Annotated in this window: 107 protein-coding genes, 2 tRNA genes and 2 pseudogenes (1 of these 111 running past the window's edge); 56 read left to right on the top strand and 55 right to left on the bottom strand. The window is 31.9% G+C overall.

All coding sequences use genetic code 11. The features are described 5' to 3' along the window. From CHRY9293_RS18670 to CHRY9293_RS06295, 4 genes and pseudogenes are all read right to left on the bottom strand, one after another. A pseudogene (locus tag CHRY9293_RS18670) lies at positions 1 to 411 on the bottom strand (transposase); the annotation flags it as partial. A 64-nt stretch (positions 412 to 475) separates the two neighbouring features. Next, on the bottom strand, positions 476 to 1648 hold the full coding sequence (locus tag CHRY9293_RS06285) for a glutathionylspermidine synthase family protein (protein ID WP_185153198.1): 1173 nt from the start codon (positions 1646 to 1648) through the stop codon (positions 476 to 478). Between the two features lie 3 nt (positions 1649 to 1651). Beyond that, complete coding sequence (locus tag CHRY9293_RS06290) at positions 1652 to 1984, bottom strand: hypothetical protein (protein WP_162032195.1); 333 nt, start codon at positions 1982 to 1984, stop codon at positions 1652 to 1654. Between the two features lie 2 nt (positions 1985 to 1986). Then, complete coding sequence (locus CHRY9293_RS06295) at positions 1987 to 2313, bottom strand: hypothetical protein (RefSeq protein ID WP_162032197.1); 327 nt, start codon at positions 2311 to 2313, stop codon at positions 1987 to 1989. A 78-nt stretch (positions 2314 to 2391) separates the two neighbouring features. Between CHRY9293_RS06295 and ypfJ the strand changes: the two genes are divergently transcribed. Further along, the gene (ypfJ, locus tag CHRY9293_RS06300) at positions 2392 to 3252 is read left to right on the top strand and encodes a KPN_02809 family neutral zinc metallopeptidase (protein ID WP_162032198.1); all 861 of its coding nucleotides are present in this window, start codon (positions 2392 to 2394) and stop codon (positions 3250 to 3252) included. 876 nt (positions 3253 to 4128) lie between these two features. Next, positions 4129 to 5265, top strand: coding sequence for an MAC/perforin domain-containing protein (locus CHRY9293_RS06305; protein ID WP_162032200.1), 1137 nt, complete (start codon positions 4129 to 4131; stop codon positions 5263 to 5265). A 248-nt stretch (positions 5266 to 5513) separates the two neighbouring features. Here the strand turns inward: CHRY9293_RS06305 and CHRY9293_RS06310 are convergent, their stop codons facing one another. After that, the gene (locus CHRY9293_RS06310) at positions 5514 to 6380 is read right to left on the bottom strand and encodes a GLPGLI family protein (RefSeq protein ID WP_162032202.1); all 867 of its coding nucleotides are present in this window, start codon (positions 6378 to 6380) and stop codon (positions 5514 to 5516) included. 146 nt (positions 6381 to 6526) lie between these two features. Between CHRY9293_RS06310 and CHRY9293_RS06315 the strand changes: the two genes are divergently transcribed. From CHRY9293_RS06315 to sufD, 4 genes are all read left to right on the top strand, one after another. Next, positions 6527 to 6856: a HesB/IscA family protein gene (locus tag CHRY9293_RS06315; protein ID WP_122545706.1), complete on the top strand. Its 330-nt coding sequence runs from the start codon at positions 6527 to 6529 to the stop codon at positions 6854 to 6856. Between the two features lie 69 nt (positions 6857 to 6925). Then, positions 6926 to 8374, top strand: a complete 1449-nt coding sequence (gene sufB / locus CHRY9293_RS06320) for a Fe-S cluster assembly protein SufB (RefSeq protein WP_162032204.1) — start codon at positions 6926 to 6928, stop codon at positions 8372 to 8374. 69 nt (positions 8375 to 8443) lie between these two features. Then, positions 8444 to 9187 (top strand): Fe-S cluster assembly ATPase SufC, encoded by a 744-nt coding sequence (sufC, locus tag CHRY9293_RS06325; RefSeq protein WP_122545704.1) that lies wholly within the window; start codon positions 8444 to 8446, stop codon positions 9185 to 9187. Between the two features lie 113 nt (positions 9188 to 9300). Further along, complete coding sequence (gene sufD / locus CHRY9293_RS06330; RefSeq protein ID WP_185153199.1) at positions 9301 to 10608, top strand: Fe-S cluster assembly protein SufD; 1308 nt, start codon at positions 9301 to 9303, stop codon at positions 10606 to 10608. A 70-nt stretch (positions 10609 to 10678) separates the two neighbouring features. Here sufD and CHRY9293_RS06335 read toward each other — a convergent pair whose 3' ends face one another. Further along, a complete protein-coding gene (locus tag CHRY9293_RS06335; RefSeq protein WP_162032206.1) occupies positions 10679 to 11611 on the bottom strand; it encodes a DUF3078 domain-containing protein in 933 nt (310 codons plus the stop codon). A gap of 252 nt (positions 11612 to 11863) precedes the next feature. Here CHRY9293_RS06335 and CHRY9293_RS06340 point away from each other — a divergent pair, with 252 nt between their 5' ends. From CHRY9293_RS06340 to CHRY9293_RS06355, 4 genes are all read left to right on the top strand, one after another. Beyond that, the gene (locus CHRY9293_RS06340) at positions 11864 to 12631 is read left to right on the top strand and encodes a rhomboid family intramembrane serine protease (RefSeq protein WP_162032208.1); all 768 of its coding nucleotides are present in this window, start codon (positions 11864 to 11866) and stop codon (positions 12629 to 12631) included. A 34-nt stretch (positions 12632 to 12665) separates the two neighbouring features. Beyond that, positions 12666 to 13775 carry a DNA-processing protein DprA gene (gene dprA / locus CHRY9293_RS06345; protein WP_162032210.1) on the top strand — a complete coding sequence of 370 codons (1110 nt, stop codon included), beginning with the start codon at positions 12666 to 12668 and terminating at the stop codon, positions 13773 to 13775. A gap of 190 nt (positions 13776 to 13965) precedes the next feature. Further along, positions 13966 to 15324 carry an NADP-specific glutamate dehydrogenase gene (gene gdhA / locus CHRY9293_RS06350; RefSeq protein ID WP_122545699.1) on the top strand — a complete coding sequence of 453 codons (1359 nt, stop codon included), beginning with the start codon at positions 13966 to 13968 and terminating at the stop codon, positions 15322 to 15324. Between the two features lie 129 nt (positions 15325 to 15453). Next, positions 15454 to 15825: an iron chaperone gene (locus tag CHRY9293_RS06355; protein ID WP_228455480.1), complete on the top strand. Its 372-nt coding sequence runs from the start codon at positions 15454 to 15456 to the stop codon at positions 15823 to 15825. Positions 15826 to 15869: 44 nt separating this feature from the next. Here the strand turns inward: CHRY9293_RS06355 and CHRY9293_RS06360 are convergent, their stop codons facing one another. Both CHRY9293_RS06360 and CHRY9293_RS06365 read right to left on the bottom strand, forming a co-directional pair. After that, complete coding sequence (locus CHRY9293_RS06360; protein WP_162032213.1) at positions 15870 to 16205, bottom strand: hypothetical protein; 336 nt, start codon at positions 16203 to 16205, stop codon at positions 15870 to 15872. Between the two features lie 114 nt (positions 16206 to 16319). Continuing rightward, a complete protein-coding gene (locus CHRY9293_RS06365; protein WP_162032215.1) occupies positions 16320 to 16808 on the bottom strand; it encodes a YkgJ family cysteine cluster protein in 489 nt (162 codons plus the stop codon). A 122-nt stretch (positions 16809 to 16930) separates the two neighbouring features. Between CHRY9293_RS06365 and CHRY9293_RS06370 the strand changes: the two genes are divergently transcribed. Next, positions 16931 to 17311, top strand: a complete 381-nt coding sequence (locus CHRY9293_RS06370; protein ID WP_162032217.1) for a group III truncated hemoglobin — start codon at positions 16931 to 16933, stop codon at positions 17309 to 17311. Between the two features lie 9 nt (positions 17312 to 17320). On the opposite strand, the gene CHRY9293_RS06375 is transcribed toward CHRY9293_RS06370, so the two are convergent. The 7 genes from CHRY9293_RS06375 to CHRY9293_RS06405 all read right to left on the bottom strand — a co-directional run bounded on the left by CHRY9293_RS06375 (position 17321) and on the right by CHRY9293_RS06405 (position 26936). Next, positions 17321 to 18391 carry a calcium:proton antiporter gene (locus CHRY9293_RS06375; protein ID WP_162032219.1) on the bottom strand — a complete coding sequence of 357 codons (1071 nt, stop codon included), beginning with the start codon at positions 18389 to 18391 and terminating at the stop codon, positions 17321 to 17323. 65 nt (positions 18392 to 18456) lie between these two features. Beyond that, positions 18457 to 18789: a DUF6122 family protein gene (locus CHRY9293_RS06380; RefSeq protein WP_228455481.1), complete on the bottom strand. Its 333-nt coding sequence runs from the start codon at positions 18787 to 18789 to the stop codon at positions 18457 to 18459. Beyond that, positions 18786 to 19505, bottom strand: coding sequence for a DNA alkylation repair protein (locus CHRY9293_RS06385; RefSeq protein WP_162032220.1), 720 nt, complete (start codon positions 19503 to 19505; stop codon positions 18786 to 18788). The genes CHRY9293_RS06380 and CHRY9293_RS06385 overlap by 4 nt, the downstream gene beginning before the upstream one ends. A gap of 14 nt (positions 19506 to 19519) precedes the next feature. Beyond that, the gene (locus CHRY9293_RS06390; RefSeq protein ID WP_162032222.1) at positions 19520 to 20806 is read right to left on the bottom strand and encodes a cation:proton antiporter; all 1287 of its coding nucleotides are present in this window, start codon (positions 20804 to 20806) and stop codon (positions 19520 to 19522) included. A gap of 16 nt (positions 20807 to 20822) precedes the next feature. Continuing rightward, positions 20823 to 21458: a DUF4919 domain-containing protein gene (locus CHRY9293_RS06395; RefSeq protein WP_162032225.1), complete on the bottom strand. Its 636-nt coding sequence runs from the start codon at positions 21456 to 21458 to the stop codon at positions 20823 to 20825. Then, positions 21458 to 22681 (bottom strand): GTPase HflX, encoded by a 1224-nt coding sequence (gene hflX, locus CHRY9293_RS06400; protein WP_162032227.1) that lies wholly within the window; start codon positions 22679 to 22681, stop codon positions 21458 to 21460. The genes CHRY9293_RS06395 and hflX overlap by 1 nt, the downstream gene beginning before the upstream one ends. A 328-nt stretch (positions 22682 to 23009) precedes the next feature. Next, a complete protein-coding gene (locus CHRY9293_RS06405; RefSeq protein WP_162032228.1) occupies positions 23010 to 26936 on the bottom strand; it encodes a non-ribosomal peptide synthetase in 3927 nt (1308 codons plus the stop codon). A 1007-nt stretch (positions 26937 to 27943) separates the two neighbouring features. On the opposite strand from CHRY9293_RS06405, the gene CHRY9293_RS06410 reads away from it, so the two are divergent. Both CHRY9293_RS06410 and CHRY9293_RS06415 read left to right on the top strand, forming a co-directional pair. Then, the gene (locus tag CHRY9293_RS06410) at positions 27944 to 28345 is read left to right on the top strand and encodes a hypothetical protein (RefSeq protein WP_122545688.1); all 402 of its coding nucleotides are present in this window, start codon (positions 27944 to 27946) and stop codon (positions 28343 to 28345) included. Between the two features lie 507 nt (positions 28346 to 28852). Beyond that, on the top strand, positions 28853 to 31054 hold the full coding sequence (locus tag CHRY9293_RS06415; RefSeq protein WP_162032230.1) for a S46 family peptidase: 2202 nt from the start codon (positions 28853 to 28855) through the stop codon (positions 31052 to 31054). Positions 31055 to 31173: 119 nt separating this feature from the next. Here CHRY9293_RS06415 and CHRY9293_RS06420 read toward each other — a convergent pair whose 3' ends face one another. Beyond that, the gene (locus tag CHRY9293_RS06420; RefSeq protein WP_162032232.1) at positions 31174 to 32709 is read right to left on the bottom strand and encodes a YifB family Mg chelatase-like AAA ATPase; all 1536 of its coding nucleotides are present in this window, start codon (positions 32707 to 32709) and stop codon (positions 31174 to 31176) included. A 275-nt stretch (positions 32710 to 32984) separates the two neighbouring features. On the opposite strand from CHRY9293_RS06420, the gene CHRY9293_RS06425 reads away from it, so the two are divergent. Genes CHRY9293_RS06425 through CHRY9293_RS06440 form a run of 4 tightly spaced genes read left to right on the top strand, consistent with a single transcriptional unit; the run spans position 32985 to position 34891 of the window. Beyond that, a complete protein-coding gene (locus CHRY9293_RS06425) occupies positions 32985 to 33494 on the top strand; it encodes a hypothetical protein (protein WP_162032234.1) in 510 nt (169 codons plus the stop codon). Next, entirely contained in the window at positions 33491 to 33838 is a 348-nt protein-coding gene (locus tag CHRY9293_RS06430) for a tRNA-binding protein (RefSeq protein WP_162032236.1), read from the top strand. Before CHRY9293_RS06425 ends, CHRY9293_RS06430 begins: the two co-directional genes overlap by 4 nt. A gap of 21 nt (positions 33839 to 33859) precedes the next feature. Beyond that, complete coding sequence (locus CHRY9293_RS06435) at positions 33860 to 34561, top strand: 3'-5' exonuclease (RefSeq protein WP_162032238.1); 702 nt, start codon at positions 33860 to 33862, stop codon at positions 34559 to 34561. Positions 34562 to 34564: 3 nt separating this feature from the next. Beyond that, a complete protein-coding gene (locus CHRY9293_RS06440) occupies positions 34565 to 34891 on the top strand; it encodes an SUF system Fe-S cluster assembly protein (protein ID WP_162032240.1) in 327 nt (108 codons plus the stop codon). A 38-nt stretch (positions 34892 to 34929) separates the two neighbouring features. Here CHRY9293_RS06440 and CHRY9293_RS06445 read toward each other — a convergent pair whose 3' ends face one another. Continuing rightward, on the bottom strand, positions 34930 to 35769 hold the full coding sequence (locus CHRY9293_RS06445; protein WP_162032242.1) for a sulfurtransferase: 840 nt from the start codon (positions 35767 to 35769) through the stop codon (positions 34930 to 34932). A gap of 17 nt (positions 35770 to 35786) precedes the next feature. Then, positions 35787 to 36635 (bottom strand): hydroxymethylglutaryl-CoA lyase, encoded by an 849-nt coding sequence (locus tag CHRY9293_RS06450; protein WP_162032243.1) that lies wholly within the window; start codon positions 36633 to 36635, stop codon positions 35787 to 35789. Positions 36636 to 36815: 180 nt separating this feature from the next. Between CHRY9293_RS06450 and pepT the strand changes: the two genes are divergently transcribed. Both pepT and CHRY9293_RS06460 read left to right on the top strand, forming a co-directional pair. Further along, complete coding sequence (gene pepT / locus CHRY9293_RS06455) at positions 36816 to 38063, top strand: peptidase T (protein ID WP_162032245.1); 1248 nt, start codon at positions 36816 to 36818, stop codon at positions 38061 to 38063. A 167-nt stretch (positions 38064 to 38230) separates the two neighbouring features. After that, positions 38231 to 39562, top strand: a complete 1332-nt coding sequence (locus tag CHRY9293_RS06460; protein WP_162032247.1) for a hypothetical protein — start codon at positions 38231 to 38233, stop codon at positions 39560 to 39562. Between the two features lie 81 nt (positions 39563 to 39643). Here CHRY9293_RS06460 and thiL read toward each other — a convergent pair whose 3' ends face one another. Both thiL and CHRY9293_RS06470 read right to left on the bottom strand, forming a co-directional pair. Next, complete coding sequence (gene thiL / locus CHRY9293_RS06465) at positions 39644 to 40705, bottom strand: thiamine-phosphate kinase (RefSeq protein ID WP_162032248.1); 1062 nt, start codon at positions 40703 to 40705, stop codon at positions 39644 to 39646. Positions 40706 to 40785: 80 nt separating this feature from the next. Further along, positions 40786 to 41277, bottom strand: a complete 492-nt coding sequence (locus CHRY9293_RS06470) for an acyl-CoA thioesterase (protein ID WP_122545677.1) — start codon at positions 41275 to 41277, stop codon at positions 40786 to 40788. A gap of 113 nt (positions 41278 to 41390) precedes the next feature. On the opposite strand from CHRY9293_RS06470, the gene CHRY9293_RS06475 reads away from it, so the two are divergent. The 3 genes from CHRY9293_RS06475 (at position 41391) to CHRY9293_RS06485 (ending at position 44181) form a co-directional block, all read left to right on the top strand. Then, positions 41391 to 42593, top strand: coding sequence for a BaiN/RdsA family NAD(P)/FAD-dependent oxidoreductase (locus CHRY9293_RS06475; RefSeq protein WP_162032250.1), 1203 nt, complete (start codon positions 41391 to 41393; stop codon positions 42591 to 42593). Between the two features lie 83 nt (positions 42594 to 42676). After that, positions 42677 to 43267 (top strand): DUF2306 domain-containing protein, encoded by a 591-nt coding sequence (locus CHRY9293_RS06480; protein ID WP_228455482.1) that lies wholly within the window; start codon positions 42677 to 42679, stop codon positions 43265 to 43267. Next, positions 43264 to 44181 (top strand): YARHG domain-containing protein, encoded by a 918-nt coding sequence (locus CHRY9293_RS06485; protein ID WP_162032254.1) that lies wholly within the window; start codon positions 43264 to 43266, stop codon positions 44179 to 44181. The genes CHRY9293_RS06480 and CHRY9293_RS06485 overlap by 4 nt, the downstream gene beginning before the upstream one ends. Here the strand turns inward: CHRY9293_RS06485 and CHRY9293_RS06490 are convergent, their stop codons facing one another. The 3 genes from CHRY9293_RS06490 to CHRY9293_RS06500 all read right to left on the bottom strand — a co-directional run bounded on the left by CHRY9293_RS06490 (position 44182) and on the right by CHRY9293_RS06500 (position 45787). Further along, entirely contained in the window at positions 44182 to 44574 is a 393-nt protein-coding gene (locus CHRY9293_RS06490; RefSeq protein ID WP_162032256.1) for a ribosomal maturation YjgA family protein, read from the bottom strand. Between the two features lie 61 nt (positions 44575 to 44635). After that, positions 44636 to 45292 carry a thioredoxin family protein gene (locus tag CHRY9293_RS06495; protein WP_162032258.1) on the bottom strand — a complete coding sequence of 219 codons (657 nt, stop codon included), beginning with the start codon at positions 45290 to 45292 and terminating at the stop codon, positions 44636 to 44638. Positions 45293 to 45307: 15 nt separating this feature from the next. Continuing rightward, positions 45308 to 45787 carry a TlpA family protein disulfide reductase gene (locus CHRY9293_RS06500; protein WP_162032260.1) on the bottom strand — a complete coding sequence of 160 codons (480 nt, stop codon included), beginning with the start codon at positions 45785 to 45787 and terminating at the stop codon, positions 45308 to 45310. A gap of 117 nt (positions 45788 to 45904) precedes the next feature. Between CHRY9293_RS06500 and CHRY9293_RS06505 the strand changes: the two genes are divergently transcribed. Continuing rightward, positions 45905 to 46351 (top strand): energy transducer TonB, encoded by a 447-nt coding sequence (locus CHRY9293_RS06505; protein ID WP_162032262.1) that lies wholly within the window; start codon positions 45905 to 45907, stop codon positions 46349 to 46351. Positions 46352 to 46367: 16 nt separating this feature from the next. Here CHRY9293_RS06505 and mutS read toward each other — a convergent pair whose 3' ends face one another. Then, positions 46368 to 48956 carry a DNA mismatch repair protein MutS gene (mutS, locus tag CHRY9293_RS06510; protein ID WP_162032264.1) on the bottom strand — a complete coding sequence of 863 codons (2589 nt, stop codon included), beginning with the start codon at positions 48954 to 48956 and terminating at the stop codon, positions 46368 to 46370. 525 nt (positions 48957 to 49481) lie between these two features. Between mutS and CHRY9293_RS06515 the strand changes: the two genes are divergently transcribed. The 9 genes from CHRY9293_RS06515 to CHRY9293_RS06555 all read left to right on the top strand — a co-directional run bounded on the left by CHRY9293_RS06515 (position 49482) and on the right by CHRY9293_RS06555 (position 57460). Continuing rightward, complete coding sequence (locus tag CHRY9293_RS06515) at positions 49482 to 50354, top strand: bestrophin family protein (RefSeq protein ID WP_162032266.1); 873 nt, start codon at positions 49482 to 49484, stop codon at positions 50352 to 50354. Positions 50355 to 50692: 338 nt separating this feature from the next. Continuing rightward, entirely contained in the window at positions 50693 to 51223 is a 531-nt protein-coding gene (locus CHRY9293_RS06520; protein WP_162032268.1) for an RNA methyltransferase, read from the top strand. Between the two features lie 187 nt (positions 51224 to 51410). Beyond that, positions 51411 to 52061, top strand: coding sequence for a CBS domain-containing protein (locus CHRY9293_RS06525; protein ID WP_122545667.1), 651 nt, complete (start codon positions 51411 to 51413; stop codon positions 52059 to 52061). A gap of 2 nt (positions 52062 to 52063) precedes the next feature. Continuing rightward, entirely contained in the window at positions 52064 to 52930 is an 867-nt protein-coding gene (locus tag CHRY9293_RS06530) for an NAD kinase (RefSeq protein WP_122545666.1), read from the top strand. A 71-nt stretch (positions 52931 to 53001) separates the two neighbouring features. Next, complete coding sequence (fbaA, locus tag CHRY9293_RS06535) at positions 53002 to 54072, top strand: class II fructose-bisphosphate aldolase (protein WP_162032269.1); 1071 nt, start codon at positions 53002 to 53004, stop codon at positions 54070 to 54072. 75 nt (positions 54073 to 54147) lie between these two features. Beyond that, positions 54148 to 55002 (top strand): acetyl-CoA carboxylase, carboxyltransferase subunit beta, encoded by an 855-nt coding sequence (gene accD, locus CHRY9293_RS06540; RefSeq protein WP_162032270.1) that lies wholly within the window; start codon positions 54148 to 54150, stop codon positions 55000 to 55002. A gap of 54 nt (positions 55003 to 55056) precedes the next feature. Then, positions 55057 to 55569: a DUF6973 domain-containing protein gene (locus CHRY9293_RS06545; RefSeq protein ID WP_162032271.1), complete on the top strand. Its 513-nt coding sequence runs from the start codon at positions 55057 to 55059 to the stop codon at positions 55567 to 55569. A gap of 52 nt (positions 55570 to 55621) precedes the next feature. Then, the gene (locus CHRY9293_RS06550) at positions 55622 to 57025 is read left to right on the top strand and encodes a nucleoside recognition domain-containing protein (protein ID WP_162032272.1); all 1404 of its coding nucleotides are present in this window, start codon (positions 55622 to 55624) and stop codon (positions 57023 to 57025) included. 42 nt (positions 57026 to 57067) lie between these two features. After that, a complete protein-coding gene (locus CHRY9293_RS06555; RefSeq protein ID WP_162032273.1) occupies positions 57068 to 57460 on the top strand; it encodes a hypothetical protein in 393 nt (130 codons plus the stop codon). Positions 57461 to 57472: 12 nt separating this feature from the next. Here the strand turns inward: CHRY9293_RS06555 and CHRY9293_RS06560 are convergent, their stop codons facing one another. The 4 genes from CHRY9293_RS06560 to CHRY9293_RS06575 form a co-directional block, all read right to left on the bottom strand. Then, entirely contained in the window at positions 57473 to 58360 is an 888-nt protein-coding gene (locus CHRY9293_RS06560; RefSeq protein WP_162032274.1) for a ferric siderophore ABC transporter substrate-binding protein, read from the bottom strand. A gap of 19 nt (positions 58361 to 58379) precedes the next feature. After that, positions 58380 to 58778 (bottom strand): ExbD/TolR family protein, encoded by a 399-nt coding sequence (locus CHRY9293_RS06565; RefSeq protein ID WP_162032275.1) that lies wholly within the window; start codon positions 58776 to 58778, stop codon positions 58380 to 58382. Between the two features lie 10 nt (positions 58779 to 58788). After that, entirely contained in the window at positions 58789 to 59493 is a 705-nt protein-coding gene (locus CHRY9293_RS06570; RefSeq protein ID WP_162032276.1) for a MotA/TolQ/ExbB proton channel family protein, read from the bottom strand. A 177-nt stretch (positions 59494 to 59670) separates the two neighbouring features. After that, a complete protein-coding gene (locus CHRY9293_RS06575) occupies positions 59671 to 60132 on the bottom strand; it encodes a hypothetical protein (protein WP_122545657.1) in 462 nt (153 codons plus the stop codon). 169 nt (positions 60133 to 60301) lie between these two features. Here CHRY9293_RS06575 and CHRY9293_RS06580 point away from each other — a divergent pair, with 169 nt between their 5' ends. Next, positions 60302 to 62098, top strand: coding sequence for a DUF885 domain-containing protein (locus CHRY9293_RS06580; RefSeq protein ID WP_162032277.1), 1797 nt, complete (start codon positions 60302 to 60304; stop codon positions 62096 to 62098). 78 nt (positions 62099 to 62176) lie between these two features. On the opposite strand, the gene CHRY9293_RS06585 is transcribed toward CHRY9293_RS06580, so the two are convergent. Then, positions 62177 to 62797: an endonuclease III domain-containing protein gene (locus CHRY9293_RS06585; RefSeq protein WP_162032278.1), complete on the bottom strand. Its 621-nt coding sequence runs from the start codon at positions 62795 to 62797 to the stop codon at positions 62177 to 62179. A gap of 33 nt (positions 62798 to 62830) precedes the next feature. On the opposite strand from CHRY9293_RS06585, the gene bcp reads away from it, so the two are divergent. Next, positions 62831 to 63286, top strand: coding sequence for a thioredoxin-dependent thiol peroxidase (gene bcp, locus CHRY9293_RS06590; protein WP_162032279.1), 456 nt, complete (start codon positions 62831 to 62833; stop codon positions 63284 to 63286). Between the two features lie 77 nt (positions 63287 to 63363). Here the strand turns inward: bcp and CHRY9293_RS06595 are convergent, their stop codons facing one another. The 5 genes from CHRY9293_RS06595 to CHRY9293_RS06615 all read right to left on the bottom strand — a co-directional run bounded on the left by CHRY9293_RS06595 (position 63364) and on the right by CHRY9293_RS06615 (position 67781). Continuing rightward, positions 63364 to 63903 carry a GNAT family N-acetyltransferase gene (locus CHRY9293_RS06595; protein ID WP_162032280.1) on the bottom strand — a complete coding sequence of 180 codons (540 nt, stop codon included), beginning with the start codon at positions 63901 to 63903 and terminating at the stop codon, positions 63364 to 63366. A 146-nt stretch (positions 63904 to 64049) separates the two neighbouring features. After that, positions 64050 to 64724, bottom strand: coding sequence for a hypothetical protein (locus CHRY9293_RS06600; RefSeq protein ID WP_162032281.1), 675 nt, complete (start codon positions 64722 to 64724; stop codon positions 64050 to 64052). Between the two features lie 33 nt (positions 64725 to 64757). After that, positions 64758 to 65840, bottom strand: coding sequence for a mannose-1-phosphate guanylyltransferase (locus CHRY9293_RS06605; RefSeq protein ID WP_228455483.1), 1083 nt, complete (start codon positions 65838 to 65840; stop codon positions 64758 to 64760). A 2-nt stretch (positions 65841 to 65842) separates the two neighbouring features. Continuing rightward, positions 65843 to 66433 (bottom strand): SprT-like domain-containing protein, encoded by a 591-nt coding sequence (locus CHRY9293_RS06610; protein WP_122635154.1) that lies wholly within the window; start codon positions 66431 to 66433, stop codon positions 65843 to 65845. A 1-nt stretch (position 66434) separates the two neighbouring features. After that, the gene (locus CHRY9293_RS06615; RefSeq protein ID WP_162032282.1) at positions 66435 to 67781 is read right to left on the bottom strand and encodes a TolC family protein; all 1347 of its coding nucleotides are present in this window, start codon (positions 67779 to 67781) and stop codon (positions 66435 to 66437) included. Positions 67782 to 67878: 97 nt separating this feature from the next. Between CHRY9293_RS06615 and CHRY9293_RS06620 the strand changes: the two genes are divergently transcribed. The 4 genes from CHRY9293_RS06620 to CHRY9293_RS06635 all read left to right on the top strand — a co-directional run bounded on the left by CHRY9293_RS06620 (position 67879) and on the right by CHRY9293_RS06635 (position 70571). Continuing rightward, positions 67879 to 69123 carry a bifunctional folylpolyglutamate synthase/dihydrofolate synthase gene (locus tag CHRY9293_RS06620; RefSeq protein ID WP_162032283.1) on the top strand — a complete coding sequence of 415 codons (1245 nt, stop codon included), beginning with the start codon at positions 67879 to 67881 and terminating at the stop codon, positions 69121 to 69123. Between the two features lie 42 nt (positions 69124 to 69165). Next, positions 69166 to 69240: transfer RNA gene (locus CHRY9293_RS06625), tRNA-Val, on the top strand. Between the two features lie 33 nt (positions 69241 to 69273). Next, positions 69274 to 69348, top strand: a tRNA-Val gene (locus CHRY9293_RS06630). Positions 69349 to 69476: 128 nt separating this feature from the next. Beyond that, positions 69477 to 70571, top strand: coding sequence for an acyltransferase family protein (locus tag CHRY9293_RS06635; protein WP_162032284.1), 1095 nt, complete (start codon positions 69477 to 69479; stop codon positions 70569 to 70571). A 144-nt stretch (positions 70572 to 70715) separates the two neighbouring features. Here CHRY9293_RS06635 and CHRY9293_RS06640 read toward each other — a convergent pair whose 3' ends face one another. From CHRY9293_RS06640 to CHRY9293_RS18675, 4 genes are read right to left on the bottom strand one after another with little or no spacing between them, the layout of a single operon-like run. Continuing rightward, entirely contained in the window at positions 70716 to 71684 is a 969-nt protein-coding gene (locus CHRY9293_RS06640; RefSeq protein ID WP_228455484.1) for a glycosyltransferase family 9 protein, read from the bottom strand. 2 nt (positions 71685 to 71686) lie between these two features. Then, positions 71687 to 72106 carry a SufE family protein gene (locus CHRY9293_RS06645; protein WP_162032285.1) on the bottom strand — a complete coding sequence of 140 codons (420 nt, stop codon included), beginning with the start codon at positions 72104 to 72106 and terminating at the stop codon, positions 71687 to 71689. Between the two features lie 47 nt (positions 72107 to 72153). Beyond that, a complete protein-coding gene (locus CHRY9293_RS06650) occupies positions 72154 to 73251 on the bottom strand; it encodes a glycosyltransferase family 4 protein (RefSeq protein ID WP_162032286.1) in 1098 nt (365 codons plus the stop codon). Next, positions 73251 to 73475, bottom strand: coding sequence for a uroporphyrinogen decarboxylase (locus CHRY9293_RS18675; protein WP_122545645.1), 225 nt, complete (start codon positions 73473 to 73475; stop codon positions 73251 to 73253). Before CHRY9293_RS18675 ends, CHRY9293_RS06650 begins: the two co-directional genes overlap by 1 nt. Before the next feature lie 150 nt (positions 73476 to 73625). Between CHRY9293_RS18675 and CHRY9293_RS06660 the strand changes: the two genes are divergently transcribed. Together CHRY9293_RS06660 and CHRY9293_RS06665 are read left to right on the top strand one after the other, a co-directional pair. Beyond that, entirely contained in the window at positions 73626 to 76160 is a 2535-nt protein-coding gene (locus CHRY9293_RS06660) for an ATP-dependent Clp protease ATP-binding subunit (protein WP_162032287.1), read from the top strand. Positions 76161 to 76584: 424 nt separating this feature from the next. Beyond that, positions 76585 to 77724, top strand: coding sequence for a hypothetical protein (locus tag CHRY9293_RS06665; protein ID WP_162032288.1), 1140 nt, complete (start codon positions 76585 to 76587; stop codon positions 77722 to 77724). Positions 77725 to 77821: 97 nt separating this feature from the next. Here CHRY9293_RS06665 and CHRY9293_RS06670 read toward each other — a convergent pair whose 3' ends face one another. Beyond that, entirely contained in the window at positions 77822 to 78349 is a 528-nt protein-coding gene (locus CHRY9293_RS06670; protein ID WP_162032289.1) for a hypothetical protein, read from the bottom strand. Between the two features lie 105 nt (positions 78350 to 78454). Here CHRY9293_RS06670 and mnmA point away from each other — a divergent pair, with 105 nt between their 5' ends. From mnmA to CHRY9293_RS06690, 4 genes are all read left to right on the top strand, one after another. Further along, complete coding sequence (mnmA, locus tag CHRY9293_RS06675) at positions 78455 to 79642, top strand: tRNA 2-thiouridine(34) synthase MnmA (RefSeq protein ID WP_162032290.1); 1188 nt, start codon at positions 78455 to 78457, stop codon at positions 79640 to 79642. 1738 nt (positions 79643 to 81380) lie between these two features. Then, complete coding sequence (locus CHRY9293_RS06680) at positions 81381 to 82052, top strand: porin family protein (RefSeq protein WP_162032291.1); 672 nt, start codon at positions 81381 to 81383, stop codon at positions 82050 to 82052. A gap of 88 nt (positions 82053 to 82140) precedes the next feature. Then, on the top strand, positions 82141 to 82941 hold the full coding sequence (locus CHRY9293_RS06685) for a DUF3365 domain-containing protein (RefSeq protein WP_162032292.1): 801 nt from the start codon (positions 82141 to 82143) through the stop codon (positions 82939 to 82941). 239 nt (positions 82942 to 83180) lie between these two features. After that, entirely contained in the window at positions 83181 to 83393 is a 213-nt protein-coding gene (locus CHRY9293_RS06690) for a Blp family class II bacteriocin (RefSeq protein WP_228455485.1), read from the top strand. Positions 83394 to 83695: 302 nt separating this feature from the next. Here the strand turns inward: CHRY9293_RS06690 and CHRY9293_RS06695 are convergent, their stop codons facing one another. The 3 genes from CHRY9293_RS06695 to CHRY9293_RS06705 are packed head-to-tail and all read right to left on the bottom strand — an operon-like array spanning position 83696 to position 85073. After that, positions 83696 to 84439 carry a LytR/AlgR family response regulator transcription factor gene (locus CHRY9293_RS06695; RefSeq protein ID WP_162032294.1) on the bottom strand — a complete coding sequence of 248 codons (744 nt, stop codon included), beginning with the start codon at positions 84437 to 84439 and terminating at the stop codon, positions 83696 to 83698. 57 nt (positions 84440 to 84496) lie between these two features. Beyond that, on the bottom strand, positions 84497 to 84772 hold the full coding sequence (locus tag CHRY9293_RS06700; RefSeq protein ID WP_162032295.1) for a 2TM domain-containing protein: 276 nt from the start codon (positions 84770 to 84772) through the stop codon (positions 84497 to 84499). Positions 84773 to 84782: 10 nt separating this feature from the next. Next, complete coding sequence (locus CHRY9293_RS06705) at positions 84783 to 85073, bottom strand: 2TM domain-containing protein (RefSeq protein ID WP_162032296.1); 291 nt, start codon at positions 85071 to 85073, stop codon at positions 84783 to 84785. A gap of 294 nt (positions 85074 to 85367) precedes the next feature. Here CHRY9293_RS06705 and CHRY9293_RS06710 point away from each other — a divergent pair, with 294 nt between their 5' ends. The 6 genes and pseudogenes from CHRY9293_RS06710 to CHRY9293_RS06735 all read left to right on the top strand — a co-directional run bounded on the left by CHRY9293_RS06710 (position 85368) and on the right by CHRY9293_RS06735 (position 94503). After that, complete coding sequence (locus CHRY9293_RS06710; protein WP_162032297.1) at positions 85368 to 86906, top strand: T9SS type A sorting domain-containing protein; 1539 nt, start codon at positions 85368 to 85370, stop codon at positions 86904 to 86906. 8 nt (positions 86907 to 86914) lie between these two features. Next, positions 86915 to 89311: a hypothetical protein gene (locus CHRY9293_RS06715; protein ID WP_162032298.1), complete on the top strand. Its 2397-nt coding sequence runs from the start codon at positions 86915 to 86917 to the stop codon at positions 89309 to 89311. Positions 89312 to 89322: 11 nt separating this feature from the next. Beyond that, entirely contained in the window at positions 89323 to 92736 is a 3414-nt protein-coding gene (locus CHRY9293_RS06720) for a DUF6443 domain-containing protein (RefSeq protein WP_162032299.1), read from the top strand. Continuing rightward, positions 92733 to 93392 carry a hypothetical protein gene (locus CHRY9293_RS06725; protein ID WP_162032300.1) on the top strand — a complete coding sequence of 220 codons (660 nt, stop codon included), beginning with the start codon at positions 92733 to 92735 and terminating at the stop codon, positions 93390 to 93392. The genes CHRY9293_RS06720 and CHRY9293_RS06725 overlap by 4 nt, the downstream gene beginning before the upstream one ends. A gap of 228 nt (positions 93393 to 93620) precedes the next feature. Further along, positions 93621 to 93875: pseudogene (locus CHRY9293_RS06730) on the top strand (RHS repeat-associated core domain-containing protein); the annotation flags it as partial. Between the two features lie 127 nt (positions 93876 to 94002). Next, on the top strand, positions 94003 to 94503 hold the full coding sequence (locus CHRY9293_RS06735) for a HEAT repeat domain-containing protein (RefSeq protein ID WP_162032302.1): 501 nt from the start codon (positions 94003 to 94005) through the stop codon (positions 94501 to 94503). Here CHRY9293_RS06735 and CHRY9293_RS18940 read toward each other — a convergent pair. The 8 genes from CHRY9293_RS18940 to CHRY9293_RS06775 all read right to left on the bottom strand — a co-directional run bounded on the left by CHRY9293_RS18940 (position 94490) and on the right by CHRY9293_RS06775 (position 102107). Continuing rightward, the gene (locus CHRY9293_RS18940) at positions 94490 to 94768 is read right to left on the bottom strand and encodes a DUF4291 family protein (protein WP_162032343.1); all 279 of its coding nucleotides are present in this window, start codon (positions 94766 to 94768) and stop codon (positions 94490 to 94492) included. The two genes, CHRY9293_RS06735 and CHRY9293_RS18940, sit on opposite strands and share 14 nt — an antisense overlap. Positions 94769 to 95132: 364 nt before the next feature. Next, positions 95133 to 95408 (bottom strand): hypothetical protein, encoded by a 276-nt coding sequence (locus tag CHRY9293_RS06745; protein WP_162032303.1) that lies wholly within the window; start codon positions 95406 to 95408, stop codon positions 95133 to 95135. Beyond that, on the bottom strand, positions 95402 to 96457 hold the full coding sequence (locus CHRY9293_RS06750; RefSeq protein WP_162032304.1) for a hypothetical protein: 1056 nt from the start codon (positions 96455 to 96457) through the stop codon (positions 95402 to 95404). The genes CHRY9293_RS06745 and CHRY9293_RS06750 overlap by 7 nt, the downstream gene beginning before the upstream one ends. A gap of 341 nt (positions 96458 to 96798) precedes the next feature. Continuing rightward, a complete protein-coding gene (locus CHRY9293_RS06755) occupies positions 96799 to 97365 on the bottom strand; it encodes a methyltransferase family protein (RefSeq protein WP_162032305.1) in 567 nt (188 codons plus the stop codon). A 44-nt stretch (positions 97366 to 97409) separates the two neighbouring features. Beyond that, on the bottom strand, positions 97410 to 97703 hold the full coding sequence (locus CHRY9293_RS06760) for a 2TM domain-containing protein (protein WP_162032306.1): 294 nt from the start codon (positions 97701 to 97703) through the stop codon (positions 97410 to 97412). A 3-nt stretch (positions 97704 to 97706) separates the two neighbouring features. Continuing rightward, positions 97707 to 99029: a 2TM domain-containing protein gene (locus CHRY9293_RS06765; protein WP_162032307.1), complete on the bottom strand. Its 1323-nt coding sequence runs from the start codon at positions 99027 to 99029 to the stop codon at positions 97707 to 97709. Positions 99030 to 99165: 136 nt separating this feature from the next. Continuing rightward, complete coding sequence (locus tag CHRY9293_RS06770; protein WP_162032308.1) at positions 99166 to 99816, bottom strand: hypothetical protein; 651 nt, start codon at positions 99814 to 99816, stop codon at positions 99166 to 99168. Between the two features lie 50 nt (positions 99817 to 99866). Then, positions 99867 to 102107 carry a TonB-dependent receptor gene (locus tag CHRY9293_RS06775; RefSeq protein WP_162032309.1) on the bottom strand — a complete coding sequence of 747 codons (2241 nt, stop codon included), beginning with the start codon at positions 102105 to 102107 and terminating at the stop codon, positions 99867 to 99869. 384 nt (positions 102108 to 102491) lie between these two features. Between CHRY9293_RS06775 and CHRY9293_RS06780 the strand changes: the two genes are divergently transcribed. Next, positions 102492 to 102995 carry a superoxide dismutase family protein gene (locus CHRY9293_RS06780; RefSeq protein ID WP_162032310.1) on the top strand — a complete coding sequence of 168 codons (504 nt, stop codon included), beginning with the start codon at positions 102492 to 102494 and terminating at the stop codon, positions 102993 to 102995. A gap of 66 nt (positions 102996 to 103061) precedes the next feature. Here CHRY9293_RS06780 and CHRY9293_RS06785 read toward each other — a convergent pair whose 3' ends face one another. After that, a complete protein-coding gene (locus tag CHRY9293_RS06785; protein WP_162032311.1) occupies positions 103062 to 105191 on the bottom strand; it encodes a carboxy terminal-processing peptidase in 2130 nt (709 codons plus the stop codon). 144 nt (positions 105192 to 105335) lie between these two features. Here CHRY9293_RS06785 and surE point away from each other — a divergent pair, with 144 nt between their 5' ends. Then, complete coding sequence (gene surE, locus CHRY9293_RS06790) at positions 105336 to 106106, top strand: 5'/3'-nucleotidase SurE (RefSeq protein WP_162032312.1); 771 nt, start codon at positions 105336 to 105338, stop codon at positions 106104 to 106106. A 317-nt stretch (positions 106107 to 106423) separates the two neighbouring features. Then, on the top strand, positions 106424 to 107461 hold the full coding sequence (locus CHRY9293_RS06795) for a GMP reductase (protein WP_162032313.1): 1038 nt from the start codon (positions 106424 to 106426) through the stop codon (positions 107459 to 107461). A gap of 57 nt (positions 107462 to 107518) precedes the next feature. Here the strand turns inward: CHRY9293_RS06795 and fabG are convergent, their stop codons facing one another. The 4 genes from fabG to CHRY9293_RS06815 form a co-directional block, all read right to left on the bottom strand. Further along, positions 107519 to 108265, bottom strand: a complete 747-nt coding sequence (fabG, locus tag CHRY9293_RS06800) for a 3-oxoacyl-[acyl-carrier-protein] reductase (protein ID WP_162032314.1) — start codon at positions 108263 to 108265, stop codon at positions 107519 to 107521. Between the two features lie 151 nt (positions 108266 to 108416). Then, on the bottom strand, positions 108417 to 109910 hold the full coding sequence (locus tag CHRY9293_RS06805) for a WG repeat-containing protein (RefSeq protein ID WP_162032315.1): 1494 nt from the start codon (positions 109908 to 109910) through the stop codon (positions 108417 to 108419). Further along, positions 109911 to 110585, bottom strand: coding sequence for a 16S rRNA (cytidine(1402)-2'-O)-methyltransferase (gene rsmI / locus CHRY9293_RS06810; protein ID WP_162032316.1), 675 nt, complete (start codon positions 110583 to 110585; stop codon positions 109911 to 109913). An 8-nt stretch (positions 110586 to 110593) separates the two neighbouring features. Beyond that, complete coding sequence (locus CHRY9293_RS06815; protein ID WP_162032317.1) at positions 110594 to 112057, bottom strand: hypothetical protein; 1464 nt, start codon at positions 112055 to 112057, stop codon at positions 110594 to 110596. Between the two features lie 60 nt (positions 112058 to 112117). Between CHRY9293_RS06815 and CHRY9293_RS06820 the strand changes: the two genes are divergently transcribed. From CHRY9293_RS06820 to CHRY9293_RS06830, 3 genes are all read left to right on the top strand, one after another. Then, positions 112118 to 112708, top strand: a complete 591-nt coding sequence (locus tag CHRY9293_RS06820) for a thymidine kinase (RefSeq protein WP_162032318.1) — start codon at positions 112118 to 112120, stop codon at positions 112706 to 112708. A gap of 68 nt (positions 112709 to 112776) precedes the next feature. Next, a complete protein-coding gene (locus CHRY9293_RS06825) occupies positions 112777 to 115224 on the top strand; it encodes a bifunctional UDP-N-acetylmuramoyl-tripeptide:D-alanyl-D-alanine ligase/alanine racemase (protein WP_162032319.1) in 2448 nt (815 codons plus the stop codon). 2 nt (positions 115225 to 115226) lie between these two features. Next, positions 115227 to 115343, top strand: partial view of a patatin-like phospholipase family protein gene (locus CHRY9293_RS06830; RefSeq protein ID WP_162032320.1) — the beginning only. The gene runs 2040 nt beyond the window's last position; 117 of the gene's 2157 nt are visible here — the first part of the coding sequence; the start codon lies at positions 115227 to 115229; its stop codon lies off the right edge, out of view.

Here is a 115343-nt window from a genome sequence, read left to right on the forward strand (position 1 = left end):
GTTTCCAAACTTACCAAACCTTCCTTTTCCAAAAGAAGAACAATTTGTGTGAAAATGGCTTTAATCTCACCTTTCAATCGCTCACTACGAAATCTGTTTAAAGTATTATGGTCGGGACGGCTCATCGAGGAAAGCCACATGAAATGGATGTTTTCTTTCAAGGCTTGTTCCAGTTTGCGGCTTGAATAAATATTGATTAAATAGCCATAAATCAAAACTTTCAAAAGCATTTTCGGATGTGCCCCCAGGTTTGTAGGTTTTGATTAAACTTTTAATATCCAAACCATCAATAATGTCTGAAATAATTCTCACAGGATGCTTTTCATCTATCAACTCCGATAAATTAGGAGGAAAAAGCAAGTTTTCTTTGGGATTGTAATCTTTAAAGACTACTTTTGAAGAAGTTAACACAATGCAAATTAATCAATTTGCAACTATTAGGAAAGCCAAAGCTTTCCTTTTTGCATAAAAATGGCTATCTCTTTTGAGACAGCCTCTTTTCTTTTATATACATTTTATTTTCATCAATCAAATGAGGGACAAACCTGCTTTGATTATTGGTGATCAAATGCGTACTCTCTCTGATCCCAATTCCTGCAGATTCTTGCCCAATAATCCAACTTCCAATTATAGGATAGCTACCATTAAAATCACGCAAATTAAACAGCTGTTGATAAATAAATCCTTCTTTTCCATATACACCATCATTTTCTTCAATACAAACATTATTTTTATACAAGGCAATATTCGCTCCTTCTCTTGAATAAATAGGCTTTTTTACAAAATCATTTAAATGTTTGGGTTCAAAATAAGCTTCCAACAAATAATCATGATTGGGATACATCTCCCACAAAATGGGAAGAATTGCTTTAGAAGATAATAGTATCTTCCATGCCGGCTCAATCCATTGGGATCTAAATCCATTACTCACAAGTTTTTCACCGAACCCATCCTCTAAAATCCATTCATAAGGATATAATTTAAAAATATATTCCATAATAGATTTATCAGCAGCAACAAATTCATTAATTTCTTCTGCCCATCCAATATCTTGAATAGGAATAAATTCAGTTTCAAATCCGGCCTGTGTAGCACAATCTCTCATATATTCTACATTGGTTACATCCTCAACATTAGTAAGTGATGCAAAATATAAATAATGAGGATTCATATAAGCCTTTAAATACTTCCAATAATCCACCAGTTTTTCATGAATAGAATTAAATTGATCCTTGTAAGGAAACATTTCCTGAAGCCAATACCACTGAATGACAGAAGCTTCATATAATGAAGTCGGTGTATCAGCATTAAACTCTAACAACTTGATGTTTTCACCATCAAATCCAAAGTCAAATCTCCCATATATGGAAGGATGATCTTCTTCCCAACTTGTAATAATATAATTTCTAAAACATTTCGGAATATTGAAATGCTCCCAAAGATTTTGTGAAATAATATAATCAATAGCTTCCAAACACATTTGCCATAATTCAGCAGTAGTATTTTCAATTTTATGAACCTCCTCTAAAGAAAATTCATAATAATGACTTTCATCCCAATATAAACCATCTAATGAGTGGTAACCAAACCCTAAATTTTCAAGTTTATGTTGCCAGTTTTTCCGAAATTGTGACTGTATTTTTTTCATAACTTATGATGATGCTCTAAAACCACTCCTTCCCAGTCCTCCCCTCGTAATCTTTCCCTTATAAGTGTTTCTTCCAATATTCGATTTTGAACTTATAGCATCACTGTAATATCCTGCTCTATGATAAGATCCATTACTATGAATCCCATAGGGTCTGAAAGCATGATACCAAAAATACCCTGCCATAAATCCATGAGATCTTGAATAAGAGGCAGTCGTATCTGATCTCATATAGACTTTCTTCTCATTTTTCCCTTCATTGCCGGCTCTTTCCTGTGTACATGCCGTAAGTAGTCCCGTCACAAAAAGTAATTTTATAGAACTTGATTTTTTCATGACTATTGAACAGTTATATAAAATTCATAATCTTTTTTAATATAATCTTTATGATCATTTCCCGCCTCATCTTTTACCATCTGTAAAGTATCACCCAAGTTGGGAACGGTATCTCTTTTTATAATTTCTTTAAAGAGTTTATGATTTTTCCATATTTTATGTTTTGTTACTAAAACATCTGCAGTATCAATATGATATACAGAAAGCTCAGTTTCAATCGATCCATTTTTATTCACATTATTTACTTCATCCTCTTTATTCTCCTTCTGCTTACATGCTATAATAGATAATAATCCAAATAAAAAAAGAATTCCTTTAATTTTTCTCACTTTGATCATAATTTTTCACAAAAGTAGGTAATTAGTAACGATATTAATTTTAAATTTACGTATAAAAATTTACAAAATATGAAATGGACAGACGATAGAGGAGGCAATGTAGAAGACCGTCGTGGCTCTGGGGGAAGTGGGGGTATGATTGTTGGAGGAGGATTAGGAACTCTAATTATTGCCGCTATAGTTTTCTTCTTAGGAGGAGACCCTTCAAGTATCCTTAGCTCAAATAATATATCTACAACATCCAATCATACCGAGCAGCGAGAGCTAACGGCTAATGAGAAAAAAATTGGAGAGATGGTAGACATGATGGGAAAATGGAATATTCTTACATGGGATCAGGTTTTTAAAGAAAATGGAATGGAATATACCCCTCCTAAAATCATTCTTTTCGAAAGTACAACACAGTCTGGATGCGGAACAGCACAATCTGCAATGGGACCTTTTTATTGCCCTGCCGATCAGTCCGTTTATATGGATATGAGTTTTTTTAATGAACTTCAACAAAGATTTGGTGCTCAAGTAACTGAATTTACAATTGCCTATGTTTTAGCACACGAAGTCGGACATCATGTTCAGACCCTTTTGGGAACAACTCAAAAAGTTGATCAATTGAGAAGAAGTGGAAAATATTCTGAAAAAGATATGAACAGGGTCTCTGTTGCGACAGAACTACAAGCAGACTTCTATGCCGGGGTTTGGGCAAAACAAACAGATAGCCGTGAACATATTCTAGAACCTGGAGATATACAGTCTGCAATAGATGCTGCTCAAGCTGTTGGGGATGATAATATTCAAAAAAGATCACAAAGATATGTAAATCAAGAAAGTTTTACACATGGATCTTCTGTCCAGCGTAAGGAATGGTTTATGAAAGGTTACAATACCGGTGATATAAGAGAAGGAGATACATTCAATCAGCTTTTGAGATAAATCAAGCAATAGTAATAATAAAAACTAGTAAAATGTGTAATCTGAGCGTTTGTTCAAAAATAAACATACGGTAGCTTCGTATACATTTATATAATTATTATCAGTCGTTTTTTGAGATTTTTCATTATTGGAACGATTGTCCAGGTATGTATCTAGTATATGCTTGACTGCTTATTGGGGCAGTTTTTGAAAAAAATCTCATTTCAAAAAATTTTTCAGAGAAAATTTTCAGTTTATACAGCTAAAGGGATTACTCCATATCGATCGATTATTCTAAATTTAGCTTGAATCAAATTTATATTATTTAATAATTATTTCAACAAAAGAATACTATTGCTTACTTTAAAGTAATTAAATGCTTTTTTTACATTTATTTAATTCCTTTTTTACACATTTAACTCTTTTATTGATAAATTATTTTAATGATATGATATTAATCATTTATTTATTCATTTTGGGAAACTTGGCTAGCAGAAATAGTTATCGTTATTTTGCAGCAAAATGAAAGATGATGAAAGAGGCTATAAATAGCAACAAATTAAGTTCATACTATTAAGTATAAAGAACAAAATAAATTCATCGGGTGCTTCTATCTACCTAATGAATATAAAAAGGAAAAATATCTAAATTTCCTTCGAGTTATTAAATACACATGAATTTATCCGGTTTAAACATCCAATATACGGATGTAGTAAAAGTTTAATAAACCTAAAGGCAAAAAACAGTATTTTTTTGTATTTCTAATAAATTATTTAACTCTCCATAAATAAAAGGACAGCATTAAAATTATCAACCTTAAGCCCTTTATACTTTCCGGAATACCATAATTTTTTATTGCTTTCAAAAATTTATTTACGTAAACAATTCAGATATGACATGCAAAAACAATTTTTATTTTTTTCCAAGTTCCTTTTGATCATTTTATTAGGTTCTTGCTCTATGGAAGAGTTTAATACTGAGGAAATTCCTACAAGGGCTGAAAATACTGAATACTCATCTATGCACAAAGCAGGAGATTCGGCCTATGATCTATTAGGACATGGCTATAATGTTACGAGAGAGTTCGCCAATGCTAATTCAGCGGAATTTCAGGTAATTGATATTGATAGATTTAAGACAGAACAAGCTTCAAGATTAGTTACAGAAAATATTTTTTCTCAAGAATATACTGAAGATTACGGAGATAACGCAGAATCTTATGCACGAAAAATTTCCAATAAAATAGACTTATCAGCCGATGAAATTCCATTATTCGGAGCGACTCTATCTGTTGCTTTTCATTCTGCTTTTAATAACAATAAAAAATTTGATGCCAAGTATATTTATGGCAGCTATAAATTAACTATTAAGCATAAGAGATTAAGGATTAATGCTACTAAGGATATATTAACAGATTATTTAAGTCCTGAATTCATACAGGATATGCAAACCCTAACCCCTGAACAAATTGTAAAAAATTATGGAACTCACATATTACTAGATATATATACAGGGGCTGAAATAAACACTCTCTTCCAAGCAGAAACCAAAAACAAAAACAGAGAACGTGCTGCTAGAATTGGTATTAAGATTGGTATTAAAAAAGTTTTTAATATTGATATTGCAAATGATTTAGATATTACTGCTGCTGTTAATAATTATTCTGAAAAGCTGTCATATGAAACAAGAGGAGGAGACCCTTCAAAAGCATTAGTGGGAGAATTAAACATTAATGAAAGTAAACCTAAAATTATGCTTTCAAGCTGGCAAAACAGTTCAACAGTAAATAACTCTGTTTTAGTAGATTTTGGAAAAAATGGTTTGCTTATTATCTATGATTTAATAAAAGATCCTGTTAAAAAAGCTCAACTTAAAGCCTATGTTGATCAATATTTGATTGATAATAAAGTTTCCTTAGAATTCCCTCCTACTCCTATTCATCAATATTTTAATGGCATAGATCATTTTTATACTAAAACCGTAGGTTTCTATCTCGGATATACAAATGAAGGAATAGAGTTCTACGCCTATTAAAATGATAATATTTGAATAAATTTCTTTTATACCCAGCCAACTTAGGCCCTGCTATTGGGTCCTATTTAGATTAATAAGGAGAGAATGTTCTGTCATTCTCTCCTTAAAAAAGACTAAAATTCATATTTTGTAATAATTAAATATTTTTCTATAATTTTTGTAAAATACACATACTACAAGTTATGATAAATGTCAATAATCCTCCTTATGAAGAATATTCATCTATATAAAATTTGAAGATCAATTTTTTATTGCAATTCTATTGGATTTGTATTTTTCTTTGCCTCTTCTTTTATTCTTTCTTGCATCATTTTTCTCATATCAGCAGGATTTTGATTTCCTCCTCCAGCACCACCTCCCTGTCGAACCCCTCCAATTCTCATGAGACCTCCTGTTCCTCCAGGTCTTCCACTTCCACCTTGATTCATAAAGGCCATAGGATCTGCTTTAAATTTCTCCTGTTGTTTTACAAAATCAGTCCTTTTAACTTTTAAAGTATTTCCAAACTGAGTCGGTGTAGGAAATTCTTCAATTTTATAATTCTTCATTAAATCAAAAGAATAATCCCCTTGACTGTCTTCTATTTTAACAATCAAACCAGGAAGCCCTCCAAACTTGTACGGTCCATCCTGATAAGGCAAGTCTGTTGTAAACCATGCCGTCCATTTTCTACCTGCGAAATCCGTTTCAGCTTTTTGAACTTTATAATCACCAATTTTTGTTGTTTCTGAAGAAATTTTCCAATTTAAAGGACGCTCTTCTTCATAAGAATACATATCTCTCCCCAGTCTATCTTTGAAATATATTTTTTGGTTGACTTTGTCTTTTTCAACAGTATAATTAATATTTGACCTCACCCCTTCCATCTGCTCTCTATTAAATCCCCTCATTCCCCCATTTTGAATATTATTTTGTATAATAGAATCTCTTTTCAGTCTATTTTCGGAATAAAAAAGAGATTTATCGGAAGAGATATCCAAATATGCATTTTCTGTTTTAATATCATTTTTATTTGCCACTTCTGGTTTCATTGTAACTTGGTATACAAATCTATTAACCTGAGCGGAAATTGTCTGCATGAATAGCGCTATAGCAATAATGCTTAATTTTTTCATTCGTAAGTTAATTTATTATTTGGATATCAAAAGCTTATTAAAGTTAAAAACATCAATCAAAAAAATCGATAAAATAAAAATCACGATTTTTATTTCCTAATTTTTGTTCGTATTTTTGCAGAGTTAAATCATTCTAAATAAATACAATGATAAAAGTATCAGATCAAGCAAAGGCAAAAGCGATCCAACTGATGACAGAAGATGGCTTTAAACCTTTTGAGGATTATATAAGAGTAGGAGTTAAAAGTGGAGGTTGCTCAGGTTTAGAATATGTGTTGAAATTTGATAACCAAAAAACTGATGCTGACCAAATTTTTGAAGACAATAATATTAAAATTATTGTTGATAAAAAATCTATCCTCTATTTAGCAGGAACAATTCTTGAATATTCAGGAGGTTTGAATGGAAAAGGATTTGTTTTTAACAATCCTAATGCGACCCGAACTTGTGGTTGTGGAGAAAGTTTTTCTTTATAGAAAACGTATTAGATACAAGACGAGATAATCAGAGACATTCTTTGATATCAATGATCTAAAAAAAAAATAATGAATAAATATACTGAAGACGATTTACGCGTCGATTTAGAAAATAAAAAATATGAATTCGGTTGGGAAACGAAGATTGATTATGAAGAATTCCCAACGGGCTTAAATGAAGATATTATTCGGGCAATTTCAGCAAAAAAAGAAGAACCGGAATGGATGACACAATGGCGTTTAGAATCTTTTAAAATCTGGCAAAAAATGACAGAACCCAATTGGGCCAACATAAAATATGAAAAACCAGATTTTCAAGCAATTAAATATTACGCAGCACCGAAAGTAAAACCTGAATTAGCAAGTCTTGATGAAGTTGATCCAGAGTTATTGAAAACTTTTGAAAAACTAGGGATTAATATTGAGGAGCAAAAAAGACTTTCAGGAGTTGCTGTAGATATTGTAATGGACTCAGTTTCTGTAAAAACTACATTTCAGGATACATTAGCGGAAAAAGGAATTATTTTCTGTTCAATTTCTGAAGCTATCAAAAATCATCCGGATTTAGTAAGAAAATATCTTGGAAAAGTAGTCCCTAGAGGAGATAATTTTTATTCAGCATTAAATTCTGCAGTTTTTTCTGATGGTAGTTTCTGCTATATTCCTAAAGGAGTAAGATGCCCCATGGAACTTTCTACTTACTTCCGTATTAACCAAGCAGGAACAGGTCAATTTGAAAGAACACTCGTGATTGCAGATGAAGGAAGCTACGTTTCTTATCTTGAAGGTTGTACAGCTCCATCAAGAGATGAAAATCAGCTTCACGCCGCAGTCGTTGAACTAATAGCTATGGATAATGCTGAAATTAAATATTCAACGGTACAAAACTGGTATCCAGGAAACGAGGAAGGAAAAGGAGGTGTTTTTAACTTTGTAACCAAAAGAGGCCTTTGTGAGAAAAATGCAAAAATATCTTGGACACAAGTGGAAACAGGTTCCGCAGTAACATGGAAATATCCTTCTTGTATTTTAAAAGGAGATGGTTCTATCGGAGAATTTTATTCCATTGCAGTAACCAATAACCACCAATACGCCGATACTGGAACCAAAATGATCCATATTGGGAAAAATACAAAATCTACGATCATTTCTAAAGGTATTTCTGCCGGGAAATCTCAAAACTCATATAGAGGTTTGGTAAAAGTAATGCCATCAGCAAAAGGTTCTAGAAACTTTTCTCAGTGCGACTCTTTATTGATGGGAAATGAGTGTGGGGCACATACTTTTCCTTATATAGAAATTAAGGATCCTACTGCTCAGCTAGAACATGAAGCCACCACCTCAAAAATTGGAGAAGATCAAATTTTTTACTGTAACCAGAGAGGTATCGATACAGAAAGAGCCATTGCACTAATTGTGAATGGTTTTAGTAAAGAAGTTTTAAATAAACTCCCTATGGAATTTGCTATTGAAGCTCAAAAATTACTTGAGATTTCTTTGGAGGGCTCAGTAGGATAAATAAATGAATATAAAGCGGTAAAAAGATAATTAAAAAGTTATTTTCTACCAAATTACCATATTAAAACTATGTTAGAAATAAAAAACTTGCACGCCAGAATTGAAGATGGCGCAGAAATTTTAAAAGGAATTAATCTTGAAATAAAACCTGGTGAAGTGCACGCCATTATGGGACCAAATGGAGCTGGAAAATCTACTCTTTCATCTGTAATTGCAGGAAAAGAAGATTATGAAGTTACTGATGGAGAAATCATATTTGATGGAGAAAGTATCAATGAGGATGCTCCCGAAGAAAGAGCTCACAAAGGAATTTTTCTTTCTTTTCAATATCCGGTGGAAATCCCGGGTGTTTCTGTCACTAATTTTATTAAAGCTGCATTAAACGAAAATAGAAAAGCGAATGGATTAGAAGATATGTCTGCAAAAGATATGCTTGCTCTAATCCGTGAAAAATCCGAAAAATTAGGCATAAAAAAAGATTTTCTTTCAAGATCATTAAATGAAGGGTTCTCAGGAGGTGAAAAGAAAAGAAATGAAATTTTCCAAATGATGATGCTTAATCCCAAATTAGCAATCCTTGATGAAACCGATTCAGGATTAGATATTGATGCTTTAAGAATCGTAGCAGATGGTGTAAATCATTTTAAAAATGAAGGTAATGCTGTTCTTCTTATTACCCATTATCAGAGGTTATTAAACTATATCCAACCTGATTTTGTACATGTATTAGCAAACGGAAAAATTATCAAAACAGGAGATAAATCTTTAGCATTAGAGCTTGAAGAAAAAGGATACGACTGGCTTTTAAATTAATTATGAGCTATACATGTCATTCCACGGAATGACAAAACGGTCTCAGTACCGTACATATAAACAATATTATTCTAATATATATAAAATAAGGTGTGATGGCCGAAATATCAATAATGGCTTTATACGAACAAATTATAGACAACCACAACAAGTTTTTGGAGAGTCTTACTCATCGATTTTTGGATAAGGATAGAAAAACTGCTCTACAAAGGTTTGAGACAATAGGGTTTCCCACAAAAAAAGACGAAGAATATAAATATACCAATCTCAAGGAGATTACTGAAAAAGAATATAACTTTTTCCCAAAAGAAAGTCATAATATCACTAAAGAGCAGCTGGAGCAGCTTCATATGGGTGAAGAAAATTTTGACTGGATTACCTTTGTTAATGGAAAACTTCATAAAAATTTATCAAAAATTTCTATTGAAAATATTGAATTTCTATCATTTAATTATGCTTTAAATGATGAGAAGCATAAAGAAGTTTTTGATAGATATTTTAATACCATTGCCTCTAAGGATTCTGCATTTACCAATTTAAATCATGCGTACTGTAAATATGGTTTCTTTTTGAAAGTTCCTAAAAATGTGGTGATTGAAAAACCAATCCATATCTTTTACATTTCTCAAAATCAAGAAGAAAATACGTTCTACAATACCCGAAACCTATTAATTGTGGAAGAAGGTGCTAAAGTAGAGGTTATTGAAAGTCATCATAATTTTGATAATACGTATGTTCTTACCAATTCTGTAACTGAAATTTTCACTTATCCGAATGCAAAAGCAGATTGGCACAAACTTCAAAATGACAACAATACGTCTTATTTAATTGATAATACTTTTGCACAGCAAGAAAAGGATAGCCTTACTACTGTAAATACTTTCACATTCGGAGGTAAGCTCGTAAGAAATAATTTGGATTTCATTCATAATGGACAAAATATTAATTCATTTATGAATGGTATTACGATTATTGGTAAGGACCAACTAGTAGATCATCATACTGCAGTTCATCATAATCATCCTAATTGTGAAAGCTACCAAAATTACAAAGGTATTTTCGATGGTAATGCTCATGGTGTATTCAACGGAAAAGTCTTTGTGGATAAAATCGCTCAAAAAACCAATGCATATCAGCAAAATAATAATGTCTTACTAAGCGAAGGTGCAACAATTGACACTAAGCCCCAGCTAGAAATTTTTGCAGATGACGTAAAATGTTCTCATGGTTGTACAGTTGGACAATTAAATAAGGATGCTTTATTTTATTTAAGAGCAAGAGGTATTTCTAAAAAAGAAGCTCAAGCACTTCTGCTATATGCATTTGCAAATGATGCCATGCAAAATATCGATATTGAACCTCTTAAAGAAAAAATTTCACAGCTATTAGCAGAGAAATTAAACGTAAGTATAGAATTTTAATTATTATATAGTTGACAATAAAAAGCACTCTGGATTTTTTAGAGTGCTTTTGTTTTAGGTAGTATTTTATTTAAAATTTTCTATTTTTTATCCACCATTGACTATCTTTTCTATTCGACCTTTTTACTCCATTATCAAGAGTGTAGGCAAAACCAATACCTAATGTTTGCTTTAGCTGGGTTTTCTCTATTTGATTATGATCATATAATACATCTAAAGTTATATTGGAAGAAATATATTTATTCACTTTAAAATTAAGTATGGCACCATAACCCAAAACCAAATGATCAGGATGATCCAGATAATTTGAAAAAATAGAAGCCGTATTTGTTAAATTGACATTATCCATAATTTTAATTTTATATAAAACGGTTCCTAAAAAACCAAATTGCAGCAAAGAGCTATCTCCAGCTGCCTTTAATCCATAATTTCCTGCCCATTGAAGATCTTTATCCAGAACAAATACCCATCTGGCATTGGTGGGTCGTAAAGTAACATTTAAATTATCATTAGGCCTATAAGTGATACCCATACCAAAGTTTAAATAACCAGGAGCCATAAAGTTTGATATTTTTTTTGCTAATGGATTATTACCATCTTCATACCCCGACGAAAATTGCGATTGAAAACCCGTTCCTACAGAAAAATAACAACTCTTAGAAAATTTTCTTCCATAATTTGTTGAAATATTAATCACATCCTGAGTTTTTCTTACTCCCACTCCCTTCGTATCATTCTGGCCATAATCTATAATTATAATACTCTCCCAAAGATCTTTATCTTTTTCATAAGTTAGATCATAATTTATCCCAGCTAGCCAGCCCATATTATTCGCTCCTCCTCCTACCCAATTCGAGAAAGCAGCCTGATTAAGCATCAAAGAATTTTTTCCTAATACTGACCAATGCTTTATAGAGTCTGTTATATCCTCCTTTTTCTTTTCATTTTGTGCATTTGTGTACATACCTAAGATAAAAGTAAACCCTATTAAAAACTTCCTCATACTTAAAGATTTTCATTACAAAAATATTAATATTATTTTTTTTCAAGAAAAATAATCATATAGATGAATATCGCTAACAAGTTATCTTATAGTTAAAAATCGGTCAACAAATTAAGCGACAAAATAATTACTTGAAAAGCATAACTCAATAAAAATCATTACTTTTTGTCTTATAATAAGTTTTAGATTAAAACAAACATCGACAAATTTTCCGAAATTTATTATTGGCTTTTCATTTGAGATATCATTCATATGCTTAAAAACGTAATTTCCCACAGAGCTATTATAAACCCACTTTTAATGCTTATAGCAATGTGGTTTGGCTATTTTTTACAAATGCAGGGCTTTTTTAAAAGCTGCTTTGGTGCCATTATTCCTCTTTTACCGGAAGGCTTATTAGGAATCGTTACGTCACCCCTTCTCCACGGCAATATTGATCATATTATTGGGAACTCTATACCAATGGTTCTATTAATGTTTCTTTTATATCAATTTTATCCTTTAGTAGCAAATAAAGTTTTTATTTTAGGATGGCTAGCCACAGGTTTATTAGTCTGGCTTTTACCTCCTGTAGATATTCTTACAGGTGAATATCTCTATACCTGCACAATTGGTGCTAGTGGTGTAGTATATGTTTTAGCATTCTTTCTTTTCTTTAGTGGGGTTTTTAAATGGAATATGAAACTTTTAACTATTTCCTTACTTGTTGTACTATATTATGGAAGTCTTATTTGGGGAATCTTTCCTGAAGAATTATTCTCTAACCTTAATGAGCCAAGTAAAATATCCTGGCAAGCCCATCTCTCAGGAGCCGTTGTGGGAAGTATTATCGCTTTTGTATTTCGAAATATTGGAGAAAAAAAGAAAAAATATATTTGGGAATTTCCTAATTACTACAACGAAAAAGACGATAAGCTTTGGCAGGAATATAAAGAAACCCATCCTGAAGATTTTCTCGAATTACCTTACAAGAGAAAAGATGATATTTGGGATCATTTGGAAGAATTACGCAAGAAATAAAAAGTAATTCTCTACATTTGGAAAAAAAACACATATGATTTCGGAGGAGCATCTCTATGCAATTGCGCTACGTGAATGTAAATTAATTGGTGACATTACATTTTATAAACTTGTTAGAATATTTGGCAGCGCAAAAGAAACATGGGAAAATGTAAAAAAAGAATATAAAAAAACAAATGGTATTGGACTAAAGATAATTTCAGATATTGGAAATATCGACCATTTAAAATTTGCAGAGAAAGAAATCAAGTTTTGCCAAGAAAACAATATTAAAATTAGACTCAGACATTATAATGAACTTCCTAGCTTACTCAACGAATGTGACGACGCTCCTTCTATTTTATACCAAAAAGGTAATTTAAAAAAAGAGGTAAAAACATTAAGTATAGTAGGCACCCGCAATATGACTTCTTATGGGGAAAAATTTATACATGACTTCTTTATAGAAACAAAATCAGATCAATACACCTCAGTAAGTGGCTTGGCCTTAGGAGTTGATAAGGAAGTACATGAACAGTCCATTAATCATCACATTCCTACTGTTGCCGTGTTAGCTCATGGCTTTAATTTTTTATATCCTTCAAAAAATAGGAAGCTATCTGAAAAAATTCTATCTGAAAATGGAGCCTTAATTACGGAGTTTGCCTCTTCAAGAAAACCTGATAGGGAAAACTTTATTCAGAGAAATAGGATTGTTGCGGGAATTTCTCCATCAACAATAGTGATTGAAACAGGTTTTGGCGGTGGATCTATTAGTACTGCAACCTTCGCAAATAATTATAATAGAGATGTTTTTGCACTGCCCGGAAAAATCACGGATAAGTATAGCCAAGGATGTAATCATCTGATTTTCCAAAATAAAGCTACTGCTATTTCCTCCATTAAAAACCTTACCGAATCTTTAGGCTTGGGTAAATATAAACATCCAATGGAAGAATTATTTCCTCAAAATAAGCCAATATTAGAACTCACTGAAAATCAAGAATTAATATATGAATTAATTAAAAAAAATCCTCAAGTTTTTTTAAATGATTTGATTGAAAAAACAGACCTTTCTTCCCATAAAATTTTACCATTAATTTTAGAATTGGAGCTTTTAGGTAAAGTAAAAACACTTTCTGGGAGACAATTTATCGCAATTTAAAAATTAATGATTTCTTAATACTGCATTATTTTAAACATAACATTTAATTTTTAATAAATTTTAAACAAAAATTATCGATCTAACAATAATACGCTTCATTATTATTGAATTTTTAGCAATTAACAAATAAGGTATTGTAAATTTTGAAAAAAAAATTAAATTTGTTGACAATAATATTCAACCTTAATATATGGAACAATATAATATTGACCAGAAAATCCAAGAGTTTATTGCAAAAATCGAGGCAAAAAACCCTAATGAGCCAGAATTTTTACAAGCCGTAAAAGAAGTTGCCGTAACGGTAATTCCGTTTATTATGACAAAGAAAGAATATACGGGTATGAAACTTCTAGAAAGAATGGCTGAAGCTGAAAGAGTTATTATTTTCAGAGTTCCATGGGTTGATGATAAAGGAGAGATTCAAGTAAACAGAGGTTTCAGAATTCAAATGAACTCTGCCATTGGTCCATATAAAGGAGGAATACGTTTCCATCCAACGGTAAACCTATCCGTTCTTAAATTTTTAGCTTTTGAACAAGTATTTAAAAATTCCTTAACAACTCTTCCAATGGGAGGAGGTAAAGGAGGGTCTGATTTTGATCCTCAAGGCAAATCAGATATGGAAGTAATGCGTTTTTGTCAAGCTTTTATGACAGAAATGTGCAAGCATATAGGTCCTGAGACAGATGTTCCTGCAGGAGATATCGGTGTAGGATCCAGAGAAATCGGTTATTTATTTGGTCAATACAAAAAAATAAGAAATGAGTTTACGGGCGTTCTTACAGGTAAAGGACTTGCTTATGGTGGATCTCTTATCCGTCCAGAGGCAACCGGCTATGGGGTCGTTTACTTTGCTGAACAAATGCTAAAGACCATTGGCCAAACTTTTAAAGATAAAACAGTTACAGTTTCAGGTTTTGGTAATGTAGCTTGGGGAGTAATTAAAAAAGCAACTGAGCTTGGAGCTAAAGTTGTAACTATATCCGGCCCTGATGGGTATATCTATGATAAAGATGGAATAAGTGGAGAAAAAATAGATTATTTATTAGAAATTAGAGCTTCTGGAAATAACAGAGCGGAAGATTATGCTAAAAAATATCCTTCTGCAGTATTCCACCCAGGAAAACGCCCATGGGAAGTAAAATGTGACGTTGCTATTCCTTCAGCCACACAAAATGAATTAGACTTCGATGATGCCAAAGTACTTGTTGAAAATGGCTGTATTTGTGTGACTGAAGCTGCTAATATGCCTTCAACTTTAGATGCTATTAATTACTTTTTAGATAGCAAAGTATTATTTTCTCCTGGAAAAGCATCTAATGCCGGTGGTGTGGCAACTTCCGGGCTTGAAATGACTCAAAATTCAATTCGCCTTAATTGGACATCTGAGGAAGTTGATGCAAGATTGAAAGAGATTATGATCGGAATTCATAAAGCATGTAGAGATTATGGAAAAGAAGAAGATGGATATGTAAACTATGTAAAAGGTGCAAATATTGCAGGCTTTGTAAAAGTAGCAGAAGCAATGCTGGCTCAAGGAGTTGTCTAAAATACAAGGGTTGGGAAAAATTTCTCGACCCTTTTTAATATAACCTGTTCCCGGGAATAATAGGGAAAAAAGTAAAACTGAAAAAGAAGAAAGCATTGAATATATCAATGCTTTTTTTATATTTATATGATGAATAAAGCTTTTCAACATATAGATGAATACATTGGATCATTCCCTGAAAGTACTCAGAAAAAACTCTATTTATTAAGAGAATTAATTCATTCTCAAATGTCCAATATAGAAGAGTATATAGGATATCAAATGCCAGCTTTCAAATATAAAGAAAGACCATTAATTTATTTTGCAGGGTACAAAAATCATATTGGTCTTTATCCAGGAGCAGAAGCCATAAAAAATTTTATGCAAGATTTTGTGAACTATAACTATAAGTTCTCAAAAGGGGCCGTACAGTTTCCTATTAATACTGATTTACCTATGGATTTAATACAGAAAATTGTAAAGTTTCGGATCTGGGAAATTGAGCAAAATAAAAAATCCTGAAAATACATATTCAGGATTCTTCTACTTTACTATCTTATGGTTTATTATGGCTTCTTATTTTTTGAGTCGCTTCCTTCTTCATTTTTCATATCAGTAGGTTTTATTCCTTCCGTATGAATATCTTTATTCGCGTTAACGCCATTCATATCCCCCACTTTTGAAGAATCTGATGAAATTTCTGCATTATCACTACCCTTTTGATTTCGTGATGCCGCAGCAGCTAAATCTGTACTTGAAGAATTCCAGCCATTCATATTCTGTGTATTTGACTGCTCCGGCTGAGCCGTTGATGAATGAATAGAATCTTGTACTTCTGTTTGTGCTGATACTGCAATAATTCCGACTAATGTAAACCCCGCAGCTAAAACTAACTTTTTCATAAATTATTATTTTAAATGGTTGTTTAAATTAAACGGTGTTTTATTTGCAAAATTGTTTGCAAAATGCTTATTTAACGTACTTTACAACTATTTAAGAGGATTTTGGATTACAGCCTATTTTATCAAATTTTTCTTAATTCTCTCTACAAATTCAAATGCGGCGGGACATATTAAAGTATTTTTTATCATCAAATTATTGATTTGATAAATTTTTTTCCGATCTGTATGAGGATATTCACGACAAGCTTTTGGTCGCACTTCATAAATTGAACAGGTATTATCATCGTTTAAAAAGTAGCACGGCAAGTTTTGTAATACTTTATCATTATCCTCATCCGTCCTTAAAAACTTAGCCTCAAAATCAGCAGCCTTCATCTTAAGATGCTTAGCAATACGTTCAATATCTTTTTCAGTATAAAGAGGTCCTGTCGTTTTACAACAATTGGCACACTGTAGACAATTAATATCTCTAAATACATCATCGTGGTTTTTTTGTACAATGTAATCGAGATTTTTAGGCGGTTTCTTCTTTAATCCGTCTAGAAATTTTTTATGCTCTTTCTGCTTCTTTATAGCCTGCTCTCTGTATGATTCTAAGTCCATCAATTTATATGTTTCCAAATACATCAAAACGTCATTCCATGCAAAGATAAAATAATTGTTTTTATGAAATTTATCAACTTGTATTATCTGTTTTTCATTTGATTATACAGTAACTTTGAATCATGAAAAAACTAGAATCAAGAGAAGACATAGAGTTACTTGTCAACTCATTTTATAAAAAAGTAATTATAGATGAGACCATTAGCTCCTTTTTTAATGATATCGCCAATGTAAACTGGGATAAACACTTACCTAAAATGTATTCTTTTTGGGAAACTATTCTTTTTGGCCAAATGTCTTACAAAGGAAATCCAATGGGAGTTCATTTTCCTATCAATGAAATTCAAGCAATGGAACAAAAACATTTTGATAGATGGGTGGAGCTTTGGAAAACCACTGTCGAGGAAAATTTCACAGGAGAAAATGCAGATACAGCAATCTATAAAGCAGAAAATATTGCCAAATTAATGGCTTTCAAAATGGATATAGCAAGAAGACTTTAACAACTAAAATCAAGGCACAATTACAGTAAAAATATACGCTGCCAAATTTACCAATAGAACGGTCCCATAAAGTATATTTGTTTTGCCACGGCTTAAGGAAAGCATTACAATAAAAACAGACAAAGAAAGCAAGATAATATCCTTTTTATCCAAACCAAGGACTAATGGCATATCGTACATAATACAAACAGTCGATACTGCAGGAATAGTGAGCCCAATACTAGCTAAGGCTGAACCTAATGCAAGATTCAAACTTGACTGAATCTGATTGATTCTTGCTGCTCGAATTGCTGCCATACCTTCAGGTAATAATACTACCGCAGCAATAATAACACCGACTAAAGACTTAGGGGCTCCAACACTTTGTACCATATTCTCGATTGTTCCGGAAAGACCTTTTGCCATTAATACCACAATTCCTAAACATACAACTAAAAAAATGAAGCTTGCAGCTGTCTTACTTAAATTAGGAATATAATGTTCTTCGGGATGCTCTTCAGGAACTATAAAGTAACTTCTGTGTCTTACCGTCTGAACCATCAAAAAAACACCATATATTACTAAGCAGGCAATGGAAACAAACGTTAGCTGTGCCTCATTATAAAAGGGGCCGTTAACACTTGATGTAAAATTAGGTAAGACTAAAGTTAAAACCAATATCGAAACTATACTCACAAGATAAGTTGTTGCTGAAGTTCTTGCAAAAAACTGCTCATAATATTTTACTCCTCCTACCAGAATACATATTCCCAAGATTCCATTTAAAATGAGCATTACCGCTGCAAAGACTGTATCTCTAGCCAGCGTAATTGCTTGTTCACCTCCTGCTACCATCAATGAGATAATTAAAGCAACTTCAATAATAGTAATACAAAGAGCCAAGATAATTGTTCCAAAAGGTTCTCCTACTCTATGGGCAACGACTTCTGCATGATGTACAGCCGACAAAACACTCCCTGTCAATAAAAAACCTGCTACTACATCATAGATAACACCTTTGCCCATGAATCCCATAAAGTAATAACCTACGGCAAGAATAGGGATAATATAAGTATAGTGTATGAGTTCTTTTAATTTCATAAAGTGTTTACAAAATACAAAAAATCTATGAAATTTGAGGAATTAAAAGAGAATATTAATAATATTTAGTGACACCATAGATTAAAATCCTGGTAATCCGTCAACATATGAAATAAAAGGCCAATTGCAATAATTCTTATATTTCCTTTACAAAAGAATAATAAAAAATACACCGCGATAGCATAATATGAATGTAAAAAATGAAATCCTATACTATTTCTCGTGGGATCGAAAATAGGATTAGCAAATAGGTGGTCCAAATCCACTAACATTGTTGCTAATAGAATTAAGTATACTTTTTTCCATTTTTGAGGATAAAAAATAAGTGCAATAAAAACGGGAAATACGAAATGTAAAAAATAATGCATTCCTGTTTTCCAAAATAGACAATCCATCATATCCTTCCTTTAAGGTAATCCTGTCTAATTTCCTCATCTAACTTTTCAATTGCATACCTGAGACAGGTTCTTGGCATATCTTTATAGTATTTATTAAGGTAGTTAATCAATTCATTTTCATTCTTCTGCCCCATTTCCCTCAATAGCCAACCATTTGCTTTGTGCATGAGATCATGTACGTGCTTCAAATTATATGTTACGAATTCTTTTGTTAATTCAAAGTTCCCTTTTTTCACATAATACATCGTTCCCACTACTGCGATCCTTTTATACCACATTTCTTCTGAATTTGAGAGATTTCTTAATAATTCGTCTTGCCGGTTTTCAAAAGCATATCGTCCCAAAATCTTATAACAGCTAGAATCTACAAGATCCCAATTATTGACATAAGGCAAATTATTCAGATAGAAAGTTACAAACTCTTCTTTTTCTTTAGCCGTTTTTGTCTTCTCAAATTTATGTATTAAGATAAACAACGCTGTTAATCTATGTTCATGATACTTTGAAGAAATTAACTCCCCAAGTTCTTTTAAATCTATTTTTGAATAATACTCTTTGGCAACTATTCTTTGATCCGGAACCTTCACTCCTAAAAATAAATCCCCTTCTCCATACTCACCTTTGCCTGTTTTAAAGAATTTTGGAAAAAATTCCGCCTTTTCAGGAATTGATAAAACAGCTAATGCTTCCTTAATTTCATTGATAATATTACCCATTGCTTTTTAGTCTATTATTCCATCTTCTCTGCTACAATACTTTCTTGCTCCTGTTCTTCCTTTGCAATCTTATTTGGATTGGCAACTTTAGCAATAGTAAGACCTTGAACTATAATAGAAAAGACTACCACACAGTAAGTAATACTTAAAACAATATTACTATATTCATTTTTAGGAATTGATAGAGCTAGGGCTATAGAAACTCCACCCCGGATTCCTCCCCAGACAAGTACTTTTATAGTTTGTGGACTAAAACGCGTTTTAAAAGACATAAACTTTGTAGGTCCCCAAATGGAAATCACCCTTGCCAATAAAACGACCACAACGGCAATTACACCCGGAATCATGAAATTAGTTAAATCTTTTATCAATAAAAGTTCAAAACCAATAAATAAAAATAGGACAGCATTAAGAATCTCATCTATAAGTTCCCAAAATTTAATAAGATAATCCTGCGTAACGGACTTCATTTTAAACTTCATATTAAAGTTACCCATAAATAATCCTGCAGCAACCATAGTTAAAGGGCCTGAAATATGCATTTGTCTTGCCACAAGGTAACCTCCCATTACCACAGAAAGCGTTACTAAAACAGAAATAATATAATCATCAACCTCTCGCATCAACCTAGAGGTTATCCACCCTAAAATAACACCTAATAATAATCCTCCGCCGGCTTCCTTCATTAATAATATCCCAATACTTTCAACTCCCAGATCAACATGTTCTCCAATAGCCAATTGTAAGACAACGGTAAAAACCACAACCGCCATACCGTCATTGAAAAGGGATTCTCCTGCCACTTTTGTTTCTAATGCTTTAGAAACGTTTGCTTGTTTCAGAATACTTAATACAGCAACCGGATCTGTAGGAGAAATTAACGCTCCGAAAAGCAAACAATAAATAAAAGGAAGCTCCAAACCCGTAATAGGTAGTAAATAATACATTCCAAACCCCACTACAAAAGTAGATATGACGACTCCTGCTGTTGAAAATACAACAACCGGCCAAAATTGTTCTTTAAGATCATCTATATTAATATGAATACCCCCTGCAAATAAAAGAAAATTAAGCATAGCCCCCATTAATACTTCTGTAAAATCAATACTGTTCATTAAGTCATGGAGATGACCAAATGTTCTAGGTAGTATAGTTTCCCCAAACGAAACTAAGAATATAGAAACAACAATAGCAATCACCATAATTCCAATTGTACTTGGAAGTTTCAGAAATCTATAGTTAAGATAGGCAAATATTGATGCTAAAACTATTAAGGCCGAAAATGAATAATATAACTCCACTAAACTATTTTTAAAATTATAGATTTAAATAAAGAACTTTTATATAGAGTATTGTGTTCTTATCTTTTTCCCAGATATCAAACATCCCATCTTTAGTAGGGTTTGAATTTTGTCTTTTATAATCCGATCCAATATTGAGGATATTAAGTAAAATATACTCATCTCCTATCGTATTCACTACGTAGGCTGTTTTTTCAGATTTACCATCTCCTGAACTTTTTATAGCATCTGTTAAAGTCCTAAATTGAACTAAATGATGTATAAAATTGTTCTCGTCATGTTTCGTATCGTAAGCTCGCAGAAGAATAAGCAAAACATCAAGATTAGTAGGGTCCTTATTATAAAGTATTTTTCCTAATCTTATACAATCTTCAAAATTGTTATCCTTGAATGCATGTGCCAATGTTTTAAAGTCTTCATCTGAGGTAGATACTATACTATCGCTAAAATTTCTTCCATAATAAAGATGCTCTGCCTCAATACTATCTAAAGATTTGGGAAAACCTTTATATTTAAATATAAGTTTTTCATAGTTGTATGAAGACTCTGTATTATTGAGGTTTTTCTCAATACTATTAAAATCCAATTTTGGCTTTTGAGTGAAACCAAAAATCGGAGTTACAATAAGTAAAAGGAAAAAATAATATTTCATTAATTGTTTTTTTCTTCCTCTTCTTCATCAAAATATTCAAAAAGGAAATCATTGTAAGGGAATCTTGAAATATGAACTTTCATAACCTCATCATAGATTAACCTTTTCATTTCAGGAAAGTTCTCTTTTGTTAAGGCTGAAATAAAAACAGTTGGGAATTTTGATTTTGCCATCCAAGTTTTTGTCCATTCTTCAAGAGAAATATTTTTTTTGGTAGAGGGTGTAAGATCATCATCATCTTTTCTTTCATAGCTAAAATCATCGATCTTATTAAAAACCATAATCATCGGTTTTTTATGAGCATCTATTTCCTGTAAAATCTGGTTAACAGAATCTATATGATCTTCAAAACTTTCATGAGAAATATCCACCACATGGATCAATAAATCCGCCTCTCTAACTTCATCCAAAGTAGATTTAAAAGATTCCACCAATTGCGTCGGCAATTTTCTTATAAACCCTACTGTATCAGTCAATAAAAACGGCAAATTACCAATAACCACTTTTCTTACTGTTGTATCTAACGTCGCAAATAATTTATTTTCCGCGAAAACTTCAGATTTAGAAAGAGCATTCATTAAGGTAGATTTTCCGACGTTGGTGTACCCTACCAGTGCAACACGCACCATTTTTCCTCTGTTATTTCTCTGGGTAGCCATTTGTTTATCTATGATCTTCAGCTTATCTTTTAATAAAGAAATTCGATCACGGATAATTCGACGGTCAGTTTCAATTTCTGTTTCCCCTGGACCTCTCATTCCAATTCCCCCTCTCTGACGCTCCAAATGGGTCCACATTCTTGTTAACCTAGGCAAAAGATATTCATATTGTGCTAATTCCACTTGAGTCCTTGCATAAGACGTTTGTGCTCTTTGGGCAAAAATGTCAAGAATAAGATTGGTTCTATCAAGAATTTTGACCTCAAGCTCTCTCTCTAAGTTTTTAAGTTGTGACGGGGAAAGTTCATCATCAAAAATAATAGTTCCTATCTCATTTTCTTTTACATAATCTTTTATTTCTAAAGCCTTCCCACTTCCAACAAATGTCTTGGAATCAGGTTGTGATAATTTTTGAGTAAATCTTTTTTCGACTGTAGCTCCTGCCGTGTAAGCTAAAAACTCCAGTTCATCCATATATTCCTGTAGCTTTTCCTCATCTTGGTCTTTGGTTATTAATCCTACCAAAACCGCTTTTTCATAACTATGTTCTTTCTTTTCTAGCATTAAATTCTATCTATGTTTATGAGTTTTACAAGATAACATTTTTAAAGAAAAAATACAAACTTAACTTTTGGAGAAATAATTATGATTATTCTTTAAATTAATCTGTTTAATTAAGCATATTCAACATTCAGCTCTTCCCGATATAAACTCATTAAATCACTAGTCATTTTATTATTTAAAAAAGCTAAAAAATGCGGGATGATCTTTTTTAGATCATCCCGCATACAATTATAAACATTTAGAATTATCAATTTTTTTTATAAAGCATCATAACAATACCCTTTCTTCTCATCTTATATTTTATTTATATTTTTTATCTAATCCACCACTATATTAAGTGTCTTTTTTCTTTAAAAACTTTAGTTGATTTCCAACTTAAACGTTCTTTTATAATATTAATGATCTGTTGTTCTTTATCTAATATGGAATAATGCGATATATGGAGCGGATGAACATCCAACAAGCTAGGATTTTCAATCACCAAATCAATATTATTACACATTAATTGCTCTACATAACTCGTAAGTAAGGCATTTTCATTTTCTTCTTTAAGCATTGCTTTCAGTAAAACTGTCTTTGACAATTTAAGATTGGAAGATATATTCTGTTTTGAAATTGCAAGTTCCACTGACAAGAATTTCTTAATCTTAAAAAAGTAATCGCTATTAATTGGGGTTTGGTATTTTAGACTGATCTCTTCATCCGAAGGCAATAAAGAGAAGCTCAGTAACTTAGGATCTAATGAATAAAGTATTGTATCCAATAGATATACCGTAATTTTTTTATATCCTCTTTTTTCCAGTTGAGACGCTATTTCCAAAGCAATTTGCCCTCCTAAAGACCATCCTAATAAAATATATCCCTCCTGCTCACTTCCTTCTTGAACAGTTTCAATATATTTCAAATAATATGTTGCTAGCTCATTTAGACTATCAATTTTTTCTTCATTATATAAGTTATAAGAGTCAACTCCATAACAATGATAATCTAATTTCAAATTTTCAGCAAGCGACTTATACACTTCACATCCCGCTCCTCCCGGATGAATGAGAAACATATTAGGTTTATCTTCGGCACTATTAAGAGAAATTATTGGCTTATATTCTTTTGTTTGGTTAATCATCATAGAGGATAATGCAAGAATAGTCCTCTCATGAAAAACATCCAGAACCTTAAGTGGTATACCTAGATTATACTGTACTTCATTTATAAACTTTATTACCATTACACTATTACCTCCTAATTGAAAAAAGTCATCCCAAATACTGATTTTATCTCTAGTAATTCCCAATATCTTCCCCCAAATATTAACTAGTTCATTTTGCAATTCGTTCTGAGGTCCTACGTATTCTTTTTCAAAGGAAAAAGAAGGATCAGGCAATGATCTTGTATCTAGCTTCCCATTGATCGTAATAGGTAAATCTTCTAAATGAACATATGCTGATGGAACCATATAATCGGGAAGTGAATTCAAAAGATATCTCGAAAGACCATCGTGATCAACAGCAACTTCTGACATATAGTAAGCAACTAAATACTTCTCTCCTGTTGAATGAGTCTTTCCTAATACGATTGCTTTATTAATATCCTTGTGTTGTAAAAGTACACTCTCTATCTCTCCAAGTTCAATTCGAAATCCTCTGATTTTTACCTGAAAGTCATTACGTCCCAAATATTCAATTCCACCTTCAGGAAGATAGCGTACCAAATCACCTGTTTTATAAATACGTCCATTATAACCACGCAAATATTCTTCTTCGGTTTGAAAAGGGTTAGGGAGAAAACGTTCGCTTGTTAGATCTGGAAGGTTTACATAACCACGACAAATACCTGCCCCTCCAATATACAATTCCCCCACTACTCCTGCAGGAACAGGACGCAAGCACTTATCCAAAACATATATAGAAGTATTGTCTATAGGACGACCAATATTGGCTGGATTACCATCTTCATAATAGTTATGAGAAGTAGCACATACCGTAGTTTCAGTAGGACCATATTCATTAATAAAAAAAATATCCGTCTTATCTCTATCAATATCTGGAAAATTTTCACCTCCAGCAAAAATCAACTTAAGACTGGTATCGGCAATAACTTCTTTTAACAATACAGGAGGAATGAATGAAACCTCAATATTATTATTTTTAATATACTCATTAAGATCTTTTACCGAATATCTTAATTCATTGTTATAAAGCCATAATGTATTCCCATTGCTTAAAACAGGGAACGCTTCACATACAAAAGCATCAAATACATAATTAGAATAGCATCCCACATTTTTATAGCTTTCAAATTTATGTGATTTTATCATAAAGTTAATAAGATTCACAACACCTGTATGCTCAATCATTACACCTTTAGGCTTTCCTGTTGTTCCACTCGTATAAATTACATAGGCCAGATTCTTCGAGCTTGTTTCTGTAATAGAATTGTCTTTAGAATACACTTCAATATCTGCACTAATTTCTTCATTATCTAAGCTTATTATTTTTTGATCATATAACAACCCTACACTATAAATCCTATCAACCGTCTTCTCTTCCGTTATAACTATCTTTGCGCCCGTATCCATCAAGATATGATCAATCCTCTCATCGGGATAGCTCGAATCCATAGGAACATATGCCCCACCTGCTTTCAAAACTCCTAGAATTGCAATCAGCATTTTCTCGGACCGCTCCAAACATAATGGAATAAGTTCATCAGGTTTAATTTTATATTCTGCTAATAAATAATGGGCAAGTTGATTCGCTTTCTCATTCAATTCTCGATAAGACAAATAAGTTCCGTCATATACTATAGCAATATTTTCAGGAGTCTTTTCAACCTGTTTTTCAAAAAGCCTATGTATAGTAATTAAAGGATCATATTTGACATTCGTTTTATTCCAATTATGAACTATCTTGTTGTACATATCTTCATTTAGCAAATTATAATCAGATATGAGATGGTGGGTGTTTTTACTTAATAAGTCATCTAAAACTTCAATAAATAAAATTCTATAAAATTCCGTAAAATTTGTTACGAGTTCAGTACTTAATTCTAAATTATCATATTTAACTCTATAATTAAGCTGCCCATCCTTTATCTCTTGTTCAAATAAAATTTTTCCAGGCAAATCGATATTAAGTTCATGATTAACAATTGTATCATAGGTTCCATCGTATTGGATAAAAACATCTTTGAGGTTAGTTTGTGCAAATCCAAATTCAAGTATTTCTGATTTCGGAATACCACTAGTTAACTCTCCTACAGGAAGATAGGCTGCCTTGGTTTTTTTTAGATTTCTAACATATTTTATATTTTGATCTAGGAGATCACCTAGCGTACTTGAAGAATTAAAATAATACCCTTTTAAAACCGTATTTACATGAGCCCCAAATATGAAGTCTCGGCCTTCTTTAATCCCCACTGGATAATTAATCACCAAATTATTTATCCCTGACATTCGGTGAAGTAAAATAGCCAATATCAATTGTCCATAAGTATTGGGAGTGAGCTTATAATCTCTCGTTAAATTTTTTACTTTTGAAAAAACTTCATCACAAAACTCAAAACGGAGTTCACTAACTGAATTAATTAGTTTTTCTTGTTTATCAAACGTAGAGAAAGCCCCAGAGGATTGTAAAAATTTAAAACCAATGCTCTCTACATCCCCCAAATGTTCTTCCCAAAAATTATTCATTCCCGATTTTCCATTTTCTAATATAGCATCAAATTGATCATTCAAATTATGATGCAGCTCCATTTGTTCTGTAAGACTTATCGGGTTCACATAATCGGAATTATTATAATAATTAGCCAGTTCATTATAAAGAAAATTAGCACTTAACCCGTCTACTAGAATATGAGAAAAAATATAAATAATTCGATATTTACCATTATTTAATTTTATCGCGTAGAATCTTACCAATTGATCTTTTTCAAGATCGAAAGGCATTAATGCTAATTGTAGAATTTCCTCAGAGTTAGGCTCTTCAGAAAAAAAAGAAAGAATAGAATCCCCTTCTCCTAACAAACCTCTCTTCTTCCAAAACAACCCATCAGGTCCACAGACCACATTACTATTTACTAATAAATTTTCATTTACAAATCTTATTAAGCTGGAGTTGAGCCTTTTAATATCTATATTCCCAGACATAGATTGATCCGTAAAAACTATATTATAATCACTTCTGGATGGACGTAGAGCCCACTCATTATAAAATACTGATTGGTAAGGCGTTAACTTTATTAAAGTTTCTAAATTCATAATTAATTATGTTGTTTTATTTATGTGTTATGTAAATGTTAAGTTGTAGCAGTAAAATCATAGATAGTTTACAAATAGGAATAAGTATATCCGGAACAGATATATTAAAACCTGTTCATTATATTGATCTTATACTTAAAAATTAATAATAAACCTCCTTTTTCCATAAAAGAATTATGGAAAAGTTTATACCTACAATAAATTATCTTTTGCTCCTTTCGTTAGGAATTAAATAGGTTAGGATACAACCTTAATAATGATTATTCCTTGATTGAGTTAAGTTTATAGCTTATTTCAATTTTATGATAATAGAAATCTACTCTGTAAATATATTCTAGCACTCACTAAATACATTTAAAATATATTCTGGTAGATTTAATCAATATAAAAATATCCAATAAAAACTATCTTTTATTATTTAGTATGGCATTTTGGGAAATTTTATTTTTGTTTTTTTGTAATTAAATGCTAACAGTAAGACACCGTTAAGCACACTGCTTATAGATGATAAGCAACTATTAAATTCATTTTTCATCTTACTCCTTTTCAATTGCGAATATAGCAAATTTAAACCCATAAAAGCAAAATAAACCAACAAAAATAGACATTTACCAAATTATCTACCCAAATAAAGCACAAAAATTGAAAAATCATTAACAGGAAAATTATAAACTTGGCTCACTATTTTTTGAAGAAAACATCCTTTCATACTATCCGTTTTTAAACATTAAATACGTTAGAAAATCAAACTGCGTAAAAAAAGCACATAATATTTATTGGAAATTTTATTTTCTATTATCACAAAAGAAAGGCAAGTCACCTCCTTAAATGAGCGGTTGAAAACAATTATTTGAAAAAATACGAATCCCCTTCCCAATAAAACCATAGATAGGCAAAATAACGTAAAATTAAATTATGTATCAAATCGAACTTTATTTACGAATAATTTAATTTTTGATTTTTTTATTATACATTTAAGTACACAAATCACCAAAATATTTTAAAATATGGAAAATAATGATTATCACTTAAAGCCAGAGGATATAAAAAAAATAGAAGCCTATATTGCTGAAGGTGAGAAAGCTCAACATGAGCTTGACGAAATGAATAAGCCGGGAGCGGTGCAACCTAGAATTAGCCTTAGTGGTATTAAGCAAAAACTCGAAAAGGCTATTAAAATGGCCTACATTGCAAAAAGATTATATAATGATGCAGGTGTACAAGCTGCTCTAAAAAAGCCGAGCAAAAAAGAAAAATTAGAGGCCCTTTTGGCAACACAAGCAATTAAAGATATTCTTAAAAAGTATCAAATGACACCTAAACAATGGGATGACTTTAAATGGAAAATGCAAGAAAAAATTGGTGAGGCCATTGGAAAAGTTCTGGCAGCGATAATAGAAAACTGGTAATTTTTAAATTATTCTGCAATAATGAACAGCTCCTATTAATCTATATTCTTAATTATTATCTAGAATAGAAACTGCTCTCACTATACATTTTCTAAAGTGTTTAGCAAATTAATAAACTTCCACTTATTATATTAGACCGCCCTTAAAAGTTAGAGCCTTTTAGGGGCATTTTTATAGAGAAAAAATCAAAATTATTCCAATTTTTATTGTACAAAGGCCAATATTCACACTATCGACAAAAGAATTTCTTCAATTCATAAGCAAGCTCATCAAAGTGTTTTTTTTCATATAAATTAAAACTAATTAAGAATATTATTCACAACCACTCAAGACTTATTATCATTGAAAATCGTGTTTTTATTCTAAAGAAATATCTTCTAAATTATATTCCCAAGATAAAAAAGAGAGAAATTTCTTTCATCCTAAAATGACTATCCATTTTCGTCTCAATCCCGAAAGAATAGTATAAAAATTACTAAATTAGCGACACAAAAATTATTCTATAAAATGAAAAGACTATTTCTACTATTCACTTTTTTATTGAGCTTTGCTCAAATGAGAGCGGATGAGGGGATGTGGCTGTTAATGCTCATCAAACGACTCAACGGTGTAGACATGCAAAAAGAGGGATTGCATTTGACACCTGAAGAAATTTACTCTGTGAACAATTCAAGTTTAAAAGATGCCATTGTAAGTTTTGGTGGATTTTGTACAGGAGAGATTGTTTCTGATCAAGGACTTATCTTTACCAACCACCATTGTGGGCTGAATGCCGTTGCTGCAGCTTCAACCCCAGAAAAAGATTATTTAAAGAATGGCTTCTGGGCAATGAAACAAAAAGATGAGTTCAATGCAAAAGGCCTTTATGTAAGATTCTTAGTAAGAATGGACGATGCTACCCAAAGAATTAATGCCAAGCTTAATAATACAATGTCTGGAGAAGAAAGAAAAACAGCCATTGATAATGAAATAAAAGCTATTCAAACTGAGAATTCTGAAAATGGAAAATATACGGTAATCGTAAAAGACTTCTTTAATGGAAATGAATTTTATTATTTTGTTTACCAAGATTATAAAGATATTAGACTAGTCGGTGCTCCCCCTATGTCATTAGGAAAATTCGGAGGAGATACCGACAACTGGGAATGGCCAAGACATACAGCTGACTTCACCGTATTCAGAGTATATGCAAATGCGGCAGGAAATCCATCTGAATATTCACCTAGCAACACTCCTTTAAAACCAAAACATTTCTTACCTGTTTCACTTAAAGGAATTAAACCTGGTGACTTCTCAATGATTTTGGGATACCCAGGAAGAACTAATCGTTATTTAACATCTTATGGTATTGAACAGATGGTAAACAAAGACTATCCTGCTTGGGTAGAAGCATCTAAACTAGCAATGGATGTCATGAAGAAGTATATGAACAAAGAGAAGGCAACACAGTTGAATTATGCTTCTCAATATGCTTCTGTTGCAAACTACTGGAAAAACAGACAGGGAACCATTGACGCAGTTATCAAAAATGGGACAATAACTGATAAGCAAAATATAGAAGCCGGCTATAGAACTTGGTCTGCCGGAAAAAGTGATTATGATGGTGTCTTAGAAGATATTGCAACATATTATAAGCAAGTGTCCAATAGAAATATTGAAAGAAATTATTCTACTCAGCTTTTAAAAAATGTAAAATACTTTAACTTAGCACTACAAATAGGTCCAGTTCTTAAAGCGTATGCAGAGCAAGATATGCAAGGAAGATTAGCTATGAAAGCTAAAGTAGAAGATGCTATTAAAACAGCATATGATAAAATTAATACTAATCTTGAAGGAGAAATGCTTAATTCTATGGTACACTTATACCAAAGTAAAGTAAATAAAGATGTAGCATCTCCTACTATCATGGGATTAGATTCAAATAATTTATCTAATGTCGCATATTCTTCAATTTTTGCTAATAAATCCTCTGTAACGAATTTTGTATTAAATCCAGATCGTCTAAAACTAGATGCAGACCCTCTTTGGAAAATTGCTAACGGAATCGTTGCAGATCAAACAGCTTCTACTGAAAGATTCGTAAAAATTGATGACAATTTCGCTAAAAATAATCGCCTATTTTTAGATGGATTAATGAAAGCTAATCCAGAAAAGAAATTCTATCCAGATGCAAATTCTACTATGCGATTGACTTATGGAACAGTAGATAAATTACCCATCAGAACTGATAGAAATTATTTTGGCATTACTGACAACTACTATACAGATATGACAGGTCTTGTAGGGAAATATAAAAAAGGGGATGAAGAATTTGATTTACCTCAAAGAGTTATTGACCTTTATAATTTAAAAGACTTTGGGCAATATGGCGATTCTAAAGGATATATGCCTGTAAATTTCTTATCAAACAATGATATTACCGGTGGAAACTCTGGCTCTCCTGTAATCGATGGAGATGGAAACCTTATCGGAATTGCATTTGACGGAAACAGTGAAGCACTAAGTGGAGATATCGTTTTTGAACCTGAATGGCAAAAAACAATCAATGTAGATGTCCGTTTTGTTCTTTGGACCATTGACAAATATGCTGGTGCTAGAAGATTAATTGATGAATTACAATTAGTCCGAGATGAAAATACACCCGCTGATACAAAAACACGTGCAGCTAAACCTGATCATTTAAAAAATACAGGTAAAAAGAAAAAATAATCTTCAATGATATAGAAAAAGGCCGTGAAAGTAGATTTTCACGGCTTTTTTATGTACGGTTAACTTTATTATTAGCAAGACTCAACTCCATTTACTTTTGGTATAATACGATTCAACTTTTATCCATTCCAAAACTCTCTATCTAAGCTTCTATACTGTATTGCTTCTGAGATATGATGAGACAAAATATTTTTAGACTCTTCTAAATCTGCAATCGTTCTCGCGACTTTTAAAATACGATCATATGCTCTAGCAGACAAATTTAGTTTCTCCATCGCCAATTTTATGAGGTTAAAAGATACTTCATCCAACTCACAAAAAGCTTCGATTTCTCGAGAACCTATCTGTGCATTATAACTTATTTTCAAATCCTTGTATCGCTCTTGTTGAATCTCGCGTGCCCTTAAAACACGCTTTCGAATATCCTCACTTTTTTCTCCTTTCCTCTTTTCTGCCAATTGTTCAAATTCCACCTTTTGAACCTCTATATGAATGTCAATTCTATCTAATAAAGGACCTGAAAGTTTATTCATATATCGTTGCATTTCATAAACCGTAGATGTATTATTAGGATCATCAGGAAAAAATCCACTTGGACTTGGATTCATAGAAGCAACAAGCATAAAACTAGAAGGATAATTTACTGTAAATCTAGCTCTTGAAATTGTGACCTCACGATCCTCCAATGGTTGTCTCATTACCTCAAGAACAGTTCTTTTAAATTCCGGCATTTCATCCAAGAATAAAACCCCATTATGAGCTAAAGAAATTTCTCCCGGCTGAGGGTAGCCTCCTCCTCCCACAAGCGCCACGTCAGATATTGTATGATGAGGAGCACGAAAAGGTCTAACAGTCATCAAAGATGTTTCTGTACCCATCTTACCTGCAACAGAATGTATTTTTGTAGTTTCTAATGCTTCTTTTATGGTAAGAGGTGGTAAAATACTTGGTATTCTTTTCGCCAACATTGTTTTACCACTTCCCGGAGGGCCAATTAAAATAATATTATGTCCACCAGCGGCAGCTACTTCCATTGCTCTTTTAGCAGTCTCCTGACCTTTAACTTCACAAAAATCAAATGGAAAATCATTGATCTTATCTTCAAATTCTTTTCTAGTATCCAGTTCTACTTTTTCAATAGGCTTTCCTTCATTAAAAAAATCAATAACTTCACTAATATTCTCCACTCCGTATACATCCAGATTATTAACAATAGCCGCCTCCCTCGTATTTTGTCTAGGCAAAATAATCCCTTTAAATCCTTCTTCTCGGGCCTGAATGGCTATCGGCAAAACACCTTTAATTGGTTGTAAACTTCCATCTAACGAAAGCTCACCCATTATAATATAATCTTGAATATTTTCAGCTAAAATCTGGTTTGACGCGGCTAAAATACCAATAGCAATGCTTAAGTCATATGCAGATCCTTCTTTTCTAAGATCTGCCGGCGCCATATTAATCGTGATTTTCTTCCCCGGAATTTTATACCCTACATTTTTTAATGCAGCAGAAATTCTATAACTACTTTCTTTTATCGCATTATCAGGAAGACCTACCAAATGATATCCTACCCCACCCGTATCCACATTCACTTCAATTGTAATAGTCTGTGCTGCAACTCCATGAATTGCGCTTCCGTAAATCTTGACAAGCATTATTATGTTTTGGTGTAAATGTAATCAATTTATTATTTTTAAAAATATTACTTATTATTTACATCATCAACAACAAACAATGATAATCGAAAAAAAATAAATTACAAATTACACCATTTCATGCCTATCTCACATGTTTACTCATTTTGAGTATTTATTTTATTTCAAAAAAATATTTTATAAAAGTAAAGATAATACCCTCTATGGATAATTTATATCAACATCTTATTTTTAAGTTTCTTTATTTTAATACTTTTGTTAAAAAGAAATGTCGCATGAATTTTGATCAAATCAAATTACATCTTAATGCATATAAAAGTCATGATCAAATTATAGATGCTGCCCAATATTTGATTCATTCTTTTAATCTTGAGCATGAAAACTTTGCAGGATTTGGATTTCGAGATGAGCTATCCTCTACTTCATTGCTTCTTACTGCTGAAGGAGAATTGGGAATGCCCCAAAAAGTAATGATTCCAAAGAATTTATTTGACTTTGATCTTGATCTTGTCCTGAATATGATTGCTCATGAAATGTTACATGTAAGGCAAAAAGCTCCAGGACAAATTATTGAGGACAAAAATGAAAGGGAATTCCAGGCCTATTATGAAATGCTTTTTCATAAAATTTTTCCACAGATTCCTGAAGTTATAGATTATTACAAAAAAGCTTTTGGAAATAAAGCTTTAGAATATTATAAACGTATGGGTGAAGACTCTTTATTACAAAAAAGATATTCCACACAGAAAACAGACATTGAAAACTTAATTAACTCATTACCATGAATATAAAACCAGAAATCGCCTGGTCTGATTTTGAAAAACTTGATATACGAACAGGGACTATACTATCCGTAAAAGATTTCGAAAAAGCTCAAAAACCTTCGTTTCAATTAGAAATAGACTTTGGAGAGCTAGGGATACGAAATTCATCCGCTCAAATTACTGCATTCTACACAAAAGAAGATTTGATTGGCAAACAGATTTTAGCAATTGTTAATTTTCCGAAAAAACAGATTGCAAATTTTTTTAGTGAATGCCTCATATTAGGAGTTTATGGAGAAGATAAAAATAACGTTACGCTGCTAACCCCCTCATTACCTACCAAAAATGGAATGCAAGTTGGTTAAAATTTAAAATAGTAAACACATATGATACAAAATATTCCTTTAGAAAGGATTTTATTTCTTGACATAGAAACAGTTCCCAATTCAAAATCATGGGATGAGTTACCGGAAACCGAGCAAAAACTTTGGGATAAGAAAACCAAATTTCAAAGAAAAGAGGACATTAGTGCGGAAGAATTTTATGATAAAGCCGGAATTATGGCAGAGTTTGGAAAAATTATCTGCATTTCCATCGGTATGCTCGAAAAAAATGACACATTGAAAATCAAAAGCTTTGCTGATGATGATGAAAAGAAAATATTAATCGAGTTTGGTGAAATTTTTAATAGTCCAAGACTTCGAGATGTGATTCTGTGCGCTCATAATGGAAAAGAATTTGACTTTCCATGGATTGCAAGAAGATTTTTAATTAATGGAATGCTTCCTCCTGCTCCTTTTCAAATGTTTGGAAAAAAACCTTGGGAAATACCTCATATTGATACTATGGAGCTTTGGAAATTCGGAGATTATAAAAGTTTTGTATCTCTCGAATTACTGGCTCATGTCTTTGGAATTCCTACTCCCAAAGACGATATTGATGGTTCAATGGTTTCATCAATTTATTACATAGAAAAAGACTTGCAAAGAATAGTCAAATATTGTGAAAAAGATGTATTAACTTTGTCAAATATCTTCCGACGAATGCGTCAGGAAGATTTGTTGAAAAGGTATATCAATTTAGATTAAAAAATGAAATTTACAGACGATCAAATTGCTGACATTGGTGAAGAAATCATCAAAGTCCTCAAATCCGTATATGACCCTGAAATTCCGGTGGATATTTATGAATTGGGACTTGTTTATGATGTACAAATCTCTGATGATGGTGACGTAAAAATTATAATGACCCTTACTACTCCAAACTGTCCGGTTGCGGAAACTCTTCCACAAGAAGTGAAAGATAAAGTTGCAGAAGTAGAACAGGTAAACAGTGTAGATTTAGAGCTCACGTTTGAACCAAGTTGGAATAAAGATATGATGAGCGAAGAAGCCAAATTTGAGCTAGGAATGCTTTAAAAATAGTAAACCTCAGAATTATTTTCTGAGGTTTTTATTTAATTTTCTGTTGCTATCTTTTTTCCATCCCTTCTACTCCATTCACTCCATGAACCTACATATAAGTTAGGAATCGGGAATCCGGCATAATCTAAAGCTAAAATAGTATGACATGCTGTAACACCGGAACCACAATGAATAATAAGATCCTGGGATTTATTTTGTAAAATTTTTGAATACTTTTCTTTTATTTCCTTCGGATCAAGAAAATATCCATTCTGATCCAGATTTTCAGAAAAAGGTATATTAATCGCTCCAGGAATATGTCCGGCAACCAAATCAATAGGTTCGGACTCACCCTTATAACGATAAGCGTCTCTCACATCAATTACCGTTGAAGAGTTATGTTGCAGTTCATTTTCAACATCTTCTAGGCTGGAAATTGGCAAAATCCAATCTTTCTTTTTGATCAATATTTCTGTATCAAATATTTCTTCACCCCACGAAAATTCCAAGCCTTTTTTTTCTGCAGCCTGAAATCCACCATCTAATACCTGAACGCGGTCAAATCCAAAAGCTTTTAACATCCACCAAACTCTTGCAGCAGCATTTGCTCCATTCTTATCATCGTATATTACCATATGAGAATTACTTGAGATTCCTAATCTGGAAAGAACACCTGCAAATTTTTCAATCGTTGGAAGTGGATGCCTTCCTCCATACGCTGCATCATCTCCTATTTCCGCCAAATCTTTATCCAAATCAATATATCTTGCCCCTTTAATATGCTTCTTAAGGTAACTTTGATACATCTCCTTGCCCACTCTCGCATCAAGAATAATGAGGTTTTCGTTATAAAAAATTTCTTTTAATTCAAGTGCAGAAATGATTGGACACATATTATTAATTATAGTTTTTAAAAATGAAAAATATCTTTGGCTTTATTATAAGAACTCTCAAAGTTGAGTAAATTTAATTTATGATCAGCTTTCTCCACACTCATAAAATTAATCACTTGTTCTGTAGGCATATTTCCTACCAGATCATCTTTTGCCATAGGACAGCCTCCTATTCCTTTGATTGCACTATCAAACCTTTTACAACCTTGCTCATAAGCGGCTTTTAATTTCGAATATGAATCTTCATACCGATTATGAAAATGTCCGCCAAAATTAATTTCAGTGTATTTTGGAGGTATTTTTTCAAATAAAAGAGCTATCGTTTTGGAGGTGGCAACCCCTGTTGTATCAGAAAGTAAAATATCTTTGATCCCAATTTCTGAAAACCTTTGGGCCCAGAAGTCAACATCTTCCCACTTCCACATTTCTCCGTATGGATTTCCAAAAGCCATAGAAAAATAAAGGTTCAATCCTTTTTTTTCCTTTTCCACAAGCTCCCATATTTTAATAACCTCATCAAAAGCTTCTTCTTGGCTTTTATTAGTATTCCTATGCTGAAAGGTTTCAGAAATAGAAAAAGGAAAACCTAAAATATCAACAGACTGATGCTCTAATGCTTTTTCAGCCCCTCTATAATTTCCTATAATTGCGGATATTTTTGTATTGGACAAAGATTTATCAATATTTTCAGCAACCTCATCAGAGTCTGCCATTTGTGGAATTGCTTTGGGTGATACAAAGCTCAAGCAGTCTAATACATCAAAACCAACTTCCATTAAAGAGTTGATATAATCTATCTTTTTATCTGTTGGAATAAACTCTCCCCAACCCTGCATTGCATCACGAGGACATTCGGTAAGAAACATTTTACTTTTTGATTTTATCAAATATAATTAAAACTAAACAATTTCAAATATTTTCATAAAACACTAATTACAAAACACTTATATTCATTTTGATTTTTTCAGCACTGATATTCAATCCCAAATAAATTATTCAGAGCATCAAAATTGTTAACTTTGTTCAAAATTTATGATATCCTACTAATGAGTACAATAGAATTCAACCAATTGTGGAAAGAAAAATTATTAAATCGTTTTCTTAATTATGTAAAAATATATTCAACCAGTGATGCGGAGAGTGAAACAACACCATCAACACCGCAACAGTGGAATATTGCAAAATATATTACCGAAGAGCTAAAAACAATTGGTTTAGAAGATGTTTCAATCGATGATAATGGCTATATAATGGGATATGTTCCATCAAATTTAGAAAATGACAACAACCCAACAATTGGATTTATTTCACATTATGACACATCACCAGATTTTAATGGCGAAAATGTAAAGCCACAAGTTTGGGAAAATTATGATGGAAATGACTTATTGCTAAATCAAACAACAGGATTTACGTTATCACCCTCAAAGTTTGAAAGTTTAAAAAAATATATTGGACAAACACTCATCACTACTGATGGAAACACACTTCTCGGAGCGGATGATAAAGCCGGATGTGCAGAGATTGTAACAGCTGCTGAATATTTAATCGCTCATCCTGAAATTAAACACGGAAGAATTGCAATAGGCTTTACTCCGGATGAAGAAATTGGAAGAGGAGCTCATAAATTTGATGTGGCGAAATTCGGTGCTGAATGGGCTTACACTATGGATGGAGGCGAAGTAGGAGAACTTGAATATGAAAACTTCAATGCCGCTGGAGCAGTAGTAAAAATCCACGGCTTGAGTGTACATCCAGGTTATGCCTATGGAAAAATGGTCAATGCAACTCTTCTTGCCGCAGAATTTGCACAGTCACTTCCTGCTAATGAAACCCCTTCTACAACTAAAGGTTTTGATGGATTCTATCACTTAATGGATTTAACCTCTGATGTCTCCGAAGCCAAACTTCAATACATTATCCGTGATCATGATGCTGAAAAATTTGAAGGAAGAAAGCAATTCATGGAACAAAAAGTGGCTGAATTTGCGCAAAAACATGGAAAAGAAACAATCGATCTTGAGATTAAAGAGCAGTATAGAAATATGAAGCAACAATTTGAAGGGAAGATGCATATTGTGGACCTTGCTGCAAAAGCCATGAAATTAGCCGGAATAGAGCCTAAAATTAAAGCTATCAGAGGAGGAACCGACGGAGCCCAGTTATCCTATATGGGCCTTCCTTGTCCAAACATTTTTGCCGGAGGAATTAACTTTCATGGACCTTATGAATATGTAGCTTTGGAAAGCATGGAAAAAGCTATGGAAGTAATTATTAATATCGTTAAAAAATAAACTTAACAAAAACGATACCCAAGCTCTTTTATTTATGATAAAAGAGCTTTTTTATTTTCACGAAAAACAGTAAATTTTATAGTATTCATGGCATTTTAAAAAAAATATTTCCAACTATTGTGATTAATCATTATTTTATTACATTTGGAATTCTTAAACAATCACATATGAAAAATTTTTTTAGTTACTGCGGGATTTCTCGTAAATTGTACCAAGTAATACTGCTTTCAGTATTTTCAATTCTAACACTTTCATCTTGCTCGCAGGACAATTTAATGGAGAATGAAACTCCATCTTCTCCAGAATTAGTATATAGAAAATCTGCTGCTGGAAAAACTATAGGAAATATCACCTTACAGCAAAACGTTATCGTACTTAATGACCAATCGATTGCTTCAGTTTCTCAAATAAACAATCAATCATTAACTTTTGCATATAAAACAAGCCAAACCGACAGTATAAAAGTGGGAACTATTATTGTAGGAACAAGAATTAAAGGTGATAATATCGATAACATACTAGCAAAAATAGAGGCTGTTTCTAAATCAAATAATCAAATAATACTACAAACATCCACACCAAAGCTTGAAGAGTTTATTTTTAGTGGAACAATTAGTGGCATTTATGATCCTAATGGAAAAGCTCCCGTAAACATAAATGGTAAAATGGTAAATTATATTCCTATAGAAGGAATGGTATCACAAAACGTTCTCAATAAGATACACAACATAGAAGCAAAAAATATTGCTCAACATAAATCGATTATTCTAAATCCAGTTAATTTTGATAAAACGTTTTCATTTGATCACCAGACAGGAATAACAAATCTTACATCTAGTGTGAGCCTTAAGGGAGGATTTACACCTAAAATAAAATATAACATTAATTTCTTCGAGAGTAGATTATCTGACTTTCATATTAATTTTATTTTAGATGATATAAGTTTTAAAACAAAAGCAAATATCCAGGGTACCTTAGGGTATTCAAAAAGCCCTTCTAATTACTTGAATATTCCGATCGCTCCAATTGCTATAGGACCAACAGGACTTACCCTAAGTCCAACTTTTTCAGCTAGTCCATTTGTTTGGGTTCAAGCGTCAGGAAAAGCAGAGCTAACTCTTATCGATATTGCAGGAAATGCTAATTTACTAGTGGGAAAAGATCCTGAATTTAATATCAACCTTTCTCCTGCGGGCAATATGGGACTTACACAGTTAGAAGGAAATGTAAATGCAGAATTAGGTATTGAGGCTAAAGGAGGAGCAGGATTACAATTTGTTGCGGCTTCTATTGCCAACTCAGGATTAAAAGGAAAAATTTCTATATTGCCTTCTTTACAACTATCACAAGATTCTAGTAAAAAAGTGACCATTGATATTAATGGAAAAGTAGAAACTGATATGTATTATAAATTTGGAGTGTCTCCATATGTATATGAAGGAAGTTTCTCACTTCTTAAAAAGGAAGTTAACCTTTATAACAAAAACTTAGCATTCTAAACTTCACAATGTCTATCATATCAAAAAAGCCCACAGTAATTTTTCTGTGGGCTTTTATTTTATACTTACAATACGACCAATTTAATTCGACTGATTATTCAGAAAAGCATCCCAACCTTGTGCAGTCAATGCAACAAGCTGATTAGAACCTCTAGCTACCATAAAATTTCCGTCTTCCTTTTCTACAGCATGTCCTATGATAGTAAAATCTGGATGATTTTTAATCTTATCAAAATCATTTGGAGAAATGGTGAACAATAGTTCATAATCCTCTCCTCCACTTAAAGCAGTCATAACAGGATTTAAATTCATTTCATCAGCCGTAGAAATGCTAAGGCTATCCATTGGTATCTTTTCCTCATACAACCTAAAACCTACTTTAGATTGGTCAGAAATATGTAAAATTTCGGAAGCTAATCCATCAGAAATATCAATCATAGAGGTAGGTTTAATATCTAGCTCCTTTAAAATATTTTTAATATCAGTTCTCGCCTCCGGTTTTAACTGTTTTTCTAGAATATAATCATACCCTTCCATTTCCGGCTGCATATTTGGATTGGAAAGATAAACAGCATGTTCTCTTTCAAGAATTTGAAGCCCCATATAAGCCCCTCCTAGATCACCGGTCACAACAAGAAGATCATTGGGCTTAGCCCCAGTTCTTTTCACTATAGCATCTTCATTTTCAAAGCCTATTGCTGTAATACTTAATACAAGACCAGAATTAGAACTTGTTGTATCTCCACCTACTAAATCCACATTATATTTTTTACAAGCGGTATGAATTCCCGCGTAAATCTCTTCTAAGGCCTCAACGGGAAAGCGATTTGAAACAGCTAGAGAAACTAATATCTGCGTAGGCGTAGCATTCATTGCGGCAATATCACTAAGATTAACTACAACTGCCTTATATCCTAAGTGTTTTAGAGGAACATATCCTAAATTAAAGTGAACCCCTTCTGTTAAAATATCCGTAGTAATAACCACTTTCTTATTTTCAGAGGATAATATTGCAGCATCATCTCCCACACCCACTTCCGAAGACGCGTTTGATAAAGAAAAATGCTCTGTAAGATGCTTTATAAGTCCGAATTCTCCTAATTTGGAAATTGGAGTTAGTTCTTGTGATTTATCTTCAAACATATTTTTATTTCTTAAATAGTACCAACATAATAGCAATCTTGAAAGATCACCTATCAAGTTAGAATTTATATATTAATATTTTATCCAAATTCAGCCGGATCGATATTGTGTGGGTGAAAAGGAAACTTTTTGAAATCTTCTTTTGAAAGAATTACTGTTTCAGGGCTTTTATATTTATTCATTGCCTCTACCACATCATCAGGAGGGGTCGTCATTTTTCTCAACATCATATCAATCCAAACCCCCGTTGCTTCTGAAGTAGCACAATGCATCCCGTCCGGAGTGTAAAATTTATGAAGAAATCTATAGATAGAAGAGTCTTCTGAACATCCGTCAATTTCTACACTCACAATAACCGTTTGATCAGCATATATTTCTTTAAAGAAAGAATATCTTTCATGCAAAATAACGGGACCAATTCCCCATCTACTTAGCTGGGTAACTCCCATTTTTTCCTTTGTCATAAAGGCCATTCTTGCTTGCGCACAATATTGAACGTATGATGAGTTGGCCAAATGTTTATTGGCATCCAGATCACTCCAGCGGACCTCAAATTTATGGTAGAAAATCATGTAAAAACAGTTTTTAAGAATAATAATTATGTTCTTCAAAATTAATCAAATAAGATGGTTTATAAAAATTGTACTTTTGAAAAAATAATCTTGAGCATAAGATTACACAACATATGAAACAAATTATAATCATCGGAGGTGGTGCTGCAGGCTTTTTTTGCGCATCAAACATTGACGAAAGCAAATATAATATTATAATCCTAGAACAAAATTCTGACGTTCTTCAAAAGGTAAAAATTTCCGGAGGAGGAAGGTGCAATATTACTCATGCCTGCTTTAATCCCAAAGAGCTGGTTCAATTCTATCCTCGCGGAAATAAAGAATTACTTAGTGTTTTTACAAAATTTCAACCAGGAGATACCATGGATTGGTTTGAAAAACGAAAAGTTTCGTTGAAAATAGAAAATGACAATAGGATATTTCCCGAAACAAATTCTTCACAAACCATCATTGATACTTTTTTAAATGAAATTCAACAAAAAAAAATACAAGTAAAAACAAAGTGCTCTGTTAAGGAAATAGAAAAGCATAATGAAAAATACCTTGTCAAAACTACTTCAGGAGAATTTTTAGCAGATTATATTATTTACACGACAGGGAGCTCTCCCAAATCTTTAAAAATGATGGAAAACCTTGGTCATAAAGTTATTAGTCTTGTTCCTTCTCTTTTTACATTTAACATTAAAGATGACTTATTACAAGATCTGGCCGGAACAAGTTTTGAATGGGCAGAAACCTCTATTCCCACGTTAAAAGCAGAAGAAAGCGGGCCATTATTGATTACTCATTGGGGACTTTCTGGACCTGCCATTTTAAAAATTTCTGCATGGGAAGCTATTAATCTAGCTCATGTTCAATATAAATTTGATGTTGAAGTAAATTTTATTTCAAAAACACGAGATGAAGCAGAAGAATTGTTTCAAAATTTCAAAAAATCAAATCCTAAAAAGACAATTGGGCAATCCAAAATTTTTGAGATAACCAATAGGTTCTGGCAAAGAGTTTTAGAAGTTTCAAAAATAGACCTGAACAAACAGGTTGCCAATATTTCAGGAAAAGAAATACAAGCCATAGTAACGACGTTATGTAATAAGAAATTTCAAGTAACCGGAAAATCAACTTTTAAAGATGAATTTGTAACAGCAGGAGGAATAGATTTAAAAGAAATTAATTTTAAGAATATGTCGTCCAAAATTTTGCCTAATTTTTATATAGCGGGTGAGGTTTTAAATATTGATGCGGTGACAGGTGGTTTTAATTTTCAAGCTTGTTGGAGCGAATCTTGGTTAATTGCACAAGATTTGAATGGATTATAAACAAAAGGACTATCTTTAATCATATTTAATTGAAAATGCTTTCCATTAAAAGAAACTTATCCGGGCTTTTTAAAATCTTGCTAATGATAGGGTTTGGCTATTTTTTTTGGCTGATGTTAAGAATTACCCTAGAATATATTCCATTAAAAGCAAATGTGAGTTTTTTAATGATAAAGCAAACAGAAGTTATTGAAAGACCAGAGTATCTTGCCTTTTTTTATACCCACGTATACACAAGTATTTTCGTTTTATTATCTGGTTTTTTTGCCATTATCAGAAAAAATTGGGGATTAGCGAACTTTCATAGAAATACCGGAAAAATTTATATTTTATTAATTCTACTTTTCTCTGCTCCTTCAGGAATATATATGGGATTTTTTGCCAATGGAGGTACTTTCTCCAAAATTTCATTTATTTTACTCGGTAGCTTTTGGTGGTTTTCTACATTTAAAGCATATCAACTGGCCAAACACAAAAAATTCTATGAACATAAACAATGGATGTGGCGAAGTTTTGCACTGACATTATCTGCTATTACCTTGAGGCTGTGGAAAGTCATTATTGTATACTTATTCCACCCCAATCCCATGGATGTTTATGAAATCATCTCATGGATGGGATGGGTTCCCAATATCTTATTAGTTGAATATTTAAACACGAAAAAATACTTATGAAAACTTTACATTACACTCTTAGCGTATCCCTCACTTTTTTATTATTAAGTTGTAAAAAAGACGGACAAAATAGTAATTTATCTCAAGATTCCCTTCTTTCAAAAAAAGAAGTGGTTATTCCGGAAATATATAAACAGTATTATGGAATTTATACTGGGGATTTTGCAGGGAAAGAAAAAATGATTGATGAAGGCGACGGTTCTGAATATGAAGGTGAGATCAATAAAAGAATCTCTTTGAAAATTAATAGGATTACAAAAGACAGTGTATATGGCCAAAGTATTGTAAATGGCCATCAGCGTCCCTTTCAAGGTATTTTTAATGAGCCTACAAAGTCTTTCATTCTGGATGAGCCCGGTAATGATAATTCAGACGGTAGATTTGAAATAAAATTAAGTAATGATAGTCTGACAGGAAAATGGACCGCATATAAAAAATCCTTTGTAAAATCTTCTATCAAAACTTTAAAATTAACTAAAAAAGAGTTTGCTTACAATCCTAATTTCATGTTGGATGAAGATTCAAACTTGGTAGACTGGTCAAATCCAAAAGATTTTATCGAAAAATATACGGACGAAAGCACCGGTAAAATAGAAAGTTATACGACTCAAAAAAATAGAATCGCTTCTGATGCTATCTTCAAACTCAATGCCTCAAAACAAAAACTAACAGAAAAAGACCTTAAAAATCTAAGAAAATTAGATCTTGAGATTATTAAAAATGCCATCTTTGCAAGACATGGTTATTCCTTTAAAAAAGACACCTACCGGTATTTCTTTGAACAAACCGATTGGTATATCCCTGTTTCCAATAATGTAGATAAAGAGCTTTCCCCGATGGAAAAGGAAAATGTAGCTTTACTCAATCGTTTTATTCAATATGCAGAAGATAAATATGATAGTTTTGGAAGATAATCAATCCACGCGTATTAATTTCAATTCTTTCATTTTTATAAAAAAATATAGCAATAAACATCCTACAGCATAGCACAAAATATCGATCCAAGAAAAAGAGTTTCCAATAATAATATACATTAGGCTTCCTTTGTGGAAGCCCATTTTTTCCGCAATATTGAAATATTGTGCGAACTCTACTAAACAGGAAAAAACAAAAATTCCAACAATGAGTTTTTGATTATTTGTTACAAAAAAGCTTTTTATCAAAGTATAGATTAGCATCACAACTATTACATCTCCAAGATAAGCTCTTACGAAAAAAACATGTTTCAGTACAGTAGCAATTAAAACTTCTATTATAAAGATGATTACTGATATAAGTAAATATCTTAAACTCAATTTATATTTCATCATTGTATTTTTTAACATAAAAAATCGGTATCTTTTGAATACCGATTTTATTAAGAATCCGTTATTTCTTTACCTTCACCGTGCATCCAATAGCAACAGTTTTAGTCGTTTTTATTGGTTCTCCTTTAATTAAGGAATTTAATGCGTCTTGAGCATAATATTCTGATACGTCATTTGGATTATCATAATTATTATCAATAGCTCCAATATATTTCACTATATTTTTTTCATTTTCTTTTTGAATGATAAATACATGTGGAGTTTTTGTTGCTCCGTATTGAGGAAAAATCTTTTGGCCCTCATCTACCAAATAAGGAAAAGTAATTTTTTTTTCTTTTGCTCTTTCTATCATTTGTAGATATCCATCTTCTGGTTGCACATTTGGATCATTCGGATTAATTGCCACAACAGGATAACCTAGTGATTTATACTTTTTATCCAGCTCAATAATTCGATCTTCATATTTTTTTGCGTATGGACAATGATTACACGTGAAAATTACAATAAACCCTTTCGCACTTTTAAAATCGCTTAAGGAAACCATTTTTCCGTCTACATTTTTCAACTTAAAATCTGTTGCCTCATCTCCTACTTCATACCCTTTTAAATTCAAACCCTTTTCTTTCTTGAAACATCTTCCTTCTTTACTTATATTGTTGAAACTCATTAATCCCGTTCCAACAATAAATACTATTAATAAAATTTTTAAATTTTTCATAGAGTTTTTATATGATTATAAATATTTTACAATTATATCTTTCAATTCTTCTTTACTCATTTCTCCATCATTAAAATATACTTTCTCCCCATTCTTATAAAAAAGGGTTACTGGGATATTTCCATCCCAAGATTTTTCAAATTTGGGAATCCAGGTATTCATTCGCTTAATATCATCCAATAAAAGAACTTCTGTTGTAATATTTTTACTTTTAATAAATTTTATAACTCTTTCTTTATCCACTAATCTATCCAATGACACTAAGATCATTTTAAACCGTGGATCATCAGCATATTTTTTATTGACTTCCATAAAATCAGGAAGCTCTTTCACACAGGGAGCACAAGTTGTAGACCAAAAATTCACTACCAAAAACTTATCCTTTACAATCCGTTTTTCTAGTTCTTCATATTTTAATGCAATCACCGATGTTTGTTGTGCATTGGAAATAGAGAAAATCCATAATACGAGCAGAGTCGTGATAAAATTCTTCATACTCAAAAATAAAAAAAGTATTTGTTAATCTGACTATTATATTTTTTTTAAGAAAAAATTATAGTTAGGTGCTTTTTTTGCTGCATTAAAAACAACTAAAATATTACTAGATAATCCATGAAAAAATTGTTTTTATTTTTAAGCCTTTTATTGACGGTTTCTCTATTTGCACAACAAACAGATACATTAAGTATTAGCACACCCATAAACGCTGATTTTCCGGATTATGAATTTTTGAAAACTAAAATGAAATTAGATGATGTTTTCGTACAAGCCGATACTGCTCCGGAATATCCTGGAGGTAAAAGTGCTTTTCAACGAAATTTTGCCGAAAAGATGGATATTATCAGTATAAAGGACAATAAAATAAATACACGTGTTTATTTTATTATAGAAAAAAATGGATATGTAAGGTATGTATCGGCTCTGGGAGATGATAAAAAACATGCCCAAGCTGCTGAACTAGCAATCAGAAGGATGTTCGTTCGATGGAAGCCGGCCATGATTAACAATCAACCGGTCCGATTTCTTTATACATTCCCTTTATCCCTAAAAAAATATTAGTAAGAAGCGGAGGATATTATCCTCCTATCATCTTCTTGATTGCATTCAATTTCATTAAAGCTTCAATGGGAGTTAAAGTATTAATGTCAATTTTGGTTAGCTCTTCTCTAATATTTTCAAGCACAGGATCATCCAATTGGAAAAATGAAAGCTGCATATTTTCTTCCGTCACCCTTTTGATACTTTCTCCCGCTCCTCCACTTTGTGTACGAGTTGCTTCTAAGGTTTTTAATATCTCATTTGCTCTATTAACTACTTTTGGAGGCATGCCTGCCAATTTTGCCACATGAATACCAAAACTATGTTCACTTCCACCCGGAAGCAGTTTTCTTAAGAAAATAATATTCCCTTTATTTTCTTGGATTGAAACATGGAAATTTTTTACCCTTTCAAAATTCAGGGTCATTTCATTAAGTTCATGATAATGAGTCGCAAATAATGTTTTGGATTGCGTAGGGTGTTGATGCAAATATTCTGCAATTGCCCAAGCAATAGATACTCCATCATATGTAGAAGTTCCCCTGCCAATTTCATCTAAAAGAATCAAACTCCTCTCTGAAATATTATTTAGAATATTAGCCGCTTCATTCATTTCTACCATAAATGTGGATTCTCCGGCAGAAATATTATCCGTAGCTCCTACCCTAGTAAAAATCTTATCTAAAACTCCAATTTCTGCATATTTAGCTGGAACAAAGCTCCCAATTTGTGCCAAAAGGCATACTATTGCAGTTTGACGAAGAATCGCTGACTTACCCGCCATATTCGGTCCAGTGACCATGATAATTTGTTGAGAATCTTTATCTAAAAAGATATCATTTGGAATATACTTTTCTCCTAATGGGAGTGCATTTTCAATGATTGGATGTCTTGCTTCTTTTAAATCAATAGCATAACCTTCATTTAAAACAGGCTTAGTATAGCTTTCAGAAACAGCTAATTCGGATAATCCGGCTGCTACATCCAACTGCGCAATAATATGAGAATTTTCTTGAATCTGATCTATATAAATCATTGCCTCAGTACAGACATTTTTATAGAGTTCATTTTCTAAAACACTTATTTTTTCCTCAGCTCCTAGAATCTGATTTTCATACTCCTTTAATTCCTCTGTGATGTAGCGCTCGGCATTAACCAAGGTTTGCTTTCGAACCCAATCATCGGGTACTTTATCTTTATGTGTATTTCGGACTTCAATGAAATAACCAAACACATTATTAAAATCAATTTTAAGACTGCTAATTCCCGTTCTCTCGATTTCCCTTTGGCACATTTCATCTAGGAAACCACGCCCTTTACTTTGAAGTCCTCTCAGTCTATCCAATTCGTCAGAAACCCCTTCTTTAATCGTATTTCCCTTAGCAATACTTACAGGGAGTTCTTCATTCAAATGGCTTTGCAAGAATTTTATCAGCTCTTCCAGATCATATAATGGTTCAAGCCAAGTTAAAACCTCAGCATGAGGCTGTATTAAAGATTTAATCTTATGAATATTGATCAAACTCTGACGAAGGTACCCAAACTCCTTAGGAGATATCTTTTCTGCCGCTAATTTCCCCATGAGTCTGTCTAAATCAGAAATTGACTTTAAGAGTTGACAAATTTCATATTTTAAATGGTCGTTTTCATTCAAAAAATCAATCAAAGAAAGTCTCCTGCTAATTTCATTTACCGATTTTAAAGGTAAAATTATTCTCCTTCTCAATAGTCTTCCTCCCATCGGAGTAGAGGTTTTATCAATAATATCCAACAAAGATTTACCTTGTGGATTGCTTGGATAAACAACTTCAAGGTTTCTCAATGTAAAATTATCCATCATAAGGAAATCTTCCTGTGGAATAATCTGAATTTTTGTAATATGAGAAAGTAAATTGTGGTGAGTATCTTCAACTAAATAGGCAAAAATAGCACCGGCTGCTGTAATGGCAAGCTCCAAATTTTCAACACCAAATCCTTTTAAAGAATTTGTTTTAAAATGGTTTGTAAGCTTCTCTTGGGCAAATGTATACTGATATGCCCAATCCTCTAGCTTGAACGCATTTTTATTTTTTAGCTGCTCCGGGATTTGAACACTTCTTTGATAAATAATTTCACTGGGATCAAATGTATTTACAATATGAAGTAGTTTTTCTAAATTTCCTTCACTTACCAAAAATTCACCTGTGGAAATATCCACTAGGGCCATCCCATATTTTTCTTTTTGCTTATGAAGGGAAAGTAAAAAGTTATTCTTTTTTGAGGTTAAAACCTGATCATTAAAAGTAACCCCTGGAGTAACTAATTCCGTAACCCCTCTTTTTACAATACCTTTAACCATTTTAGGATCTTCGAGCTGATCGCAAATAGCAACTCTCATTCCTGCCCTTACTAATTTGGGTAAATAGGAATCTATAGAATGATGGGGGAATCCAGCAAGCTCAATATGCCCTTCTCCATTATTCCTTTTGGTAAGAACAATTCCAAGAATATGAGCTGTCTTAACTGCATCTTGCCCAAATGTTTCGTAAAAGTCTCCTACTCTGAATAATAAAAGTGCATCAGGATATTTTGATTTAATAGTATTATACTGCGTCATTAACGGAGTTTCTTTCTTCGCCTTTGCCATTAAAATGTGTTCTTAAATTTGGGGTCGTAAAAGTAAGAAATAAAATAGAACGATTAAAATCCTTAAAAAAAACCGCATATCCATAATTGAAAAAAAAATTCATTGAAAATTATTTTTATCATTATTTTTTATTCATTCACAAGGAACCTTATCCTATTCTTACCCTCCTATTTCTGAATACCTTAATTACTCTTATAATTTTTCACTAGTTAAAAATAATCTACATTATTTAGGATTATATGACATAAAAACATTTAGAAAATAAATATTTTTCCTTTTGAAATAATTATTATAAAAATTTTCTTTACTTATATTATTGACAATATCTATCTCTTTAATAATCATTCCGTTTTGACTTTTTTAACGAATAAAAATAACTCCTTTTTATATCTTATAAAAATTTAACCCTATTTCGCTGACAGCACTCTCATATATCCTCCATTTTATTACCATGGGTATATATGAACTTGTGTCTTAAATAAATCTAAAAATTTATATTTGCAAGATTGATAGTATTTAAGATTTATGAGAGCATATAATACCAAACATTTCCTAAAAATACTCTTTAGTTTACACAAAAGTGATACTTTAAAAATTCTATTTCCGACTATGATATTAGTGGGTGTATACTCCTATGGTATTGCTTACATCGAATTGGAGTATTTGCACTTAACATCCAAATCAAAAGTAAGTAATGTCGGAATGATTCATTCTTTACTTGGTTTTGTTCTTTCTTTACTCCTGGTTTTCAGAACCAATACTGCTTATGATAGATGGTGGGAAGGCAGAAAACTCTGGGGAAAGTTGGTAAATGATACCCGAAATTTTGCCATCAAAATTAATTTAATCTTAGGAGATGACGTTCATACAGCTAAACAAATAGCAAGGCTCTTAAAATTTTTCCCTCATTTTCTAGCAAAACATTTATCAAAAGAATCAACAAGGTTAGCATTGGATGAAGACTATTCTGAAATCGAAAAGTCTTTGAAACATCATGGTCCAAGTGAAATTGTCATCCTTTTGACACATAAGTTAAATCATTTAAAAAAAGAAGGAAAAATCTCCGACATTGAAATGGTTTATTTAGATACTCAGCTTTCAGGCTTTTTGGATGTGTGTGGTGGTTGTGAAAGAATTAAGAATACGCCAATACCCTATTCCTATTCATCCTTCGTAAAGAAGTTTATTATTTTGTACGTACTTGCTTTACCTATTGCCTATGTAATTAACATTGGCCTTTTTATGGTCCCCCTTACTGTTTTTGTATATTACGTATTGATGAGCTTAGAGCTTATTGCCGAAGAAATTGAAGATCCTTTCAATAATGATGAAAATGATATTCCTATGGAAACTATTGCTCAAAATATCGAAAGAAATGTACATCAAATCCTAGGATAAAATAAATAGTTTTCTTTATTTAACCCTTCTTGTTTATTTTGCTTCTAACAATAGCATGTTAGAATCCTACTAAGAAGAAAGAAAGGTCATTTTATAAAAAAGTAAAGGTAAAACAATATATTTCATCTTTTTATAATGTATTTAGCCCCTCCTTTCCCATTTTTAATGATAAATTCTGTAAATTGCATAATAAAAGAATAGCTTTTAGAAAAATGAAGGACCTATTCTTTCAGACAAATCTACTTGATGAAGTTAATAAATAATGTAAATGCATAATCCAGCTTCTTACAAGCTGAAAAATAGAAAAGAAAAGATATTAATCTCTACAAAACAACACATTGGTACAAAAATTAAAACTAGAGGAACTCAATAGAATAGATATAGAAACATTCAAAAAAGTTGAAAAAATACCCTTGATTATTATTTTAGATAATATCCGAAGTATGCATAATGTGGGAGCAACTTTTAGAACAGCAGATGCATTTCTCATTGAAAAGATAATTATCTGTGGAATTACCCCTCAACCACCTCATCGGGAAATTCACAAAGCAGCCTTAGGGGCTACGGAAAGTGTAGACTGGACCTATGAAAGTGATATTAATAAAGCCATTGATGAGTTAAAAAGCAAAAATTACCGAATCATTGGAATAGAGCAAACAACAAACAGCCAAATGATCACAGATTTTTCAATAGAAAAGTCTGAAAAATATGCCCTTATTTTAGGAAATGAAGTAGATGGAATTAGCGATGAAGCACTGCCTAATATTGATTGTTTTATCGAGATACCACAGCTAGGAACAAAACACTCCTTGAATGTGAGTATTTGTGGCGGAATTGTCATGTGGGAATTTGCAAAGGCTTTAAAATAAAAAACTGCATGTGTCCAATAGACAGTGCAGTTTGAAATAAATCTAATAAAAAGTAAAAATGAAAGGCGACAAAGATACTTTTTTTTTCATCACAAACAAATTTTAAAATAGCTTTTTAAAAGATTGAACGAAAAAAAAGATGTCATTTCCAGAAAAAATTTAATATAATTTTTTATAAATTAGCACAATGTTTATTAAAGACTATATCTCAAAAGATTTCCCATGCTTGAGTTTGACTGACTCTATAGAAGCAGCAAGGGATTTGTTAGAAGACTTTGGATATACTCATGTTTTCGTCAAAAAATCTCACCATTTTTATGGAGCACTTGCTCAAGATTTTTTGTACGAAGAAGAAGGCACATTAAAGGATTTAGAACATCAAATCGAGCGTTTTGCAATTCTTGATGACAACAATATTTTAGATAGTATTCGTTTGTTCTATACTTTCAATGCGAATGTAATTCCGGTAATCAATAAAAATGAAAAATATTTAGGATATATTACCTGTGACGATATTTTTCAGGATTTATCAAAATATCCTTTGTTCTCAGAATCGGGAGCAATTCTTACTATAGAAACATCTGCAAGGAAATATTCTATGACAGAAATTGCGAATATTGTTGAGAGCAATAATTCAAAATTTTATGGAAGCTTCATTAGCTTCATGTCGGACGAAGTGATTCGCGTTACTCTAAAAATAAGCAACGAAAACCTCAGCTCAATAGATGCCACTTTTGATCGATATGATTATAGAATAGTCCAAAAATATTATTCGGATGAAAAGGCGGATTTGTTCAAAGACCGATTCGGATTTTTCCAAAAATTCATAGAAATTTAAGTATGAAAGCAGCCATATATTCTCAAAAAAAGGACTTAGATACTTTCTTATATTTAAGTAAGTTCATATCTGAGCTTGAAAGTAGAAATGTAAAATCCGTTTTATATGATGGAATGGCTGAAGCCCTTCAATTTTCAAAAATTTTTGAAACCTTTAATAATAAACAAGACCTACTCGATAAAGAAGTAGACCTTTTCTTTACTTTTGGTGGAGATGGGACCATCGTCAATTCTTTAACCTTTATAGAAGATCTTGAAATTCCAATTGTAGGAGTCAATACTGGAAGGTTGGGATTTTTAGCCAGTTTCACTAAGGAAGAAGCTTTCAAGGAATTGGATGCCATTTTAAAAGGAGATGTAAAAACCAGTCGCCGCTCTGTGATTGAGGTAGTTTCACCCAAATTAGATGATTTCTTCCCCTACGCACTAAATGATGTTACCGTTTCCAGAAAAGAAACGACATCAATGATTACAGTGGACTCTTATATTAATAATGAGTTTCTCAATATTTTTTGGGGAGATGGCGTAATTATGTCAACACCAACAGGATCTACCGCCTACTCATTAAGCTGTGGTGGACCAATCATTTCTCCAAATAACGAAAACTTTGTTATTACACCGATTGCTCCTCATAATTTGAATGTGAGGCCCCTCGTTGTAAATGATAAGGTTGAAATAAAGTTTAGAGTAGAAAGTAGGGTTCCACAATACTCCCTTTCTCTAGATTCGAGAATAATCCATATTGAAACAGATAAAGAGGTTATTATAAAAAAAGCTAATTTTCAGATACTTTTAGTTCAGCCAAACAATCTTAGTTTCTACGAAACCATCCGCCAGAAGCTTCTTTGGGGAAGGGATAAAAGAAATTAACCATTAAGCAAAATTTATTACCTTTACACTTAATTTTTAATCACCTAATTAATATATATAATACGTAAAACATGAGCAGAATTTTTCCGGCAGGAGTAGCCACAGGACAATTAGTTACAGACATTTTTCAATATGCTAAGGAAAACAAATTTGCATTACCCGCAGTAAATGTAGTCGGATCAAGTAATGTAAATGCTGTTATGGAAACTGCAGCAAAATTAAACTCTCCTGTTATTATCCAATTTTCAAACGGAGGAGCTGCTTATAACGCAGGAAAAGGATTGAGTAATGATGGTCAAAAGTCTGCTATCTTAGGCGCAATCGCTGGTGCAAAGCATATACATACTCTAGCAGAAGCTTATGGGGCTACTGTAATTTTACATACAGATCACTGTGCTAAGAAATTATTACCTTGGATCGATGGTTTAATGGACGCAAACGAAGAGTTTTTTAAGCAAACAGGAAAATCACTTTACTCTTCTCACATGCTTGACCTATCTGAAGAATCTTTAGAAGAAAATCTAGAAGTTTCTGCTACATATTTTGAAAGAATGGCTAAAATGCAGATGACACTTGAGGTAGAAATCGGCGTTACAGGAGGTGAAGAAGACGGTGTAGATAATTCAGATGTGGATAATTCTAAACTATATACACAACCTGAAGATGTTGCTTATACTTATGAGAAGTTAAAAGCGATCTCTAATAACTTCACTATTGCTGCTGCTTTCGGTAATGTACATGGCGTATATAAACCTGGAAATGTAGTGTTAACTCCAAAAATCCTTGACAATTCTCAAAAATATGTTAAAGAAAAATTTGGAACAGCAGAAAAGCCAATCAACTTTGTATTCCATGGAGGCTCAGGATCTACGTTGGAAGAAATTAGAGAAGCAATAGACTATGGTGTAATTAAAATGAATATAGACACTGACCTTCAATTTGCTTATACTGAAGGAATAAGAGACTATATGATCAACAATATTGACTATTTAAAAACTCAAATTGGAAATCCAGAAGGAGAAGAAAAACCTAATAAAAAGTTTTATGATCCAAGAGTTTGGATAAGAAAAGGAGAAGAGACTTTTTCTACCAGATTGGTCAAAGCATTTGAAGATTTAAACAACGTAAATACTTTAAAATAATTCTGTAGAATATAAAATAGGTAAAAAAAGCTTTATCTATTTTATATTTTACGCTGTATATTAATAAAAACAAACATGGCATTCGATTGGTTTAAAAGAAAAACAAAAAACATTACTACCTCTACTGATGAAAAGAAAGATGTTCCCAAAGGTCTTTGGCATCAGACCCCATCAGGTAAGATAGTGGAGCATGATGAGCTGAAAAGAAATAATTATGTTTCTCCTGAAGACGGTTTTCATGTAAGAATAGGAAGTGCAGAATTTTTTGAGATCCTCTTCGATGAAGGAAAATTCACTGAACTGGATGCCAATGTTGAAAGTATTGATATCCTAAACTTCAAAGATACAAAGTCTTACACTGAACGACTAAAAGAAGTAAAATCCAAAACAAAGCTTACAGATTCTATTCGAAATGCAGTAGGAACCGTAAATGGAACTGAAATGGTAGTTTCTTGTATGGATTTTGCATTTATTGGGGGTTCTTTAGGCTCAGTAATGGGTGAAAAGATTAGAAGAGCTATTGATTACTGTATTTCTCATAAACTTCCCTATATGATCATTTGTCAATCTGGAGGAGCGAGAATGCAGGAAGCAACCTACTCATTAATGCAATTAGCCAAAGTACAAGCAAAACTGGCTCAACTTTCAGAAGCGGGCCTTTTATACATAGCCTATCTTTGTGATCCTACATTTGGAGGAATTACAGCTTCTTTTGCGATGACAGCGGATATTATCATGGCTGAACCAGGAGCTTTAATTGGTTTTGCAGGTCCAAGAGTTATTCGTGAAACAATAGGAAGGGATCTTCCTGAAGGCTTTCAAACTTCAGAATTTTTACAAGAAAAAGGATTTGTTGATTTTATTGTGAAAAGAACTGAAATTAGAGATACAGTAGCTAAAACTGTCAATTTATTGGCCGTTAATGCTTAAAATTTATAACAAAGACCATACAATCTCTCTCTACTTTGGGGGAGATTTTTATTTATGAGAACTTTTACTATTTTTTTCAATACCCTACGAAGTATGAGCTTTAAAAAGATACTCCGTCTTTTATCTCTTTTACTTCCACATCCCATTTTTGCTATACTCAGCATCCATGCGACTGTCCAGGCATTTACTATTGCTCAGAAAAAATTCCCGGAATCTGCCTCTAATAATGGAATCGGAAATGCATTCAGACATGCCCTTTGGTGCTGTTTTATCATGATGTATTGCTGTAAAGTATCTTCTCCTGAAAAGGCTTTAGATTTCTGCAAAAGAATGACCGACATGCATGAGGAATTATTTCCTAATAAACCTTTAGAGACCAAAATGGATCTCCATAACAATACAATAGGAATGGATTATTTTATGGAACTTCTTCCCGGAATCCATCGACAATTTTTTGAGAAAAGCTTTTTTATTGAGGGTCTAGTACAGAAAATGCAAAATGCAAAAATTTTGAAAAACTTAGATGATGATTTTAAAGGATATTTAGTATATCTTGAAGAGAAATAGTTTTTGTATTGAATTTAATTTATTATCTTTTCTAAAATTTTAATTTAATCAAATGATTCTCAGCAGAATTTGGTCGGCATTTATCATTATTGCTATTGCTATTGCAAGTATAAAGTATATTTCATCTGATCATTACAAAACTATTTTCAATGATATGGTCGTAGGAAAAGGTGGTGATACTCTGCATATTGCAACAAATAAAATAAATACAATTTCTCCCGCTATACGAGATAGCTTGATGAAAAAGCCTAATTTTGCCGACAATAGAATACATTACCAAGCAGATTCTTTAAAACAAAATATAAAAGTTTATCGTATTCAAGAATCTGATGGAGTAATCGGAACTTCCGAAACAGCAGTGAAAATTTGTTTGGGATTGATTGGCATCATGACCTTATTTATGGGGTTTATGAGTATTGCTGAAAAAGCAGGAGGTATTAATCTTTTAAGCCGATTTATTCAACCTTTCTTTTCCAAGCTATTTCCAGATATACCCAAAAACCATCCCGCATTTGGACATATGTTGATGAACTTTAGTGCTAATCTTCTTGGGCTTGATAATGCAGCAACCCCCTTTGGATTAAAAGCTATGGAAAGTCTTCAGAGTCTCAATCCTCAAAAAGATACCGCCAGTAATTCCCAAATTATGTTTTTGTGTCTTCATGCAGGAGGGATGACATTAATTCCGGTGTCTATTATTGCGATAAGAGCTTCCATGGGATCAAAAACACCTACAGATATCTTCTTACCTTGTATGATAGCTACATTTTCAGCTACTCTTGCAGCTATGATTATTGTTTCCCTATATCAGAAAATAAATTTATTAAAACCGGTTGTTATTGCCTATGTAGGAGGAATAGCTGTTCTTATTTCTTTATTAGTTTTGTATCTCGTAAAATTAAGTAAAAATGAATTAAATGATTTTAGTAAAGTATTGAGTAATGGTTTAATTCTTTTTATCTTTTTCGCCATAGTTCTAGGAGCTATTTATAAAAAAATAAACGTTTTTGATGCTTTTATTGAAGGGGCAAAAGAAGGTTTTACAACCTGTGTAAAAATCATTCCTTACCTGGTAGGTATGTTAATAGCCATTTCTTTATTAAGAACTTCCGGAGTTTTTGATGTGCTTATTGACGGGATGAAATGGATCGCAAATATAGCAAATCTAGATACTCGTTTTGTGGATGGCCTTCCCACAGCGTTAATTAAACCTTTATCAGGTTCCGGAGCAAGAGGAATGATGGTGGATACAATGGCTACTTTTGGAGCAGATAGTTTTCAAGGAAAATTAGCGGCAGTTCTTCAAGGAAGCTCAGATACTACATTTTACGTAATTGCAGTATATTTCGGAGCTGTTGCTGTTAAAAATACAAGATATACCGTTATTGCTATGTTATTAGCCGATTTAGTAGGAATTATGACTTCAATTGCATTAGCCTATCTCTTTTTCGCATAAATTAACTTAAAAGATTCCCTATTCACAATTAAAGCAAAAATTATGATTCAAGATAAAGATTTTACATTAAGATTAATTCGCCAACTTACTCAAGCATTAGAAAAACTCATTTTAGATAAACCAGAAGAAAGCTTAATGCAAAAAGAATTAGATTATGATTCTTTAATGAAGGATATTTTTAAAATGGATTTCTCAACAATTTCATCTCTTACCAAGGATGAACTTATTAGCATTGTAAATGAAAGACAGGAAAGAGACCATAAGGATTATTATGAAATGCTAGGAAATCTGTTTTATTATAAAGGTAAAGAAAGTAAAAGCAATGATTTTTTGAACAAATCAAAAAATTTCTATGAAATGTACCTTCAAACAAGTGGTATTTTTGCCCTCCCCATCATCAATAGAATAAATGAGATAAAAAAAGAACTTGAATAGGAAATAAGATTATTAGAATGTAATCTTATAGGTCCCTGTTGAAGAAACATTGGCCTTTTCAGCTTTAACATATTTTTTCACCCAAGAGACTGAAGTAGAAGATACACAAGCATCGGAAACACCCCCAATTCTTCTTGCAGAAACTACATTCCCCGCTTTATCTACGGTATAGGCTATGGTGATAGAACCACTTGCCGTACAATTGTGTGCAGGTTGCGCTCCTCCTCTTCCCATAGTTCCCGGAATATAGCCTATCAACTTTCTATCAACTCCAACCTTGCTATCACCATTACCTTCTCCTCCTAAAGGATCTCCTGAATTACCAATACCCTCTCCAGTACCCTGGCTACCAGATTTGGTTCCTCTCCCTTTAATTAAATTTCCAATAGCAGCATTCCCTTTTCCATCACCACTCCCTTTCTTAGAATTAGCAGCAGCAGTCGCTCCTGTTTTTTTAATGTTTTTAGATGAGCTTGTACTTGTTGTTGATTTTTTCTCTGCCTTTTTTGAATCTTCTTTTTTAGCTACCGTCATCTTTGAATTCTTTCCACTTATGACTTTTTCCTTAGCTTCTGATTTTTTAATTTCAGGTTCTGGTTCAGGTTTTATCACCGTTTTAGTTTCAGGAACTATTGTTTCGGTAGGTTCGGTATTTGTTTGCTCTGCTACTGCCGCTATACTACCTGACTGATCCGCAGGCTCTTCAACACCATTTCCATTCCTATTATCACCAAAGTTGACAAGCATCGTAGTAACTACTTCCGGCTCTGCATCCAACTGAGGTTTTAGTTTATATAAAAAAACAAAAAGTAAGATTGCAGACCAAATAAGAATAGAAAGAATTGCACTTTTTACCTTATCTCTGTTTTCCTCATTTTTATTTGTAATATAACTTCTCATCTTACAATGATCTTATAATCTATTTATTTTTAATCGTTGCGATAGCAATATTAAATTTATATTTTTCAGCAATTTCCATAGCAAAAACTACATCTTTATGCATCGTATTTTCGTCTGCTCTTATCGTAAACGATTTATTAGTCTGATTAGATAATTTATCAACGATTGTTTGTTCCAATTTTTCCTTTGGGATTGGACTATCATCCACAAAATAAGATCCATCAGGTTTAATACTTACCGTTAAAGGATTAGGAATATTATCCTCAATAGCATCTGTTTTGGGTAACTTTACATCAATCGCACTTTGATTTGCCGCAGAAGACGTCACCATAAAGAATATCAGCATTAACAATATAACATCTGTCATTGCCGCCAAACTAAATTCAGGATTTGCTTTATTCCTTCTTTGAATTTTCATAAGAAAAAATTTATAAAGGTTTATTGATAAGATCTAAAAATTCTCCTGACATATTCTGGGCTTTTAGTACAAACTTATCAATTCTGGTCAATAATAAATTATAGAAAAAATTGGCGGGTATAGCTACTGCTAAACCTACGGCAGTTTGCCCCAAAGCTGTATAAATTCCTTCGGAAAGCGTTTTAGGTGAAAAAGAACCCGTTGCATGTGACAAATTAAAGAATGCAATAATCATCCCTATAACCGTTCCTAAAAGCCCTAGCATAGGAGCAATACTAGGCACCACAGCTAAAAGGTTAAGGTTTTTTTCCATATTGGCAACTTCTACTTGTGCTTGAGATTCCATAGCACTCACAATATCAGATACAGGTCTGCCTAATCTCGAAATTCCTTTCTCTAAAATTCTTCCTTCCGGTGAATTTTGTCTTTTACAATAATCTGCAGCAGATTCTATTTTACCTTCTCTGATAAAATCCTCAATATTATTCATAAAATCCGTATCTGTTTTTGAAGTCAATCTTTTAATATAAAAAAATCTTTCAAAAAATAGATATACAGAAAACACACCGAGTGCTAGAACTGTAACCATAACGATTTTAGCAAATACTCCTCCATGGAACATTATTTTCCAAAATGAAAATTCTAAATCATCTGTGGCTACTATAGGTGTAGCAATTTGTGTAAATAAAGTCTGAGTAAGTTCTGTTAGCAGCATTACTATGAATTTTTATAAAATTTTTAACGACAAATGTAATGGAATATTATTAATTGATATCTTAAAAATTGCTTAAAAAACAAATAAATATTTTTATTAATATATAAACAGCAAATTTCTTTCCAAAAAATTGGAAAGAAATTTAAGAGTGAAAAGTAAACTTGAAAAAGATTAAAACTAATCTTCGTCTACTTCAATATCATCTTGCCTAAATTCACATTTTAATCTAAAAGGAATAGGACTATCTGACTTTGTATAAAAATCATCGATGGTTCCTTTCCATATGACTTGAAGCTCACCATCTTCGCTTTTTTCGAACACAAGCTCATTATCGTAGATATAGGCTTCATCGTCATCGAATAGATCAACCTCAGTATAGGTGTCTTCATCAGAATCACTGATTTTGATAGTTTTCCCTTCTATTTCTGAAGAATCGATAGGGAAATCGAATACTTCAAGAGAAAGTTGAGGAAAGTTGTACTGTAATGAATCATCATCCACATGATCCAGACTGTCATCCGTAATGATTTCAACCTCTAAGAAATGTTGTTGGTTGCTATAAACTGCTTTACAATAAGTATTTCTGATATTGTACTTTAGCGTCTCATCCGGGTGGTAAATTTTTAAAATCCCTTTCATTGTTTCTTAAAAAAGAACTGTAATAATATGATTGTTAAACGTTTTCAACAAAGATAAAAAATAGATTGATTGGGAAAAATATTTTGAAAAATATTTTTTTAAATCGTTACAATAGATCTATTGTATATAGTAATAATACTTATTTTTGTTTATATATAAAGATCTTGAAATGAAAAATATTCTATCTAAAGGGCTTTTGGGGTTCAGCTTAGTAATAAGTTTAGCTTCTTGTAAAAAGTCAGATTCTCCTTTAACAAAAGTTACCCCTACCAATTTAGACTCAATTACGTCTAACTACTATGAACAATATCTAAAATTATATCCTTTAGAAGCAACCACTCAGGGAGACACTAGATATAATGATCAATTTCCTATTAATATTGATAAAGATTTTATTTCCGGAGAAGTAGCGTTCTACAATTCTGTACAAAAACAACTGGAAAATGTAGATTATGAAAAACTTTCAGACGAAAATAAGATAGTCTATGATGTTTTAGATTACACTTTAAAAGATAAAATTGAAGGCTATGCCTATCACCCCGAATATATTCCTTTTACCCAATTTTCAGGTCTTCCTCTGACGTTTCCTTTATATGGAAGCGGTGAGGGAAGCCAGCCTTTTCAAACAGAAAAAGATTATAACGACTGGCTTAAAAGAATGGAAAAATTCCCCGAGTGGATGAATACAGCCATAGAAAATTTTCGTGAGGGAATAAATAATAAAATAGTACTTCCTAAAAAATTGGTCATCAAAATGATTCCTCAAATGAGAGCAGAGGAGATAACTACCTTAGATTTTGATAAAAATATTTTTTATGGCCCGATTAAAAATTTCCCAAAAGAATTTACGAAGCGCCAAAAAGATAAATTCACTCAATTATATAGAGAGGCAATTACTAAAAATATCATTCCTGCTTATACAAAAATGGGTGCTTTTTTAGAAAAAGAATATTTACCAAAATCCAGAGAAACGGATGGCTATAATAGTCTTCCCAATGGTAAAAATATATATCAATATTATGCTAAAAGTTGGACTACTACAAAAAAATCTCCTGAAGACATAAACAAAATAGGGCTTCAACAAGTCGCTATGTTAAGAGCGGAAATGGAAAAAGTAAAACAACAAGTGGGCTTTTCAGGATCACTTGAAGAATTTATAAGCTATGTAAAAACTGATCCTAAAGCAATGCCTTATCAAACCTCAAAAGAGGTTTTAGATGCTTTTAATGGAATTTTAGTTAAAATTACTCCCAAGCTGAGCACAATGTTTAGTGTAACTCCAAAAACAAAGTTTGAAATCAGACAAACTGAAAAATTTAGAGAGGCTAGTGCAAGCGCTGAATACATACAAGGAACTCCTGATGGTAAAAGACCAGGAATATTTTATATTCCCTTACCCGATCCATCAAAATTTAATGTCACCTCAGGAATGGAATCTTTATTCTTACATGAAGCTATTCCCGGCCATCATTACCAAATTTCTCTTCAACAAGAAAACACAAAACTCCCTAAATTTATGAGGTTTGGTTGGTTTGGTGCCTATGGAGAAGGATGGGCTCATTATTGTGAAACTTTAGGTCCTGAGTTTGGGCTGTATACTGATCCCTATCAAAAAATGGGATATTTAAGTGATCAAATGTTAAGAGCAGTAAGGTTAGTCGTTGATACAGGATTACATACAGGTAGAATGACCAGAGAAGAAGCCATTAAATATTTCGTGAGTAATATATCTTATGATGAATCTGGAGCCATTGCAGAAATTGAAAGATATATGGCAATGCCAGGACAAGCATTAGGTTATAAGATAGGTTCATTAAGAATACGTGAGCTTAGAAACGAATATCAAAAACGACTGGGTAATGCATTTAATCTGGCAAGCTTTCACGATGAAATTTTAAGTCAGGGATGTCTCCCTCTTGATATCTTAAATAGAAAAATGGAACTTTGGGCCAAAAAACAGAAGTAAACATTTATTCTAAAATACTATAGTCAAAACATTCATAAATATGTTCAAAAAAATCTCTTTCAAATAGAAAGAGATTTTTTATTGATCAAACATCATTTTTGTAATAAAATCTTTTTCACCCTTCCCTCTTGCCGGAGAATATTCTCTACCGTAAAAAATGATTTGAAGATGAAGTTTATTCCACACCTTTTCCGCAAAAATTCGCTTAGCATCTTTTTCTGTTTCTACCACATTCTTTCCCGAGGTCAACTTCCACTGCGTCATAAGTCTGTGAATATGGGTATCAACCGGAAAGGCCGGAAATCCAAAGCCTTGGCTCATCACTACAGAAGCTGTTTTATGGCCAACACCGGGAAGAGCCTCTAATTCTTCATAAGTCTGAGGTACTACCCCATGATGCCTTTCCAGCAGAAGTTCTGCCATTCTTTTCAGATTTTTAGCTTTTGTATTCGAGAGCCCTATTTCTTTAATTAGTTCCCTGATCTCTTCTACCTCCAACTGAGCCATTTTTTCAGGTGTTCCAGCCACTTTAAAAAGAGCTGGAGTGACCTCATTCACTTTTTTATCTGTTGTTTGGGCAGAAAGTGCCACTGCAACCATCAAAGTATAGGCATCTGTATGAGCCAATGGAATAGGAACTTCCGGATATAATTTTTCTAATTCCAATTGAATCAGTTCTGCTCTTTGCTTTTTTGTCATCTAACCACTAAATTTGAGCAAAAATAAATTATTATGTTGAAAGTTGGAGATAAATTACCAAAATTTGAAGGGATTAATCAGGATGGAATTTCCATTAATTCATCACAATTATTAGGAAAAAAATTGGTTATATTCTTCTATCCACAAGCGAATACTCCCACATGTACTGTTGAAGCCTGTAATTTGAGTGATCATTATTCTACTCTTACCAATGCCGGTCTGCAAGTATTGGGGATAAGTGGAGATACGGTAAAAAAACAAAAAAATTTCCATAGTAAATTTGCTTTTCCTTATGATCTAATTGCAGATGAAAATCATGAGATCCTCGAAAAGTTTGGCGTATGGCAAGAGAAAAAAACATTTGGAAAAACCTATATGGGAATTGTAAGAACCACTTTCATTTTTGATGAACAAGGAATTTGTAAAAGAGTGATTGAAAAAGTAACTTCTAAAACGGCTGCTAATCAGATCTTAGAAGGAATCAATTGATATTTATCACAAAGATTTAGTTTTAAGTATTAAAATTAAATCTTTGCTCTTTTTACTTTCTTTAAAAGGACTACAAATCAATCTGTCTCATAATACATTAACTCTTCAATATCATCAGGAAGAACAACATATTTCTTAAATTTCAATCCTAATTTTTCAATCAATTTCTGCGACGAAAAATTATCTTTTGAAGTGATCGCCGAAATTTTTTTTAATCCAAACTCATTCATTCCTATCGATTTTATCTTTTGAGCCGCTTCATAAGCAAAACCCCTTCCTTCAAACTCATCAAGTAAAGAAAATCCAATATCAACAACATCTAACCCTTCTCTCTCAAATATTCCTACTCCTCCTATTTTATTATTACTATCCTTTGTTATAATCAAATAGTTACCAAACCCGAGTCTTTTAAATTGTGGAAGGAATTTACTTTCAATATAGTTTTCAGCATCAGAAAGACTCTTTATATTGCGGTCTCCTATATTTTTTATGAATTTAGGTCTATTATAAAGATCATGAATAAAGGCAGCATCTTCTAATCCCATAGGGCGAATAATAAGCCTTTCTGTCTCGTAAAACTCTCCCTTTTGTTGATCTGAAATATTCTTTATTGACATATATAAATAAATACTTTTTTACATTTCAAAATTAGGCTATAGGATAATAACTACTAATTTCTTTATTAAAGATAGTATAATTTTGTTTTGAATAATAAGAAAAATGAATAGAGGAATAGAAAGATGAGTCCCTAAGTTTTTAAATACTACTTCTTAGTGGAGCGTTTTCCTTTTTTAATAGTTTCTTCTTTTGGTTCCTCCTTCTTTTGTTCTAGTTTTAACAGTCTGGGATTATTGGTACATGTTTTATTGTAAAGTTCAATATAAGCTCCATGATCATCTACCTCACTAATCTCTCCAGTAGATTTATTGATCGTTAAGGTATAATGCTTTTTCTGATAAGGGCATTCTTTGGAGGTAAGTTTACCTAGGCCTAAATAATAATTTGTACCATCCTCATAATAGTTTCCCGCAATATCCTTAAACTCTTCATCTACAAAATAGCCATCTATTGCGACGGCTATAGCAGCCTCTTGCACATTATCAATTTTCCCTATAAATATCTTCAAAGCTTGCAAATCTGTCACATAACCAACTTTTCCCCCTTGTGAATAGGCTATATAATAAAAACTATCTTCCTCTGGAAACAAATCAAAGCCAGAAGATTGAGGTGTATAATTGGGTTTTGCGCCAGACGTTATGATAGGCTGATCTTTACCACCATCGTTATATAGTAAAATCCAAGAACTTATTCCTGGGTTAGGAACGATCTTTTGTAAAATATTGGGAATATTCAAAAAATTTTCTTTTTCTTGAGAATACGTCCATATTCCTAAAAAAGTAACAATAAATAAAATAAGTTTACACGTAATTTTTTTCATATGCCAAAAACTAGCAGAAAGTATACCAATTATTTACATAAATTTTTCTCCTTTTTTGAAATTTTTCAAATCTAGGACATAATCTTTTATTAATTGGTCATGCTCTCTAGGACAAATAAGCAAAACTTTCTCTGTATCTACAACAATATAATCTTTAAGACCATCTATTACAACCATTTTATGATTATTTTTCATATGAATAATATTCCCGGTCGAATCATATGTTAAAAGATATTTTTGATTAATCGCATTATCATTTTCATCTTTTTCCGTGTTTTCATATACGGAAGTCCATGTCCCCAAATCACTCCATCCCAAGTCTGCAGGTATTACATACACATTCTTTGCTTTTTCTAAAATTCCATTATCAATAGAAATTTTTTGTACTTTAGGATAAATAATTTCTATACAATTATTCTCTTCTTTTGAATTATAATCACATGCCTTAAAATGTTGTGCCATTTCTGGCAAGTATTCTTCAAATGCATCATGTATACTCTTAACATTCCATATAAAGATTCCTGCATTCCAAAGAAAATCACCACTTTCTAAAAAACTTTGGGCTATTTCCAAAATGGGTTTTTCAGTAAATGTTTTCACTTTAAAAAAGTCAGACCCTTTTTTATCAACAAATTGAATATATCCATATCCTATGTCCGGTCTAGTAGGAGTAATTCCCAATGTTACAAGAAAATCATTTTTAGAAGCCAAATCAAAAGCGATCTCTACTTTTTGTAAAAAAGTTTCTTCTTTAAGTATTAAATGATCAGCTGGCAAAACGATCATCGTAGCCTGGGGATCAATTTCGGCAATTTTATTCGCCATATATAAATTACATGCAGACGTATTTTTAGCCATAGGCTCACCCACGATATTCTCTTCAGGAATTTCCGGGAGTTGTTGGTGAGAAAGACTTACATATTCTTTATTCGTAATTACAAATATATTTTCGTCGGGGATTATCTTTTTGATTCTATCATATGTTTGTTGAATCATTGTTCGCCCAACGCCTAAAATATCTTGAAATTGTTTTGGAAATTTCTGTGTGCTCATCGGCCAGAATCTACTTCCGATTCCTCCTGCCATTATCACACAGTATTTATCTGATCTTGACATTTTTAACTACATTTTTCTACCCTTGCCAAAGGTTTGAAAGAATACTTCCTTCCCGTCTCAAGGTTCTTACAAAGATAGTTTTTTTTGATCAGACCTTCTAATAAATACTTTTCATTTCGAAAAATAAAAAGATCCCCCTTTTGAAGCCCTTCAATAAACTGAAGATTATCATCTTGTGTTTCAACGTGAAAATATCTTACAAGAGCCGGACTTGCCATAAAATTAGCTTTTGGAGATTTTGAAAATTTTACAATTATTGGTTTCAAATCATCATCATACACTTCTAAACTTTCCAACAACATTCTTCCGAATGTTATTTTCCACTCATTTCCATGAGGAGATATTCTCCGTCCATACTTTTCAAACGCTATCAGATGAGCCAATTCATGAGTAAGTACAAAGAAAAAAAGAGGTGGGGACAATGTCGAATTTATCGTTATTTCGTGAGAATTATCCGGTAATTTTCTATAATCTCCCAATTTGGAACTCCTACCTCTGGTGATTTTAATATGTATATAGTAATCCGAAAACCAATTCTTCAAATAACCAAAAGTATTCTCGGGTAAATATGTTTCTAATGACTGAATTGACATTTTATAAACTTAATGGAATTCCAGAATAGAAGTTCAATAATTTAATACTGAAAATATAATTATATTTTGCTTGAACCACAGAGCCCTGTGCATTAGCATAATTATTTCTGGCTATATTGACATCATAAATAGTTGATCTTCCGGCTGCATAACTTTTATCTGCAAAATCTAGGGCTAATTTCGTACTTTTCTCGGTCTCTACAGCAGCTAAAAAAGTTTCATAATTGGCATCTGCATCAAACTGGGCTTTCTGAACATTTTCTCTTACCGCTTGCTTTTGCTGCTCAAAAGAGTTCTTTGCAATACTTTCATTAATTTTGGCTTGCTCTACTTGAAGTTTAGTAATTCCTTTATTAAAAATAGGAATATTAACGGATACACCTACATTTTGTCCAAAGTTATCTTTATACTGTTGAAAAAAAGTAGATTCCTTGATAGGATTAAAAAAATTATCTACTCCCACCGTGTTTGTATTTAATAAATTGTTGTAAAAACTCCCTAATCCTACATTTGCCGTTACCGTAGGCCAAAAATCTGTTTTATTTACTTTAGTTTGAGCTTCGGCGGCCCTAATTCTACTTTCTGCAGCTTTCACTTGAGGTTGAGTTTCATAAGCCGTGGCTAATACCTCATCAACCGATTTTAATTGCGGATCTAGCTGATCCGGAACATCCACACTTTCCACATCAAAATCTTTATAATCCGAGAGTTGTAATAGCTGAACTAAAGCAAATAAACTTCTTCCCACATTAATCTCCGATGTTTTAAGGTTTTGTTTTTCTCTGGCCAATGCTGCCTCTGCTTCCGCTAAAACAGTCTGAGCCGTTGTACCTATATTGGTTGTAATCTTTGCTCTATCATATTGCTTTTGTGCATTTTCTACCGCAACCTGTGAAATTTTCACTATTTCTTTATTCAGCAAAGTGGTAAGATACTGCTGTACAATTTGAAGAGAAATATCGTTTCTTATCGACTCAATATCGTATTGGCTTGCTTGAACATCAAATTCGGTTTTTCTGATGATTTTCTCTAATCTTCCATTATTATACACCAACATATCTGCTCCTACACTAGCATTATTATAAAATCGATCATTTCGAATACTTTCTGTTCCCAATGAAGCTTGCCCAAAGCTTACTGTATTTCCTACGTTTGCCGATACAGAAGGAAGGTAATTTTTCCTAGCTATTTTAAGATTAACATCTTGGACTTGTTTTGAATATTCATTTTGAATTACACGAAGGTTATGCTCTATAGCATAGTCCACACATTCTCTCAAAGACCATTTTTTCTGAGCATTTATAGCCAAACAAGATAAACAAAAAATAAAAGTTAGCCTTTTTTTCATACCTAGGATTTACTATAATTAGACGAACAAAGTATAAAAAAAGTTACACTTTTAAAAATTAATTTATTTTTAAAAAAACTTTTGAGAATTTTGCACTATGAATAACGAGCAATATAAAGAGGCCGTTGAATGGCTTTTCGCCCAAGCTCCCAATTACCAAATCGAGGGACAAAAAGCCTATAAACCAGGCTTAGATAATATCATCAAGCTTTGTGCATTTTTTGGAAATCCCCAAGAAAAAATACGCTGCATTCATATTGGAGGTACAAACGGAAAAGGTTCCTCAAGCAATATGCTAGCTTCAGTTCTCCAAGAGGCAGGCTATAAGGTAGGTCTATACAACTCCCCTCATCTTATTGATTTCACAGAGCGAATAAAAATAAATGGTCAAAACTGCGATAAACCTTTTGTGTATGATTTCATTAAAAAATTACAAACCCTTCCCTCCGAGATACGTCCTTCTTTTTTTGAGTTTACCACCATTATGGCTTTCGAATACTTCTATCAAAGAAATATAGATTTCGCCATTATCGAAGTAGGTCTAGGTGGTAGGCTAGATTCAACAAACATTATTAATCCTTTAATTTCTGCCATTACCAATGTTCAATTGGATCATCAAAATATTTTAGGTAATACTATTGAAGAAATTGCCAGAGAAAAAGCCGGGATTGTAAAAAATAATATTCCGATTATTTCTGGAGACGAAAATGAATCCGTGAAAAATATTATCAAAGAAAAAGCACTCCAGCAAAACGCCCCGTTCATTGATGCTACTCATTTCATAACTTCTTTAGAATCTGATTTAAAAGGAAATTATCAGTCAAAAAATATCAGAGTCGTTTTAGCTATGATTGAAGAGTTAAAAAAATTAAATATAGACATCCCTGAAGAAAGTATAAGAAAAGGACTATTAAAAGTTCACAAAAATACAGGATTCATTGGTAGATGGTTTGAGTATTCAAAACATCCTTTAACAATATGTGATACGGGTCATAATCAAGCAGGGCTAGAATATGTTTTTACCCAATTAAATTCAATTCCTAAACAAAAACATATTATCTTAGGTTTTGTGAACGATAAAAAAATAGATGATGTAATGAATTTGTTACCTACTCATTCTCTATTCTATTTTGCAAAACCATCCATTGATAGAGGAAGACATCCTAAAGACTATGAAGATTTATTGATCAGCGCAAAAATTATTTATAAAATTTTCGATTCTGTACAAGAAGCCTATCTTTCTGCAAAAGAGCATTGTACAAATGATGAAATGATTTTTATTGGCGGGAGCAACTTTGTTGTTGGGGATTTTTTAGAAAAAAATTTGCAAATTTCCGAATAAGTCGTATATTTGCACCACTCTAAACGAGAAAACAAGTATAGAGGGTTCTTAGCTCAGTTGGTTCAGAGCATCTGGTTTACACCCAGAGGGTCGGGGGTTCGAATCCCTCAGGACCCACAGAAAAGGAAACGAAACCTTTCAAAAAAATTCGGGTTCTTAGCTCAGTTGGTTCAGAGCATCTGGTTTACACCCAGAGGGTCGGGGGTTCGAATCCCTCAGGACCCACAAAAAATCTCTCAAGTTTTTGGGAGATTTTTTTATTTATATAGCAATTAATTAGATAGGATTTGAGTACTTTTGAGGATCGTGTGTTATTTTAAAATTATTAAGAATACAAATGCTAAATACATTAAATGATTAAACCCTTAACATCTATAAGATTCTTTTTTGCCTTTATGGTATTTGCTTCTCATCTGGATTTTCTTCAAAATAGCAATTCCAAAATTCTACATTGGATTTACAACTACATTTTCCAAGAAGGATACATAGGCGTAAGTTTCTTTTTTATTTTAAGTGGATTTATTCTCGCATATAATTACCAAGATGACCTCATCAATAAACAGAGATCCAAAAGATTATTTTATATCGCTAGATTTGCTCGGGTTTATCCCCTTCATTTATTGACATTTGTTATCTCAATTCCTTTAACCGATCTACAGTTTGTTAAAGATAAAAGTCTATGGTTCATGCAGGCCCTCACCAACATAACTCTTACACAAAGCTTTATTCCACTAAATAGTTTTTATTTTACTTTTAATTATCTTTCATGGAGTATATCCAATGAAATATTTTTTTACGCCGCATTTCCCGCTCTTATTCTATTACTCACAAGGCTCAAAAAATACCGAATACTTACTATTTTAATCATCCTATCCATTGTACCAGTATTAGCTGTGATAGCTCCTTCCAGTTGGTATCATCCGATATTCTATATCAATCCTTTTATTAGAGTGATTGACTTTATTATTGGAATATTACTTTTCAATGCCTATAAAAAAATATCAAATAGAGAGTTTAAAATCAATTATAATTGGGTTGAATTTTCAGCTATTTTATTACTTGTCATTTTCTTTGTTTTTCATCAACAAATACCACAAGTTGCAAGGTATTCCTTTTATTATTGGATTCCTATGAGTTATTTGATTTTTTCTTTCTCTTTTCAAAAAGGAATTATTTCACGGTTTTTATCCCATAAAACATTCATTTATTTAGGAGAAATAAGTTTTGGCTTCTATATGTTTCATCAAATTGTTTTAAGATACTTGAGTGATCTCAATTCAAAAATTTTACATATGAACTATGGAATATATTTCACGTTAATTGCTTTTATTGTTTCATTAATAATTAGCCATTATAGTTTTGGTTGGTTTGAAACACCCGTAAATAAGTATATAAACAAAAAGTTTAAAAAGATTTATTCTAGGGAAGATTTACAGAAAGTAGCTTAAAACACAATGAATAATAGGAATGGCTAAAAGAAAAAACGGTAAATTATCTGAATAAGAAATAAAATAATATCCTTTAGTTTTTTTAATTTTAATCATTAAACAGAGCATTATTTGAGTAAAATAAATAGGAAAATATCTTTTTATTTATAAAACTTTTTCCACTATTTTCTGAATATCTAGCTCTTCCAAACACGCCCAATCTCCTCGATAGCATTCCTTATCACCAAAAACGGAACAAGGCCTGCAAGTAAGATCTTTTACTTGCACAACATCATCCGGACTTTGCCCAAAGCCCAAAAAGCCGGCATAAGGATGTGTTGCTCCCCAGATAGACACACATCTCGTTCCCATTAAACTTGCCAAATGCATGTTTGCAGAATCCATAGAAATCATTAATTCCAGTTGAGAAATTTTCTCAAGCTCTTCTTCAAGGCTTAACTTGCCGGAGAGACTTTTGGTATTAGGAATTTCTTTTTCCCATTTCTCAAGCGTTTCAGTTTCCTTACTACCTCCTCCAAAAAAATAAACCTTATATTTCTTCGCCAATAATCTTGCTAATTCATATGATTTTTCCAAAGGAAGCATTTTTCCCTTATGTTGAGCAAAAGGAGCAAAGCCAATACCGGATTTTTTTTGAGAAAGAGATCTCAATTGATGAGAAAGCTCAACCTTAAAACCCATTTCACGAAAAACATCAGCATATCGCTCTACTGTTCTTCTTAATTGAACTTTATCAAGATTCCTGATATCTGTAAGCTTTTCTTTTTCTTCTTTTCCTTTTTTTATTTTAAACACCTTAAACCCTTTCCTTCTATAAATTTTATCTATAATTTTAGTTCTAATTACATCATGAAGGTTAGCTATAAAATCGGGTTGAAATTCTATTATGAGATCATTACTCAATCGTCTTAACCCTAAGAATCCTTTGTAATCATCTAAATCAATTCCTTTAAATATTAAATTCGGAATATTTGCAAACAAGCCTTTAAAATTATTTCTCGAAACCATGACAATCTCTACATTTGGATTTTGTTCCAAAAGTTCCCGAAAAACAGGTGCTGTCATTGCCACATCACCAAAAGCTGAAAAACGATATACTAAAATTCTAGTCACAGTTATGACTTTAATTGATAAGCAACTGCATAAAATTTAATTTGTTTAGTCATAGCCATCAACCCATTAGCCCTAGACGGAGAAAGGAATTCTTGTAATCCAATCGCTGAAATGAATTCGAAATCGGAATCTAAAATTTCCTTTGTGGAATGACCGCTGTAAATACTTACAAGCAGAGAAACAATCCCTTTAGGTAAAATACCGTCAGAGTCTGCATTGAAATATAGTTTTCCATCAATAAACTCAGCATCAATCCACACCTTACTTTGACATCCTTTAATGAGGTTCTCATCTGTTTTCTTATCTTCCGCTAATCCTTTCAACTCTTTTCCCAGATCAATAATGTATTCATACTTCTGCTCCCAATCGTCAAGAAAAGCAAATTCATCAATTATTTCTTGCTGTTTTTCTTTAATGGTCATTTCAAATATTTATCTTTAGGCAAAGATAACCAATTTTATAAAGATAATTACCTGCCTGCTTTTTCAAAAACTTCTAATAATTTCATTTCTTCATTTTCCCAACAAAAAACTTTTGAGGCTTTCTCAAGCTCTGTTTGGTAATTCCCTCTTCCTTTCTCTAAAATAATTTTGATGGCCTTTGCCATATTTTCAGGTTGATGATCTTCAATAATTTCTCCAATATCATATTTTCTTTTAATTGCTTTCATCTCTGGAAGGTCCGATAAAACAAGAGGAACATGGGCCTGAATACAATCAAGTACTTTATTAGGCAATGAATATAAATAGCTATCTCCTCCGTTCTCTTCAACGCTTACTCCACAATCTGCTGTCACGGTAATTTTGCGTAATTCTTCAGGATTTAATTTTCCCAAAAAAATAACTTTATCCTTTAAGTTTTCTTTAATTACCAGCTCTTCATATTCCTTTTTTCTAGGGCCCTCTCCTGCAATTTTAAAAACAACATCCTCTAAATGATGCATCGCCAAAATAACTTTATCAATTCCTCGGAAAGGATTGATTGCTCCTTGATAAAGGATGATTTTGGGTTTGTTTTCAGGAATTTCGATGCGAAAATTGATTTTTCTGGGTGTATTTTGAATAACTGTAGGTTTTATTCTGTATTTTTTTTCAAACCATTTTGCATAGCTCCCACTTGCCGTAATCATGAATTCTATCTTGGGAAGAATATTTCTTTCCATATACTTCCATAGCTTTTGCGATATTTTACCCTGAATAGCAGGCATTTCAGAGAAAATTTCATGACTATCAAAAATCAAAGGAATATTTAATTTTTTAGCAATAAGATAGTTTGGAAGCAGAGCATCCAGATCATTAGCATGAAGAATCGTATTTTGATTTGCTTTTTTTTTCAGTTCATGATATAATTTCCAATTAAATTCAAAATAAGCTGTTTTTAAACTTTTTGAATGTAATTTAAGTCTTGAAAAAGGATAAGGACGTGACATTTTTTCTGCTCCATTCCAATCATTTCCAATCAACTCGATTTTATATCCATTATCATAGAGGGTTCTACAAACTTTTTCAATCCGTTGATCAGTGTATAAATTACTAAAAGCAGAAGTAATTATTTTTGCTTTTTTCATTAACTTTTTTTACTTATCAATAAATGATATAGTTGTATAAAGCAAATAAGTCCGTTTGGGATAATGACAGGCCAAAGCATTCCGCTAAATAGGCCATAAATAACAAAACAAATACAGCCAATCAAATTCACAATTCTAATCTTCCTTACATCTTTCAAAATGAAGCTTAAAACAATAAAAAGTGATGCGGAATATCCAATATAAGTAGCAATTTCAGGGTTCATGATTTTTTAAAGAGCAACAAACTTAATCATTTTCAATAAGATAATAAAATTTTTTTCTGACATAAAGTCATTAATTGTTTTTTGGTAAAATATTTGTAATTTAGATAATGAATAAAAGGCAATTCTGCTTTTATTCTAATGAGATATATTATGGATTACAAGTTTTCACAAGGCTTGAGCCAAGTGTTCAAGCAAAGCAAGAGCGAAGCTAAAAGGCTGAAAAGTGAATTTCTTAATACAGAACATCTACTTTTAGGTATTATAAAAACAGAAAACTCTGCAAAAGAAATCCTTCAAAACCTTCATGCGGATTTAACACAAATCAGAAGGAAAATTGAAACTTTAAATATGGCAAGTCTTAGCCCTATTTCTGAGGAGGTTCCTAATATTTCTTTCACTAAAATGGCAGATCATGCCATTAAACGTGCAGAGCTAGAATGTAGGCAATATAAGAGCAATGAAATTAATACCGTTCATTTGCTTCTTGGCATTCTTTATAAATATGAGGACCCCACCTCCAACATATTAGGAGCTTATGAAATTGACTATGAAGGAGTTTCAAAGGAATACCAGACTATGCTCAAAAATTCCGGACAATCTCCGCAAATGAGTGCGTATGATGATGATGATGAAAGAGAGGAATTTGAGCAAATGAGAAAACCAACAGGGAATTTAAGCTCCGCTAAAAGTAAAACTCCAACTTTGGATAACTTTGGTAGAGACCTAACCTCTTTAGCGAGAGATGGAAAATTAGATCCGGTAATTGGTCGTGAAAAAGAAATTGAGAGAGTTTCTCAAATTTTATCCCGCAGAAAGAAAAATAACCCTTTACTTATTGGTGAACCTGGAGTGGGTAAATCTGCTATCGCAGAAGGACTTGCTTTAAGAATCCAACAAAAAAAGGTTTCCAGAGTTCTTTATGGCAAACGTGTGATTACGTTAGACTTGGCAAGTTTAGTTGCCGGAACAAAATATCGTGGTCAGTTTGAAGAAAGGATGAAAGCCATTATGACTGAACTGGAAAAAAACCGCGATGTCATCTTATTTATTGATGAGCTTCACACTATTGTAGGTGCAGGAAGTTCTACAGGAAGTTTAGATGCATCCAATATGTTTAAACCTGCTTTAGCAAGAGGCGAAATTCAGTGCATTGGAGCCACTACTTTGGATGAATACCGCCAGTATATTGAAAAAGATGGAGCTTTAGAAAGAAGATTTCAAAAGGTGATGGTTGAGCCAACTTCAATTGATGAAACCATTCAAATCTTAAATCAAATTAAAGATAAGTATGAAGAACATCATAATGTGATTTATACTCCTGAAGCTATTGCTGCATGTGTCAATTTGACATCACGATATATTACAGACCGTTTCTTACCAGACAAAGCAATCGATGCAATGGATGAAGCCGGTTCCCGTGTTTATATCAAAAACATGAAGGTTCCTACAGAAATCATTGATTTTGAGAAGAAAATTGAAGATATTAAAGATCTTAAACAAAAGGCTGTGAAAGCCCAAGATTATCTTGAAGCAAGAAAACTAAAAGATGAAGAAGAGCGTCTTCAGATGGAATTGAACGCAGCTCAAGATAAATGGGATAAAGATGTAAAGGAGAAAAAAGAAACAGTAAGTGAAGAAAATGTCGCTGAAGTGGTTTCTATGATGAGCGGTGTTCCTGTAACCAAAGTGGGTAAGAATGAGCTTGATAAATTAGCTCATATGGATGGAAACTTGAATGGTAAAGTGATTGGACAGGAAGATGCCGTGAAGAAAGTTGTGAAGGCAATTCAAAGAAACAGAGCCGGTCTTAAAGATCCAAATCGACCAATAGGTACATTTATTTTCTTAGGTACTACCGGTGTGGGTAAGACAGAACTTGCTAAAGTAATGGCGAGAGAATTATTTGATTCTGATGAAGCGTTAATTAGAATTGATATGAGTGAATACATGGAAAAATTCGCTATTTCAAGATTAGTGGGTGCTCCTCCAGGATATGTTGGATATGAAGAAGGAGGTCAATTGACAGAAGCGGTAAGAAGAAAACCTTACGCGGTAGTTCTTTTGGACGAAATCGAAAAAGCGCATCCTGATGTATTTAACATCTTATTACAAATTTTAGACGAAGGTCATGTAACAGACAGTTTAGGAAGAAAAATTGATTTTAGAAATACGATTATTATCCTTACTTCTAATATTGGAACAAGAGATCTTAAAGATTTTGGGGATGGCGTAGGATTCGGAACCAACGCAAAGAAATCAAGCTCAGATACAAGGGCAAGAAGCACTATAGAAAATGCTCTTAAAAAAGCCTTTGCTCCTGAATTCTTAAATAGAATTGATGACATTATTATCTTTAACTCTCTTGAACAAAATGACATTAAGAGAATTATTGATATTGAATTGAATAAGCTCTATGGCAGACTTGAAAAATTAGGATATAAGGTAGAATTAACAGAAGAAGCGAAAGATTTCATTTCTGAAAAAGGATGGGATAAAGACTTCGGAGCTAGACCTTTGAAGCGAGCAATTCAGAAATATATTGAAGATTTATTGGCAGAAATGCTAGTAAATAAGCAATTAACAGAAAAAGAAACTGTAATACTTGACCTGAATGATTCGAAAGATGGGTTAATAGGAAAAACATCCAAACCTAAAAAATCCGCAGAAAAGTCTTCTCAGTCTTAAATAATTAACTACACATAAAAACTTAAAAGCATCGGGTACTTCTCGATGCTTTTCATTTATATATACTTTTTTTACTTTAACCCATCTTCCTAAATAGTACATTTTTATATTCTTTGATTTCAAAAAAAACTATAATTTCAAATTAATCAACACTTATTAAATCATTTTCATTTTTTATGAATTTAATTTAAATAAAAAATACTATTTAATGCATTTATTTCACATCAGCATTACAAAAAACAAAATTAAAGCGCCAATACCCCTATCCTATTCATACTTATTTAGTTATAAAACATATTTTCCTAAAACAACACCCCTATAGAAAAGCAATATTCTTCTCATAAACAGAATCTATACCCCTTTTGTGAAAAAAAGAAAAATTTTATAATAGTTTTGCAACGTTAACACAAATAAACCTTTTTTTATGAAAAAAAAATTATTTTCAGCAGTACAAAGATACTTGCTAGCTACATTAGTTTTATTAACAATCTCTTGTAGAAAAGATGACGAGCAAATCACCACTACAAATCCTACACAATTAACCAATTACGATTACAGTATCCAATGGACGGGATATAGATCTAATGATCTTAATAGTCCTTCTGCTGGAACTATAGGATTAAAAGAACTAAACATTAAAAATGGAGGAAAAATTGTTGAAGCCTTAAAAGATGCCAGCTTTAAATTGGATCTAGAAAGCTTCGCTTCTTATGACTCTGCACCCACTAGAGATTCGAATGTAAAATCAACATTATTCAATAGCTTAATGAATATTGAAGGGATCATTAAACAATTTGATAGTAATACAAAAAAAGCAACGATTGAGCTTACTATTGGAGGAGTAAAAAAAGATATTGTTTTTGATTATATTACTGAATCTTCGGATGAAAAAATAAGTATTGGAGGCTATATAGATCTTATTGAGCAATTTAATGCTACCACAGCTATGAATGCTTTAAAAGCAGTATGCCCTCATGCAATGCCTCCTAAAATCCGTCTATTTGTAAAAGTATGGCCAAAAGGGCAAGATGCGCCTAAGCAATATGCAGATAATTTTGACTATGAGCTAAAATGGACAGGATATAGAGACAATCCAAGTGCTCCAACTGAAAAACTCGCAGTATCAGGAACATTGAGATTAAATAAATTTATTGTACAAAGTTCAGATACAAATCTTGTAGGTGCATTAAATGATGCTTATTTTGAAATAGATAAAAAAAGTCTTACTTCCCAAAGTCCTGGCGGCCAAAATCCTGGTAGAGATAATAATATTATTACTTATTTATTAGAAGCCGGTGAAATAGGAGGATTGAATATCGGAGGATCTTTCGGTCAATTTAATACTCAAAATAATACGGTATCAATAAGTATTTTTGTAGGCGCTAGGAGAGTAAGTAAAACGTTCAATTATGAAATGACCAATAATGAAATTAAAATCACAGGGAGTATTGATTTAAAAGATGATTTTGGAGTTCCAAATGCGTTGATGTCTTTACAAAATAATAGCCCGCATAATGTCACTTATTCTGATGTAGATCTTAATATCCGTGTTTGGAAAAAATAATTTGATTACAAAAAGAAATCAAAAATTTACATACAAAGATATAAAGCACTGGGATCATCCTAGTGCTTTATCATATATATTCTACCATTCTCTTGCTCTAAAGCCCTACCACAAAACCAATATTAGGTATTAAACCACTTGAAAACACACTTGAGTTTTCCTTCCAAAGGACATTATACATTAACCCAATCTGCATGAAAGAATTATTTCCAATTCTCTGCATATATCCTCCTCCCAGATATAAAGCCGTCTCCTGTTCATTGGTTGAATAATCATAATATTTATCCTTGTAGTTAATAAAATATTGCTGTAAGTTTGCTCCCAAGTAAAACGATCTACCGATATAATAATTCATAAATGGGCCTACCCCGAACATGGTTGATTTAAAAGAATTGGAAGTTTGCCATGAAACACTTCCCACGACTCCTCCTTCCAAATCATCAGTAATTTTATATCCTACTCTGGGTGAAGCTTGAAGGTAAAAGGCACTATTACTTCCGAATCCAATACCAATTCCACCTCCGAAAGTCCACTTATTATTACCCTGAGGTGTAGTTCCTACTGCCACTTGGGAAAACACTGATGCTGAGAAAAACAGCATGAGAGGGATCATAAATTTTTTCATATCTATTGTTTTTATCAATATGTAAAATTATAATTTTTTTTGCGAAAAGGATTATCGTAATTTTGCAACCGGTAAGATAAAGATAAAAACTTTATCAGAAATATTATGAAAGTAGTTGTCGGATTATCAGGAGGAGTAGATTCCAGTGTGACAGCATATTTGTTGCAACAACAGGGTTATGATGTGGTTGCTCTATTTATGAGGAACTGGAATGATGCTTCCGTGACGTTAGAAGATGAATGTCCTTGGATTGAAGATAGTAATGATGCCCTTATGGTGGCACAAAAACTAGGAATCCCTTTTCAGGTAATTGATATGAGTGATCTTTATAAGGAACGTATCGTAGACTATATGTTTGCTGAATATGAAAAAGGAAGAACACCCAATCCCGATATTTTATGCAATAGAGAAGTAAAATTTGATGTTTTTATGAAAACGGCAATGTCTTTAGGAGCGGATAAAGTAGCTACAGGACATTATGCAAGAGTAAATTCCAGTTTTGACGAAAATGGAAAAGAAATATTCCATCTTTTAGCTGGAAAAGACAACAATAAAGATCAGTCTTATTTTCTTTGCCAGCTAAACCAAGATCAATTATCTAAAGCGTTGTTCCCTATTGGAGAACTCACCAAACCACAAGTAAGAGAAATTGCGAAAGAAATTGGATTGGTAACCGCTGATAAAAAAGATTCTCAAGGATTATGTTTTATTGGAAAAGTGAGCCTTCCTCAGTTCTTACAACAACAACTGGTCCCAAAAGAAGGTGAAATTGTAGAAATTTTCAAAGATTCAGGTCATTTTGGAAAGAAAACACCAGAGTTTTCTTCAAAACAGGAAGAGCTCGAATTTTTAAGCCAAAAAATAAGTTATAAAAAATCTGATGGAAAAGTCATCGGAAAACATCAAGGGGCTCAGTTTTTTACTATCGGACAAAGTAAGGGATTAGGAATTGGCGGACATAAAGAAAGCTGTTTCATTATCTCAAGAGATATGGAAAACAATATTCTTTTTGTTGGAGAAGGACATCAGTTTCCAGGATTATTGAAAAAAGCTTTAAAAATTGATAATTCTGAGCTGCATTGGGTACGTGAAGATCTAAGATTGAAAAATGGAGAGTCGATGGAAGTAATGGCAAGATTCCGATACAGACAACCTTTACAAAAAGCAACTTTATACCAATTTGATGAAGCATTTTATATTGAATTCGAAAATCCTCAGTCTGCTATTGCAGAAGGCCAATTTGCATCTTGGTACATCGATGAAGAACTTTTAGGAAGTGGTGTAATTTCATAATTAAAGTATATATTTTTATATTTATTAATAAGTCATAAACCCGAAGCTTGTGTTTCGGGTTATTCATTTAAAGCTGTTCTCATTAGAAGAGGTATTTTAGATAGTAGAAGATTATTTCTGCTATGGTATTTATGATTTTAAAAATGATAAATACATTTTGTTATTTATATGAAACCATAAGTTGTAATATATGGGAGAGATATTTTATTTACTGTAATCATTTTAATAATAGTTTGAATAATTTTAAAATTATAAACCATAAGAAGATATTATTATTTTTATTCAAAAACGCCTAAATCATTATAGTATTTAAAGTTAATTAACTTTTTTAATGTTTTTTTAATAAATAATATTTGGCATTATAAATTTACTTTCTATCTTTGCATCACACTAATGATAAAAACACGAAGTGATGAATATAATTAATCTTTTAAATCCTAAGGGTTTCGCTAAATTACCGAGCGTTTATTCTCCGTTTGAAAGAATTATGATTCTAATTCCTATTTCTAGCAGTTTTTATTCATACAATTAATCCTAATTATATTGGGGACATCATATCTATTTTTTAAAGGACTTAGTTTATTAATTTGATTATCTTCTTTTAATCTATTCAGTTTTGAAATAAGTGCCCTTTATTTAGAATAGAAATTAAAATTTCCATCTCCAATATTCGAATTTTCATTTTCACTCGAGATAATAAAATTATCTCTACTTAAATCTATACCTATCACTGTGTGTTTATTAACACGTCGATCAGGTAAGGGATTACAAGTTACTCCCTTTTTTGTACTACCCTTTCTCTATTGGTTTCAATAATCTATAGATGGTAAACTGTGCCCTTTTGTTTTTACATTTAAAACACACATTAAATGCTTAAATAATATAGTTTTACAAAATCTGTGACCATAATAATTTTAATAATTGTAACCCTCTATTCACTTTTTTTTTCTATTATTTTGCATTATAATTAATATCAATATTAATCTTTAAAAAAAATACAAATGAAAAAATTTATTTTAGCCAGCTTCTCTATAAGCTCATTAATTTCTTTATTCCTATTTAGTGATCATAAAAATCACCCCCATACAGCACATTTACACTTAGAACAGGTAGAGTCTATTCTGTGCGCATTAGTTACCACTTTAGTAGTAGCAGGAACAGGTTGGATAGCTCATCTTAAAATCAGAAGATAAAATTTCATTCTGATTATAGGGTAGATAAACCTTTTAGCACCTATTTCTTTTCCATCATACGAAATGAATAGGCCATCTGCTTAATCAGTAAAAATTTCTACACAATAATAATAAAAATACAACGTGATGAATGCCATTAATATTTTAAATCCTAAGGAAGATGCTCAATTGCCAAGCGTTTATTCTCCATTTGAAAGAATTATGATTCTAATTCCTATTTCTAGTAGTTTTTACTCCTATATTTAATCCTGATTGTATTGGGGAAATAAGTCGATTAATTTAGTTATCATCTTTTTTAATCAACCCAACTTCTCTTCTACCTTATTTCTTTTATTTTATTCCGTTTTGGAACTCTCTCCTACTTATATTCATTATCACTCGCAATAATGATATCTAGGGCGCCAATCCCATAATACATTTTAATATATGTAGGAAAAAGGTATTATCAATATTTATTTAAAATCGAATTATTACCCGCTGTTAGCTAATAATATAGTCTAGCTAATGGATAGGTATGTTAAATATTAATCTTTTAAAAAAAACAAATGAAAAAATTATTTTTTGTAGTTTCTGTAATGGCTTGCTCATTTATTTCCGCACAAAAGTCCGAATCGGGAGTTAAATTTGGCGCAAAAGCCGGCATTACCCTTTCAAGTATCATTTCATCTCCGGAAATTGAGAAAATCGGAAATTCAAGAACCGGAATTTATGTAGGTGGTTTTGCCAATATTCCACTAGGTCGTTTTTTAAGTATACAACCAGAAGTACTTTATAGCCAGACAGGATTTAGAAATGCCAATCAAAATTATTCTTTATCAACGAAGCTTCCCGATGGAAATGTAAGCAGAGAAATAGTTCAAAAAAGCACTAAAGCTAATCTTGATTATATTTCTGTACCCGTTATGCTTCAATTTAATCTTACTAGAGAATTTTATCTTGAGGCAGGTCCACAATTTAACTTTCTTGTAAACAATAAACAAACAATAAAAAATATAGAGGGAATTATAAACAATAATAAAAAATATGACACAAGTGGATTTGAATTTGGTTTCGCTCTAGGGACAGGATATTATTTTACTGAGAATATCGGTGTTAGTGCAAGATATTCTTTCAGTGCCACCTCAATGGTTGATCAAAATAATACCGGAAAAATCTATGATCAACATAAAGCGAAAGCAACATCTTTATTACAATTAGGTATCATTTATAAATTCTAATATTAATTCAAAAAAAAATGAGGGTCTGAGACTTTAAGAGATCTGCTTCTAAAAAGTAAAAAACATTCAGCAATTTAAATCTAACATTATGGGAAAAACAATTCAATTATCCTTACTTATTTTATTAATGTTTAATTATACACACGCACAAATTACCTCCACTTTTGATAAAATTATTAAAAAAAATTATGACATTCTAGAAGTCAATATCAAGAAGATCTCGGATAGCCATGTTGAGTTTATGTATCCAGACGAAGATATTTTAAATACCGTTGATACTCAATTGATCCATAAAATCATACTAAAAAATGGAAGAATTCAAGAATTTGAAAATAATAGAAATTTTGATTCTAAAGAACAAAGAATCCTTAATGCAAAAAGGCAACCTATAAAAAAGAATACAATAGCCGTTCTTCCTATTCCGCATTTCACTTCAAATACATCCCATATATCGGAGAGATTATCCCAAGAGGCGCAGAACTATCTTTATAAAGAAATTACTGAAAGGGCATCAAATATAACACCCTTGACTGTACAAGACATCAGAACTACAAATAACCTTCTCAAAAAAGCTGGAATTGATTATAATAATATTGAGGAAATAGCAATTGAGGATTTACAGAGTATTTTAGGGGTAGATAATGTACTAGCAGTTAAAATAAATTGTACAGAAAACATTTTATATTCCGATGTTACTAAGATAGTATATGGATATATTCATACCGAAAGAGTACAAACAGGCATGAGTTTTGACTATGAAGTTTATTTTGATGTATATAAGCATACCAATAAAGTATATTCAAAAGTTAGAACACCTCTTCTAAGGCTTAGCACTAGCTGGAAAGATTCAGTAATCTATTTACTAAAAAGAAGTCCTATTTACAATTAGTAAGATTAATAATAGGCTTTAAATACTTGTACTTACTCGGGATTATACATTTCCGGATGATCCTTGATGTTTGTTTACAATTTTATTAACTCATACTTTTTACTATCTCATACAAAGAGCACTTTATAACACAACAATTTTGTAAGATTCTAGACTGTTGAATCAAATTTATCTAAAATTATTTTACCAAATAAATACAATTAATTTAAAAAGGGTTGCTACCTCATAGCTCAATTATTATGAAAATATTAAATGTAGAACAAATGAAAAAATTGCAAGGAGGAACAACAAATCTTCCAAAATGTCTTTTGGGTACCGTTGGTGCAGGGATGTTAGGAGGTGTAGGTGGAGCTAGCTTAGGTAGTGTAGCACCTGGTGTAGGAACAATTGTTGGAGCAGGAATTGGGGCTATAGGCGGGGCAATGTCCGGAGCAGCAGCCTCTTGTTTTTAAAACTAATTACCCCCATAACTTCCACATTGACAAAATAATCTAATGATATAACTGGAATTGAAAAAATAACAACACTCTTTCCAAAAGAGAATAAGTGAAGATAGGTTTGGATTTTTATAATCTGAACCTTTTTTCAAAAATCCTTTATTATCCAGTTGTGAAGTTTTGTGGAAGTTGAACTATAGTTTTGTAATAATTTTTTGAGCAGAGCCTTTTGTAAGTAAAACCTTCTATTTCAATTATAAAATAACTTGAAGACATCGAATCTAATAGTATTGATTATAGACAGTTATATAAATAAATCAACTCACTAACCAATCTTTAAAATCCTTTACACGATCACGACTTACAGAGATTTCTTCCTGAGGTTGAAATTCCAAAACTACCTTATAGTAAGGTGAGGTGTGGATATTCTTAATATAGTCTGAATTAATTATATATTGTCGATTTGCCCGAAAAAATTTCTTCTCATCCAGAATATCTTCCAGCTCTTCCAATGTAAAGTCTGATGGGTAAACCCTTTCTATGGTTTGTAAATACACAATTTTATTTTCACTAAAAAAACAGCTTACCTCTTGGGTCTGAATAATTTTCAAATTATAGCCAATTTTCACTAAAATACGCGAAAGAGTTGTCTTCTCTTTCTTTATTAACTGCTTAATATCTTGTGAGTTTACAGAGTTATCTGAAGGAATAAATGATTTAAACTTCTCAATTGCACTCGATAAATCTTCATCTAAAATTGGCTTTAAAAGATAGTCAATACTGTTGAGTTTGAAGGCTTTCAATGTATATTGATCGAAAGCTGTTGTGTAAATAATAAAAGCTTTTGTAGGAAATTTCTCAAATATATCAAATGATAAACCATCACCTAAAACAATATCCGAAAAAATAAGTTGAGGATGTTCATTTTTTGAAAACCACTCAACCCCTTCTTCTACTGACTCTATTTTAGCAATTATATCAATTTCGGAGAACACGCTAAGCATTCTTTCAAGTTTTCTAGATGCGGGTTTTTCATCTTCAATAATAACTGTTTTAATCATTGAGTCTATGGTTTTAGTTTTAAAATCTGAAATAAAAATAATAAAAGCCAGTTTACTTTAAAAATTAATCGGGTCTTTTGTTTTTCTCATTTCATGTTCCAACACTTTTCTTTCCCAAGCAGAATTAAATAGGAATAGTTTTACTGATTTTATAATCAAAACGATGCCCCATATTGTCAATATCAAGGAGACGTTGAATTCTGTAATACCCAATATTCCTTTCTTAAAAAAATTGGTAAAAAAAATAATAAGTGCAACAATTCCAAACCCTGTAAGACTTTTATAAAATCTTTTCAACTGAGCGACTCTTTTATATGCTTGATTATAGTTCATTGTGATGATTTTAAATGATTTTTCCTTTATTTTCTTTATCCATCAATTCTTTTATTTTTCTCTCTTCCCAATCTTTTCCAATTCCGAAAGTATTTATTGCATGGGCAATTATCCCGATCCCCCATCCTAACATAGGCCAGTAAAACCATAAATGTTGAGGAGATGTTATCAAATTTAAAATGAATAAAAAAGGTATGACCAAACAATAAGAAGTAAGGTTTCCATAAAATCCTTTTATCTCTTTTACTCTTTTTGACGCTCTTTCATAAGCTCGATTTTCGGGGTTAAAATGTGTTTCCATAATTATTTATTTTATAAAAATTAAGTTGTTTGTTTTTCTTATGTCAAATTTATAGCAGAAACCCATCTTAATCCAATTTTATCTTACCGAAAGGTAAATTATGCCTTCCGAAAGGTAAAATTATATTAAAAAAATAAAACGCCGAGTTTTGACGCCTTCTAATATTACCTTTGCCTAGGCTTTTAATAAAAACAATATTAGAATAACCGCAATAAAACTGAAATTCAATAATATATATTGCCATATGGCATAATTTTAATATCTTTGCACACTTTTAAATTAAAACACAATTGAATGAAAAAACTCTACACGGGAGCGCTTACTTTATGCGCTATTTCTATCTTGTTTTCACAAGAGGTAATTTGGCAAAAAGATCTCCACTCCACCACCCAGGATTTTCTAAGCCAGGTCACTACCACTCTTGATAGACAATACTTAGTAACTGGAAGTTCAATTCAGAGCAATCAAGTTCCAAACGTAGGTAACAAACAAAATAATGGTTATGATTTCCATGTGGTTAAGCTTAATCAACAAGGAGAACAAGTTTGGGAAAAATATTTCTCAGGGAATAACCATGACTTTTTATCGGCTACAGTATCCACTCAGGATGGAGGACAGCTTCTAGCAGGAACCTCCTATTCCGAGAAAGGATTGGATAAAAAAGAAGATTCCAAAGGTGGTTCGGATATCTGGCTCATTAGGATTAATGAATTCGGAGATGAACTTTGGCAAAAAACGATTGGTTCGGCAGCTGAGGAAGAAGCCAGAGCCGTTATTCAGACAACTGATTTAGAATTTTTTGTAGCAGGAAATATTCAGAATTCAGGTAAAGGATATGGATCAAAAGATGTTCTTATCATAAGACTGGATAAAAATGGAAAAGAATTGTCACAATTGATTTTAGGTGGTAGGGCAAACGATGAGATTGAAAAGATGATTCCTACACGAGATGGCGGTGCCTTACTAGGGATTTATTCGAGAAGCAGTGTCAGTGAAACCAAGAAAACGGAAAACTTTGGAGAAGCTGATTACTGGATTGTTAAGCTGAATAAGGAAGGAAAAATAGAATGGGAAAAAAATTTTGGAGGAAGAGATGATGATCACATCAGAACATTGGCTTTAACCTCATTCGGGTATGTCATTGGTGGTGAAAGTCGTTCAGGACAATCAGGAAATAAAACGGTAGGATTGGAAGAAGGAACAGATTTGTGGTTGATATCATTGGATGAAAAAGGGGAAGAGATATGGCAAAAGTCTTACAACTTTAAGAATCGTGATGTATTAATGGGAATGAGTACAATTCAGGGCAAAGACCTTACCAAAGGAATATTACTTGGAGGGTATACTCAAGCTGAGGGGAAAATGGAAACAGGAGATATGACTTTTTGGATGCTATACCTCGATGGAAATGGAAATGAACAGTGGAGGAAACACGTGAAAGGTGAATCAAGAAAACGAGAAGAGCGATTATCAGATATTCAATTAAACAAAGATGGTTCCATCATTTTAGCAGGAACAAGTGCTGAGGAATTCGGTAAAGAAAGTTGGAAGATTGTCAAGCTTGGAGATAAACAGATCGATCAATTAATTGAAAAACAAGATATAAAGATCTATCCCAACCCTGTATCAGACTACGCATATGTAGAAATCGGATTTGATTTCAAGGAAGCGGAAATCATTTTATATGATATGAGTGGAAGACAAATACAAAGTTTGAAAACGAAAAATAAGGTGACCAAGATCAATACACAACCTTTAATTCAAGGGGCTTATTTGGTTACCATTAAAACAGATACGGATAAAGCAGCGAACGCGAAATTGATTAAGAAATAACACTAAGAATGAAAAAAATATTATTTTTAATGCATATTATGATAGCTTCTCATTGCTATCATAGTCAAATATCAAGTGCCAATGTGGGGATTACTAGCCCTATCCCTTCTATTTCGGCATTGGCAACGTATACCAATATGCCTGTATCTATTCAGACAGGAATACCCAATATCTCGAATGATCTTTTCAGTGTTCCTACGAATAATAAGGCTGTAACTATAAATATGAGCTTAAATTATCATGCCGGCAGTCTTATGGAAGGTGGTTGGATTGGGGAAGTTGGTTCAGGATGGTCTTTATTAGGTCCTTCCGTTATTTCAAGGGAAATAATGAATGACTTTGATGAAGCTTTTGATGATGCTTCTTTCTTCAATTATATAAAAAATCCTTTTGATGATATTTATATTTTTAATATCCCGGGAGAAACAGGAAAATTTAGGTTTATCAGAAATATAGGAAATAATACCTTCCAATTAGTCAAAGTAACTCCTTCAAATGCTAAAATAGAATATACACGAACAAGTAATTCAGCTACTCTTATTATAGATTCTTTTACAATTACCAATGATAAAGGCATCAAATATAAGTTTGAAACATATAGCACCCATACCATGTCGGTGTGGCAATCAACACCAGGAATTTTAGGTCCTTTAAGAACGGCTTCTAAAAAATACAGAAGTGCTTTTTATTTAACGTCAATTCTGGATGAAAACAATCAAGAACTTGTAAAGTGTAATTATATAGAAGATATTACTTATGAAATAGGAACTCCTTTTATTGACTCTTATACGAAAAAGCTTTCCCAAATAGAAATAAAAGATCAAGGGATTATACAGCTTGAATATGGTAAAGATGAAAGTGTAGTGGGGAATTTAAATAAAAAATACGACAAATTCTATGTCAAGAATCTCACCTTAAAAACCAGCGATAATCGTTTTGTATCAAAATATATATTAAACTATATAGATAGTGATGCACGAAAATTGCAATCATTGAGCAAAGTAGATAAAAATGAGGCTATTGTAGAGAAAACAAGTTACGAATATGAACAAGTCCAGATGCAGACATCAGTTGGATTTACCTATAAACTTTTACCTATCAAAAAAATAATATTACCTACCGGAGGAACTATCCAATATGATTTTGATATGGTTCCAAACTATCCGGTTTTTGATAAAGGAATGCTTCACATTAAAAGGGTAAAATATTTTGATAACCAGAATATAACAACATCTCCTTCTAGAGTTGAAGAATATGATTATCGTGATTTTAATAATCCCAATAATTCAAGTGCTTATTTTGTAAGTGATGGAACTTTTGATGGAACTACTCCTGCCAACCCTTCTATTATATACAAAAATGTAAAGATTTCTGACGGAAATGGATATACAAAATATTATTTTATCGCTCCTGATTCCTATCCTGAAGAACCCTATGAGGTAGGGGGAACATTCCTTTTTTGGCCTAACTACCTCATGACAAGAGGGGGATTGATACAAAAGAAAGAGATTTATAATTCAAATAACCAAAAACAAACTGAAGAATCTTTTGAATATGTCTTCCGTGATACACCGTATCCCAAATTTTTTATGATTAATTCTGGGTTTGCTAACTTTTATGTAAAACCTATGTTGATTTTAAACCAAAAGATAAGCTCAAAAACCTATTTCAATTCCGGATATTCAGAAACTAAAAAGGAAATTACCAATAATGATAATCAATTGGTGGAAAAGGAAGTAGAAACCTCTTTTGATGGTCAGATAAAGGAAACGTCCTATTTCTATGCTATGGAAAAAGGAAATCAGAAATTGATCAATGCTAATATCTTGGGAGTTCCTTTAGAAACAGTAGCTACGAGTAAAAAGAATAGTTCAGATCCCGGAAAAATTCTATTGAAAAAAGAAACGAAATATGAGTCCATCACTCACAATTTCCCCACTTCAATGATCATATATGATATTCCTAATAATATAACAAGTACTGAAGCTACTTTCAACCAATATGACACTAAAGGAAATCTGGAGCAATATACAACGAAAGAAGGAGTTCCTGTTACCCTTGTTTGGGGATATAAAAAGACACAGCCTATTGCAAAAGTTGAAGGAGCAACCTCCGCACAAGTCGCACCTTATATCGCAGATATAGTATCCAAATCTGATCTTGATGTAGATGCCGCTTCTGAAAAAATATTATTGAGTGCTTTAGATACTTTCAGAAATAATTCTAACCTCATCGGAACTCAAATCACCACCTATACTTATGATCCTTTAATTGGAGCTACTACTATTACACCTCCTTCCGGAGCTAGGGAAATTTATCAGTATGATTTGGGCAACCGCCTCGAAAGCGTTGTGGATGAAAGAGGTAATATTTTAAAAGAGTATCAATACAACTACAAACATTAATTATAAAAATCATGACAAAAAAGATAATATCATCTCTTGTATTGTTTGTAGCACAATCTTTTTTTGCACAGACCAATACAGAAAACTATATTAAAACAAAAGTATACCTAGATTCTGTAAAAACAACAACTCAGATCAACCGACAAGTCGTAACGGTCCAATATTTTGATGGATTGGGAAGGCCAAAGCAAGTTGTGAATGTAAGAGCAACTCCTCAAGGTAAAGATATTGTAACTCCCATAGAATATGATCCCTATGGAAGACAAATAAAAGAATATCTTCCTATTCCACAAGCCAATACTTTAGCCGGAGCCTACTATTCTTCTTTTCAACCGACCAGTTCTGGATATTACGGTGCAGAAAAAATCTATTCCGAAAAAGTGTTAGAAAGCTCACCTTTGAATAGAATTCAAAAACAGATACAGGTAGGAAATGATTGGGCCCAAAAACCCGTTACGTTCTCTTATGATCTTAATATTGCCTCAGACAATGTACAAAAATATGAAGCAATAGCCACATGGGATACACAAAATAAAATGTACTCTAATGTACTAAATCATACTCAAGTCTATCCGATAGGAAAACTGTATAAAAATACGACAATAGATGAAGATGGCAACAAAACTTTTGAATTTAAGAATGGAAAAAATCAAACCATTCTTATAAGAAAAATGCTCCATGCTACCCAATATGCAGATACCTATTATATTTACAATGAATATGATCAATTAGCCTTTGTTATTTCTCCTAAGTCTTCAATAGAAGCATCGTCTATTGCTATGGGAGCTCAAATTCCTGATACTATTTTAAATGATTATTGTTATCAGTATCGATATGACAGCAGAAACCGATTGGTAGAAAAGAAACTTCCGGGAAAAGGTTGGGAACATATGGTGTATGATAAAGCAGATCGACTCATCTTCACACAAGATGAAGTCATGAGGGCTTCCGGAAAATGGTTATTTACAAAATATGATTCATTTGGTAGAGTCATTATCACAGGAATAGTAACCGGATCTTATCGAGCAGATATGCAAAACATGATCGCCAACAATTTGATTATTGAAAGCAGAAATGCAGCAGGATTTACCAAAAATGGAATGCAGGTACAATATACCAATAATCACTTTCCTTATCTTGAAACTGTATTATCTGTAAATTACTATGATACGTATCCTACATATAGTTTTAATCCTTCTTTTCCAAAATCAATCTTAGGAGTAACGACTTTAAAAGATATCGTTTCTTCTGCAGGTAAAAGCACAAGAGGCCTTCCTGTTATGAGTTTAATAAAGAATATTGAAGATGATAACTGGACGAAGAATTATATGTATTACGATACGAAAGCAAGAGTAATTGGGACTCATTCCATTAATTATCTGGGTGGATTTACAAAAACAGAAAATGAACTTGATTTTACAGGAGCTATTAAAACCCTAAGGACCTATCATAAAAAACTAGATACTGATACCCAAAAAAGGATTATAGAAAGTTTTGAATATGATCATCAAAACAGACTTACCAAACACACCCATCAAATTGACCGACTGCTGCCTGAAGTTCTTTCAGAAAATACCTATAATGAACTTTCTCAATTACAAACAAAAAAAGTAGGTGGAATAATGGGGACTTCCCCTCTCCAAACTATTGATTATCAATACAACATAAGGGGATGGATGACAAAGATCAATGATCCTTCTAATTTGAATGGAAAATTGTTTGGATATGAGATGAAATATCATAATCCGATCAATACTTCTTTTTCTCATCCGCAATATAATGGAAATATCACAGAGATTGATTGGAAAACTTCGAATGATAATATACTGAAAAGATATTCTTACAGTTATGATTCCTTAAACAGGCTGTCGTTCGGACACTATTCTGAGCCGAATAGTACAATTCCGCAGGAAGATCACTTTGGAGAAGCTACCGAATACGATATCAATGGTAATATTACCCATTTATATAGAAACGCTAAAAATCCGAATGGTTTAGCCATGCAGATTGATAATCTTACTTATACCTACTTAGGAAATAGATTAACTAAGGTAGTTGACGCAACTCAAAATTCTTATGGATATTCTGGAACAGGAAATCCTATAGGTTATGATAACAATGGAAATATGATCAGTCATCCTGATAAAGGAATTAATAGTATTAGATACAATTTTTTGAATCTTCCGACAGAAATTAAGGAAAATTCAGGGAATACAAATGCTGCTATTACTCGTTATATATATCGAGCAGATGGAGTAAAAGTGGCAAAAAGCTATGTTCTCGGAATAGGAACAAAGGAGACCCAATACTTAGATGGATTTCAATATGACAATAATGGTACTTCCAATTCATTTACTCCAACTTCTACCTTGAAGTTTATTCCTACTTCAGAGGGCTATTTTGATTTTGTAAAAAATGAGTATATTTACAATTATACAGACCATTTGGGAAATGTACGTTTAAGCTACTTTAACAATGGATCAGGAATAGAAGTTCTTGAAGAAAACAATTATTATCCGTTTGGATTGAAACATCAAGGGTATAACATACTAAGTGGAAATTCTAGTTATCAGTACAAATATAATGGTAAGGAGTTACAGGAGACGGGAATGTATGATTATGGCGCAAGGTTCTATATGCCGGATATCGGTAGATGGGGTGTGGTGGATCCGTTGGCGGAGAAGATGAGAAGGCATAATCCTTATAATTATACTTTTAATAATCCGATAAGTTTTATTGATCCAGATGGCAGAGAAAGCTTAGGATGGGGGCTAAAAGATGGGGTTTGGAGCTGGCAAAGCGATCTTACTGTAAACAATTATACAAAAAGAGGTTTTACTGAATATAAAGATGATGGTAGTGTAATTGAAGATTCTTTTATACAAGGTAAAGAAGAAGAGAATACCGGTAAAACCTATTTAGGATTTAATGGAGAAGCTTCTTATTTACCAACTGATAAAAGTAATGGCTCAACAGGCCTTTTAGGTCTATCAAATTGGTTTAGAGATATTATTGGAACAACTCAGGAAACATTTTACAGTTTTTCTGGTGGTAAAAATGCTCCTGACAAAGAGACTCTTAATAAACTGAAACCTGGAGATAAAATTGAGAGTAATGACTTACTTCAATGGTTATCCTCTATTGGAAAAGGAAAGTTTGACTTCAAAATGAAAACATCGGATAAGCTCTTGAATATTGAAAAGCGTCTCACAAAATTTATTAAAAGTGATAATTATGATAGTATTGATGTTACTCACAATATTTGGAATAAAGATGCTAGCCACTTAATTGATACTATTCATAGAATTTCCAATACAAATGAAGGTATAGAAAATTATTATCAAAAGACTTCTCCAAAGTTAGACTCACTTAGCAGCTCAAGATTACATAATTGGGCAATAAAAAATTATGGTAAAAAGAAATGAAAAGAAGTAAAATAATATTATTTTTTTTGTCTTTAATTCTATTATCTTGTACGAAAAAAATAGATAAAGATTTTATAAGTTCTAATGATATATTTAATGATATTACCAATTTAAAAAAATATGATAATGTTCAGAAAATAAATGCTGATACTTTAATCAAAATTAAAGCTAGTAATAAAGAATATATAATTGAGGGCTATATAAATAAAAATTTAAATAAAAAAACGGGATGGTGGACAATACATGATATTAATAAAATCAATAAAGTTAGGCTACAATACATTGATTTTGAAAATAAAGAAAATATTAATCAATATATTTTTTATAAAAACAATTTTATTGACTCTGTAAGAAGTAAATTTTATTCATTAAAAAAGAACGGGTATATTTTAAATTATTATTTTCATACTCCAAAATCAAAAGAATCTGTCTTGTCCGCAAACTTATATTATATTATACTGGATGAAAACAATAACATTTTAAAAGAATCAAAAATTGAAAATAAAATAAACAAAAGTCATTATTATTTGTTTAAATTAGAAACCCCTATAGCCAAAAAGGTTATGATCAAGAGTCTATTTTCTGAAACATTAAATGTGAATGATAAAAGTTTAGGAACAAATGAAATACTTACTGAGGATTTAATTGTACCCTAAATCCACTTCCTAGAAAAAATTGTCTCCTATGTTTGTAACATCAAATGTAGGAGATTTTTATCTATCTCTTTACCCTATCTAATTAGAAAAACCAAAAGAACAACAATTTATATTTGCACCTTTTATAGTATCTTGGCTACGTTGCTTTAAAATATGTTGCTTAAAGCAAAATCATACAAAAAAAGAAAATATTTAGTTTCAAATTTTATATTTATTTCTTTTCGATTAAGTAAGTATATTTACAACTATACAGGCCATTTAGTAAATGTGCGTTTAAACTATTTTAACAATGAATCTCTTGAAGAAAACAATTATTATCCGTTTGGATTAAAGCATCAAGGGTATACTATCTTGAGTGGAAATCCGAGTTATCAGTACAAGTATAATGGTAAGGAGTTGCAAGAGACCGGAATGTATGATTATGGTGCGAGGTTTTATATATCCGATATTGGAAGATGGGGTGTGATAGATCCGTTGGCAGAGAAGACTTAGGCTGGACGGCAAGAGGGAATTTATTATGGAAATCAGAACAAGGCGCAATGAATTTGGGAATACAGCAAAATACTCATATGTTCAACCCTTGGATAAAAAACTTTAAAACAATACCGTAATGTTTAATTTTGTGAAATTTTATAAAGGATTACTAAATAGAACTAACTATTTTGATAATTATTGGGACCAGTTTCCTTCGGGGAATCTTTTACGTTTTAAAAACGAAACGCTTTCGTTATTGAAAGGCAATCTAGTAAATAAGGATGAAAAAGGCCTCGCTAATACGCTTGCTGTGATCTGTAACGATGGGGCAGACGGAGATTATACCGATATCCTATTACAACTTTTAGATGAGAAATGGCATACTTCAGAGGAGGATATTATCACTATTCTTGAATTGATCAAAGATCCTAAAAGTATAGATAAATTATACGAAGTTGCTATTAATATTCCTGATTATGATGATATGAGAGCTTTAGCAAAAAAATGTATGTGGGCTTTGAGTGCTATTAACACACCCAAATCAATAAATAAGCTCAGATTATTACAAGCCTCTAATGACCCCATCATAAAAGAAAATGCAATTTTTCAAATCGAGCAAGTTCTCAATAAGAATTAACTATTAAAGCAATATCTTCAGGCAAAGGATAAGATTGTTCGTGGGGCAATAAATCCTTTGCTTGATTTATTTTATTTCTCTTAATAAGCTGATGAATTTCTTTGCAATATTCTGTAATATTATCGATACTAATAATCCAGTCTTTAGTATAATTTTCTACTGCTATGTTAGATAAGCCAATCTGAATAGAGCGATAATTTAACGGTTCTAGAAAAATATTTTTTTCCGGGTCCCACTGAATTCGAACGGGTGAATTTTTTAATATTTTTCTTCATGGGATTTATAAATATCCTTATCAAAATGAGACAAACAAGAATTTTTTAAAGCCCATTCAAAGTCTAATTTTTTTATTTTTTTGCCAATATATTTTCTTTAGTTCCCCAGCCCAATCTATATATCATCTATAAAAAGGAAGGCTTAATCCAAGGCATTCTTTCTTTTTTAAAATGGGTGAAAAAAAGGTCTGATTATTTACTACTGATTCAGCAATCATTGTAAACCCGGTTATTGGAAACAATTCTAATAGCTCATAAATAATAAAAACCAAAGCAAAAAATTTTACTTTGGTTCAAAACTTTATTCTTCCCTTGAAAATATATCTCGATTTCAGAATCGATCAATATATAATTTTATCTATTAAGGATTTCATAGAGATTATTGATAGTTTCCTTTACCTTATGATAATAGTCATCTGAAAAAGAAAACTCATCTGAATATCTATTGGCTCCGATTAAAAACTCTTTTAAATGATCTTTATGAAGGACATTCGCTTCATCCGTAAAAGCTTCCCGAAATGTATTTAAATAGTCATAATAGGGCGATATTAAAGGATTTAAAGTGACCTCGTTTTCTACCCTACTTAATAATGAAATATATTGATCTTTAATTTCCTGGGATTCTACCATGGTAACTGAGTTTGTTTTATTAAATTTTGAAAAGCATCATTCCTTATTATCTGAGGGATAAATATTTGTTGATCACCTCCAGGTAAATGTGGATTTGTAATACCTTGTTCTATAAGCTGTTTAGCTGTTGATCCTAACCAAACTTTTAAGGTTTGCCCTTGAGGCACTTCATACACATACATTTTACTAAAATCATTCCAAGCGGGTTGAACAGCAGTTCCTCCAATTACATTTCCCACCGATGAAGGTTTCTGCAATGTCCAATACCCTCCTCCCGGAGCACCTCCTGTAACACGATAAATTTTAGTTCCTGCCTGCAATTCAACAGCTGTAGCATCTACAAAATTCGCAGCTTCTATAGCGGGTAAATCCAGAGCCGCATTATTCCAAGAAGAATTTGTTTTAGCTGATGATAATCCATTACGAACATAACTTGATTTTACAATTCCCGGTATATTATCCCAATCTTCAATATGAACACGTTGATGAAATATACTTTTGGAGGTTTCTAATTTACTTACTAATGCCTCTTTATTGGTTGCTTTATTAAATGCAGCAAGAAGTTTGCTTTCATTCAATCCTTTACTGATCCATTGGTTAACTTTCGTTAATGCTGCAGGACTTAAGAAACTGAATGCCCCTTTGTTAACCTCCGAAATTCCTTTACTAAAAGTTTGATTGCTAGAAACTTCTTTTTCCAGAGTTGTTACGTTTAATTTTGTCCACCTGTTTTGAGGATAATCATAATAATAAAAACCCCGAGTATCTATATTGACAGTTTGTCCTACACGATTAGAAAAAGAGGGAGCAGCCGTAACAAAAATCAAAGTTCCATCCTGGCCTTCTCTATAAACTCCTTTAAGGTCTGCATTATGCAATGCATCTCCCGATAATCTCGGGGAAAGTAACCCTTCCGATGTTTCTCCATCAAGATTCTTGGCATTTACTTCTAATGTAGCTTTAGGGGACGTCGTATTAATCCCAACTTGACTCATCAAAGGAAAGGAAAATAGCATACTTGCTAATAAAACAAATAATTGTTTTTTCATGTTAATTTTTAAAATTGTTATTATTGAGTTTATATAATGATCCTAAACTTCAAGAAGTGATGCATAACGAGACTGCAACGAATTTTAAGGGCGCAAAACTACAAAAACATTAGAAAACAGAAAAAACGCATTATTTTATAACACTTAACCAATAAACAGAATAAAAAAATGAAATATCAATTAAAAAATGAAATATTAAAACAATAATAATATATAGAAAGAAAAATATAAAAAATATTGCTTGCAAATAAAAACTACAATAATGTAGAAATAAAACTATTGTCTCTGAAAAACCCTGATTTATATATCATTATAAAAAACTAAACATCCGAAATTCTTATCTAATAAATAAATGGAAGCAACTTTTTCGTTTTTTTTCTATATTCTATATACTCTTCTCCAAATCTTTCTATTAATGCTTTTTCTTCAATCATTATTCGATAGCTAAAAGCTAAGAAAGGAATTAAAAATGCTAGCGCTAGAGAAATCCAATTATTTAAATACAATCCTAATCCCAAAGAAGTCAGTAAAGAAAAAGCATAAGAGGGATGGCGCAAGTATTTATAAAAACCTTCTTTTTTTATTGCGTGATCATCTTTAATAGCAATATCAACGGTAAAATATTTCCCTAAAGATTTAATAATAATAAATCTAAAAACAATCCCCATCACAATAAATAGCTCTCCTAAATATACAATCCAAGCAGCGTGAACAATAGGAAAATCTATGAGATAAGAGACCGTAACAGAACTCGCAATAGAAAAAATAATGGCAATCCATAAGATGTCCAAAGTTGAACTATCTTTATTTTGATCACGATCTTCAGATTTTAATCTCTTTTTATAAAAGAATTCAGTAAGGAACCAAACCATCATTAAGATATAAAAAAACATATGAATGACGCTCATAATTTATAATTTTAGACATTATTTCATTGAAGGAATATCAACTTCTATTTGTTCATCAATTCCTTTATTTTTTTATCTTCCCATTTTGTTCCTAGGAAAAAATTAGGTAAAAAAACGCTCATTCCATATATAATCAAGCCTATTCCCCAAAATAAAGGGACTAGAAAATATTTTATTCTCCAAATGGTCTCACCAGGTTTTAACCCTTTATAATTAAGAAATAAAATGAAAATATTTACCGCTATATAAATGAAAAAAAACGTATAAAAATTTTTCAATTTCTTCACTCTTTTTGCCGCTTTTTTATAGCGGATATCATTATGATCTATATTTTCCATGGTTTACAATTTTTCTTGATTCTGTTTTTCTAAAATTTCCCTGATTTTCCTATCCTCCCAATTTTTACCAATAGCAAAAACACTTAGTCCATGAGCAATAACTCCTATTCCCCAACCCAACATTGGAAAATAAAACCAAATATTTTTTGAACTGACAATAAGATTTATGATAATTAAAAATGGGATAACAACACAATATGAAATCAGATTTGCATAAAAGCTTTTTATTTCTTTGACACGCTTCTGAGCTCTTTCATATACTTTATCTTGATCTATACTTTTAACATTGATTGTATTAGGTTTAGTATTAAGTATTGGAAGTCTTACTTTAAAAAAATCTTCTGATTTTTCTATAAAAACATTTCTTTTGGTGAGTAAAGAATACCTTTGAACAATATTGGCTAACCCAATTCCTGCGCTCTCCTTTATCTGCTCTCTTACTTGAAGATTATTTTCAATACAAAGTGTATCATTTTCAGAAAATATCTTAATTTGTAGAGGTCTTGAGGAAGTCGCAAAATTATGTTTGATGCAATTTTCAAGCAACAATTGTAAAGAAAGTGGAACAACAAACTTTTTTACACTTTCATTTCGAACATCAAATATAAAATCAACACTATCTTCAAACCTCGTTTTCAAAAGTTCGCAATATACTTTTGCAAAATCAATTTCATCTTCTACTGTAACCAAATCTTTATCCTTCTGTTCCAAAACATATCTATAAATTTTAGACATAGAAGCCGTAAACTTTTGGGCCTGATGAGGATTTTCATCTATTAAAGAACTCAGTACATTTAAAGAATTAAAAAGAAAATGAGGATCAAGCTGATTTTTCAGACTTTCAAATTGAGCATTGGCTGATTTCGCAATGAGTTTCTGCTCTACCACTTCTTTTTTAGAGGTTTTTCTAAGCTCATCCATAAATCCCTTGGCATGAAGGAAAGCAGATATCAAGAGAGCTATATTGATCATAAACCAATTCGTTGTCCCATATTTTTTAGAAAAAAAATCTTCGGTGGTTGCCACTTTCTGAATAACAACGAAATTCATATAATTACAAAAATAAACTAAGATAAAGTTCCCTAAAATAATAGAAATGACACTAAGTATGGTTCTTGTCCTCGTTGCTTCCAACCAAGGAAATTTCTTATTTAAAAATTCATTTATAGCCCCATTCCCAAAGCCAAGTAAAAAGGAGTACATGGTAGAAATAAGAAGTGTCATCATAAAACTCCTGAAGCTTTTTTCATCCGTAAAAAACAAAAAGAAAAACAAGCTGGTAGCCAAAGACACCCAAAGTAATATGATTAACCCTTTACGTTTCATGATTCGTTTTATATATCCTAAAATTAGCTCTATCTAAGAATAATAAAAAATATTTTTTACCGAACTGTCAATTTATTACACCGAATAGTAATAAAAAAGTTTTCCTTTCAGTGAAGGAAAACTTTTTATTGATAGATTACTTACCTGCTTGACTGATAAAATATTCTGCCTCTCCCCTTCCCCAACTTGGGTCAATTGAAGATTTTGGCTTATATGTATTGAACTTATTCAACGCTTCTTTAAACAACTCTATCCCCTTTGTTTTACTTCCTCCATATTGCTCTGGCGTAAAATACATATCTTCTGCCTTAATCAAAGCTATTCGAGGATTATTTGAGTCCAATTGTTCTGCTATCTTTAGCTCTTCAGCAGCTTTCACACCATCTGTCATATATTTCTGTTGTGGATTTTCCATCATGCTCAATGAATAAGCCATTTTCTTCAATAGATGTATTTCTGCATTATCTTTTCCTGCTGAAGACTCCGCCTGGTCAAGATACTTAAAGGCTGCCTCTGAATAAGCAGATAGTCCTTCCATTTTTCCATCTCTCATTTGTATTCTCCCTTTTTGAATCTGTGCAAACGCAGCATAATAAGAAGGAAGCCATTGGGTTGTTTCTTTTTTTCCAATTCGTTCAAAATCATTAGCTAACATTTGATAGTCTTCAGTGGTTTTACACATCTCCAGTTTAGCAATTTTTTCGGACATTACTTTTTCATAATTAGATTGTCCATAAGAGATTAAGCTTATACAAACTAAAGCAATACTTAAGACATATTTTTTCATAGTTTCTTTTTTTTAAAGTTAAGTAATATTTAAAATGATTTTAATGAAATTTATAAATTATTATTAATAGCATCCTGAGTTTTATCCACTCCAAAGCTGATAAACGCTCCAATAAAAACAAAAGTATTAACGGGAGGTACAACAGCCGAACTTCTTGTCCCATCCATCGAAAAATTATATCCATATATATTTTTATTTCCCAAGACATTTGATATACTTAATACAAATACAGTAAAAGCTTTAGCGTCTTTTTTTCCTAAATTTGGTAAATAATTAACGCTGAGATTTAATGCACTATAATCTTTCAGACTTCCTTCTTTACGTATATAATATTGATCATTAATACTCTCTGTAACAATATCATAATATGGCCTACCTTTAGAATAAGTGTAAGAAAGATTAACCCCTAATTTCAATTTTGGAATAAATCTTTTAGCCACCAAGGAAAGCGTATGTTCTGATGCAAAGCTCGGTTTTAGGCTCATAGGATAATTCATAAAATCTCTTTTCGAATCTAAAAATGAATAACTGATCCAGTAATCAATATTCTCAATTGTTTTTTTATCCCTCCAAAACAATTCTATTCCTTTAGCATATCCGTATCCATCATTATTATCAGCCGTTTGAATAGGTTGACTTTGCCCTTCAATATTTGCTAGGTTTTTCACTTTAATCAACTGATCATATTTTTTATAAAAAGCTTCCAATCTCAAACTCCTTCCTTCTGACGATCTCTGAAGCTGAAAAATATAATGCTGAGACTTCTGAAAATCCAGTTGTGAAGGGCCATTAATATATTTACTCTCAGGGTTCTGATAAAAAAGTCCATAAGCAAGGGATGTTGTCCAATCTTTGGATAGCCTATATGCTAATGCCAAACGCGGTGCTATATTACTTTTATCTAAGAAAGTGGAATGCTCAACTCTCACTCCTAATTTTGCTGAAAATCGATTGCTGAAACCCAGATCGGTCTCTGCAAAAATAGAAGAAATAAGATCTTTATAATTTTTATCTGAATTCTCAAAATGAAGTTTTTCCTGGGTATTATTAAATTCAAAACCTCCTCTCAATGCACTGATCTTATTTATTTTCCTTTCCAATACAGCCTTAAAATTAATATAGTTACCATCTGTCAATAACTGTGTTTTCTCAGATTCAATATCATTGGTTTCTGTCGAAAAATTCAAGTCAGATCTGTTGAAAGAATAAGAGGCTCCGGTATTTAAAAGATATTTTCCAAATTTTTGCTTAAAAGATAAATTATGATATGTATTTCTCCCTTTTAATCTCACCAATGCAAAATCATATTGATCAGGCTCTAAGCTTTCTGACTTTACTCCCATTTTATTCGAGTCAAACATTCCATAATATTTAAAGAAACCACCCGATTTGGTTTTAACTCTAAAATTAAAATCTCCATTAAGACCTTTTGGGGCTTCAATAAAATCTGTATTAAAGTGAATCACTTCTTCCATCAGATTCAAAAGAGAATACCCTAAAGTTGCCCCATAAGAATGGGTTTTATCTTCGCCTAGTTTCTGAAAACCAGCACTCAAAAATATGGGGGAAATACCAAAATCATAAGAACTTTGATCTGGTAAATCAACACTTTCTAACATAAGAGCTCCTGAAAGAGCTTGTCCATACAATGCTGAATATCCACCACTAGAAAATATATTTCCTTTAAATAATGAGGTATTAAATCGATCTCTTCCTGCAATTCCCGGAACTGAGCTTGAGAAATAGTTATTAATTAGGCTTCCATCCATAAATATCTTTGATTCAGTCCCCGTTCCTCCTCTAATGAAAAGACCTTCCGTTTCACCTACTTTCTGAACACCTGGAAGATAATTTAATGCAGAAGAAATCTGGCCATCTGCTCCGGCTGTGGTATAAATATCAATTGGTGTCAATAAGGCAGTAGCTCTTTTTTTATCACTCGCTTCAATAGATCCAGCTGAAATTACCACTGCATCAATTTCATTGATTTGTTCTTTTAACTCTGCATTTATGAGTAAATCATGATCACCAATAAGAACAGCTCTCTCAATATCATTATATTTTGGATGAGTAAATACCAGACTATGGTTTCCTCTTTCGGTGGTTTCAAATAAATAATTACCCTCAGCATCTGTAGTTGCTCCATCATACGTATCTTTAAGAGTAATATTAACCTCTTTAACACCTTTATTTCTGAACATAACTTTCCCTGAAATTTTTACTTGAGAATACCCCAAAGCAAAAACTAAGAAAGAAATCAGGAAAAATAATCTTTGTCCCTTTGTTTTCATGGTTATTAATTTTCAGTTCAAAAATAAACTTCAAAATCTATTTTCACAGAAAAAATTTTACTAAAAGGTATAGTTTCATTCCCGAACCGGGGATAAGTTAATAGAAATATAAAATTAATAAATCGCTTCTTTGCATAGGAACTTTAATAAAACGATATAGAGATCTAAGTCATTCAAAAAAACAACATAAATATTTAAAAATAAACACATTAAACAACATAATACATTCCAATTAATGAATTTTTTTAAATGATTTTCTACAATTTGACAAATTTATTTGTAGCATATATAAAAGAATTATTAACCCTATTAAACACCAAAAAAACAATAATCATAAAGTCTTTTGAAAAATCTTTTTTAAATTTATCCTAAAATCATTTGAAAATGAAATTACAGACATTAGTATTAATGACAGGATCTGCATTATTTGCAGTTTCTTGTTGCACCACAAAAACGTATCCTATCAATGCTAAAAGCAGTACACAGACAGGAGGAACGGCAAAATTTACTCAAAAAAAGGAAGAAGTAGTTATGAAACTTGATGTAACTAATCTTACACCAGGAGTTCATGCAGTTCATATTCATGAAAAAGGAGATTGCTCTGCAGCTGATGGAACTTCTACAGGAGGGCATTGGAATCCTGCAAAAGATGATCACGGAAAATGGGGGGCTGAGCATTTCCATATGGGTGATATCGGTAATTTGGTTGCTGATAACAGTGGAAAAGCTACTCTAACTTTTAAAACTGACAAATGGTGCATAGGCTGCACAGATGAATCTAAAAACATCATAGGTAAAGGTCTTATTATACATGCCGCAGCTGACGATTTCCATACTCAGCCAACTGGAAATGCAGGAGGAAGAGTGGGATGTGTAGAAATAAAATAATATTTCCGTCACACCTAATTAAATAAAAAACCGCTAATTTTTATTCAATTAGCGGTTTTTTTAATCTTATATTTTTTTACTCATATCTGAGATAATGTTCATGGCTTCCTGAAGGTAAGAATCTTTCCTAAGATTTTTCATCCACATTTCAGTTTTCTTTTTGAATGCTTCATCCTTCTTCTCACGCTCAACTTCCTCCGGATATATCGTGAATTTTAATCCATTATCAAACTTGGTTAAAGCCTTGAATTTCTCAATTTGTGCTTTCCTTTGTTTCATTAGCTCATTAAACTTCTTAAGATTTAAGGTAATGCTTTCCTCTTTATCTAGTTTTTCTCTCCACTGAGCAGATTCTAAAAGTAGTTGATAATTGGAATTTTTTGCCATTCTCTCTGCACTTGCTTTCTCCAATGCCGGAATATCGAGATAATTTAATTTCTGAAATTTCGTGCTTGGAATTTTATCCCACGCCAATGCATAATCATCGTATCTTTCACCAATTTCTGCATACGTAAAGAAATCTTTCATTTTGATATCGGATACAATCCCTTTTCGTTGAGTAGATTCTCCGGTAATTCTATAAAACTTTTGAATGGTAAGTTTTAAAGATCCAAAATCATCTTCTGTATTCAAAAACCTATTCAAATCGACAAAAGTTTGTACCGTTCCTTTTCCAAAAGATTGTGGAGATCCTATAATCATTGCCCTTCCATAATCCTGCATTACTCCAGCTAAAATCTCAGAAGCAGAAGCAGAAAGTTCATTCTGCATAATCACCAAAGGACCCGTCCATATAGGCGTTTCATTTTTATTTTTTAGTGTTTGGATTTTACCATTTCCATCCTTCACCTGTACATAAGGCCCAGCTTCCATAAATAGTCCCATAATATCGCCCACTTCGGTTAAGGATCCTCCTCCATTATTTCTTAGATCCAAAACAATTCCTTCAATATTCTGAGCCTTTAATTTAATGATTTCATTTTTTATATCATCAGAAGCATTTCTTCCATTAGCATTTTCAAAATCTGCATTAAAACTTGGTAGATTAATGAATCCATATTTTTTTCCATTCGGAGAATTTACTACAATACTTCTAGCAAAAGTATCTTCAATAGCCACTTCTTCACGGATCATTGTTACGTCTTTTATCGTTCCATCTTTTTTCTGAATCGTTAACGTAACCGGGGTTCCTTTCTCTCCTCTAATTAATCTAACCGCTTCATCTACAAGCATTCCTACAACATTTACAGCATCATCTTTTGGTTTGGATTTTACTTTCAGAATTTTATCTCCTTCTGACAATTGTTTAGACTTCCAAGCAGGTGCGCCAATCGTTAAAGCTCCCAAGTAAAGATTTCCTTTTTTCTCCTGAATAATTGCTCCAATTCCTATAACTTTTCCTACAAATTGTGTATCAAAGTCTTCTTTATCTTTTGGAGAATAGTAATTGGTATGTGGATCAAATACCTCCGTATATGCATTCATATATACGGTAAACCAATCCATTTTTTTCCTTTTTTTGAACCTGGTAAAGGTATCTTTTACAAGATCTTTTACTTCATCTGTTGCCTTTTTGATTTTTTGATCAGGAGTAAGTATTTCTAATTTAATCGTATCATTCAATTTATATTTTTGAACAGAATCTTTCTTTACTTTCTGAGCTTCTTCTTTGCTATTCATCGATTCGATCTCCTGAAGAATATTATATTTAATGAATTTCTTCCATTCATTATATTGTTCTTGTTTATTTGCAGGAATTTTTTTCGATTTTGGTTCAAGAGTTAAACTCTCATCTTCTTCCAAATTAATAGGCTTATTAAAAATATCCTGGGTGATTTTATCTATTTCATCTACTCGCTGATAAAGTCTATCAATAGTAAGTTTGTAGAAAGTAAGATCTCCCGTATTAAGATAATCATCGAGCTTAGTCTCATCTTTACTGAATTCGTCCATATCGGCCTGTAAAAAATATCTTTTCGCAGGATCTACCAGTTCGAAATAGTGTTTATATACATCCTTGGAATATGCATCGTTAATAGGCTTCGGGCTATAGTGCAAATAAGAAAGTGTATTTTTAACACTCACCATTATTGTCTGCATTTTCTCATCATCATTTTTAGGTGAGTTGAAACAAAACATTAGACTTGTTAATGGAATTAAGAGTAAAAATTTATTTAGTTTGAAGTTTTTCCACATAAACTATCTTAATTTATTTAATTTTTAAAAAGTATTATTACAAATTAGTAGTAACAATTAATTTCATGTTACAAACTATCAAATTTAATACCTTATTTATAAATATCGAATAGTTTTAAGTATTTTTGTTAAAATTAATTTTTTATGGAAAGACCACTTATTCTGGTTACTAATGATGATGGAATCACAGCACCGGGTATCAGAAATCTTATAAATTTTATGAATGAAATCGGTGAAGTGATTGTAGTCGCTCCCAATTCTCCACAAAGTGGAAAAGGTCACGCTATTACCATCAATTCTACTCTCAGTTATGAAGAGGTACATCTTGAAGGTCCCCAAAGAGACTTTTCTTGCAGCGGAACTCCTGTAGATTGTGTAAAAATGGCTCTTGATAAAATATTACCAAGAAGACCTGATATCGTTGTTTCTGGAATCAATCATGGAGCAAATTCTTCAATTAATGTAATATATTCAGGAACTATGTCTGCTGCGGTGGAGGCCGGAGTAGAAAATCTGCCTGCAATTGGATTTTCCCTACTCGATTTTAGCTGGGAAGCAGATTTCACACAGGCTAAAGAGCATATTCAAAATATTGTAAGAAGAACATTAGAAAACCCTATGCCTAAAGGTATTGTTCTGAATGTAAATATTCCTAAACTTTCTAAAGAAGAGATCAAAGGAGTAAAGGTTTGTAAACAAGCACATGCCAAATGGGAAGAAAGTTTTGACGAAAGAATAAATCCGCATGGAAAAAAATATTACTGGTTGACAGGATATTTTAATAATATGGATGAATCGGAAGATGCTGATGAAACCGCATTATCAAATGGCTATATTTCAATTGTTCCTGTAAAGTTTGACTTAACGGCCTATGAATATATGAAAACATTAGAAGAAGTAATGAGCTTTAATTAATACATTACTTAATGTGATTAACTCACAACTAATAAGCAATATAAAAAACTTAAGAGTACAATTATTGCATTTAAAAATAGTCATTTTTAGGTCACTTTTAGGATTTAAAATGGAAAACAGCATCATAGAAAATACATACACTCTGTAATGCTGTTTTTTATTTACCATACATGGAAAAAATTCTAAATAAAAAGTGATCCCCCTAATGAAGAAAAAGTTGGTAATTTTTATTCTTAATTAATTTATAAAATTCCTTTGTTTTCCATTGTTCAATAAAACTTTTTCCTAAATTTATTCTTATTAATTTTTCCAAAATTATGAGAATAGAATACGATATAAAACTGGGCTTTAAGGATGTCATGTTCCGTCCCAAACGTTCAACATTAAAATCCCGCTCAGAAGTTGATCTGGAAAGAGAATTTACATTCAGACATACTAAGAAAAAATGGAAAGGAGTTCCTATTATAGCAGCTAATATGGATACAGTAGGAACTTTTGAAATGGCAATAGAACTTGCTAAAGACAAAATTATCACTGCTATTCATAAACATTATACGACTGAAGAATGGGATTATTTCCTAGACAACCAACCGGAAAGCATTCATCAATATATTGCTTTAAGTACGGGTACCGGAAAATCAGATGAAGAGAAAATAAAAAATATCCTCGAGAAACACCCAAAAATTGAGTTTCTGTGCATTGATGTAGCCAATGGATATTCTGAGCATTTTGTTGAATTTGTGAAGAAAACCAGAGCTAATTTTCCGGATAAAATTATTATTGCCGGCAATGTTGTTACTGGTGAAATGGTAGAAGAATTACTTTTAGTAGGTGCAGATATTATTAAAGTAGGTATTGGACCTGGTTCAGTTTGTACAACGCGAGTAAAAACAGGAGTAGGCTATCCCCAATTGTCTGCTATTATTGAGTGTGCGGATGCTGCTCATGGTTTAGGAGGTCAAATCATTGCTGATGGAGGATGTAAAGTTCCTGGAGACGTAGCTAAAGCTTTTGGCGGAGGTGCAGATTTCGTCATGCTGGGTGGAATGTTTGCTGGACATGACGAAAGTGGTGGTGAAATTGTAGAAGAAAATGGGAAAAAATTTAGATTATTCTATGGTATGAGTTCTAAAACAGCTATGGATAAACATGCAGGAGGCGTTGCTGAATATAGAGCATCCGAAGGTAAAACAGTTAAAGTTGCTTATAAAGGAGCTGTATCAGAAACCGTTAAAGATATTTTAGGCGGTGTCCGATCTACCTGTACTTATGTAGGAGCTTCAAAGTTAAAAGAATTATCAAAGAGAACCACTTTCATTCGAGTAGAAGAACAAGAAAATCAAATTTTTACTTAAAAATAAGCCCATTCTCCTTGAGAATGGGCTTATTTTATATTTTATATTTTCCTCACTTTAAGGCATCAACATACCTCCATCCACATTCAGCGTTTGTCCTGTAATATAGGTAGACATATCACTTCCTAAAAATACACAAGCATTTGCAATATCTTCAGGTGTTCCCCCTCTTTTTAACGGGATTCCGTCTCTCCATTCCTGAACCGTTTTTTCATCCAAAACCGCTGTCATTTCAGTTTCAATAAACCCAGGAGTAATAGCATTACAACGGATATGTCTTGAACCTAATTCCAATGCTACAGATTTTGTGAATCCTATAACTCCGGCTTTCGATGCCGCATAGTTTGCTTGTCCCGCATTTCCTTTCAGACCCACAACAGATGACATATTAATAATAGATCCTGATCTTGCCTTCATCATAGGCTTAATAACTGCCTTTGTAAGATTAAATACTGAATCCAAATTTACTTTGATAATAGTATCCCAATCATCTTTTGACATCCTTAGTAACAGATTATCCCTTGTAACTCCTGCATTATTAACCAATATATCAATCTTCCCAAATTCTGCAATGACTTCATCGATTAGTTTTTGAGCAGCATCATAATCCGATGCATCAGATTGGTAACCTTTTATTTGAGTTACAGAACTTAAAGTTGCTTCTAATTCTTTGGCTTTGTCTACAGAACCTGCATAAGTGAATGCTACTTTTGCTCCTTGTTCAGCAAAAACTTGGGCAATTCCTTTTCCGATTCCTCTTGTAGCTCCTGTAATTAATGCTACTTTTCCTTCTAATAGTTTCATATATACGACAATTATTTTCTTTAAATCAATTTGATTGAATATCTGTAGTATAGAACTTCATCAAAACAAATCGTCCGCAAAGATATTATAAAATGATTATTTAATGCATTTTATATCATTAAATTACTGAATTTTATATAAAGAAATTTTTCTAAAATATTCTGTTCCCAGAAAAAGTAAATTCTACGTACTCCGAAGTTTTAGTTTTTGTAAGTTTCAACTTTTTATTATCCGAAGAATACTTATCATATATTATATCTGTAAGAGGTTCATTATCAAAATTTATAGAACCATATTTATTTCCTTTTTGAACAATTATTTCATTGGCCGGAAAAAATTCAAATATATTATCATAAATAAAAGGAATTATTTCTTTTCCATTGCTATTCAAAACTCCATATAGATTATTCTTATTTTTACAAACTATGGCAGCCGGAAAATTGTCTTTTGGATAATATAGATAATCACTTTCTTTTATGGAAATAATGTCCGGTAATTCTTCATACTTTCTGTCTTTAACTGAAAATTTATAAAAAATTTCATTTTTCTTAAGAATGAATGTATCAGAAAAAATACGTTTTACTTCATATCCTTCTTCCAATATATTTTGTAAATCTCTATTTACGATCTTTTCTTCTCCATTTTTACTTAAATAAATGAAATCCTCACCCAAAACCTTTACAGCTTCTACGATATCATATTCCTTTGGAAAAATAATATCTCCATTAAGACGAATTACCGCTATTTTAGGGTTATTATAATCTTTAATGGTTTTAAAAATCCCATTGAATAAATGATTTACATAATAAAAATTAGTAGGAAAAACCTTTTTCTCTTCTTTCGAAAAAATACTTACCTTATCTTCTTTTAGAAGATAGATATATTCTCGCCCCACCAATGCCTGATCGTATATTTCATCTACAATCTTATTCTCATTAGCCTCTATTATTCCATAATGATTATTGGTGGGATTTTTAGTAATCAAATACGGGTATGAATTTATATTATCAATATAATGATTAGAAATAGTATTGACTACCTCTCCATTATTATCAATTATTTCTCCTTGATAGTTTCCTTTCCCGAGGTATGTTTTTCCCCTATAAAAATGCATATTTTCTTCAAATTCTCTATCAGACACCAATCTTCCATCAAAATCATAAATAAACCATCCTTTTTCTTTTTTTACAAAAAAACGATTTTCACTGGCAAATTCTATTTTATCATAAAAAGGAATTAGCAGATTTCCATCATAATCATATACACAATCTTTTCCTGCTTTAGAATAAATAAGCCTATTCTTCCTTTCCCATGTTCTATATTTAAAATTTTCAAAAGGAATTAATTGATTTCCCGTTGGGTCAATAAGCGTTGTTTTTCCGTTGAAACGACCTTCTTTAGCCTTTAGAATAAATCTATTAGAAGATAATCTTATTATTTCACTCTTATAGGGATATTCAAATGTAATCTTTCCTAAAGAATCAACAATAGCAGATTTTTTCCCTCCAGAATTTACCATAATTCCGTAGCCTTTTGTATAAGAGCTTATCTCTTTTCCCAGTTTTTTTGAGATAAGAATTTGCTTATATTGATCAGATTGTCCAAGACAAACGGATGAGAATAATACGAAAATTAGTGTTTTCAATTAAATAGAATTATTTACAATAAGAACAATTTCTCCTTTTAAAGTTTTACTTTTTGAAAAATCAATTAACTCATTGATTGTACCTCGTTTAGTTTCTTCAAATTTTTTGGATATTTCTCTACTTAGACTCACTTTAGTTTCTTCTCCAAAAAATTCTTTAATCTGCTCTAAAGTAGTGTTGATTTTATGTGGGCTTTCGTAGAGAACAATCGTTTTCTTTTCTTCGGCAAGTTGTTTCAATTTTGTTTGTCTCCCTTTTTTTTGAGGCAAGAAACCGGCAAATAAAAATTCATTATTTGGCAATCCTGAAACTACTAAAGCAGGCACAAAAGCTGTAGCGCCCGGTAAACAAATCATTTCAATATTATGATCTGCGGATGCTTTTCCCAGTAAATACCCGGGATCTGAAATTCCAGGGGTTCCTGCATCAGTAATAATAGCTATATTTTGGCCATTTTTAAGATCAGAAATTACCTTTTCTGTCGCCTGATGTTCATTATGCAGATGATAAGATTTTAGAGGCTTTGAAATTTCAAAATGTTTCAAAAGAATTCCTGAAGTCCTTGTATCTTCACATAAAATATAATCGACTTCTTTCAATACATTTACTGCCCTAAAAGTCATATCATCTAAGTTCCCAATAGGGGTAGGAACAAAATATAAGATTCCGCTCAAAATTAAAATTATAAAAATTTATTCTCTACTAATATCCATAGTCTTTGAGCATATTCATCCACTTTATTCCATTTTTTCTCGTAGTAGAGGTCACTCAAATATTCTTTAGCATCTTCCAGTTTTTTGAAACTATTCAATATAGAAACCACTTCATTCAATTCAGATTGACTTCCTTCAAATAATGTTCGCGAAAAAGCAATTCTGTCATTTAGATCAAGCTTAAATTCCGGTCTTGTTTTTTCCACCTCTCTATGCTCAGCTGATATATTAGTCTTTAGTATTTTTACTGCTCTTTCTATAAGAGGCGTATGTCCCTCCTCCTTTTCTGCTTCCGAATGATCATCATCGAAAAGAGTTTTCAACCCTTTTATATTCGAAAGTTTTATTTTTTTATCATGATGATATTCTTCTAGGTTTTCAAAATTCTCATTCGGATTGGTATATTGAGTATTATCTGTAAGATCAGATCGTTTTCTTCTATCATTGATTTCCGCAAGAATAGATGCTTCATTCTTTTCTTCTATAGATTCTTTTTTAATTTCGCTTAGCAAATTCTCAATATTCGAAACATCATTATCTATTTCTATTTGTTCAATTACAATAGTGGAAGCGATATATGATTCTTCATTTTCTTCAATTAATATTTCTTCTTCTAAAGCCTCTGTTCCAAAAATACCTGATATTGTTTCTGTAATTTTTGGAGATTCTTCTTTCATAGTAGCTTCAAAACGATTTTCAATGATTTCTTCTTCATCATCAAAATTGTTTAGACTTCCTTCATCATCATCAGAAATTTGATTTTCAAATTCATTAAGCTCATTAAGTTGATTACTAAAAGTCAATTGATCTTCCGTTACTTGATCGTTAGATAAATTCTTATGTTTATCATTTTCAAATTCTGAATTAGTCAAAATTCTCTCTTCTTCAACAAAAAGTGAATGACCATGATCATAATCTGATAAATTATTTTCATTAATATCCTCTAATCGATGATCTGAAATACATTCTTCAATTACCCCATTATGAAATTCATTCTCTTCATCACCAGAGGTTTCATTAATCCCTGATGCATTACTTTCTTCCACAAAATTAATAATTCTTTCATGGAGTTCTTTTTCTACAATCTCATTGAGCTGATTATTAAAAATAGCTTCCTCCTCTGTAACTTCATTTGAAAAAAATCCAACTTGATTTTCATCAATTTTACTACGTTCATTCAAACCTACTTCATCCTTTATCAGCACATTTTCAGAATTCTGATTATCACTATTATTGAAATTAGAACTATTTTCGAATGTAAAATATTCGATATGTTTCTCTAATAATTTTAGAAAATTAATCTTACCAGCAAGCTCATCTACAAGATTCTGCTTAGATAGCAATCCATCTACATTATCTATTTTCTCCAGAATATTAATAATATTCCGGGATTCAAAAAAAATTTTTTCCTTTAAATCTTGGATGTTATACATATAAGAATCTTGTTAAAATTGCTTATTTTTGATCTTAAAAATATACGGCTAATTTAACAAATGTTTTTAGAAAATACAATTAATCATTCCAAACAAAGTGGTTGGATGGAAGTTATTTGTGGTTCTATGTTTTCTGGGAAAACTGAAGAACTAATTCGAAGATTGCGAAGAGCAGAAATGGCAGGACAAAATGTAGAAATTTTTAAGCCTAAGCTAGATACACGATATTCTGAAGAGAGTGTGGTGTCTCACAATCAGAATAAAATTCGTAGTACAGGGGTGGAAAATCCTAATGAAATTCTATTATTGGCTTCTCGCTGTGATGTGGTAGGAATTGACGAAGCTCAGTTTTTTGATCAAGGAATTGTAGAAGTAGCTAATAAGCTGGCAAATAGCGGGATAAGAGTCGTTATTGCGGGATTAGATATGGATTTTCTAGGACGCCCTTTTGGGCCAATGCCTCATTTAATGGCCACCGCAGAATATGTTACAAAAGTCCATGCTATTTGCAAAAGAACAGGTAATCTGGCCAATTATTCTATGAGAATTTCCAAAGGAAAGAATTTGGTAGAACTGGGTGAAACAGAAAGTTATGAGGCTGTAAGCCGTCGTGTCTTTATTGATGAAGTACTTTCAAATAAAGAAAAATAATATTTTAATTGAGACTTAAATCTTATTAAAATAATTATTAAAAGTAAAATATAAGGAGAAGGTTACGAATGAACTATACCGTAAAACAAATTGTAGATATCACTCATTCAAAAATGATGGGTGATGATAGTTTAATAATCAAAAATATTGCTTTCGACAGTAGAATTATCTACTCTACTAAGCATACCGCATTTATTGCTGTTAATACTCCTAAAAATTCAGGAGAAAAATTTATAGAATCTGCAATTAATCGGGGAATTAATATAATTATTTCAGAACATCACTTTCCTCAATTTGAAAACATTACATGGATTATTGTTGAAAATTCGATATCCTTTCTTCAAAAATTAGCAAAATATCACTTCGAACAATCTCATTTAAGATCAATTGGTATTACAGGAAGTAATGGTAAGACTATATTAAAAGAATGGATTTACCAATGTATTTGGAATGAACTTCCAACGGTAAAAAGCCCGAAAAGTTTTAATTCTCAAATAGGGCTTCCTCTTTCTATTTTTCAAATTAATAATTCACAGAAATTAGGAATTTTTGAAGTAGGAATTTCTCAACCTCATGAAATGGAAAAACTAGAAAATATTTTCCATCCTCAAATTGGTCTCCTTACTCATATTGGAACAGCACATATAGCGAATTTCAGTTCAGAAGAGGAATTAATTAATGAAAAAGTAAAACTTTTTAAAAACTCTGAAGTCATAATTTACAATGGTGATAATGTATTGGTTGATGAAATAATAAAAAAATGCTATGGAAGTAAAAAATTAATCTCCTACGGTTTTAAAAAAGAAAATCAAGTTTTTATAAAAAATAATATTTCAAAAAACGAAGATATTATTGTTCAATATTTTAATGAAGAAATTAGCTTCCCGGTTTATCAAAGAGATGAAGTTACTTTAACCAACGCTTTAGCCCTTGTAGCCGTATTAAAAGAGCTGAAGATTGATAATAAAAAAATTATTGATAAAATCAACTCTCTTAAGGCAGTAGAAATGCGCTTAGAAGCCATTGAAGGAATTAAAAACAATATTGTAATCAATGATTCTTTCAATCTCGATTTAGATTCTTTAAAAACAGCTCTTCAGTTCCTTAATGAGTATAATAAACGTGGGAAATCACTAGTATTAACTGATATCATGGGGGTAAATTCTAACTCACAAGAACTGTACGAAGAAGTCTCAGAGCTTGTAAATGAACAAAAATTTGATACCGTTTTCTTAATAGGAGACATTATATCAAAATTTAGTGATTTATTTAAGTCTAAAACATTTACTTTCATTAATACCCAAGAATTAATTGAGAGTAAATATCTTACAGAAATTGAAAATCAAATTATCTTATTAAAAGGAGCTAGAAAATTTGAAATTGAAAAACTTAAAGATATTCTAGAGCTACGAAAACATGATACTGTTTTAGAAATTAACTTAAATGCCATCCTTCACAATATTAACTATCACAAATCGTTACTAAAACCAACGACCAAAATGATGGCAATGGTAAAAGCAAACGCTTATGGTTTAGGTAGTTATGAGATATCAGAATTTCTGCAACATCATCATATCGATTATCTTGGAGTGGCATTTGCAGATGAAGGTGTTGAACTTCGAAAAAAGGGGATCACAACTCCCATTGTGGTCATGAATCCGGAGCAACATAGTTATGACACAATAATTGAGTATAATCTAGAACCGGAAATTTATAGCCTAAGGGTTTTAGAATTATTCTATGATTCGGTTCAGAAAACGGGTAACGACAAAAAATACCCCATACATATAAAGCTGGAAACCGGAATGCATCGTCTTGGGTTTAAAAAACATGAGTTAGATCAACTCGGTGAAATTTTACAGGATAAAAAATTGAAGGTTAAGAGTATTTTTAGCCATTTGTCATCTTCAGATATGCCTCAGGAAAAAGAGTTTACATTGAATCAATTAAAGGCTTTTGAATACAATTCATCCTATTTAATTGAAAGATTAGGATATAAACCTATACGGCATATTTTAAACTCATCAGGAATAACAAACTATACGGATTACCAATATAATATGGTAAGGATTGGAATTGGAATGTTGGGAGAATCTTCAAATAATCAAATACAAAAACAATTGCATTCTGTGGTAAGCTTTAAAACCGTAATTTCACAGATATCTATGGTTGAGAATGGAGAATCAATTGGTTATAGCAGAAAGTTTAAAACAGATCATCTAACAAAGGTAGCCACCATTCCTGTAGGATATGCCGATGGAATACCTAGATTAATTGGAAATCAGGTAGGAAATGTTGGGGTTAATAAAATATTAGCTCCCATTGTAGGAAATATATGTATGGATATGATGATGATTAATGTAGATAATATTCCTCACGTAAAAGAAGGCAATGTTGTAACTATATTCAATGCAAAACCGACTTTAAAAGAGTTTGCAGAATATTGTAATACTATAACATATGAAGTATTAACTTCTATTTCACCCCGAGTAAAACGTATTTATATAAAAGATTAATTATGAGAAAGCTACTAATCCTTTTATTCATATTTCAATTACTTTTAATTCATTCTCAGGTAAAAAAAGGTCTGGTCATTCCCGAAAATCCAAAAATTGGGCTTTCACTTGCAGGAGGA

Origin of the sequence: Chryseobacterium potabilaquae (assembly GCF_902728265.1) — a bacterium.
Classification (GTDB): Bacteria; Bacteroidota; Bacteroidia; order Flavobacteriales; family Weeksellaceae; genus Chryseobacterium; species Chryseobacterium potabilaquae.

Bases quoted from the DNA above. Each gene is read 5' to 3' on its own strand.
- CHRY9293_RS06555 (WP_162032273.1), top strand. From the start codon at position 57,068: ATGATTCAAGATAAAGATTTTACATTAAGATTAATTCGCCAACTTACT.
- CHRY9293_RS06515 (WP_162032266.1), top strand. From the start codon at position 49,482: ATGAGAGCATATAATACCAAACATTTCCTAAAAATACTCTTTAGTTTA.
- CHRY9293_RS06435 (WP_162032238.1), top strand. From the start codon at position 33,860: ATGATACAAAATATTCCTTTAGAAAGGATTTTATTTCTTGACATAGAA.
- CHRY9293_RS06445 (WP_162032242.1), bottom strand. From the start codon at position 35,769: ATGTGTCCAATCATTTCTGCACTTGAATTAAAAGAAATTTTTTATAAC.
- CHRY9293_RS06340 (WP_162032208.1), top strand. From the start codon at position 11,864: ATGCTTAAAAACGTAATTTCCCACAGAGCTATTATAAACCCACTTTTA.
- accD (WP_162032270.1), top strand. From the start codon at position 54,148: ATGGCATTCGATTGGTTTAAAAGAAAAACAAAAAACATTACTACCTCT.
- CHRY9293_RS06665 (WP_162032288.1), top strand. From the start codon at position 76,585: ATGAAAAAAAAATTATTTTCAGCAGTACAAAGATACTTGCTAGCTACA.
- gdhA (WP_122545699.1), top strand. From the start codon at position 13,966: ATGGAACAATATAATATTGACCAGAAAATCCAAGAGTTTATTGCAAAA.
- CHRY9293_RS06460 (WP_162032247.1), top strand. From the start codon at position 38,231: ATGAAAAATTTTTTTAGTTACTGCGGGATTTCTCGTAAATTGTACCAA.
- CHRY9293_RS06380 (WP_228455481.1), bottom strand. From the start codon at position 18,789: ATGATGGATTGTCTATTTTGGAAAACAGGAATGCATTATTTTTTACAT.
- CHRY9293_RS06485 (WP_162032254.1), top strand. From the start codon at position 43,264: ATGAAAACTTTACATTACACTCTTAGCGTATCCCTCACTTTTTTATTA.
- CHRY9293_RS06725 (WP_162032300.1), top strand. From the start codon at position 92,733: ATGAAAAGAAGTAAAATAATATTATTTTTTTTGTCTTTAATTCTATTA.
- CHRY9293_RS06765 (WP_162032307.1), bottom strand. From the start codon at position 99,029: ATGAAACGTAAAGGGTTAATCATATTACTTTGGGTGTCTTTGGCTACC.
- CHRY9293_RS06755 (WP_162032305.1), bottom strand. From the start codon at position 97,365: ATGAGCGTCATTCATATGTTTTTTTATATCTTAATGATGGTTTGGTTC.
- ypfJ (WP_162032198.1), top strand. From the start codon at position 2,392: ATGAAATGGACAGACGATAGAGGAGGCAATGTAGAAGACCGTCGTGGC.
- CHRY9293_RS06375 (WP_162032219.1), bottom strand. From the start codon at position 18,391: ATGAAATTAAAAGAACTCATACACTATACTTATATTATCCCTATTCTT.
- CHRY9293_RS06500 (WP_162032260.1), bottom strand. From the start codon at position 45,787: ATGAAGAATTTTATCACGACTCTGCTCGTATTATGGATTTTCTCTATT.
- CHRY9293_RS06395 (WP_162032225.1), bottom strand. From the start codon at position 21,458: ATGAAATATTATTTTTTCCTTTTACTTATTGTAACTCCGATTTTTGGT.
- CHRY9293_RS06450 (WP_162032243.1), bottom strand. From the start codon at position 36,635: ATGTTTCTTACCGAATGTCCTCGTGATGCAATGCAGGGTTGGGGAGAG.
- CHRY9293_RS06580 (WP_162032277.1), top strand. From the start codon at position 60,302: ATGAAAAATATTCTATCTAAAGGGCTTTTGGGGTTCAGCTTAGTAATA.
- CHRY9293_RS06365 (WP_162032215.1), bottom strand. From the start codon at position 16,808: ATGGACTTAGAATCATACAGAGAGCAGGCTATAAAGAAGCAGAAAGAG.
- CHRY9293_RS06600 (WP_162032281.1), bottom strand. From the start codon at position 64,724: ATGAAAAAAATTACGTGTAAACTTATTTTATTTATTGTTACTTTTTTA.
- CHRY9293_RS06495 (WP_162032258.1), bottom strand. From the start codon at position 45,292: ATGAAAAATTTAAAAATTTTATTAATAGTATTTATTGTTGGAACGGGA.
- CHRY9293_RS06525 (WP_122545667.1), top strand. From the start codon at position 51,411: ATGTTTATTAAAGACTATATCTCAAAAGATTTCCCATGCTTGAGTTTG.
- thiL (WP_162032248.1), bottom strand. From the start codon at position 40,705: ATGTTTGAAGATAAATCACAAGAACTAACTCCAATTTCCAAATTAGGA.
- CHRY9293_RS06595 (WP_162032280.1), bottom strand. From the start codon at position 63,903: ATGTCAATAAAGAATATTTCAGATCAACAAAAGGGAGAGTTTTACGAG.
- sufD (WP_185153199.1), top strand. From the start codon at position 9,301: ATGGCTTTATACGAACAAATTATAGACAACCACAACAAGTTTTTGGAG.
- CHRY9293_RS06550 (WP_162032272.1), top strand. From the start codon at position 55,622: ATGATTCTCAGCAGAATTTGGTCGGCATTTATCATTATTGCTATTGCT.
- CHRY9293_RS06715 (WP_162032298.1), top strand. From the start codon at position 86,915: ATGAAAAAAATATTATTTTTAATGCATATTATGATAGCTTCTCATTGC.
- surE (WP_162032312.1), top strand. From the start codon at position 105,336: ATGGAAAGACCACTTATTCTGGTTACTAATGATGATGGAATCACAGCA.
- CHRY9293_RS06310 (WP_162032202.1), bottom strand. From the start codon at position 6,380: ATGAAAAAATTAAGCATTATTGCTATAGCGCTATTCATGCAGACAATT.
- CHRY9293_RS06750 (WP_162032304.1), bottom strand. From the start codon at position 96,457: ATGAAAAAACAATTATTTGTTTTATTAGCAAGTATGCTATTTTCCTTT.
- CHRY9293_RS06315 (WP_122545706.1), top strand. From the start codon at position 6,527: ATGATAAAAGTATCAGATCAAGCAAAGGCAAAAGCGATCCAACTGATG.
- CHRY9293_RS06685 (WP_162032292.1), top strand. From the start codon at position 82,141: ATGGGAAAAACAATTCAATTATCCTTACTTATTTTATTAATGTTTAAT.
- CHRY9293_RS06405 (WP_162032228.1), bottom strand. From the start codon at position 26,936: ATGAATTTAGAAACTTTAATAAAGTTAACGCCTTACCAATCAGTATTT.
- CHRY9293_RS06635 (WP_162032284.1), top strand. From the start codon at position 69,477: ATGATTAAACCCTTAACATCTATAAGATTCTTTTTTGCCTTTATGGTA.
- CHRY9293_RS06745 (WP_162032303.1), bottom strand. From the start codon at position 95,408: ATGGTAGAATCCCAGGAAATTAAAGATCAATATATTTCATTATTAAGT.
- CHRY9293_RS06695 (WP_162032294.1), bottom strand. From the start codon at position 84,439: ATGATTAAAACAGTTATTATTGAAGATGAAAAACCCGCATCTAGAAAA.
- CHRY9293_RS06490 (WP_162032256.1), bottom strand. From the start codon at position 44,574: ATGAAATATAAATTGAGTTTAAGATATTTACTTATATCAGTAATCATC.
- mutS (WP_162032264.1), bottom strand. From the start codon at position 48,956: ATGGCAAAGGCGAAGAAAGAAACTCCGTTAATGACGCAGTATAATACT.
- CHRY9293_RS06410 (WP_122545688.1), top strand. From the start codon at position 27,944: ATGGAAAATAATGATTATCACTTAAAGCCAGAGGATATAAAAAAAATA.
- CHRY9293_RS06720 (WP_162032299.1), top strand. From the start codon at position 89,323: ATGACAAAAAAGATAATATCATCTCTTGTATTGTTTGTAGCACAATCT.
- CHRY9293_RS06335 (WP_162032206.1), bottom strand. From the start codon at position 11,611: ATGAGGAAGTTTTTAATAGGGTTTACTTTTATCTTAGGTATGTACACA.
- CHRY9293_RS06560 (WP_162032274.1), bottom strand. From the start codon at position 58,360: ATGAGAAGTTATATTACAAATAAAAATGAGGAAAACAGAGATAAGGTA.
- CHRY9293_RS06565 (WP_162032275.1), bottom strand. From the start codon at position 58,778: ATGAAAATTCAAAGAAGGAATAAAGCAAATCCTGAATTTAGTTTGGCG.
- CHRY9293_RS06785 (WP_162032311.1), bottom strand. From the start codon at position 105,191: ATGTGGAAAAACTTCAAACTAAATAAATTTTTACTCTTAATTCCATTA.
- CHRY9293_RS06670 (WP_162032289.1), bottom strand. From the start codon at position 78,349: ATGAAAAAATTTATGATCCCTCTCATGCTGTTTTTCTCAGCATCAGTG.
- mnmA (WP_162032290.1), top strand. From the start codon at position 78,455: ATGAAAGTAGTTGTCGGATTATCAGGAGGAGTAGATTCCAGTGTGACA.
- CHRY9293_RS06710 (WP_162032297.1), top strand. From the start codon at position 85,368: ATGAAAAAACTCTACACGGGAGCGCTTACTTTATGCGCTATTTCTATC.
- CHRY9293_RS06610 (WP_122635154.1), bottom strand. From the start codon at position 66,433: ATGTCAATTCAGTCATTAGAAACATATTTACCCGAGAATACTTTTGGT.
- CHRY9293_RS06815 (WP_162032317.1), bottom strand. From the start codon at position 112,057: ATGTATAACATCCAAGATTTAAAGGAAAAAATTTTTTTTGAATCCCGG.
- CHRY9293_RS06290 (WP_162032195.1), bottom strand. From the start codon at position 1,984: ATGAAAAAATCAAGTTCTATAAAATTACTTTTTGTGACGGGACTACTT.
- CHRY9293_RS06680 (WP_162032291.1), top strand. From the start codon at position 81,381: ATGAAAAAATTATTTTTTGTAGTTTCTGTAATGGCTTGCTCATTTATT.
- CHRY9293_RS06440 (WP_162032240.1), top strand. From the start codon at position 34,565: ATGAAATTTACAGACGATCAAATTGCTGACATTGGTGAAGAAATCATC.
- CHRY9293_RS06355 (WP_228455480.1), top strand. From the start codon at position 15,454: ATGAATAAAGCTTTTCAACATATAGATGAATACATTGGATCATTCCCT.
- CHRY9293_RS06650 (WP_162032286.1), bottom strand. From the start codon at position 73,251: ATGAAAAAAGCAAAAATAATTACTTCTGCTTTTAGTAATTTATACACT.
- CHRY9293_RS06605 (WP_228455483.1), bottom strand. From the start codon at position 65,840: ATGTCAAGATCAGATAAATACTGTGTGATAATGGCAGGAGGAATCGGA.
- CHRY9293_RS06430 (WP_162032236.1), top strand. From the start codon at position 33,491: ATGAATATAAAACCAGAAATCGCCTGGTCTGATTTTGAAAAACTTGAT.
- sufB (WP_162032204.1), top strand. From the start codon at position 6,926: ATGAATAAATATACTGAAGACGATTTACGCGTCGATTTAGAAAATAAA.
- bcp (WP_162032279.1), top strand. From the start codon at position 62,831: ATGTTGAAAGTTGGAGATAAATTACCAAAATTTGAAGGGATTAATCAG.
- CHRY9293_RS06825 (WP_162032319.1), top strand. From the start codon at position 112,777: ATGAACTATACCGTAAAACAAATTGTAGATATCACTCATTCAAAAATG.
- CHRY9293_RS06820 (WP_162032318.1), top strand. From the start codon at position 112,118: ATGTTTTTAGAAAATACAATTAATCATTCCAAACAAAGTGGTTGGATG.
- CHRY9293_RS06415 (WP_162032230.1), top strand. From the start codon at position 28,853: ATGAAAAGACTATTTCTACTATTCACTTTTTTATTGAGCTTTGCTCAA.
- CHRY9293_RS06385 (WP_162032220.1), bottom strand. From the start codon at position 19,505: ATGGGTAATATTATCAATGAAATTAAGGAAGCATTAGCTGTTTTATCA.
- fbaA (WP_162032269.1), top strand. From the start codon at position 53,002: ATGAGCAGAATTTTTCCGGCAGGAGTAGCCACAGGACAATTAGTTACA.
- CHRY9293_RS06470 (WP_122545677.1), bottom strand. From the start codon at position 41,277: ATGATTTTCTACCATAAATTTGAGGTCCGCTGGAGTGATCTGGATGCC.
- dprA (WP_162032210.1), top strand. From the start codon at position 12,666: ATGATTTCGGAGGAGCATCTCTATGCAATTGCGCTACGTGAATGTAAA.
- CHRY9293_RS06530 (WP_122545666.1), top strand. From the start codon at position 52,064: ATGAAAGCAGCCATATATTCTCAAAAAAAGGACTTAGATACTTTCTTA.
- pepT (WP_162032245.1), top strand. From the start codon at position 36,816: ATGAGTACAATAGAATTCAACCAATTGTGGAAAGAAAAATTATTAAAT.
- CHRY9293_RS06615 (WP_162032282.1), bottom strand. From the start codon at position 67,781: ATGAAAAAAAGGCTAACTTTTATTTTTTGTTTATCTTGTTTGGCTATA.
- CHRY9293_RS06285 (WP_185153198.1), bottom strand. From the start codon at position 1,648: ATGAAAAAAATACAGTCACAATTTCGGAAAAACTGGCAACATAAACTT.
- CHRY9293_RS06505 (WP_162032262.1), top strand. From the start codon at position 45,905: ATGAAAAAATTGTTTTTATTTTTAAGCCTTTTATTGACGGTTTCTCTA.
- CHRY9293_RS06360 (WP_162032213.1), bottom strand. From the start codon at position 16,205: ATGAAAAAGTTAGTTTTAGCTGCGGGGTTTACATTAGTCGGAATTATT.
- CHRY9293_RS06480 (WP_228455482.1), top strand. From the start codon at position 42,677: ATGATAGGGTTTGGCTATTTTTTTTGGCTGATGTTAAGAATTACCCTA.
- sufC (WP_122545704.1), top strand. From the start codon at position 8,444: ATGTTAGAAATAAAAAACTTGCACGCCAGAATTGAAGATGGCGCAGAA.
- CHRY9293_RS06760 (WP_162032306.1), bottom strand. From the start codon at position 97,703: ATGGAAAATATAGATCATAATGATATCCGCTATAAAAAAGCGGCAAAA.
- CHRY9293_RS06370 (WP_162032217.1), top strand. From the start codon at position 16,931: ATGAAAAAACTAGAATCAAGAGAAGACATAGAGTTACTTGTCAACTCA.
- CHRY9293_RS06305 (WP_162032200.1), top strand. From the start codon at position 4,129: ATGCAAAAACAATTTTTATTTTTTTCCAAGTTCCTTTTGATCATTTTA.
- CHRY9293_RS18675 (WP_122545645.1), bottom strand. From the start codon at position 73,475: ATGAACCCTGAAATTGCTACTTATATTGGATATTCCGCATCACTTTTT.
- CHRY9293_RS06475 (WP_162032250.1), top strand. From the start codon at position 41,391: ATGAAACAAATTATAATCATCGGAGGTGGTGCTGCAGGCTTTTTTTGC.
- CHRY9293_RS06795 (WP_162032313.1), top strand. From the start codon at position 106,424: ATGAGAATAGAATACGATATAAAACTGGGCTTTAAGGATGTCATGTTC.
- CHRY9293_RS06545 (WP_162032271.1), top strand. From the start codon at position 55,057: ATGAGAACTTTTACTATTTTTTTCAATACCCTACGAAGTATGAGCTTT.
- CHRY9293_RS06575 (WP_122545657.1), bottom strand. From the start codon at position 60,132: ATGAAAGGGATTTTAAAAATTTACCACCCGGATGAGACGCTAAAGTAC.
- CHRY9293_RS06770 (WP_162032308.1), bottom strand. From the start codon at position 99,816: ATGAAAAAATATGTCTTAAGTATTGCTTTAGTTTGTATAAGCTTAATC.
- CHRY9293_RS06660 (WP_162032287.1), top strand. From the start codon at position 73,626: ATGGATTACAAGTTTTCACAAGGCTTGAGCCAAGTGTTCAAGCAAAGC.
- fabG (WP_162032314.1), bottom strand. From the start codon at position 108,265: ATGAAACTATTAGAAGGAAAAGTAGCATTAATTACAGGAGCTACAAGA.
- CHRY9293_RS06700 (WP_162032295.1), bottom strand. From the start codon at position 84,772: ATGAACTATAATCAAGCATATAAAAGAGTCGCTCAGTTGAAAAGATTT.
- CHRY9293_RS06690 (WP_228455485.1), top strand. From the start codon at position 83,181: ATGAAAATATTAAATGTAGAACAAATGAAAAAATTGCAAGGAGGAACA.
- CHRY9293_RS06780 (WP_162032310.1), top strand. From the start codon at position 102,492: ATGAAATTACAGACATTAGTATTAATGACAGGATCTGCATTATTTGCA.
- CHRY9293_RS06425 (WP_162032234.1), top strand. From the start codon at position 32,985: ATGAATTTTGATCAAATCAAATTACATCTTAATGCATATAAAAGTCAT.
- CHRY9293_RS06570 (WP_162032276.1), bottom strand. From the start codon at position 59,493: ATGCTGCTAACAGAACTTACTCAGACTTTATTTACACAAATTGCTACA.
- CHRY9293_RS06420 (WP_162032232.1), bottom strand. From the start codon at position 32,709: ATGCTTGTCAAGATTTACGGAAGCGCAATTCATGGAGTTGCAGCACAG.
- hflX (WP_162032227.1), bottom strand. From the start codon at position 22,681: ATGCTAGAAAAGAAAGAACATAGTTATGAAAAAGCGGTTTTGGTAGGA.
- CHRY9293_RS06585 (WP_162032278.1), bottom strand. From the start codon at position 62,797: ATGACAAAAAAGCAAAGAGCAGAACTGATTCAATTGGAATTAGAAAAA.
- CHRY9293_RS06645 (WP_162032285.1), bottom strand. From the start codon at position 72,106: ATGACCATTAAAGAAAAACAGCAAGAAATAATTGATGAATTTGCTTTT.
- CHRY9293_RS06620 (WP_162032283.1), top strand. From the start codon at position 67,879: ATGAATAACGAGCAATATAAAGAGGCCGTTGAATGGCTTTTCGCCCAA.
- CHRY9293_RS06775 (WP_162032309.1), bottom strand. From the start codon at position 102,107: ATGAAAACAAAGGGACAAAGATTATTTTTCCTGATTTCTTTCTTAGTT.
- CHRY9293_RS06735 (WP_162032302.1), top strand. From the start codon at position 94,003: ATGTTTAATTTTGTGAAATTTTATAAAGGATTACTAAATAGAACTAAC.
- CHRY9293_RS06705 (WP_162032296.1), bottom strand. From the start codon at position 85,073: ATGGAAACACATTTTAACCCCGAAAATCGAGCTTATGAAAGAGCGTCA.